General features: G+C 68.1%; 113 protein-coding genes, 1 other RNA gene and 1 riboswitch (1 of these 115 running past the window's edge). Of the genes, 53 read left to right on the top strand and 61 right to left on the bottom strand.

Going from position 1 to position 110,036, the window contains the following annotated elements:
• Positions 1-270, bottom strand: the beginning of a protein-coding gene (rimP, locus tag ASC46_RS15440) for a ribosome maturation factor RimP (protein ID WP_055460195.1). The gene continues 330 nt to the left of window position 1, outside the view; the window shows 270 of its 600 coding nt (coding positions 1-270); the start codon lies at positions 268-270; its stop codon lies beyond the left edge, outside the window.
• 207 nt (positions 271-477) lie between these two features.
• Positions 478-1,101, bottom strand: coding sequence for a 2-hydroxychromene-2-carboxylate isomerase (locus ASC46_RS15435; protein WP_055460194.1), 624 nt, complete (start codon positions 1,099-1,101; stop codon positions 478-480).
• A 207-nt stretch (positions 1,102-1,308) separates the two neighbouring features.
• Between ASC46_RS15435 and ASC46_RS15430 the strand changes: the two genes are divergently transcribed.
• The 8 genes from ASC46_RS15430 to ASC46_RS15405 all read left to right on the top strand — a co-directional run bounded on the left by ASC46_RS15430 (position 1,309) and on the right by ASC46_RS15405 (position 10,170).
• Positions 1,309-2,541, top strand: coding sequence for an argininosuccinate synthase (locus ASC46_RS15430; RefSeq protein ID WP_055460193.1), 1,233 nt, complete (start codon positions 1,309-1,311; stop codon positions 2,539-2,541).
• Positions 2,542-2,732: 191 nt separating this feature from the next.
• On the top strand, positions 2,733-3,182 hold the full coding sequence (locus ASC46_RS20925) for a Panacea domain-containing protein (RefSeq protein ID WP_082464861.1): 450 nt from the start codon (positions 2,733-2,735) through the stop codon (positions 3,180-3,182).
• The gene (locus ASC46_RS21320) at positions 3,169-3,510 is read left to right on the top strand and encodes a hypothetical protein (RefSeq protein ID WP_141659699.1); all 342 of its coding nucleotides are present in this window, start codon (positions 3,169-3,171) and stop codon (positions 3,508-3,510) included. The genes ASC46_RS20925 and ASC46_RS21320 overlap by 14 nt, the downstream gene beginning before the upstream one ends.
• Before the next feature lie 59 nt (positions 3,511-3,569).
• A riboswitch (TPP riboswitch) is annotated at positions 3,570-3,701 on the top strand.
• Between the two features lie 61 nt (positions 3,702-3,762).
• On the top strand, positions 3,763-5,604 hold the full coding sequence (thiC, locus tag ASC46_RS15425) for a phosphomethylpyrimidine synthase ThiC (RefSeq protein WP_055460264.1): 1,842 nt from the start codon (positions 3,763-3,765) through the stop codon (positions 5,602-5,604).
• 117 nt (positions 5,605-5,721) lie between these two features.
• Positions 5,722-6,564, top strand: a complete 843-nt coding sequence (dapD, locus tag ASC46_RS15420; RefSeq protein ID WP_055460192.1) for a 2,3,4,5-tetrahydropyridine-2,6-dicarboxylate N-succinyltransferase — start codon at positions 5,722-5,724, stop codon at positions 6,562-6,564.
• An 81-nt stretch (positions 6,565-6,645) separates the two neighbouring features.
• A complete protein-coding gene (gene dapE, locus ASC46_RS15415; protein WP_055460191.1) occupies positions 6,646-7,809 on the top strand; it encodes a succinyl-diaminopimelate desuccinylase in 1,164 nt (387 codons plus the stop codon).
• Positions 7,810-7,903: 94 nt separating this feature from the next.
• Positions 7,904-9,229, top strand: a complete 1,326-nt coding sequence (gene deoA, locus ASC46_RS15410) for a thymidine phosphorylase (protein WP_055460263.1) — start codon at positions 7,904-7,906, stop codon at positions 9,227-9,229.
• Positions 9,226-10,170 (top strand): 2-hydroxyacid dehydrogenase, encoded by a 945-nt coding sequence (locus ASC46_RS15405; RefSeq protein WP_055460190.1) that lies wholly within the window; start codon positions 9,226-9,228, stop codon positions 10,168-10,170. Before deoA ends, ASC46_RS15405 begins: the two co-directional genes overlap by 4 nt.
• A gap of 3 nt (positions 10,171-10,173) precedes the next feature.
• On the opposite strand, the gene ASC46_RS15400 is transcribed toward ASC46_RS15405, so the two are convergent.
• Together ASC46_RS15400 and ASC46_RS15395 are read right to left on the bottom strand one after the other, a co-directional pair.
• Complete coding sequence (locus ASC46_RS15400; RefSeq protein WP_055460189.1) at positions 10,174-11,028, bottom strand: C40 family peptidase; 855 nt, start codon at positions 11,026-11,028, stop codon at positions 10,174-10,176.
• A gap of 14 nt (positions 11,029-11,042) precedes the next feature.
• Entirely contained in the window at positions 11,043-11,405 is a 363-nt protein-coding gene (locus tag ASC46_RS15395) for a MarR family winged helix-turn-helix transcriptional regulator (RefSeq protein ID WP_055460188.1), read from the bottom strand.
• A 300-nt stretch (positions 11,406-11,705) separates the two neighbouring features.
• Here ASC46_RS15395 and ASC46_RS15390 point away from each other — a divergent pair, with 300 nt between their 5' ends.
• Positions 11,706-12,290, top strand: coding sequence for a hypothetical protein (locus ASC46_RS15390; protein WP_055460187.1), 585 nt, complete (start codon positions 11,706-11,708; stop codon positions 12,288-12,290).
• A gap of 3 nt (positions 12,291-12,293) precedes the next feature.
• Here the strand turns inward: ASC46_RS15390 and truA are convergent, their stop codons facing one another.
• From truA to ASC46_RS15375, 3 genes are all read right to left on the bottom strand, one after another.
• Positions 12,294-13,037, bottom strand: a complete 744-nt coding sequence (truA, locus tag ASC46_RS15385) for a tRNA pseudouridine(38-40) synthase TruA (protein WP_055460262.1) — start codon at positions 13,035-13,037, stop codon at positions 12,294-12,296.
• Positions 13,038-13,039: 2 nt separating this feature from the next.
• Complete coding sequence (gene fmt / locus ASC46_RS15380) at positions 13,040-13,972, bottom strand: methionyl-tRNA formyltransferase (protein WP_055460186.1); 933 nt, start codon at positions 13,970-13,972, stop codon at positions 13,040-13,042.
• Between the two features lie 273 nt (positions 13,973-14,245).
• Positions 14,246-14,764: a peptide deformylase gene (locus tag ASC46_RS15375; RefSeq protein WP_055460185.1), complete on the bottom strand. Its 519-nt coding sequence runs from the start codon at positions 14,762-14,764 to the stop codon at positions 14,246-14,248.
• A 107-nt stretch (positions 14,765-14,871) separates the two neighbouring features.
• Between ASC46_RS15375 and ASC46_RS15370 the strand changes: the two genes are divergently transcribed.
• Positions 14,872-16,041 carry a DNA recombination protein RmuC gene (locus ASC46_RS15370; protein WP_055460184.1) on the top strand — a complete coding sequence of 390 codons (1,170 nt, stop codon included), beginning with the start codon at positions 14,872-14,874 and terminating at the stop codon, positions 16,039-16,041.
• Between the two features lie 179 nt (positions 16,042-16,220).
• Here the strand turns inward: ASC46_RS15370 and ASC46_RS15365 are convergent, their stop codons facing one another.
• The 4 genes from ASC46_RS15365 to ASC46_RS15350 form a co-directional block, all read right to left on the bottom strand.
• Positions 16,221-17,129, bottom strand: a complete 909-nt coding sequence (locus tag ASC46_RS15365) for a ribokinase (RefSeq protein WP_055460183.1) — start codon at positions 17,127-17,129, stop codon at positions 16,221-16,223.
• An 8-nt stretch (positions 17,130-17,137) separates the two neighbouring features.
• Positions 17,138-17,767 carry a uracil phosphoribosyltransferase gene (gene upp / locus ASC46_RS15360; protein WP_055460182.1) on the bottom strand — a complete coding sequence of 210 codons (630 nt, stop codon included), beginning with the start codon at positions 17,765-17,767 and terminating at the stop codon, positions 17,138-17,140.
• Between the two features lie 92 nt (positions 17,768-17,859).
• Entirely contained in the window at positions 17,860-19,128 is a 1,269-nt protein-coding gene (locus ASC46_RS15355) for a URC4/urg3 family protein (protein ID WP_055460181.1), read from the bottom strand.
• 14 nt (positions 19,129-19,142) lie between these two features.
• Complete coding sequence (locus tag ASC46_RS15350; protein ID WP_055460180.1) at positions 19,143-20,402, bottom strand: GTP cyclohydrolase II; 1,260 nt, start codon at positions 20,400-20,402, stop codon at positions 19,143-19,145.
• Between the two features lie 191 nt (positions 20,403-20,593).
• On the opposite strand from ASC46_RS15350, the gene ASC46_RS15345 reads away from it, so the two are divergent.
• Positions 20,594-21,175: an NAD(P)H-dependent oxidoreductase gene (locus ASC46_RS15345; protein WP_055460179.1), complete on the top strand. Its 582-nt coding sequence runs from the start codon at positions 20,594-20,596 to the stop codon at positions 21,173-21,175.
• A gap of 9 nt (positions 21,176-21,184) precedes the next feature.
• Here the strand turns inward: ASC46_RS15345 and ASC46_RS15340 are convergent, their stop codons facing one another.
• From ASC46_RS15340 to ASC46_RS15310, 7 genes are all read right to left on the bottom strand, one after another.
• Positions 21,185-22,411: a phosphopentomutase gene (locus ASC46_RS15340; protein ID WP_055460178.1), complete on the bottom strand. Its 1,227-nt coding sequence runs from the start codon at positions 22,409-22,411 to the stop codon at positions 21,185-21,187.
• A gap of 86 nt (positions 22,412-22,497) precedes the next feature.
• A complete protein-coding gene (locus ASC46_RS15335; RefSeq protein WP_055460177.1) occupies positions 22,498-24,111 on the bottom strand; it encodes an ABC transporter ATP-binding protein in 1,614 nt (537 codons plus the stop codon).
• Between the two features lie 3 nt (positions 24,112-24,114).
• The gene (locus ASC46_RS15330; RefSeq protein ID WP_055460176.1) at positions 24,115-25,281 is read right to left on the bottom strand and encodes an ABC transporter permease; all 1,167 of its coding nucleotides are present in this window, start codon (positions 25,279-25,281) and stop codon (positions 24,115-24,117) included.
• A 1-nt stretch (position 25,282) separates the two neighbouring features.
• The gene (locus tag ASC46_RS15325) at positions 25,283-26,356 is read right to left on the bottom strand and encodes a microcin C ABC transporter permease YejB (protein WP_055460175.1); all 1,074 of its coding nucleotides are present in this window, start codon (positions 26,354-26,356) and stop codon (positions 25,283-25,285) included.
• Positions 26,357-26,755: a DUF4260 domain-containing protein gene (locus ASC46_RS15320; protein WP_245280580.1), complete on the bottom strand. Its 399-nt coding sequence runs from the start codon at positions 26,753-26,755 to the stop codon at positions 26,357-26,359.
• A 2-nt stretch (positions 26,756-26,757) separates the two neighbouring features.
• Entirely contained in the window at positions 26,758-28,644 is a 1,887-nt protein-coding gene (locus tag ASC46_RS15315; RefSeq protein ID WP_055460173.1) for an extracellular solute-binding protein, read from the bottom strand.
• A 234-nt stretch (positions 28,645-28,878) separates the two neighbouring features.
• Complete coding sequence (locus tag ASC46_RS15310) at positions 28,879-29,433, bottom strand: c-type cytochrome (protein ID WP_055460172.1); 555 nt, start codon at positions 29,431-29,433, stop codon at positions 28,879-28,881.
• A gap of 279 nt (positions 29,434-29,712) precedes the next feature.
• Between ASC46_RS15310 and ASC46_RS15305 the strand changes: the two genes are divergently transcribed.
• The 3 genes from ASC46_RS15305 to ASC46_RS15295 all read left to right on the top strand — a co-directional run bounded on the left by ASC46_RS15305 (position 29,713) and on the right by ASC46_RS15295 (position 32,149).
• The gene (locus ASC46_RS15305; RefSeq protein ID WP_055460171.1) at positions 29,713-30,450 is read left to right on the top strand and encodes a 3-deoxy-manno-octulosonate cytidylyltransferase; all 738 of its coding nucleotides are present in this window, start codon (positions 29,713-29,715) and stop codon (positions 30,448-30,450) included.
• A 25-nt stretch (positions 30,451-30,475) separates the two neighbouring features.
• Positions 30,476-31,333, top strand: a complete 858-nt coding sequence (locus tag ASC46_RS15300; protein ID WP_055460170.1) for a prephenate dehydratase — start codon at positions 30,476-30,478, stop codon at positions 31,331-31,333.
• A gap of 177 nt (positions 31,334-31,510) precedes the next feature.
• On the top strand, positions 31,511-32,149 hold the full coding sequence (locus ASC46_RS15295) for a GNAT family N-acetyltransferase (RefSeq protein WP_055460169.1): 639 nt from the start codon (positions 31,511-31,513) through the stop codon (positions 32,147-32,149).
• Positions 32,150-32,157: 8 nt separating this feature from the next.
• Here the strand turns inward: ASC46_RS15295 and nudC are convergent, their stop codons facing one another.
• Positions 32,158-33,135, bottom strand: a complete 978-nt coding sequence (gene nudC / locus ASC46_RS15290) for an NAD(+) diphosphatase (RefSeq protein WP_245280579.1) — start codon at positions 33,133-33,135, stop codon at positions 32,158-32,160.
• A gap of 14 nt (positions 33,136-33,149) precedes the next feature.
• Complete coding sequence (locus ASC46_RS15285; RefSeq protein WP_055460168.1) at positions 33,150-33,575, bottom strand: HIT domain-containing protein; 426 nt, start codon at positions 33,573-33,575, stop codon at positions 33,150-33,152.
• A 169-nt stretch (positions 33,576-33,744) separates the two neighbouring features.
• On the opposite strand from ASC46_RS15285, the gene ffs reads away from it, so the two are divergent.
• From ffs to ASC46_RS15260, 7 genes are all read left to right on the top strand, one after another.
• Positions 33,745-33,841, top strand: an RNA gene (gene ffs, locus ASC46_RS20920) — signal recognition particle sRNA small type.
• 99 nt (positions 33,842-33,940) lie between these two features.
• Positions 33,941-35,779, top strand: coding sequence for a DNA polymerase III subunit gamma/tau (locus tag ASC46_RS15280; protein ID WP_096335384.1), 1,839 nt, complete (start codon positions 33,941-33,943; stop codon positions 35,777-35,779).
• A 55-nt stretch (positions 35,780-35,834) separates the two neighbouring features.
• Complete coding sequence (locus tag ASC46_RS15275; RefSeq protein WP_055460167.1) at positions 35,835-36,158, top strand: YbaB/EbfC family nucleoid-associated protein; 324 nt, start codon at positions 35,835-35,837, stop codon at positions 36,156-36,158.
• A 10-nt stretch (positions 36,159-36,168) separates the two neighbouring features.
• Positions 36,169-36,711, top strand: coding sequence for a hypothetical protein (locus ASC46_RS21315; RefSeq protein ID WP_141659697.1), 543 nt, complete (start codon positions 36,169-36,171; stop codon positions 36,709-36,711).
• A 5-nt stretch (positions 36,712-36,716) separates the two neighbouring features.
• Positions 36,717-37,319 (top strand): recombination mediator RecR, encoded by a 603-nt coding sequence (gene recR / locus ASC46_RS15270; RefSeq protein ID WP_055460166.1) that lies wholly within the window; start codon positions 36,717-36,719, stop codon positions 37,317-37,319.
• 82 nt (positions 37,320-37,401) lie between these two features.
• The gene (locus ASC46_RS15265; RefSeq protein WP_055460165.1) at positions 37,402-37,941 is read left to right on the top strand and encodes a retropepsin-like aspartic protease family protein; all 540 of its coding nucleotides are present in this window, start codon (positions 37,402-37,404) and stop codon (positions 37,939-37,941) included.
• A gap of 115 nt (positions 37,942-38,056) precedes the next feature.
• Positions 38,057-39,556 carry a phosphomannomutase/phosphoglucomutase gene (locus ASC46_RS15260; RefSeq protein WP_055460164.1) on the top strand — a complete coding sequence of 500 codons (1,500 nt, stop codon included), beginning with the start codon at positions 38,057-38,059 and terminating at the stop codon, positions 39,554-39,556.
• Positions 39,557-39,565: 9 nt separating this feature from the next.
• On the opposite strand, the gene ASC46_RS15255 is transcribed toward ASC46_RS15260, so the two are convergent.
• The 4 genes from ASC46_RS15255 to ASC46_RS15240 all read right to left on the bottom strand — a co-directional run bounded on the left by ASC46_RS15255 (position 39,566) and on the right by ASC46_RS15240 (position 42,137).
• Positions 39,566-40,204, bottom strand: coding sequence for an HAD family hydrolase (locus tag ASC46_RS15255; RefSeq protein ID WP_055460163.1), 639 nt, complete (start codon positions 40,202-40,204; stop codon positions 39,566-39,568).
• An 87-nt stretch (positions 40,205-40,291) separates the two neighbouring features.
• On the bottom strand, positions 40,292-40,930 hold the full coding sequence (locus ASC46_RS15250; RefSeq protein ID WP_055460162.1) for a TadE/TadG family type IV pilus assembly protein: 639 nt from the start codon (positions 40,928-40,930) through the stop codon (positions 40,292-40,294).
• Positions 40,931-40,934: 4 nt separating this feature from the next.
• The gene (locus tag ASC46_RS15245; protein WP_055460161.1) at positions 40,935-41,537 is read right to left on the bottom strand and encodes a TadE/TadG family type IV pilus assembly protein; all 603 of its coding nucleotides are present in this window, start codon (positions 41,535-41,537) and stop codon (positions 40,935-40,937) included.
• A gap of 129 nt (positions 41,538-41,666) precedes the next feature.
• The gene (locus ASC46_RS15240) at positions 41,667-42,137 is read right to left on the bottom strand and encodes a pilus assembly protein N-terminal domain-containing protein (protein WP_245280578.1); all 471 of its coding nucleotides are present in this window, start codon (positions 42,135-42,137) and stop codon (positions 41,667-41,669) included.
• 543 nt (positions 42,138-42,680) lie between these two features.
• Between ASC46_RS15240 and ASC46_RS20915 the strand changes: the two genes are divergently transcribed.
• From ASC46_RS20915 to ASC46_RS15200, 9 genes are all read left to right on the top strand, one after another.
• On the top strand, positions 42,681-42,857 hold the full coding sequence (locus tag ASC46_RS20915) for a Flp family type IVb pilin (RefSeq protein WP_063189812.1): 177 nt from the start codon (positions 42,681-42,683) through the stop codon (positions 42,855-42,857).
• Positions 42,858-42,958: 101 nt separating this feature from the next.
• Complete coding sequence (locus tag ASC46_RS15235; RefSeq protein WP_055460159.1) at positions 42,959-43,468, top strand: A24 family peptidase; 510 nt, start codon at positions 42,959-42,961, stop codon at positions 43,466-43,468.
• A 122-nt stretch (positions 43,469-43,590) separates the two neighbouring features.
• Positions 43,591-44,385: a Flp pilus assembly protein CpaB gene (gene cpaB / locus ASC46_RS15230; protein ID WP_055460158.1), complete on the top strand. Its 795-nt coding sequence runs from the start codon at positions 43,591-43,593 to the stop codon at positions 44,383-44,385.
• Between the two features lie 15 nt (positions 44,386-44,400).
• Positions 44,401-45,909, top strand: coding sequence for a type II and III secretion system protein family protein (locus ASC46_RS15225; RefSeq protein WP_082464866.1), 1,509 nt, complete (start codon positions 44,401-44,403; stop codon positions 45,907-45,909).
• A 31-nt stretch (positions 45,910-45,940) separates the two neighbouring features.
• Positions 45,941-46,663, top strand: coding sequence for a CpaD family pilus assembly protein (locus ASC46_RS15220; protein ID WP_055460156.1), 723 nt, complete (start codon positions 45,941-45,943; stop codon positions 46,661-46,663).
• Entirely contained in the window at positions 46,663-47,922 is a 1,260-nt protein-coding gene (locus tag ASC46_RS15215; protein WP_055460155.1) for a CpaE/TadZ family protein, read from the top strand. The genes ASC46_RS15220 and ASC46_RS15215 overlap by 1 nt, the downstream gene beginning before the upstream one ends.
• A gap of 25 nt (positions 47,923-47,947) precedes the next feature.
• Positions 47,948-49,414, top strand: coding sequence for a TadA family conjugal transfer-associated ATPase (locus ASC46_RS15210; protein ID WP_055460154.1), 1,467 nt, complete (start codon positions 47,948-47,950; stop codon positions 49,412-49,414).
• Positions 49,415-49,433: 19 nt separating this feature from the next.
• Positions 49,434-50,438, top strand: a complete 1,005-nt coding sequence (locus tag ASC46_RS15205) for a type II secretion system F family protein (RefSeq protein WP_055460259.1) — start codon at positions 49,434-49,436, stop codon at positions 50,436-50,438.
• Between the two features lie 16 nt (positions 50,439-50,454).
• A complete protein-coding gene (locus tag ASC46_RS15200; RefSeq protein WP_245280586.1) occupies positions 50,455-51,429 on the top strand; it encodes a type II secretion system F family protein in 975 nt (324 codons plus the stop codon).
• 107 nt (positions 51,430-51,536) lie between these two features.
• Here the strand turns inward: ASC46_RS15200 and ASC46_RS15195 are convergent, their stop codons facing one another.
• Entirely contained in the window at positions 51,537-52,490 is a 954-nt protein-coding gene (locus ASC46_RS15195) for a GlxA family transcriptional regulator (RefSeq protein ID WP_245280577.1), read from the bottom strand.
• Positions 52,491-52,608: 118 nt separating this feature from the next.
• Between ASC46_RS15195 and ASC46_RS15190 the strand changes: the two genes are divergently transcribed.
• The 8 genes from ASC46_RS15190 (at position 52,609) to ASC46_RS15155 (ending at position 62,377) form a co-directional block, all read left to right on the top strand.
• Complete coding sequence (locus tag ASC46_RS15190) at positions 52,609-53,760, top strand: DJ-1/PfpI family protein (RefSeq protein WP_055460257.1); 1,152 nt, start codon at positions 52,609-52,611, stop codon at positions 53,758-53,760.
• Positions 53,761-53,831: 71 nt separating this feature from the next.
• Positions 53,832-54,503, top strand: coding sequence for a dihydrofolate reductase family protein (locus ASC46_RS15185; RefSeq protein ID WP_055460152.1), 672 nt, complete (start codon positions 53,832-53,834; stop codon positions 54,501-54,503).
• 67 nt (positions 54,504-54,570) lie between these two features.
• The gene (locus tag ASC46_RS15180) at positions 54,571-55,221 is read left to right on the top strand and encodes a dihydrofolate reductase family protein (protein ID WP_055460151.1); all 651 of its coding nucleotides are present in this window, start codon (positions 54,571-54,573) and stop codon (positions 55,219-55,221) included.
• Between the two features lie 416 nt (positions 55,222-55,637).
• Positions 55,638-56,879 carry an MFS transporter gene (locus ASC46_RS15175; protein WP_055460150.1) on the top strand — a complete coding sequence of 414 codons (1,242 nt, stop codon included), beginning with the start codon at positions 55,638-55,640 and terminating at the stop codon, positions 56,877-56,879.
• Between the two features lie 176 nt (positions 56,880-57,055).
• Positions 57,056-58,642 carry a peptide ABC transporter substrate-binding protein gene (locus ASC46_RS15170; RefSeq protein WP_245280576.1) on the top strand — a complete coding sequence of 529 codons (1,587 nt, stop codon included), beginning with the start codon at positions 57,056-57,058 and terminating at the stop codon, positions 58,640-58,642.
• Positions 58,643-58,690: 48 nt separating this feature from the next.
• Positions 58,691-59,611: an ABC transporter permease gene (locus ASC46_RS15165; protein ID WP_055460149.1), complete on the top strand. Its 921-nt coding sequence runs from the start codon at positions 58,691-58,693 to the stop codon at positions 59,609-59,611.
• Positions 59,604-60,743, top strand: coding sequence for an ABC transporter permease (locus ASC46_RS15160; RefSeq protein WP_055460148.1), 1,140 nt, complete (start codon positions 59,604-59,606; stop codon positions 60,741-60,743). Before ASC46_RS15165 ends, ASC46_RS15160 begins: the two co-directional genes overlap by 8 nt.
• Entirely contained in the window at positions 60,743-62,377 is a 1,635-nt protein-coding gene (locus tag ASC46_RS15155; protein WP_055460147.1) for an ABC transporter ATP-binding protein, read from the top strand. The genes ASC46_RS15160 and ASC46_RS15155 overlap by 1 nt, the downstream gene beginning before the upstream one ends.
• Positions 62,378-62,425: 48 nt before the next feature.
• On the opposite strand, the gene ASC46_RS15150 is transcribed toward ASC46_RS15155, so the two are convergent.
• From ASC46_RS15150 to ASC46_RS15125, 6 genes are all read right to left on the bottom strand, one after another.
• On the bottom strand, positions 62,426-63,502 hold the full coding sequence (locus ASC46_RS15150) for an ABC transporter ATP-binding protein (RefSeq protein WP_055460146.1): 1,077 nt from the start codon (positions 63,500-63,502) through the stop codon (positions 62,426-62,428).
• A 17-nt stretch (positions 63,503-63,519) separates the two neighbouring features.
• Positions 63,520-64,593, bottom strand: coding sequence for a Gfo/Idh/MocA family protein (locus ASC46_RS15145; protein WP_055460145.1), 1,074 nt, complete (start codon positions 64,591-64,593; stop codon positions 63,520-63,522).
• Positions 64,590-65,597 (bottom strand): Gfo/Idh/MocA family protein, encoded by a 1,008-nt coding sequence (locus ASC46_RS15140; RefSeq protein ID WP_055460144.1) that lies wholly within the window; start codon positions 65,595-65,597, stop codon positions 64,590-64,592. The genes ASC46_RS15145 and ASC46_RS15140 overlap by 4 nt, the downstream gene beginning before the upstream one ends.
• 13 nt (positions 65,598-65,610) lie before the next feature.
• Positions 65,611-66,486 (bottom strand): carbohydrate ABC transporter permease, encoded by an 876-nt coding sequence (locus tag ASC46_RS15135; protein WP_026015408.1) that lies wholly within the window; start codon positions 66,484-66,486, stop codon positions 65,611-65,613.
• Positions 66,479-67,357, bottom strand: a complete 879-nt coding sequence (locus ASC46_RS15130) for a carbohydrate ABC transporter permease (RefSeq protein ID WP_245280584.1) — start codon at positions 67,355-67,357, stop codon at positions 66,479-66,481. Before ASC46_RS15130 ends, ASC46_RS15135 begins: the two co-directional genes overlap by 8 nt.
• Positions 67,358-67,442: 85 nt before the next feature.
• Positions 67,443-68,732, bottom strand: coding sequence for an ABC transporter substrate-binding protein (locus ASC46_RS15125; RefSeq protein WP_055460142.1), 1,290 nt, complete (start codon positions 68,730-68,732; stop codon positions 67,443-67,445).
• A gap of 490 nt (positions 68,733-69,222) precedes the next feature.
• On the opposite strand from ASC46_RS15125, the gene ASC46_RS15120 reads away from it, so the two are divergent.
• Positions 69,223-70,458 carry a Gfo/Idh/MocA family protein gene (locus ASC46_RS15120; protein ID WP_055460141.1) on the top strand — a complete coding sequence of 412 codons (1,236 nt, stop codon included), beginning with the start codon at positions 69,223-69,225 and terminating at the stop codon, positions 70,456-70,458.
• A 2-nt stretch (positions 70,459-70,460) separates the two neighbouring features.
• Here the strand turns inward: ASC46_RS15120 and ASC46_RS15115 are convergent, their stop codons facing one another.
• Complete coding sequence (locus ASC46_RS15115; RefSeq protein ID WP_245280575.1) at positions 70,461-71,216, bottom strand: tetratricopeptide repeat protein; 756 nt, start codon at positions 71,214-71,216, stop codon at positions 70,461-70,463.
• Between the two features lie 267 nt (positions 71,217-71,483).
• On the opposite strand from ASC46_RS15115, the gene ASC46_RS15110 reads away from it, so the two are divergent.
• The 4 genes from ASC46_RS15110 to ASC46_RS15095 all read left to right on the top strand — a co-directional run bounded on the left by ASC46_RS15110 (position 71,484) and on the right by ASC46_RS15095 (position 74,699).
• Positions 71,484-72,080, top strand: a complete 597-nt coding sequence (locus ASC46_RS15110; RefSeq protein ID WP_055460139.1) for a helix-turn-helix domain-containing protein — start codon at positions 71,484-71,486, stop codon at positions 72,078-72,080.
• A gap of 6 nt (positions 72,081-72,086) precedes the next feature.
• Positions 72,087-72,644 (top strand): GNAT family N-acetyltransferase, encoded by a 558-nt coding sequence (locus tag ASC46_RS15105; RefSeq protein WP_055460138.1) that lies wholly within the window; start codon positions 72,087-72,089, stop codon positions 72,642-72,644.
• A 3-nt stretch (positions 72,645-72,647) separates the two neighbouring features.
• On the top strand, positions 72,648-73,154 hold the full coding sequence (locus ASC46_RS15100; RefSeq protein ID WP_055460137.1) for a GNAT family N-acetyltransferase: 507 nt from the start codon (positions 72,648-72,650) through the stop codon (positions 73,152-73,154).
• A 153-nt stretch (positions 73,155-73,307) separates the two neighbouring features.
• Positions 73,308-74,699 carry a leucyl aminopeptidase family protein gene (locus ASC46_RS15095; RefSeq protein ID WP_425349156.1) on the top strand — a complete coding sequence of 464 codons (1,392 nt, stop codon included), beginning with the start codon at positions 73,308-73,310 and terminating at the stop codon, positions 74,697-74,699.
• Here the strand turns inward: ASC46_RS15095 and ASC46_RS15090 are convergent.
• Entirely contained in the window at positions 74,681-75,694 is a 1,014-nt protein-coding gene (locus ASC46_RS15090) for a LysR substrate-binding domain-containing protein (RefSeq protein WP_055460136.1), read from the bottom strand. The two genes, ASC46_RS15095 and ASC46_RS15090, sit on opposite strands and share 19 nt — an antisense overlap.
• A 130-nt stretch (positions 75,695-75,824) precedes the next feature.
• Here ASC46_RS15090 and ASC46_RS15085 point away from each other — a divergent pair, with 130 nt between their 5' ends.
• The 4 genes from ASC46_RS15085 to ASC46_RS15070 all read left to right on the top strand — a co-directional run bounded on the left by ASC46_RS15085 (position 75,825) and on the right by ASC46_RS15070 (position 80,476).
• The gene (locus ASC46_RS15085) at positions 75,825-76,709 is read left to right on the top strand and encodes an NAD(P)-dependent oxidoreductase (protein ID WP_055460135.1); all 885 of its coding nucleotides are present in this window, start codon (positions 75,825-75,827) and stop codon (positions 76,707-76,709) included.
• Between the two features lie 28 nt (positions 76,710-76,737).
• Positions 76,738-78,471, top strand: coding sequence for an IlvD/Edd family dehydratase (locus ASC46_RS15080; RefSeq protein ID WP_055460134.1), 1,734 nt, complete (start codon positions 76,738-76,740; stop codon positions 78,469-78,471).
• A gap of 17 nt (positions 78,472-78,488) precedes the next feature.
• Complete coding sequence (gene araD1 / locus ASC46_RS15075) at positions 78,489-79,499, top strand: AraD1 family protein (protein ID WP_055460133.1); 1,011 nt, start codon at positions 78,489-78,491, stop codon at positions 79,497-79,499.
• Positions 79,500-79,663: 164 nt separating this feature from the next.
• Positions 79,664-80,476: a tetratricopeptide repeat protein gene (locus ASC46_RS15070; RefSeq protein WP_055460132.1), complete on the top strand. Its 813-nt coding sequence runs from the start codon at positions 79,664-79,666 to the stop codon at positions 80,474-80,476.
• A gap of 18 nt (positions 80,477-80,494) precedes the next feature.
• On the opposite strand, the gene ASC46_RS15065 is transcribed toward ASC46_RS15070, so the two are convergent.
• The 3 genes from ASC46_RS15065 to ASC46_RS15055 all read right to left on the bottom strand — a co-directional run bounded on the left by ASC46_RS15065 (position 80,495) and on the right by ASC46_RS15055 (position 83,618).
• Positions 80,495-80,896: a hypothetical protein gene (locus ASC46_RS15065; RefSeq protein WP_245280574.1), complete on the bottom strand. Its 402-nt coding sequence runs from the start codon at positions 80,894-80,896 to the stop codon at positions 80,495-80,497.
• A gap of 15 nt (positions 80,897-80,911) precedes the next feature.
• Positions 80,912-82,246: a type II and III secretion system protein family protein gene (locus ASC46_RS15060; protein ID WP_055460131.1), complete on the bottom strand. Its 1,335-nt coding sequence runs from the start codon at positions 82,244-82,246 to the stop codon at positions 80,912-80,914.
• Positions 82,247-82,580: 334 nt separating this feature from the next.
• A complete protein-coding gene (locus ASC46_RS15055) occupies positions 82,581-83,618 on the bottom strand; it encodes an EscU/YscU/HrcU family type III secretion system export apparatus switch protein (RefSeq protein WP_055460130.1) in 1,038 nt (345 codons plus the stop codon).
• A gap of 279 nt (positions 83,619-83,897) precedes the next feature.
• Between ASC46_RS15055 and ASC46_RS15050 the strand changes: the two genes are divergently transcribed.
• The 5 genes from ASC46_RS15050 (at position 83,898) to sctV (ending at position 88,137) form a co-directional block, all read left to right on the top strand.
• Complete coding sequence (locus tag ASC46_RS15050; RefSeq protein WP_019403585.1) at positions 83,898-84,116, top strand: hypothetical protein; 219 nt, start codon at positions 83,898-83,900, stop codon at positions 84,114-84,116.
• A 111-nt stretch (positions 84,117-84,227) separates the two neighbouring features.
• Positions 84,228-85,223 carry a SctD/MshK family protein gene (locus tag ASC46_RS15045; protein WP_055460128.1) on the top strand — a complete coding sequence of 332 codons (996 nt, stop codon included), beginning with the start codon at positions 84,228-84,230 and terminating at the stop codon, positions 85,221-85,223.
• A gap of 36 nt (positions 85,224-85,259) precedes the next feature.
• Positions 85,260-85,694, top strand: a complete 435-nt coding sequence (locus ASC46_RS21730) for a hypothetical protein (RefSeq protein WP_055460127.1) — start codon at positions 85,260-85,262, stop codon at positions 85,692-85,694.
• Positions 85,691-86,026 carry a type III secretion apparatus assembly chaperone SctY gene (sctY, locus tag ASC46_RS21910; protein WP_072249518.1) on the top strand — a complete coding sequence of 112 codons (336 nt, stop codon included), beginning with the start codon at positions 85,691-85,693 and terminating at the stop codon, positions 86,024-86,026. The genes ASC46_RS21730 and sctY overlap by 4 nt, the downstream gene beginning before the upstream one ends.
• A complete protein-coding gene (gene sctV, locus ASC46_RS15030; protein ID WP_055460125.1) occupies positions 86,026-88,137 on the top strand; it encodes a type III secretion system export apparatus subunit SctV in 2,112 nt (703 codons plus the stop codon). The genes sctY and sctV overlap by 1 nt, the downstream gene beginning before the upstream one ends.
• 21 nt (positions 88,138-88,158) lie before the next feature.
• On the opposite strand, the gene sctT is transcribed toward sctV, so the two are convergent.
• The 18 genes from sctT to ASC46_RS14940 form a co-directional block, all read right to left on the bottom strand.
• Positions 88,159-88,971, bottom strand: coding sequence for a type III secretion system export apparatus subunit SctT (gene sctT, locus ASC46_RS15025; RefSeq protein WP_055460124.1), 813 nt, complete (start codon positions 88,969-88,971; stop codon positions 88,159-88,161).
• Positions 88,972-89,187: 216 nt separating this feature from the next.
• Positions 89,188-89,457, bottom strand: a complete 270-nt coding sequence (locus tag ASC46_RS15020; protein WP_071924311.1) for an EscS/YscS/HrcS family type III secretion system export apparatus protein — start codon at positions 89,455-89,457, stop codon at positions 89,188-89,190.
• A gap of 55 nt (positions 89,458-89,512) precedes the next feature.
• Entirely contained in the window at positions 89,513-90,166 is a 654-nt protein-coding gene (sctR, locus tag ASC46_RS15015; RefSeq protein ID WP_055460123.1) for a type III secretion system export apparatus subunit SctR, read from the bottom strand.
• Positions 90,159-91,286: a type III secretion system cytoplasmic ring protein SctQ gene (gene sctQ / locus ASC46_RS15010; RefSeq protein ID WP_055460122.1), complete on the bottom strand. Its 1,128-nt coding sequence runs from the start codon at positions 91,284-91,286 to the stop codon at positions 90,159-90,161. The genes sctR and sctQ overlap by 8 nt, the downstream gene beginning before the upstream one ends.
• A complete protein-coding gene (locus ASC46_RS15005; protein ID WP_055460121.1) occupies positions 91,261-91,767 on the bottom strand; it encodes a hypothetical protein in 507 nt (168 codons plus the stop codon). The genes sctQ and ASC46_RS15005 overlap by 26 nt, the downstream gene beginning before the upstream one ends.
• On the bottom strand, positions 91,764-93,113 hold the full coding sequence (locus tag ASC46_RS15000) for a FliI/YscN family ATPase (protein ID WP_055460120.1): 1,350 nt from the start codon (positions 93,111-93,113) through the stop codon (positions 91,764-91,766). Before ASC46_RS15000 ends, ASC46_RS15005 begins: the two co-directional genes overlap by 4 nt.
• Positions 93,113-93,712, bottom strand: a complete 600-nt coding sequence (locus ASC46_RS14995; protein WP_157672344.1) for a FliH/SctL family protein — start codon at positions 93,710-93,712, stop codon at positions 93,113-93,115. The genes ASC46_RS15000 and ASC46_RS14995 overlap by 1 nt, the downstream gene beginning before the upstream one ends.
• Before the next feature lie 11 nt (positions 93,713-93,723).
• The gene (locus tag ASC46_RS21305; protein ID WP_055460118.1) at positions 93,724-94,347 is read right to left on the bottom strand and encodes a hypothetical protein; all 624 of its coding nucleotides are present in this window, start codon (positions 94,345-94,347) and stop codon (positions 93,724-93,726) included.
• Positions 94,347-95,198, bottom strand: a complete 852-nt coding sequence (gene sctJ, locus ASC46_RS14985; protein ID WP_055460117.1) for a type III secretion system inner membrane ring lipoprotein SctJ — start codon at positions 95,196-95,198, stop codon at positions 94,347-94,349. Before sctJ ends, ASC46_RS21305 begins: the two co-directional genes overlap by 1 nt.
• A gap of 3 nt (positions 95,199-95,201) precedes the next feature.
• Positions 95,202-95,612, bottom strand: a complete 411-nt coding sequence (locus ASC46_RS14980) for a hypothetical protein (RefSeq protein WP_055460116.1) — start codon at positions 95,610-95,612, stop codon at positions 95,202-95,204.
• Between the two features lie 63 nt (positions 95,613-95,675).
• Positions 95,676-95,876, bottom strand: a complete 201-nt coding sequence (locus tag ASC46_RS14975; protein ID WP_055460115.1) for a hypothetical protein — start codon at positions 95,874-95,876, stop codon at positions 95,676-95,678.
• A gap of 130 nt (positions 95,877-96,006) precedes the next feature.
• Positions 96,007-96,609, bottom strand: coding sequence for a hypothetical protein (locus ASC46_RS14970; RefSeq protein WP_055460114.1), 603 nt, complete (start codon positions 96,607-96,609; stop codon positions 96,007-96,009).
• Positions 96,610-96,866: 257 nt separating this feature from the next.
• The gene (locus ASC46_RS14965) at positions 96,867-97,703 is read right to left on the bottom strand and encodes a purine-nucleoside phosphorylase (RefSeq protein ID WP_055460113.1); all 837 of its coding nucleotides are present in this window, start codon (positions 97,701-97,703) and stop codon (positions 96,867-96,869) included.
• A 4-nt stretch (positions 97,704-97,707) separates the two neighbouring features.
• On the bottom strand, positions 97,708-98,115 hold the full coding sequence (locus ASC46_RS14960) for a cytidine deaminase (protein ID WP_055460112.1): 408 nt from the start codon (positions 98,113-98,115) through the stop codon (positions 97,708-97,710).
• Between the two features lies 1 nt (position 98,116).
• A complete protein-coding gene (locus ASC46_RS14955; RefSeq protein ID WP_055460111.1) occupies positions 98,117-99,085 on the bottom strand; it encodes an ABC transporter permease in 969 nt (322 codons plus the stop codon).
• A 3-nt stretch (positions 99,086-99,088) separates the two neighbouring features.
• Complete coding sequence (locus ASC46_RS14950; protein WP_055460110.1) at positions 99,089-100,216, bottom strand: ABC transporter permease; 1,128 nt, start codon at positions 100,214-100,216, stop codon at positions 99,089-99,091.
• Positions 100,213-101,748: an ABC transporter ATP-binding protein gene (locus ASC46_RS14945; RefSeq protein WP_055460109.1), complete on the bottom strand. Its 1,536-nt coding sequence runs from the start codon at positions 101,746-101,748 to the stop codon at positions 100,213-100,215. Before ASC46_RS14945 ends, ASC46_RS14950 begins: the two co-directional genes overlap by 4 nt.
• A 22-nt stretch (positions 101,749-101,770) precedes the next feature.
• A complete protein-coding gene (locus ASC46_RS14940; RefSeq protein WP_055460108.1) occupies positions 101,771-102,769 on the bottom strand; it encodes a BMP family lipoprotein in 999 nt (332 codons plus the stop codon).
• Between the two features lie 177 nt (positions 102,770-102,946).
• On the opposite strand from ASC46_RS14940, the gene moeB reads away from it, so the two are divergent.
• Positions 102,947-103,750 carry a molybdopterin-synthase adenylyltransferase MoeB gene (moeB, locus tag ASC46_RS14935; protein WP_055460107.1) on the top strand — a complete coding sequence of 268 codons (804 nt, stop codon included), beginning with the start codon at positions 102,947-102,949 and terminating at the stop codon, positions 103,748-103,750.
• A 3-nt stretch (positions 103,751-103,753) separates the two neighbouring features.
• On the opposite strand, the gene ASC46_RS14930 is transcribed toward moeB, so the two are convergent.
• The 7 genes from ASC46_RS14930 to ASC46_RS14900 all read right to left on the bottom strand — a co-directional run.
• Entirely contained in the window at positions 103,754-104,050 is a 297-nt protein-coding gene (locus ASC46_RS14930) for a hypothetical protein (protein WP_055460106.1), read from the bottom strand.
• 161 nt (positions 104,051-104,211) lie between these two features.
• Complete coding sequence (gene pheT / locus ASC46_RS14925) at positions 104,212-106,638, bottom strand: phenylalanine--tRNA ligase subunit beta (RefSeq protein WP_055460105.1); 2,427 nt, start codon at positions 106,636-106,638, stop codon at positions 104,212-104,214.
• Positions 106,635-107,036 carry an endonuclease domain-containing protein gene (locus ASC46_RS20910; protein ID WP_072249517.1) on the bottom strand — a complete coding sequence of 134 codons (402 nt, stop codon included), beginning with the start codon at positions 107,034-107,036 and terminating at the stop codon, positions 106,635-106,637. Before ASC46_RS20910 ends, pheT begins: the two co-directional genes overlap by 4 nt.
• A gap of 164 nt (positions 107,037-107,200) precedes the next feature.
• On the bottom strand, positions 107,201-108,283 hold the full coding sequence (pheS, locus tag ASC46_RS14915) for a phenylalanine--tRNA ligase subunit alpha (RefSeq protein ID WP_055460103.1): 1,083 nt from the start codon (positions 108,281-108,283) through the stop codon (positions 107,201-107,203).
• Positions 108,284-108,469: 186 nt separating this feature from the next.
• Positions 108,470-108,832 (bottom strand): 50S ribosomal protein L20, encoded by a 363-nt coding sequence (gene rplT / locus ASC46_RS14910; RefSeq protein ID WP_019403890.1) that lies wholly within the window; start codon positions 108,830-108,832, stop codon positions 108,470-108,472.
• A 33-nt stretch (positions 108,833-108,865) separates the two neighbouring features.
• Positions 108,866-109,066, bottom strand: a complete 201-nt coding sequence (rpmI, locus tag ASC46_RS14905; RefSeq protein WP_019403889.1) for a 50S ribosomal protein L35 — start codon at positions 109,064-109,066, stop codon at positions 108,866-108,868.
• A gap of 632 nt (positions 109,067-109,698) precedes the next feature.
• On the bottom strand, positions 109,699-110,036 hold a 338-nt coding region (locus ASC46_RS14900; RefSeq protein WP_055460102.1), incomplete at its 5' end, for an IS5/IS1182 family transposase.

Genomic DNA, 110,036 nt, shown 5'->3' with positions numbered 1-110,036 from the left:
GGGCGAGGAGATCTCGAGGTGATAGGCGCGCTCGATCGGATCCTCGAGGTCGAGCACCGGCGAGACCCCGCGGCTCACCGCCTCGCAGTCATCCACCGTCATCGTGCCATCCGGCCGCTCGGCCATGATCTGCACGGTGCAGCCGTTCTGGCCCGTCACCTTGACGCGCACGAGTCTATAGCCGAGATCCCCGAGCACGGGCGCGACGATCGCGGCGACGCGCGCGGCAACGCCCGTCTCCTCGATGATGCGGGCCTCGTCGAGCTCCATGATACGGCGTCCTCCAGCCGGTGGCGCGGCCCCGGAAGAGGCGCGCAGCAAAAGATGCCGACGTCCAGAACGAAAAAGAGCGGACCCGCCGGGGCCCACTCCGTCACGGTTCCATCCGAACCATTCTGGATGTCAGGATGGCCGCAACATAATCGCGCCGCCGCGCCGACGCAACCCCCGCAGCCGGCAAAGCGGCGTCGCCGCGCCCTAGAGAAGCCCCATGGGGCGCTCACCCGCCGCCCAGGCAAGCGCCCTTTCCAGCCGGTCGTTGCCCCAGAACATCTCGCCGTCGGCGGTGAGGAAGGTCGGCGCACCGAAGATGCCGCGCGTGCGCGCCTCCTCCGTCTCGGCCCTGAGCCGTGCCTTCACCGCATCGCCCTGCGCAGACGAAACGGTAGACGCGACATCGACGTCGAGGTCGCGCAGGATATCGCTGATGACGGCCATTTCCGAGATCGAGCGCCCCTCGCCGAACTGGGCGGCGAAGACGGCGCGCGTGAAGGCCGGCGCCAGCCCCTTCTCGCGCAGCGCGATGGCGAGCCGCGCCACTATCAGGCTGTTCTGCGGGAAGGGGTCGGGTCGCGTCAGCGACAGGCCGAGCTGAGCGGCCTCTCGCGCCACGTCCCGCCACATGTAGCGCCCCTTGCTCGGATAGAGGTTGAAGGGCGAGGATGTCCAGCCGTGGCTGGCGAAGATCGGCCCGAGCAGGAAGGGCCGCCACCTTAGCTCGACGCCCGCCGCCTCGGCGAGTGGCTCGATGCGCATGGCGGCGAGATAGGAATAGGTCGAGGCGAAGTCATACCAGAAGTCGAGGACGGGACGTTGCGGCACTGAGAACTCGAAACGCTGGAGGAGGCGGGGCGGGGAAGCGACGTTCCCTCACCCATAATCGCGGCTTTCGCGTGGCATGCACGCGCCACCGCTCTCCGTCCCCGCTATCCACGGCTTGCACCCGGCCGCAGCCTCACTATAGTCCGCCCGCTTTCACTGCTTCATGGCGGCAGCGGCCGCTCACACGAGCCTCACGAGTTCCCGATCATGTCCGACAAGCGCGTGAAGAAGGTCGTCCTCGCCTATTCCGGCGGCCTCGACACCTCCATCATCCTCAAGTGGCTGCAGACGACCTACGGCTGCGAGGTCGTCACCTTCACCGCCGACCTCGGCCAGGGTGAGGAACTGGAGCCCGCGCGCCAGAAGGCCTTGCTCCTCGGCATCAAGCCGGAGAACATCTTCATCGAGGACCTGCGCGAGGAATTCGTGCGCGACTACGTCTTCCCGATGTTCCGCGCCAATGCCCAGTACGAGGGCCTCTATCTCCTCGGCACCTCGATCGCCCGTCCGCTCATCGCCAAGAAACAGATCGAGATCGCCGAGAAGGTCGGCGCCGATGCGGTCGCCCACGGCGCCACCGGCAAGGGCAACGACCAGGTGCGCTTCGAACTCGGTTACTACGCCCTCAAGCCCGACGTCACCGTCATCGCCCCCTGGCGCGAGTGGGACCTGACCTCGCGCACCAAGCTCCTCGAATTCGCCGAGCAGAACCAGATTCCGATCGCCAAGGACAAGCGCGGCGAAGCGCCCTTCTCGGTCGACGCCAACCTCCTGCACGCCTCCTCCGAGGGCAAGGTACTGGAGGACCCGGCGCAGGAGGTGCCGGACTATGTCTACTCGCGCACCATCGACCCCGAGGCCGCGCCCGACACGCCGACTTACATCACCATCGATTTCGAAAAGGGCGACCCCGTCGCCGTCGACGGCGTGAAGATGTCGCCGGCGACCCTGCTCGCGAAGCTCAATGAGCTCGGTCGCGCCAACGGCATCGGCCGCCTCGACCTCGTAGAGAACCGCTTCGTCGGCATGAAGAGCCGCGGCATGTACGAGACGCCCGGCGGCACGATCCTTTACGTCGCACACCGCGGCATCGAGTCGATCACGCTCGACCGCGGCGCCGCACACCTCAAGGATGAGCTGATGCCGAAATATGCCGAGCTCGTCTATAACGGCTTCTGGTTCTCGCCCGAGCGCGAGATGCTGCAGGCCCTCGTCGACAAGAGCCAGGAATTCGTGACGGGTCAGGTGCGCCTCAAGCTCTACAAGGGCGGCGTCCACCTCGTCGGCCGCGACAGCCCCTATTCGCTCTACGACCAGGAGCTCGTGACCTTCGAGGAAGGCGCCGTCGCCTACGACCACCGCGACGCCGCCGGCTTCATCAAGCTCAACGCCCTGCGCCTGAGGACGCTCGCACAGCGCAAGAAGAAGCTCGGGCTCTGAGCGGGCGGAATCGATTCCCCCCAAAAAGGCCGGGCTGGCCCCGGCCTTTTGCAATCAATCTCATGGCACACTATATTGACCGTAGGTCGTGGACAGAAAGCTGCAGAATGAAGTAGCCGGACGATCTGCTATAGTAGCTTTCGGTGTTTTCGCTTTCAACAAAGCTTTCACACCCGCTTCAAGAGGTTGATATGACAGTGCCTGTCCTCTCAGCCGCAAAGCGGCTAGCACAACAGTCCAGCTGGACGTTATCAAACTTAGAGCTACAAAAAATCCTGTATCTCGCCCACATGTTTTACCTTGGGCGAACGGGCGGAGAGCCTCTGGTCCCAGGGCACTTCGAGGCCTGGGATTATGGTCCTGTTCATCCAGATCTTTACCACAAGGCGAAGATATTTGGCGCTGACCCGGTGGAGAATATCTTCCACGGCGTTGCTGACCTAGGCGCGGGACCGGAAAGAGAAATACTTGATGAAGCTTATGAAAAGCTCGGAAAAGCAGGCCCAGGAAGGTTAGTGAGTGCCACACATCGCCCTGGAGGCGCGTGGGATACTAATTATGTGCCCGGCGTACGACATATAATTATCTCAAATGACGACATTCTGAACGAATATCGGAAGCTGAATAATGGCAGCCGATGAGGGAACCCCAAGGCAAAAGAGCTTCGACGTTCTCGCTTCGACGGAACCCACAAAACAAGATCAGCAAATTGAAGAACTTCAGAAACAGCTAGCATATGAACGCGACGCCCGTCGCGAGGATCGGTTTGTTGGAATTGTCTGCCTTGCACTCCTGCTAAATGTGGTATTTTTCTCCGTCATGCCGAACTTTGGCGGGCCTATAGCATTACTTGTACTTGAGCTTTTGATTCTTATCCCCCTAGCTCAGCGCATGGGAATGCAGGAAATCGCTCAGATTCTCAATCGCGTTTTACATCGTATGGCAAGTCGAACCACCGACGAGGAGTAGCCGTTGTTTCCCTCAGATGCCTCGTTGACAAAGAGCGCCAAAAGCCCAAGACTCTCGCCCCATGTTCCGAGGGGGGCCCCGCTAGGGGGCTGAGATACCGCCGGCGACGGGCGCGAAACGTCCAGACAACGCGGTGACCCTTAGGACCTGATCCGGGTCATGCCGGCGAAGGGACGGAAACGCGCGATCGACGCCAATCCCAAACAAATCGCTGATGCCCGGGTCTCCTTGTCGAGCGAGGAGGAGATCCACATGACAGTGCATACCAAGCCCGCGACCGCCAAGACGGCAGCTGCAACTCCGGACGCCGTCACCACCGGCCCCATCGCCGGCTCGCGGAAGATCTACACCAGTCCCGAAGGCCGCCCCGACATCCGCGTGCCCTTCCGCGAGATCGCGCTTGCGCCGACCTCCGGCGAGGAACCGTTCCGCACCTACGACACCTCCGGCCCCTACACCGATCCCGAGGCGGTGATTGATCTTGCCGCTGGTCTCGCCCCGGTGCGCGGCGACTGGATTGCGAAGCGCGGCTTCGCCAGGGTCGAGGCCCGTGCCGTCAAGCCGGAGGACAACGGCAACGTCTCGGCCGACAAGCTTGTGCCGCACTGCCCCGCCCGCCGCGAGGTGCTCGCGGGCAAGCCGGGCGAGCCGGTGACACAGCTCGAATTCGCGCGCGCCGGCATCATCACCGAGGAGATGGTCTACGTCGCCCACCGCGAGAACCTCGGCCGCGCCGCCATGCTCGCCGGCGCCGAGGAGCGGTGCGCCGACGGCGAGGCTTTCGGCGCCGCGATTCCGCCCTTTATCACGCCCGAATTCGTGCGCCAGGAGATCGCGCGCGGGCGCGCCATCATCCCCGCCAACATCAACCACCCGGAACTCGAACCGACCATCATCGGCCGCAACTTCCTGGTGAAGATCAACGCCAACATCGGCAATTCGGCCGTCACCTCCTCGGCGGCGGAAGAGGTGGAGAAACTCGTCTGGGCCATCCGCTGGGGCGCCGACACGGTGATGGATCTTTCCACCGGCCGCAACATCCACAACATCCGCTCCTGGATCATGCGCAATGCGCCGGTGCCGATCGGCACCGTGCCGATCTACCAGGCGCTGGAGAAGGTGAATGGCGAGCCCGAGAAGCTCGACTGGGAGGTCTTCAAGGACACGCTCATCGAGCAGGCGGAGCAGGGCGTCGACTATTTCACCATTCACGCCGGCGTGCGCCTCGCCTACGTGCCGCTGACGGCCAGGCGCGTCACCGGCATCGTCTCGCGCGGCGGCTCGATCATGGCGCGCTGGTGCCTCGCGCACCACAAGGAGAGCTTCCTCTACGAGCGCTTCGACGAGATCTGCGACATCATGCGCAAGTATGACGTCTCCTTCTCGCTCGGCGACGGCCTGCGCCCCGGCTCCATCGCCGACGCCAACGACGCGGCCCAGTTCGCGGAGCTGGAGACGCTCGGCGAACTCACCAAGATCGCCTGGGACAAGGGTTGCCAGGTGATGATCGAGGGCCCCGGCCACGTGCCGATGCACAAGATCAAAGTGAACATGGACAAGCAGCTCGCCCATTGCGGCGAGGCGCCGTTCTACACCCTCGGCCCGCTGACGACGGACATTGCCCCCGGCTACGACCACATCACCTCGGCCATCGGCGCGGCGATGATCGGCTGGTTCGGCACAGCGATGCTCTGCTACGTCACGCCCAAGGAGCATCTTGGCCTGCCCAACCGCGACGACGTGAAGACCGGCGTCATCACCTACCGCATCGCGGCGCATGCGGCCGACCTCGCCAAGGGCCATCCCTCGGCCAAGCTGCGCGACGACGCCTTGTCGCGAGCGCGCTTCGAGTTCCGCTGGGAGGACCAGTTCAACCTCTCGCTCGACCCGGACACGGCGCGCGCCTTTCACGACGAGACCCTGCCCAAGGACGCGCACAAGGTGGCGCATTTCTGCTCCATGTGCGGCCCGAAATTCTGCTCTATGAAGATCACGCAGGACCTGAGGGCCGAAGCCGAACGCATGGTCGGCCTCGAGCAGAAGGCGCAGGAGTTCAAGGACAAGGGCGCCGAGATCTACGTGCCTGCCGAATAGGCGGGGGAGGATCGACCTGCCACGTCGCGGGGCGGCCCTCCCCCGCGACTTGACACCGGCAGCACCGCTGCCACAAAGCCTCGACGAATGCCGCTGAGGAAGAGCCAAGGAACAGCCATGACGCACGCCGATCTCGCCACCACCATCGACACCGCCTGGGAAGAGCGGGCCGGCATCTCGCCCGCGACGCGCGGCCCCGTGCGCGAGGCGGTGGAGACGGCGCTCGCGCTGCTCGATTCCGGCAAGGCGCGCGTCGCCGAGAAGGTGGACGGCGCCTGGCAGGTCAACCAGTGGCTCAAGAAGGCTGTGCTGCTCTCCTTCCGCCTCAACGACATGACGGTCATCCCTGGCGGGCCGGGCAAGGCCACCTGGTGGGACAAGGTGCCCTCGAAGTTCGACGGCTGGGATGACACCGCGTTCAAGGCCGCCGGCTTCCGCGCCGTGCCCGGTTGCGTGGTGCGCCGCGGCGCCCATGTCGCGCCGGGCGTCGTACTGATGCCCTCCTTCGTCAATCTCGGCGCCTATGTCGACGAGGGCACCATGGTCGACACCTGGGTCACGGTCGGCTCCTGTGCGCAGATCGGCAAGAACGTGCACCTGTCCGGCGGCGTCGGCATCGGCGGCGTCCTGGAGCCCCTGCAGGCGAATCCGGTCATCATCGAGGATGACTGCTTCATCGGCGCCCGCTCGGAGGTCGTCGAGGGCGTCATCGTGGGCGAGGGTTCGGTGCTGTCCATGGGCGTCTTCATCAGCGCCTCGACCAAGATCATCGATCGCGCCACGGGCGAGGTCTTCGTCGGCCGCGTGCCGCCCTATTCCGTCGTCGTGCCCGGCAACCTGCCCGGCAAGCCGCTGCCCGACGGCACGCCCGGCCCCTCGCTCTACTGCGCCGTCATCGTCAAGCGCGTCGACGCCCAGACACGGGCCAAGACCAGCATCAACGAGCTTCTCCGGGACTGAGGCTCGTCGATCGTCATTTGGACGTCGTGGCCGGGACAAGCCCGGCCATGACGCCGTAAAGCCGCCTATCCGAGGCTCCCCATGACCTCAGCCGACCCCGTCGCCCTCGCCGAGGCGCTGATCCGCTGCCCCTCCGTCACGCCTGACGAGGCCGGGGCGCTCGCCTTCTGCGAGAAGGTGCTCGCCGAGGCGGGCTTTGCGACCGAGCGCGTCACCTTCTCGACGCCCGGCACGCCGGATGTCGAGAACCTCTATGCGCGCTGCGGCACGGGTGCGCCCTATCTCCTCTTCGCCGGCCACACCGACGTGGTGCCGCCCGGCGACGCCGGACGCTGGCGCCACGATCCCTTCTCCGGCACCATCGAGGACGGTGTCCTCTACGGCCGCGGCGCCTGCGACATGAAGGGCGGCGTCGCCGCCATGCTCGCGGCCGCCATCCGTTTCGTGATGGCCAATCCCGGCTTCGGCGGCTCGATCGGCTTCCTGCTGACGGGCGACGAGGAAGGCCCGGCCGTCAACGGCACCGTCAAGCTGCTCGAATGGGCCAAGGCGAGGGGCGAGCGCTTCGACCACTGCATCCTCGGCGAACCGACGAACCCGAAGCATCTCGGCGATATGATCAAGATCGGCCGGCGCGGCTCGCTGACCGGCCACCTGACGGTGCACGGCCGGCAGGGCCATGTCGCCTATCCGCACCTCGCCGACAACCCTGTCCACGGCATGGTGCGCCTCATCTCGGCGCTACTCGCCGAGCCGCTCGATGCCGGCACCGCGCATTTCGCGCCGTCGAACCTCGAGATGACGACCTTCGACGTGGGCAATCCCGCCTCCAACGTCATCCCGGCCGAGGCGCGGGCGACCTTCAACATCCGCTTCAACGACACGTGGCTGCCCGCAACGCTCGCCGCCGAGATCGAGCGCCGCCTCGCCGCGGCGGCCGGCAATGCCGTGCGCTACGAGGTCGCCTTCGCGCCCACCAACGCCACTGCCTTCGTGACCGAGCCCGGCGATTTCGTCACCCTCGTGCAGGATGCGGTCGAAGCCCATACCGGCCGGCGGCCGGCGCTGTCGACCACGGGCGGCACGTCCGACGCGCGCTTCATCAAGGACCATTGCCCGGTGATCGAATACGGCCTCGTGGGCGAAACCATGCACCAGGTCGACGAATGCGCCCGCGTCAGCGACATCGAGGCGCTCACCGCCATCTACGAGACGGTGCTCGGCCGGTATTTCATGCCGTCCTGACGTGATCCACCGGCATGGACAAGCCGGCGCGGCGCGGGCACCCTGCGGCGGCACGATTCAGGCGCCGGCACGGCGCATTCCCGACGAGGCGCGCATGGGCTTTCTGCCGCAGGAAATCATCCGCAAGAAGCGCGACGGAGCGGCGCTCACCGAGGAGGAGATCTTCTTCCTCATCGAGGGTCTGACCCGTGGGCGGGTCACCGAGGGCCAGGCGGCGGCCTTCGCCATGGCCGTCTTCTTCCGCGGCATGGGCCTCGACGAGCGGGTGGCGCTGACCGAGGCCATGATGCGCTCGGGCGAGGTGCTGCAGTGGGACCTGCCCGGCCCGGTGCTCGACAAGCATTCGACCGGCGGCGTCGGCGACACGGTGAGCCTCGCCCTCGCGCCCGCCGTCGCCGCTTGCGGCGGCTACGTGCCGATGATCTCCGGCCGCGGCCTCGGCCATACCGGCGGCACGCTCGACAAGCTCGATGCCATCCCCGGCTATGTCTCGCAGCCGGATGCCGACACCTTCCGCGCCGTCACGCGCAACGTCGGCTGCGCCATCATCGGCCAGACGGGCGATCTCGCCCCCGCCGACAAGCGGCTCTACGCCATCCGCGACGTCACGGCGACGGTCGAGTCGATCCCGCTCATCACCGCCTCGATCCTGTCGAAGAAGCTCGCCGCCGGGCTCGAAGGCCTCGTCATGGACGTCAAGGTGGGCTCCGGCGCCTTCATGGCGAGCCTCGAGGAGGCGCAGTCGCTGGCGAAAAGCCTCGTGACCGTGGCGAACCGCGCCGGCCTGCCGACGAGCGCGCTTCTCACAGACATGGACGCGCCGCTCGCGAGCGCGGCGGGCAATGCGGTCGAGGTCGCCTATGCGGTCGACTATCTCACCGGCCGCCGGCGCGAGCCGCGCTTTCACGAGGTGACCATGCGGCTCGGTGCCGAGATGCTCTTCCTCGGTCGCATCGTGGCGAGCATTGGCGACGGCCGTGTGCGCATGGAAGAGGCCATCGCCAGCGGCCGGGCGGCCGAACGGTTCGGCATGATGGTCGCGGCGCTCGGCGGGCCGACGGATTTCGCCGAGGCGAGCGAGCGCCACCTCGCCCGCGCGCCGGTGGTGCGCGCCGTCCATGCGCATCGCACCGGCTTCGTCACGTCGGTCGACACGCGCGCCGTCGGCATCGCGGTCATCGCGCTCGGCGGCGGCCGCACCCGCGCCGAGGATGCGATCGACCATGCCGTTGGCCTCACCGACCTTGCCGGCCCCGGCGACGAGGTGGGTCCCGGCCGGCCGCTCGCCATCGTGCACGCCCGCGGCGAAGGCGCGGCCGATGCGGCCGAGGCCACGCTGCGCCGGGCCTACGTGATCGGGCAGGACAAGCCGGCCGGGCGCGGCATCATCCTCGAGCGCATGGCGGAGCGTGTGGCATGACCATTCTCGTCGCCCTCACGGGCTGGCACGTCGATTCCTGGGTCGAGCGGCTGGAGCGGCTGCTGCCGGGCCGGCGCGTCGTGCGCCTCGGCGATGCCTACGACCCCGCGGCGGTTACCTATGCCGTGGCCTGGAAGCACCCGCCCGGCGCCTTTCGCGGCCTGCCGAACCTGGAGGCGATATTCTCCCTCGGCGCCGGCGTCGACCACCTGATGGGCGATCCCGACCTGCCGGACGTGCCGATCACGCGTGTCGTCGACGACGACCTCACCAACCGCATGAGCGAATATGTCGTCCTGCACTGCCTGATGCACCTGCGCCAGCAGCGCCGCTACGACGCGCAGCAGCGCGCGCATATGTGGGAGGACGACCGCCACCAGCCGGCCGCGCGCGACGTCAGGGTCGGTGTCATGGGGCTCGGCGTCCTCGGGCAGGATGCCGCCCGCAAGCTCGCCTTCATGGGCTTCGACGTCGCGGGCTGGAGCCGCACGCCCAAGGACTGTCCGGGGCTCCAGGTCTTCACCGGCGAGGCGGAGCGCGCCGCCTTCCTCGCCCGCACCGACATCCTCGTCCTTCTCCTGCCGCTCACGCCGGAGACGCACGGCATCGCCAACTACGCCCTGTTCAAGGGCCTCGCCCGCGGCGGGCGCCTCGGTGGCCCGGTCTTCGTCAATGCCGGTCGCGGCGGGCTGCAGGTCGAGGAGGACATCCTCCGGGCGCTCGACGACGGCACGCTCATGGCGGCCTCGCTCGACGTGTTCGAGACCGAGCCGCTACCCGACAGCTCCCGCTTCTGGGACCACCCGAGCGTGATCGTGACGCCGCACAACGCCGCCATGAGCGATCCGGACAGCATCATCCGCCTCGTCGCCCGCCAGATCGCTTGCTTCGAGGCCGGCGAGCCGCTCGAGCACCTCGTCGACCGGCAGCGGGGATATTGAGGCTCAGAGCCGCTTGATGCTGGTGACCGGCCCGGCGCCGGCAGCTTCGATCCGCGCCGCCGCGACGGCAAGCGGCTCGATCACCGTCGCCATGTGGTGGCCGTTGGCGTGCAGCAGGTTGGCACTGTCGACCATGATGCCGACGTGCCCCTTCCAGAACACGAGGTCGCCGCGCCTGAGCCCCGTGAACTCCTCGGTGATAGGCAGTGGCGAGCCGAGCGTCCGCTCCTGCAGGTCGCTGTCGCGCGGCGCCTCGACGGCGGCAGCCGAGAGCGCGAGCTGCACGAGGCCCGAACAGTCGATGCCCAGGCTGGTCTTGCCGCCCCACAGATAGGGCACGCCGACGAAGCGCTCGGCGATGGTGACGAAATCATCGGCAAGCGGCGGGCCGACGAAGGCGAGGTGCCGCGCGAAGATGGCGCTGCCATCGGCAAGGTGCGCGAAATCGCCCTCGAAACCGCTCACCGTCACGCCCGCCATGAGCGATAGCGCCCCAACCGGCGGCAGCTTGATGGACGGGCCGGGGTAGACGAAGGTACGCAGCACGGCCACCCGATGCGTCGGCGCGGGCTCGAAGGCGCCGAGGGCCGACACCGGCAGGTAGCCGACATAGCCGTCGCCGGCGAGTTGCGCCCAGGCCCAGCCCTCCTCCTCCTCGAAGACGCGCACGGCCTCGCCGGCGAGCGCCTCGGTGTCGAGCAGCGCATCGGGCCGCGGCTCCCGCCGGAGCGGCGCGCTCGCCGCGACGATGCGCTGCTCCCGCGCCCTGACGTAGCGCGTGGCCACCACCGTGCCCGCGAGGAAATCGGCCGCGAGGTCGGGTCGGGCGGGGGTTGTGCGCGGATCGGTCAGCATCATTTCCGTGTATCCCTCTATCGCGGCAGCACCCTGCCATGCGCGACGATGAGGTCGCCCAGCCGCTCCACGGCGAGCGCGCCCTTCACCGTCCGCTGTATCACGACATTGCGGCGGTCCGCATCATCCCTGCGGCGGGCGACGAGATCCAGCCGGCCCATTGTGTCGAGCGCGCGTGTGATGACCGGCTTCGTCACGCCGAGCTTGCCGGCGAGCCCGCGCACCGTGTGCGGCGGCGGCTCCAGATAGATCGTGAGCAAAATGGCAAGCTGCCGCGCGGAGAGGTCATGCGACAGATCCTGCCCGTCCTCGCGCACGAGATCGAGTGTGACGCGATGCCAGAGGGTGAGAGCTTCGAGGGGCCGCAGTTCGACGGGCATGGAACGCAAGGGGGCCGGATCGTTTCGGTTCCGTATTATTTCGGCCGGGCGATCGGCGGGCAAGCACGACCCGTGCGCGCGGTTAAGAAAGGCCTCATGCAGCCTTCGCGAGCAACATTCGGGCACCTGTCGCTTGGCTCTTGCCCCGGCTCGCCACCAGACGTGAAGCGGCAAAGCGCGACGCTTCCCTGTTGTCATGGCCGCGCCTGTCGCGGGCATGACGGCTGAGCGGGACGCGCCACCTCTAGACAAAAGGCCTACGACTTTCGTATTATATGCAACGCAACATCCGAGGCTGACATGCTCATCACGGCCGACGAGGTAGCCCGCTCGCTACGCGGCTGCTGGCAGGTCCTGAACCGCAGCAAGGGCGCGCTCGAAACCTTCGACGTCAGCTTCACCGGCTTCTGGCATTCGTTCCTCGCCATGGCGCTCGCCGCGCCAGCCTTCGTCGTCGGCGTCGCCGCCGCCCGCTTCACCCGCTCCGGCCCGGACTGGATGCACGACGGCGGGCTCTTCGACATGCCCGACATCCTGTTCGCCCAGGCGCTCGTCATCGCCTCGGCCTGGCTGCTCTTTCCGCTGCTGATGCTCGGCTTCGTGCGGCTCATGGGGCTCGAGCGGCGCTATGTCGGCTATATCGTCGCCTACAACTGGTCGAACGTGGCGGCCCTTCTCCTGCTCGCCCTACCGCCGGCGCTGCATGTGCTGGGCCTCGCCACGGCGGGCCTGGCCGTGTTCTACGCCCTCGCCTTCGGCTTCATCGTCTTCTATTTCCGCTGGGTCCTCGCCCGGATCGCGCTCGGCATCTCCGCGGGCCTTGCCGGCTTCATCGTCGCCATGGACATCGCCACCTTCGTGCTGGTGCGCACTTTCGTCGGCTGACGATCAGTAATCGACGCCGACGAGATACAGCCCGCACGCCGGCGCCATCGGCCCGCACGCCTTGCGGTTGCGCGCCTGAAGGGCGCGGCGCACGTCCTCCGGCCGCCACTTGCCAGCACCCACGCGCTCCAGCGTGCCGACCATCGAGCGCACCTGGTGGTGCAGAAAGGAGCGCGCCGAGGCCTCGATGCGGATCTCGTCGCCGAGGCGGCTGACATCGAGCCGGTCAAGCGTGCGCACGGGACCGGATGCCTGACATTCCGCGGCACGAAAGGTCGTGAAATCGTGTCGGCCGACGAGGTGCTGCGCCGCCTCGTGCATCGCCGCAGCGTCGAGCGGCCCGGGCACATGCCAGACGAGGCGCGCATCGAGCACCGGCTGCGGCCGTCGGTTGAGGATGCGGTAGAGATAGTGCCGCTTCACGGCGGAGCGGCGGGCATCGAAATCCGCCGGCACCTCGGCGGCAAGGAGCACCGCCGCCGCATCGCCCATGAGCTTCAGATGCGCATTCGTCGCATCGCGCAGCGTATCCGTGCGCCACGGCCGGGAGAGGTCGAAATGCACCACCTGGCCGATGGCATGCACGCCGGCATCGGTGCGCCCGGCGCATTGCACACGCGGGCTTTCGCCGCAGAAGCGGGCGAGCGCCTCTTCCAGCGCCTGCTGCACGGAGCGCCCCGTCTCCTGCCACTGCCAGCCGACATAGGGACTGCCGTCATATTCGACGATGAGCCTGTAGCGCGGCATGATCACGCCAGTACGGTGCCTGGCGCGAGACGGGCGCCACGCAGAAACTCCTCGCCGCTCGTCACGTCGCGCCCGGCGCGCTGCACCTGCAGAAGCTCGACGGCGCCCTCGCCGCAGGCGACGACAAGCCCGCCCGCAAGCAATGTGCCCGGCGGCCCGGCGCCGTCAGCGCGGCGCGTGCGCAGCACCTTCACGCGCTCGGCCCCCTTGCCGAGGTCGACCATGAGAAAGGCGCCGGGAAAGGGCGACAGGCCGCGCACCAGGTTGTGCACCTCGCCGGCCGGACGCGACCAGTCGATGCGCGCCTCCTCGTTGGTGATCTTGGCGGCATAGGCGACACCCTCAGCGGCCTGCGGCACGAAGGAGAGCGCATCGCGTGAAAGCGCCGCGAGCGCGCGCACCATCAGGTCGGCGCCGAGCACGGCAAGTCGGTCGTGCAGCTCACCGGCCGTCATGTCCGGAGCGATGGCGATCCGCTCCACCATCGCGACAGGCCCGGTATCGAGCCCCTCCTCCATCTTCATGACGGCAACACCAGTCTCGGCATCGCCTGCCATCACGGCGCGCTGGATGGGAGCGGCGCCACGCCAGCGCGGTAGCAGCGAGGCATGCAGGTTGAGGCAGCCGAGCCTCGGCGCCTCCAGCATCGGCACGGGCAGGATGAGGCCATAGGCGACGACCACCGCGACATCGGCCGCCAGCGAACGCAAGGTCTCCTGTTCCTCCGGGCCGCGCAGACTCCTGGGCGTATAGACGGGGATGGCGAAACGCTCGGCCATCTCGTGCACCGGCGAGCGCTTCTCGCCCATGCCGCGCCCGGCCCTGGCCGGCGCGCGGGTGTAGACGGCGACGACTTCGTGGCCCTGGCCGACGATTTCGGCGAGCGTCGGCACGGCGAAATCGGGCGTGCCCATGAAAACGATGCGCAGCGACATGGCACCTGCCGGATGTGGGGCGGCGAGCGGCGCCGCAAGCGCCCTTCCCTAAACGCCTGCGGCAGGCAAGGGCAAGCCCCATGCTCCGCGGCCGCCGCACTCTGCTGCCGCTCACAGCCGAAAGCCGCCGTTGCCGACAGAAACAGGATCTACGCGATGGCCCGCCTTCCACCCGTCATGGCCGGTGGCGTCTCGGCCATCCACGCCCTCAACGTTGCGCAATGAGGCGTCGATGCCCGCGGCTGGGGCGGGCATGACGGGCAATGGTGCTGATTACCCTGCCGCCTCGCGCCGGGCCACCTTGGAGAACTTCTTCATCACGCGGTCGCGCTTGAGCTTCGACAGGTGATCGAGGAAGAGGATCCCGTCGAGATGGTCGATCTCGTGCTGCAGGCAGGTGGCGAGCAGCCCGTCCGCCTCGATCTCCTGCGCCTTGCCGTCCAGGTCGACATAGCGAACCCGCACGCGCGCCGGCCGCTCCACCTCCTCATAATATTCGGGGATGGAAAGGCAGCCTTCCTCGTAGGTGCTCGTCTCTTCCGAGGACCACACGATCTGCGGGTTGATGAACACCATCGGGCGCTTGTCCTCGCCCTCGCGCGAGACGTCGAGCACGAGGATGCGCTTCATGACGCCGATCTGCACGGCCGCGAGGCCGATACCCGGCGCGTCATACATCGTCTCCAGCATGTCGTCGGCCAACTGGCGGATCTCGTCCGTGACCGCCTCGACGGGTGCGGACGGCTGCTTCAGGCGGGGATCGGGAATGACGATGATGCGACGGATGGTCATGGCACACGCTGGGTTGGAACACAGGCGACATAATCATTCCCGTCGCGCCGGTCAACGTGTTCCGCTTTCGTTCGCATCGGGCGCACGAATCGGCTAGCGTTGGGTGCATGAACGACATCGCCCTCACCATCGGCGCTCACGCCTTCACCTATGCCCAGGTGGCGCTCGGCTTCGCGCTCGCCGTCATCCTGCTGCTCGCGCTGCTCGCCCGCAGCACCGCCCGAGCGGGGCGCGAGCGCTCGCTGGAGGCGGCCGCCGCGGCGGAACGTGCGCGCGAGTTCGACGACAAGGTGGCGGAGATGACGCGCCTGCAGGCGGAGATGCAGGGTCGCATGCAGACGATGGCCGAGATCTTCGGCACCCGCCAGGCGGATCTCGCGCGCCTCTTGAGCGAGCGGCTCGACGGCCTGCAGCACCGGGTCGGCCAGGGGCTGGAGACGACGGCCCGCCAGACGAGCGAGAACATCGCCCGCCTCAACGAGCGCCTCGCCGTCATCGACGCCGCGCAGAAGAACCTCACCGATCTCACCGGCGAGGTGGTCGGCCTCAAGGACATCCTGGCCAACAAGCAGGCGCGCGGCGCCTACGGCCAGGGACGGATGGAGGCGATCATCCGCGACGGCCTGCCGGCGGGTGCCTATACCTTCCAGGCGACGCTGTCGAACCGTACGCGGCCGGACTGCCTCGTGCACCTGCCGGGCGACCATCCGCTCGTCATCGACGCCAAGTTCCCGCTCGAGGGCTTTTCGGCCTTTCGCGAAGCCAAAAGCGAGGAGGCGCGTCGGCAGGCCGGCCAGCGCGTGAAGGCGGATGTCGCGACCCACGTGCGCGACATCGCCGAGAAATACCTCATCCCCGGCGAGACGCAGGACATGGCGCTGCTCTTCGTGCCGTCCGAGGCCATCTATGCCGACCTGCACGAATATTTCGACGACGTGGTGCAGCGCGCACACCGTGCGCGCGTCGTGGTCGTCTCTCCCTCGCTCCTGGCGCTCGCCATCCAAGTGATGCAGACGTTGGTGCGCGACGCACGCATGCGCGAGGAGGCGCAGAAGATCCAGGTGGAGGTGCGGCGTCTGCTCGACGACGTGAAGCGCCTGAGCGACCGAGTGGAAAGGCTCGATACCCACTTCCGCCAGGCCCAGGAGGATGTGGGCCAGATCCGCATCTCGACCGACAAGATCGTCAAGCGCGGCGAGCGCATCGACGCCCTCGAGTTCGACGATGCCGAGCAGCCGCGCCCGGCCATTGCCAGCCCCGTCAGGGCGGCGGAATAGGGCACCGTTCGATAAGCGGTGCACCGGCCCATCGGGGGTCTCTTTGCGTTTCCGCCGCTCCGTCATGGCCGGCGCGTCCCGGCCATCCACGCCCTTGCGTTGCGCGATGTTCGGCGCGGCGCGGATGCCCGCGACAAGCGGGGGCATGACAGCCCATGGAAGCCGCCGGCCTCACATCCTCAAACGAACTGCCCCGCCACCAGCGCCTCGATCGCCGCCTTGTCCGGAATGCTCGGCTGCGCGCCGGCCTTCGTGCAGGCGAGGCTGCCGGCGGCAACGCCACGTTGCAAGGCTCCGGTGAAGCCGTAGCCACCGGCGAGCGCTGCGGCGAAAGCGCCGCAGAACGTATCGCCCGCCGCCGTCGTGTCGACCACCGCGACGGGCGGCGCCGGCACGGCCCGGCGCACCCCGCCCGTCCAGGCGACGAGCCCTTCGGCTCCGAGCGTCACGATGGCCGCGATGCCGTGGCGGGCGTCGATCACGCGGGCGATGGCATCCGGGTTGCCTTCCGCGATGCCAAGGGCGTCGGCCATGACCCGCGCCTCGTGCTCGTTCATGACAAGGATGTCGAGGAGGGCCACGAGTTCCGGGTCCGGCCGTCCTGCCGGGGCGAGGTTGAGCATGACGCGCGCGCCATGAGCCTTGGCGATGCGCGCGGCGGCGATGCACTCGGCTTCCGGCACCTCGCGTTGCAGGAGCAGGATCGCTCCGTCCTCCCAGGCAATCCCGGCGAGCGTCTCGGCGCGTGCATGGCCATTGGCGCCGGCCGCGACGACGATGGCGTTCTCGCCCGCCGCATCCACCGTGATGAAGGCAGCGCCCGTCGGCTCATCGAGACGCGCGACAAGGGAGAGATCGACACCCTCGGCGGAGAGGAGGCCGAGCGCCGCCTTGGCGAGCCCGTCATGCCCGACCGCCCCGGCCATGATCACCCGCGCGCCCGCCCGGGCGGCGGCGAGCGCCTGGTTGGCACCCTTTCCCCCGGGGTGCACGGCATAACCGGGACCGATCACGGTCTCGCCCGGCGCCGGAATGTGCCCTACGCGCGTGACGAGATCGGCGTTGAGCGAACCGAAGACGACGATCATGGCTGCAGTCACTTGGTGCCGTACATGCGGTCACCGGCGTCGCCGAGGCCCGGCATGATGTAGCCGTGGTCGTTCAGATGCTCGTCGATGGCCGCGGTCCAGATCGGCACGTCGGGATGCTCGCCGCGCAGCTTCTCGATACCCTCCGGAGCGGCCAGCAGACAGACGAAACGCATCTCCTTGGCACCGCGCTCCTTCAACCGGTCGATGGCGGCCACGGCGGAATTGGCCGTCGCCAGCATCGGGTCCATGACGATGACGAGACGCTCGGCGAGATTGGCCGGGGCCTTGAAGTAATATTCGACGGCCGTCAGCGTCTCGGGATCGCGGTAGAGACCAATGTGAGCGACACGCGCGGAGGGCACGAGATCGAGCATGCCGTCGAGGAATCCGACGCCGGCGCGCAGGATGGGCGCGAAGACGAGTTTCTTGCCCGCCAGCATCGGCGCGCGCATCGGCATCAGTGGCGTTTCGATGTCGACGTCCTCGAGCGGCAGATCGCGCGTTACCTCGTAGCACAGCAGCATGCCGATCTCGTTCAGCAGCTGGCGAAAGCCCTTGGTGGAGCGCGACTTGTCGCGCATCAGCGTCAGCTTGTGCTGCACCAGCGGATGGTCGACGACGGTAACGCCTTCCATGGATCGGCTCCGGCCTCTGGATGGTTGACACGTGCGGTTCTGCGCCGCTTGCCCGACAATAAGCACCGGCGCGCCACCGCGGGAAGGCGGAATCAGAACACCGTGCCGTCGCTGGCGATGGAAAGCGGTGGAGAACCGTCGCCGCGAGTCTCGCGCGCGATGCGGCGGCCGGCCGCCCAGGTGCCGCCCTCGAGCACGCGGGCAAGCGGCATCGCCCGCTCGTCGCAGCCGAGCCGTTCGCGCACGAGGCGAGCCACCGCGTCGAGCAGGGCCACCGTCAGCGCCCGCCACTCGACGACCAGCGGCGAGGACACCTCGTGGGTGCGCGCCAGATCCTCCGGATCCTTCAGGCGAATCGCGCCGAGGTCGATGAGGAGGCCGCCGTTGCGATATTCCGGCAGGCCCGTGAGCCCATCGATGCCGGTGACGACAAGCCCCGCCTCCTCCAGCGGCTCGATGAGCGAATAGGCCAGCCATTGCGACAGCTTGTGGAAGGGTACGAGGCCGGCCGTGCCCCCCTCGCCCGGCATCAGCGGGTGCATCCACGTGTCGCCGAGCTCGATGCCGGCGATGGTGAGCCGCGCCGGCCAGACCGCGGACAGATGGGCGAGCAGCATGTGCAGGATCAGCTCCGCCGGCACCTCGCCGCCAGCGCCCTCGGCCACGAGGGCATCGAACAGCCCGCCGGGGCGCGGCCCGTCGGCGCGGGCGAAGACCTCGGGCTTGGCCGCAGCCACCGTGCCGAGGCCGTAGAGCAGCGCGGCCCGGCCCTCGAGCCCGACGAGCGCGTTCTGCTCGCTCGCCTTGAAGCCGGTGGCGAGGTCGCGCGCGGTCACCTCGCGCAGCCGCTTGGCGTCGGCACGCAGCGGATCTTCGGCGCAGAAGGAGAAGAGCCCCGCCTCGAACATGCGCAGCGAGGCGACCGCGAGGCCCTCGGAGCGGGCATAGGCCTCCCCCGTCTCGTCCTCCCGGTAGCGCCAGACGGGACCCGCGCCGGCGTCGAGGAGCACGCTGAGGATGGCGAGGTCGAAGGCGGCCCGGGCCTTGCCGGCGGTATCCGGCCAGCGCGTTCGCGCCGCGAGCGCCCCCCAGCGGTCATGGCCGCCCGCCGCGAAATGCCGCCAGCGGGCGTGGAAGGGGATGGCGAGCGTCGGGTAATTGGCCCGGATCGTGTCGACGACATAATCCGCCACGAGGGGCAGCCGGTCCATATCGACGGCGCAGTGGAGGAGGCGTCCGTCCTCAGCGAGGCCGAGCATGGTGCGAGCCCGCTCGCGCACCGCCCGCGCCGACAGCAGCGCCCTGACCGCATCGGGCGAAACGCCCCCGGCCTCGCTCGTACGCACCGACAATTCCGTCATCACCCGCCAGTCCCTCAATAGCGATCGAGGTCGCGGCCGACCGTCGCCTTGAGCGCGGCCTCGTCCGGCGGCGTCTCCGGCGTATAGTAGCCGGCCGCCTTCTTGGCCGCGAGTTCCACCTGCGCATCGGGCGGCACGAGTTCGTCCGGGATCGGCACCCGCTCTCCGATCTCGATGCCCGAGCCGGTGATGGCGTCGTACTTCATGTTGGACATGGAGACGAACCGGTCGATGCGGCGGATGCCGAGCCAGTGCAGCACATCCGGCATCAGCTGCTGGAAGCGTGCGTCCTGCACGCCGGCAACGCATTCCGTGCGCTCGAAATAGGTGGCCGCCTGGTCGCCGCCCTCCTGGCGCTTGCGGGCGTTGTAGACGAGGAACTTCGTGACCTCGCCGAGCGCCCGCCCCTCCTTGCGGTTGTAGACGATGACGCCGGCGCCGCCCTTCTGCGCTTCGCGCACGCATTCCTCGATGCCGTGCACCAGATAGGGGCGGCAGGTGCAGATGTCGGAGCCGAAGACGTCGGAGCCGTTGCACTCGTCGTGCACCCGGCAAGCGATGGTGCGCTTCTCGTCGGTCAGCGCCGCGACCTCCCCGACGATATAGACCGTGGTACCCCCGATGGGCGGCAGGAAGACGTGCAGGTCCGGCCGCGTCACGAGCTCCGGGAACATGCCACCCGTCTGCTCGAACAGCGTGCGCCGCAGCTTCTGTTCGCTCGTGCCGAAGCGCTCGGCGACCCCCGGCAGGTGCCAAACCGGATCGATGGCAATCTTGGTGACGGCGATGTCGCCGGAGGCGTGCAGGATGGTGCCGTCGGCCGCGAGGCGGTGGCCGGCGATGGCGGCGAGGATCTCGGGCAGGTTGAGCCGCGCCCGGGTGACGGCGATGGAGGGCCGGATGTCAGCCCCCTCCGCCACATCGCGAGCAAAGGCGCTCGCCACCATGTGGCCGAAGGGATCGAGCGAGACGATGCGGCCGGGCTCGCTCCATTGCGGATGCGGCCCGATGGCGACAACGGGATCGGTGTTGGTGAGGTCGGGCCGCACCAGCGGGTTGAGCGCGCCGGACGAGACAGCGAGCGCGCGGTAGAGCGCATAGGCACCACCATGCGCGCCGATGACATTGCGCAGGCCCGGATTGGTGACGGTGCCGATCACCGGCCCCCGCTCCGCGGGCGTGTCCGCGCCCCAGCGGATGGGAAAGCGCGCAGGCGTCTCGGGCTCGGGATGGGAGGTGAGACGGATATGGCTCGACCGATTCGGCGTCGTCATGGCCTGTGCCCCGAAGAGAACGAGCCCTCGCCGAAAAGGCTGGAGGGCTCGAAGGGTCTCGACCGGAGGGAGCTTGCTGCACCGCGGCGATGGCGTCAACTCGCAGCGCAAATGGTGCGCGTGTGACCTGCATCAAACCAAACGGCGTCGCCTGCGCCGAACATAGCGACTGTTCTCGATGGGATGAGTGCATGCGTAAGATCACCATTCTCCAGGGCCACCCCGACAATGATCCCGCCCGCCTGTGCCGCGCCCTGGCGGCCGCCTATGCGGAAGGCGCCCGCGCCGGCGGCCATAGCGTGAAGGAGGTCGATATCGCCCGGCTCGACGTGCCGTTCCTGCGCACGCAGAACGATTTCGAGCTCGGGCTGATGCCGGAAGGCCTTGCCGAGGCGGGCGAGGCACTCGCCTGGGCGGACCACGTCGTCCTCGTCTTCCCCCTCTGGCTCGGGACATTGCCGGCCCTTGCCAAGGCCTTCCTCGAGCAGGTGCTGCGCCCCGGCACCGCCTTTCGCTACAACGACGGCGGGGTGCCCGAGAAGCTGCTCACCGGCCGTTCCGTCCGCATCGTCGTGACCATGGGCATGCCGGCCTTCATCTACCGCTGGTGGTACGGTGCCCACGGCCTGCGCGGCCTTGAGCGCAACATCCTTTCCTTCGTCGGCCTGGGGCCGATCCGCCGCAGCCTGTTCGGCGGCGTCGGCACGGCCAACGAGGAGAAGCGCCGGCTCTGGCTTGCGCGCATGGCGAGCCTCGGGCGCGAGGGCCGCTAGCGGCAGATATCAGATGAAGGACCACGGCCTGCCAGGCCCCGAACCTGGCAAGCCGAGATGGGCGGCGAGCGTTTCGCCGATATCGGCGAAGGTTGTCCTGAGGCCGATCGACCCCGGCGCGACGGCCGGACCGAAGGCAAGCACCGGCACCTGCTCGCGGGTATGATCGGTGCCGCGCCAGGTCGGGTCGTTGCCGTGATCGGCGGTGACGACGGCAACATCCGCGGGTCCGAGCAGGGCCTCGATCTCCGGCACGCGCCGGTCGAAGGCCTCGATGGCGGCAGCATAGCCGGCCACATCCCGGCGGTGGCCGTACTCGGTGTCGAAATCGACGAGATTGGAGAATACGAGGCCACCGTCCGGCAGCGTGCGGAAGGCTTCGAGGGTCGCCGTCAGCACGGCGTCGTTGCCGTGCGGCTTGATCTCCCGCCCCGTGTGCCGATGGGCGAAGATGTCGCCGATCTTGCCCACCGTGACGACGGCGCGGCCGGCATCGTCGAGCCGGTCGAGAATTGTTCCTTCCGGCGGGGGGATGGCAAAATCCTTGCGGTTGCCAGTGCGGGTGAAGCCACCGTCCGGCGTGCCGACGAACGGCCGAGCGATGACGCGGCCGATCCTGAGCGGGTCGACCAAGGGGCGGACGATGCGGCACAGCTCGTAGAGCCGCTCGAGGCCGAAGGTCTCCTCATGCGCGGCGATCTGCAGCACGGAATCGACGGAGGTGTAGAGGATCGGCTTGCCGCTCGCTACGTGCTCGGCGCCGAGCTCCTCGATGATGGCGGTGCCGGAAGCATGCCTGTCGCCGAGGATACCGGGCAGCTTCGCCGCCGCGACGATCTTCGCCACGAGCTCCGGCGGGAAGGCGGGGCGCGTGTTCGGGAAGTAGCCCCAGGCGAAGGGTACCGGCCGCCCCGCGATCTCCCAGTGGCCGGAGGGAGTGTCCTTGCCGATGGAGGTCTCGCGCGCGACGCCCCACTGCCCCGCCGGCTCGTCCGGCCGCGCCACGCCGGCGAGCGGGCGCCCGGTCGACAATTCGCAGGCCTGCGAGAGCCCGAGGCGGGCGAGGTTGGGGATCGCGAGCGGCCCCCGGCGCAGGCCCTGCCTGTCCGCCTCGCCCGAGGCACAGGCCGCGGCGATATGGCCGAGCGTGTTGGCCCCCTCGTCGCCGAAGGCCGCGGCATCGGGGGCGCCGCCGGCGCCGACCGAATCGAGCACGATAAGCAGGGCGCGTGGCATGGCGTCGGGTCTCAGAGGAATGTGTGGGAGGCCGGTTGTAAGGTGCGCCCGGCAGCCTGCGAAGTCATTTAACTTTGCAGATTGTTTCAGGTCGCCTCTGCGGCTCGCGCGAAGGCCGCGGCGAAGAGCCTGCGCGTGTATTCGTGCTTCGGAGCCGCGAAGATCGTCTCCGCCGGCCCCTCTTCCACGACGACACCGTCCTTCATCACGATGAGCGCATTGGCGAGCGCCCGCACCACCTTGAGGTCGTGCGAGATGAACATGTAGGCGAGGTCCCGCTCGGCCTGCAGCTTGCGCAGCAGATCGACGATCTGCGCCTGCACCGACATGTCGAGCGCCGAGGTCGGCTCGTCGAGCACGACGAACTTCGGGTCGAGCGCCATGGTGCGCGCGATGGCGATGCGCTGGCGCTGGCCGCCGGAGAACTCGTGCGGGTAGCGGTCCATCGCCACCGGGTCGAGCCCGACATCGGCGAGCGCACGGGCAACGATCTCGCGCCGCTCATCGTAGGACAGGCCCGGCTTCTGCACGTCGAGCCCCTCACCCACGATCTCGGCGACGGACAGACGCGGGCTCAGCGACCCGTAGGGATCCTGGAAGACCACCTGCAGGTCCTTGCGCAGCGGTCGAATCTCCTTCTGCCTGAGGCCGTCGATGTTCCGGCCGAGGAAGACCACGGGCCCCTGGCTGGCGATGAGCCTGAGGAGCGCAAGCCCGAGCGTCGTCTTGCCGGAGCCCGATTCGCCGACGACGCCGAGCGTCTCGCCGGCGCGGATGGACAGCGAGATGCCGTCGACCGCCTTGACGTGGCCGACCGTTCGCCTGAGCAGCCCTTTCTTGATGGGAAACCACACCCTGAGCGGCCCGGCCTCGACGACCACGGGCGCCGTCTTGGCCACCGGCCGCGGCTCGCCCTTCGGCTCGGCCGCGAGCAACTTGCGCGTATAAGCGTGCTGCGGCCGCGTGAAGACCGCTTCCACCGGGCCGGTCTCGACGATACGCCCCTCCGTCATCACGCAGACCCGGTCGGCGATACGGCGCACGATGCCGAGATCATGGGTGATGAAGAGCAGCGCCATGCCGAGCCGTGCCTTGAGTTCGGCGAGCAGGGCGAGGATCTGCGCCTGCACCGTGACATCGAGCGCCGTCGTCGGCTCGTCGGCGATGAGCAGGTCCGGCTCGTTGGCGAGCGCCATGGCGATCATGACGCGCTGGCGCTGGCCGCCCGAGAGCTGGTGCGGATAGGCTTCGAGCCGCTCGCCGGCCGACGCGATGCCGACGAGCTCGAGCAGCTCGAGCGTGCGGGCGCGGGCGGCTTGCCCGCTCATGCCGCGGTGCAGCCTGAGGATCTCGCCGATCTGCCGCTCGATGGTGTGGAGCGGATTGAGCGAGGTCATCGGCTCCTGGAAGACCATGGTGATGTCATTGCCGCGCACGGCCCGCATCTCCGCCTCGCTCGCCGCGATGAGGTCCCGCCCCTTGAACAGCACCTGCCCGGACGGATGACGCGCGGCCGGATAGGGCAGCAGCTTCAGCACCGACAGGGCCGTCACGGTCTTGCCCGAGCCGGATTCCCCGACGATGGCCACCGTCTCGCCCGGCGCGACGTCGAAGGACACGCGGTCGACGGCAAGCGTCTCCTGCTCCGCCTGGCGGAAGGCGACGGACAGGTCCTGGACGGAAAGGAGGGGGGCAGTCATGGCTCAACCGAAGGTCTTTCGCGGGTCGAAGGCATCGCGCACCGCTTCGCCGACGAAGATCAGCAGCGACAGCATGATGGCGATGACGAAGAAGCCGGTGAGGCCGAGCCACGGCGCCTCGAGGTGGTTCTTGCCCTGCGCCAGCAGTTCCCCGAGTGACGGCGAGCCCGGCGGCAGGCCGAAGCCGAGGAAGTCGAGCGACGTCAGTGTCGTGATCGAGCCGTTGAGGATGAAGGGCAGGAAGGTCAGCGTCGCCACCATGGCATTCGGCAGGAGGTGGCGGAGCATGATGGTCCCGTTCGGCAGGCCGAGTGCCCGGGCGGCGCGCACATATTCGAAATTGCGCGCACGCAAGAATTCGGCCCGCACCACGCCGACGAGCGCCACCCACGAGAACAGCAGCAGGATGCCGAGCAGCACGAAGAAGCCCGGCGTGATGACGGCCGAGATGATGATGAGGAGATAGAGCGCCGGGATCGCCGTCCAGATTTCGATCAGCCGCTGGAAGAGGAGGTCGATCCAGCCGCCGAAATAACCCTGCACCGCGCCCGCCGCGACGCCGATCAGCGAGGAGACGACAGTCAGGGTCAGGCCGAAGAGGACGGAGATGCGGAAGCCGTAGATGAGCCGCGCCACGACGTCGCGGCCCTGGTCGTCGGTGCCGAGCCAATTCCATTCGATGTCGGCGCAGGTGCTGCCGCCGACGCGCTCGGCGGAGGGGCGGCACTCGGCGTCGCTGAGCAGCCACGTCGGCGGCGAGGGCGCCGGCACCGGCAGGTTGCGGTTGTGCGTGTTGTAGGAGAAGCGGATCGGCGGCCACAGGGACCAGCCGTTCTCGGCAATCTCTGAGGCGATGGCGGGGTCGCGGTAGTCGGTGACGGCGAGGAAGCCGCCGAACTTCTCCTCCGGATAGTCGATGAGCACCGGCATCAGGAACTCGCCCTTGTAGGAGACGAGAATCGGCCGGTCATTGGCGATGAACTCGGCGAAAAGGCTGAGAACGAAGAGCGCCAGAAAGATCCAGAACGACCAGTGGCCGCGCCGGTTCGCCCGGAAATTGGCGAGACGACGGGCGTTGATCGGCGACAGGCGCAAAACCCCTCGGCGCGGCAGCGGCGGGGCGAGCTTGGCCGTCTTCTCGGGCTTCGTGAGGGTCGAGGTCTCGGCCACGTCACACCTCGCGCGTCTCGAAATCGATGCGCGGATCGATCCACATGTAGGTGAGGTCGGAGAGGAGATTCACGAGAAGGCCGATGAGGGCAAAGATGTAAAGATTGGCGAAGACGACGGGATAGTCGCGGTTGACGATGGCCTCGAAGGACAGGAGCCCCAGTCCGTCGAGCGAGAAGATGGTCTCGATCAGCAGCGAGCCGGTGAAGAAGGCACCGATGAAAGCGCCCGGAAAGCCCGAGACCACGATCAGCATGGCGTTGCGGAAGACGTGCCCGTAGAGCACTTGCCGCTCCGACAGGCCCTTCATCCGCGCCGTCAGCACGTAGTGCTTGCGGATCTCCTCGAGAAAGGAGTTCTTGGTCAGCAGCGTCGTCGTCGCGAAGGCGCCGAGCGTGAGCGCCAGCACTGGCAGCGCGATGTGCCACAGATAGTCGCCGACCTTGGCCATGAGCGACAAGTCGCGCCAGTTGTCCGAGGTCAGCCCCCTGAGCGGGAAGAGCTGCCAGAAGGAGCCACCGGCAAAGAGCACGATGAGCAGGATGGCGAAGAGAAAGCTCGGGATGGCATAGCCGACGACGACGACGGCCGAGGTCCAGGTGTCGAAGCGCTCGCCGTCGCGCACCGCCTTGGCGATGCCGAGCGGAATCGAAATGGCATAGGAGATCAGCATCATCCACAGCCCGAGCGAGATCGACACGGGCAGCTTTTCGGCGATAAGGTCGACGACGGCGATGTCGCGGAAGTAGCTGCGGCCGAAGTCGAAGGTGGCGTAGTCCACCATCATCTTGGCGAAGCGCTCGGGCGCCGGCTTGTCGAAGCCGAACTGCCGCTCGAGCTCCTTGATGAAGGCCGGGTCGAGCCCCTGCGCGCCGCGATAGCGCGACTGGCCGGCATCCCCCGCGCCGCCGCCTGCGAAGCGGGCCGTGGCGCCGGCGTCGGTGCCCTGGATCTGTGCGAGCACCCGCTCCACCGGGCCGCCCGGTGCGAACTGCACGATGACGAAGGAGACGAGCATGATGCCGAACAGCGTCGGCACCATGAGGAGAATGCGTCGCAGCGCGTAGGCCAGCATTTACGACGCCACCGCCTTTCTGCCGACCGGGCCGAGATGTGTATCGCAAAAGCCGCTTGCGTATTTCAGCCCGTAGCCGAGCGTCCTGTCGAAACCGATGTGGGCGACCCAGATCGCAGCCACCGCAAGCACCTCCTGTGCCCCCAGCGCAAACCCGACCGCGGCGAGCAGAACGGGCGCGATATGCGAGTGAAGAGCATTGTAGGCGATTGCCCCGATCCGCGCACCGGCCAGATAGCCAAGGAAACTGACGTCCGGCACGAAGAAGAGCGCCGCATAGAGCCACCAGGGAGCCCCGGTGAGGGAGAACGCGAATGTCGCAGCCCCCCAGGTCAGCAGCGCTTCGATCTTCAGGATCGTTCGCGGCAAGCCGGCAACGCCTCTAAATTCGTCCGACATATTCATCGCTCGACGCCGATCCGCTTTGCCTTCGCAGTGTCGTACCACCACGTGCCCGGCGCGCCCGAGCCGTATTTCGGCGTCTTGTCCGGCCGCGAGAAGACATCCCAGTAGGCGACGAGTGTCTGGTCCTTGTACCACATCGGCACCCAGTAGCGGCCGGCCCTGAGGACACGGTCCAGCGCCCGGCAGGCGATGGTGAGCTCCGCGCGCGTCTTGGCCCGGCCGATGCGCTCGATGAGCGCGTCGATGGCAGGGTTCGCGATGCCGGCGACGTTCCGCGAACCTGGCGTCTTCGCCGCCTCCGAGCCGTAGACGACGCGCATGCTGTCGCCGGGCGTCAGGCTACCGGTCAGTGCCATGCTCGCCATGTCGAAGTCGAATTCGTCCATGCGTCGCCGGTACTGGGCCGCATCGACGATGCGCGAGCGCGCCTCGATGCCGAGCCGCTGCAGGTTCTCCTGGAAGGGCTGGGTGTGCGGCTGCAGCGTCGGCTGGAAGTCGAGGAATTCGATGGTGAAGGGCTGCCCATCCGGCAAGAGAAGCCGCCGCCCCTCGCGCTTGCAGCCCGCATCGCGCAGGAGCTCATCCGCCCGCCGCAGCAGGGCGCGGTCGCTGCCGGAGCCGTCGGACACCGGCGGCACGTAGGGCTCGCCGAAGACCTCCTCCGGTAGATCGGTCCGGAACGGCTCGAGGAGCGCCAGTTCCTCCGGCGATGGCATGCCCGTCGCCTTCATCTCCGAGGCCTCGAAGAAGGAGGTCAGCCGCTTGTAGGCCGAATACATGATGTTCTTGTTCGTCCATTCGAAATCGAAGGCGAGGCCGATCGCCTCGCGCACGCGCGGGTCGCGGAACTGGGCGCGGCGCGTGTTGAAGTACCAGCCCTGCGTCGGCACGGCCGAGCGCGTCGGGATCTCCTCGCGCTTGACACGGCCTTCACGCACGGCGGGGAAGTCGTATCCCGTCGCCCAGATGCGGGCCGTATATTCCTCATGGTAATTGAAGGCGCCGGACTTGAAGGCCTCGAAGGCCACCTGCCGGTCGCGGAAATACTCGTAGCGGATGCGGCCGAAATTGTTGCCGCCGACATTCACCGGCAGATCGCGCGCCCAATAGTCCTCCACCCGCTCGAACTCTATGAAGCGGCCAACCTCGAAGCGCCCGACCCGGTAGGGACCGGAGCCGAGCGGCGCCTCGAGCGTCGTCGCCTCGAAGTCGCGCCCGTTCCAGTAGGCCCTGGAAAAGACGGGCAGGCTCGCCACGACGAGGTGCAGGTCGCGGCTGCGCTGCGGCGACAGGCGGATGGCAACGACATCCTCGCGCTCCACCTCCGCGCCGACGACTTCCGTGAGAATGGCGCGGTAGTTCGGATGCCCCTTGGTCTTGAGGGTATCGAGCGAGAAGGCGACGTCCTCGGCCGTGATACGCGAGCCGTCGTGAAAGCGCGCTTCAGGCCGCAGCACGAAGCGGTAGGTCAGTTCATCCGGCGAGATGCGCACGGCACGCGCCACGAGGCCGTAGAGTGCATCGGGCTCGTCACCCGAGCCGGCCATCAGCGTGTCGTAGGTCAGGTCCATCCCCGCCGCGCCGTCGCCGCGCAGCACGAAGATGTTGAGGGTGTTGAAGGTGTCGAAATTCTGGTTGCCGCCCGCCTGCTTGATCTGCAGCGAGAGCGTGCCACCCTTCGGCGCGTTTGGGTTAACGTAGCTGAAGTGCTTGAAGTCCGGCGGATAGGCGAGGTCGCCGAAGGCGGACAGGCCGTGCACCTCGGCCTCGTCGGCCAGCCCCATGCGCGGCATGAACAGTCCGGCGGCCGTCGCGCCGCCCGCCGCGAGCAGGGCGCGCCGGGTGAAAGAAAAGCGCGTCGGGTCGAACAGCGGTCCGTTCACGTGTCTCGTCTCCTACGTCACGAAGCCGGGTGCGCCGATCAACGGACCAGGCGGCCAGCCTCCTGCGCGCCCCTGCTTTTGACGGGCGCGATGATCGGCACACTAAGACGGCCGGCAGGGTCAGCGGAACCCCGGTTGTCGAAATTGTGTGGCGGGAGAAGCGCCGGCGCGGCGTCCAGAAACGATTCGGCCGGGCTAATGGCCCGGCCGTTTCAACTGTCCCGGATATCCCTCTCACTCTGCCGGCAGGGGCGCCGGATTGTCGGAGAGGGTGCGCAGGTAGGCGAGGATATCCGCCCGCTCTTCCGGCTTGGCAACGCCGGCGAAGGCCATGATCGTGCCCTTCATATAGCCGCGCGGGTTGGCGATGAACTCGTTGAGGTGCTCAAAGGTCCACTTCTCGCCGTTGGCGCCGTGTTCCTTGAGTGTGGCAGAGTAGCTGAAGTCCGACACTTCCGCGATCTGCCGGTCAACGACGTCCCACAGGTGCGGGCCGACCTTGTTGGGGCCACCCTTCTCGAAGGTGTGGCAGGCCTTGCACTTGGCAACCGCCTTCTCACCGCGGGCCGGGTCGGCCTTCGCCAGGAGTTCGGGCAGCGGCACCGTCGGCGTCTGGGGTGTGGCCTCGCCGCCACCCGCGGTCGCTTCCTCGGCCGAAGGCAGGTCGTAGCCGGGCACTGCGGGCCGGTGCGGGGCAAAGACGATACCCGCCACGATATTGAGGCCCATGACAAACAGAAGGGTGCCCAGCACGGCGCCCGCGATCTTGTTGAGCTCGAAGGAATCCATCGGTCGGCAGCTCCGGTCCGTCGCTACGGACGAGGTGTCGGCAAAGGCAAGGCGCCGCACGGGGCGAGCCCCCTGCGGCGGCGGATGATTACCCGCTTTGGCGGGCGCTTGGCAATAAGGCGCGTGCGGTTATGTCGTCGCACCGCCCTCGCGCGCGCAATTGTCCACCGCGCGTCGGGGAGGACGGACGGCGCAGCGCCTGCTATAAGCGCCCGGCGCACCGGCCGCTCCCCGCGGATATCCGGCGGCCGCAACGAGAACGACCAGCGAAACGCCGACATGCCCGATCCCATCGTCCTCATCCCCGCCCGCCTCGCCGCGACACGCCTGCCGGATAAGCCCCTCGCGGACATCCACGGGGAGCCGATGATCGTGCACGTCTTGCGGCGGGCCGAGGAAGCGGGCATCGGCCCGGTCGCCGTGGCAACCGACACGCCCGCGATCGCCGAGGCCGTCACGAAAGCCGGCGGACGCGCGGTGATGACGCGCTCGGACCACCAGTCGGGCTCGGACCGGATTTACGAGGCTCTCGAGCGCCTCGACCCCGATGGCCGGCACGACATCGTTGTCAACGTGCAGGGTGACCTGCCAACCATCGATCCGCGCGTCATCGTGGCCTCGGCGCGCCCCCTCGCCGACCCCGCCGTCGACATCGCGACGCTTGCCGCGGTCATCACCCGCGAGGAGGAGCGGACGGAACCGAGTGTGGTCAAGGCCATCGGCAGCGAGATCGCGCCAAGGCACCTGCGCGCGCTCTACTTCACCCGCGCCACCGCACCCTACGGCGAAGGGCCGCTGCTGCATCACATCGGCCTCTATACCTATCGCCGTGCCGCGCTCGCGCGCTTTGTCGCCCTGCCACCCTCGCCGCTGGAGCGCCGCGAGCGGCTCGAGCAGCTGCGGGCGATCGAAGCCGGAATGCGCATCGACATCGTCGTCGTGGACGACGTGCCACTCGGCGTCGACACGCCGCACGATCTCGAACGCGCCCGCGCCATGCTCGCGCCGCGCCGCTGACCTTTTATCCGCGAGGACTTCCCCAATGGCCAAGAAGATCATCGCCTATCAGGGCGAGCCCGGCGCCAATTCGCACATTGCCTGCAAGGACGTCTATCCCGACTGGGAACCCCTGCCCTGCGCGACCTTCGAGGACGCCTTTGCCGCGGTGCAGGAGGGGCGAGCGGAGCTCGGCATGATCCCGATCGACAACTCGATTGCCGGGCGCGTCGCCGACATCCACCACCTCCTGCCGACCTCCGGCCTTCACATCGTCGGCGAATATTTCTTGCCCATCCACTTCCAGTTGCTCGCGCCGAAGGGAGCAACGCTCGCCACGATCAAGACGGTCTACAGCCACGTGCACGGGCTCGGCCAGTGCCGCAAGATCATCCGCAAGCTCGGTCTGAAGGCCGTGGTCGCGGCTGATACGGCAGGATCGGCCCGCATGGTCGCGGAATGGAACGATCCCGCCTCGGCCTCGCTCGCCACGCGGCTCGCCGGCGAGATCTACGGCCTCGACACGCTCATGGAGGACGTCGAGGACGAGGCCCACAACACCACCCGTTTCGTCATCCTGTCGCGCACGGCGCAGTGGACGGAAGCCGGCAACGGAAAGGCTGTCACCAGCTTCGTCTTCCGCGTGCGCAACGTGCCGGCGGCGCTTTACAAGGCGCTCGGCGGCTTCGCCACCAACGGCATCAACATGACGAAGCTCGAGAGCTACATGATCGAGGGACATTTCTTCGCCACCCAGTTCTATGCGGAGGTCGAAGGCCACCCGGATGACAGGTCGCTCAAGCTGGCACTGGAGGAACTCGGCTTCTTCTCGCGCGAGCTCAACATTCTCGGTGTCTTCCCCGCCCATCCCTATCGCGAGAATATTCGCGAGGCGGCCGAGTAGAAGCCGCGGGCCGCGGTGCTGCGCGGCCTGCCGCAACGTGATATGGTACCGCAACAAGATGAAGCTGGCCCCGTCAGCCGGCTCAGCGAAAGTCGTGTTGTCGTACCAGTGTCGCCCTTTTGTGGCCGTTCTCCTGGTCGAGGCTGCACGCCAATCGCTAGATCAGGGAGCCGCGCCATGTCGATCATCATCAGACGTGCCACACCGGCCGACATCGAGGCCATCGGTCGTCTCGTCATCGACGTTTGGCGGGAGACCTACCGCGGCATCCTGTCCGACTATGTGCTCGCGACCCAGACCGTGCCGGTCGGCGAGCGCAGCATCCGCTTCGTCGGGCTCGACAGCGACGGCAGCGGCCGCGCCGCGCTCGTCGCCGAGCGGGCCGGCGCAATTGTAGGCTTCGCCGCCGCGGGTCCCGCGACTGACGGCAGCCTCGGCACCGCAGCCGAGATCGCGCCCCCCTATGTCGCCCGACGGCTCCAGTTCCGCGGCATCGGCGGACGCCTGATGGGCGGCCTCGCCCATGCGCTCATGGCCTCTGGTCATGCCAGCGCCGGCCTTTGGATTCCGCGCGACAACGTGGCGGCGGTGGCCTTCGCCCGCGCGCTGGGCGGCACCGTCGCCGGCACGCGCAGCACCTGCGCCGGCGAGACGATGCTCGAGGAAATAGCGGTCATCTGGCCCGATCTCAACGATCTCGCCGTCTGGCACGAGGAGCCGGTCGCACTCTCCCGCGCCGGCCGGGCGGCACCGGGCCTTGCGGCATCCGACATCGTCGCCGCCGATGCGCTCGCCCGACTGCGGCCAGGCGGCTGATCGGCGGCTCAGAAGCTCTCGCCCTCCTCGACGAAGGCCTTGAGGATGTGGTGCGCGATGGCGAAGGGCAGCGGGGCGGTGAACCCGTCCGGGTGCTCGCCGCGCAGCATGGCACCGACCTCCGCCCGCGTGAACCAGCGCGCGTGCTCCAGTTCGATCGCATCCACCACGAGATCCTCGTCGAGGGCCTCGGCGAGGCAGCCGACCATCAACGACGACGGAAACGGCCAGGGTTGCGAGGCGAGGTAGCGCACCCTCCCGGTGCGGATGCCTGCCTCCTCCATGGTCTCGCGGCGCACGGCGTCCTCCACCGTCTCGCCCGGCTCCACGAAGCCGGCGAGGCAGGAATACATGCCGGGCGCGAAGCGCGCCTGCCGGCCGAGCAGACAACGGTCTCCACGAACCGCCAGCATGATGACGACCGGGTCGGTGCGCGGAAAGTGCTGGGCCCCGCAGGCGGCGCAATCCCGCCGCCAGCCGCCGCTGGCGCTCGCCGTCCGCGCTCCGCAATTGGCGCAGAAGCCGTGCCGGCGGTGCCAATCCATCAGGGCCTTGCCTTCGCCGAGCGGGCCGAGTTCGTCCTGCGGCAACAGACCCTGCACGGCGATGGAGCGCAGGTCGATGGCGAACAGGCCGGTCTCCTTGAGCCGCTCCACCTCGCCGGTTGCGATCAGCGTCGCGAACAACGGCGTACCGTCGAGCGTGCCGAGCAGGGCCGTCTCGGCGACCGGGGCGAGCGCCCCGGCCTCGGCCATGGTGAAGCGGGGCGTGAAGGCCTCGCCATCGCGCCTGAGGATCGGGACGTCTCCGGCGATGACGAAGGAGCGCGCCTCGGGCAGCGCCATCATCGCTGCAATGTCGCTCGCCTTCTCGCGCCGCTCGGAGTGGCGGACGAGACGGTTGCGGGAGAAGCCGATCCGCGCCGACCGTTCAGGAAAGATCTCGCCGGCCGGTAAGGCCGTGTTGTCGGACATGTTGCGGGCCATACATTCCATTCCTGTCATAGGCCAAGCCGGGCGCGCAGTCCCGCCATGAGGCGCTCGGCCGCGGCGACATCATAAGGCTCGGCACGGCCGGCGCCCCAGACCGGGCCCGGCCAGGCGGCATCGCCCCTCGTACGCGCGATCACGTGGACATGCAGCTGCGGCACCATGTTGCCCAGCGCCGCCACGTTGAGCTTGTCCGTCGGCACGAGATCGCGCAGCGCCTGCGACACCTGCCTAATCTCGGCGCTCAGCGTCGCGTGGTCCGCTTCCGACAGATCGACGAGTTCGCGCGCCTGCGCCCGGCGCGGCACGAGGATGAGCCAAGGAAAGCGGCTGTCGTTCATCAGGAGGAGTCGCGACAGCCCAAGCTCGCCAATGGCGCGCGTGTCCGCCTCAAGGCGTGCGTCGAGCTGGAAGGCATCGGTGGCGCTGTCTGGCATGTCGGGGAGGTCCGCATCCGGTCGGTCCGGCAATTGCCCAATCTATAGGCCTGCCGCGGCGATCGGCCAACGACGAAAGTGGGCGGGGCGCGCATTCGCGCGCCCCGCGCTGTGGAGCGGCTCCCGCTTGAAGCTTGCACAAGCGGCCACGATCCCCGATATAGGGGGCGGGAGGTTGGCGTTGGACGTTCCACTCGCCAACCGGGTCAGGTCCGGAAGGAAGCAGCCCTAACGAGCACGGGCGGGTCTTCGTTCAGCCTCCCACCTATCAGACCGGGATCTGGCCTCGCTCTCGGAACGTCGCCCACGGCGTCGGACACGTGGTTGCGGCCACGCTCCCCGTGAGCCGCAGCGTGAAGGGGCCGATGACGGATTTCGACACCGTGACGGACGAAAGCGGCGCACCGGACGATGCGCCTGCCCTGCCGGGCCTGCCGCAGCCGACCCCCGCGCCACAATCCGGCGCCTACCGCGTCCTCGCCCGCAAGTACCGCCCCCGCGCCTTCCCCGATCTCATCGGGCAGGAGGCGATGGTGCGCACGCTCTCCAACGCCTTCGAGACCGGCCGCATCCCGCAGGCCTGGATGCTGACCGGCGTGCGCGGCGTCGGCAAGACGACGACCGCGCGCATCCTCGCCCGCGCCCTCAACTACGAGCGCCCCGGCGTCACCGGCCCCACCGTCCACATGCCCGAGCTCGGCGTGCACTGCGAAGCCATCATGGAATCGCGCCATGTCGACGTGATGGAGATGGACGCCGCCTCGCACACCGGTATCGACGATGTGCGTCAGATCATCGACGGCATCCGCTACGCCCCCGTCTCGGCCCGCTACAAGGTCTACATCATCGACGAGGTTCACATGCTCTCGGAGAAGGCATTCAACGCCTTCCTGAAGACGCTGGAGGAGCCGCCGCCGCACGCCAAGTTCGTCTTCGCGACGACGGAGATCCGCAAGGTCCCCGTCACCATCCTCTCGCGCTGCCAGCGCTTCGACCTGCGCCGCGTCGAGGCGGGCACGCTCGTCGCGCATCTGACGCGGATCTGCGCTGCCGAGGCGGTGGAGGCCGAGCCGGAAGCCCTCGCCATGGTGGCCCGTGCCGCCGAGGGCTCGGTGCGCGATTCGCTTTCGTTGCTCGACCAGGCCATCGCCCACGGGGCGGGCCGCGTCGGCGTCGAGGAGGTCCGCGCCATGCTGGGCCTCGCCGACCGCGGCCGCATCATCGACCTGTTCGAGCATGTGATGCGCGGCGACCTGCCGGCCGCGCTCGGCGAGTTGAAGAGCCAGTATGACGCCGGTGCCGATCCCGCCGTCATTCTCACCGACCTGGCCGGCTTCACCCATTTCGTCACCCGCCTCAAGCTCGTGCCGGCCGCGGGTGAGGATGCCGCCATAACGGACGTCGAGCGCACGCGCGGCACCGACTTTGCGGCGCGGCTCTCGGTGCGCATCCTCTCGCGCACCTGGCAGATGCTGGTAAAGGGCATCGCGGAGGTGCAGGCGGCGCCCCGACCCATCGCGGCCGCCGAGATGGTGCTGGTGCGCCTCGCCTATGCCGCCGACCTGCCGACGCCGGACGAGGCGCTGCGCCTCCTGCGCGAGGGCAATGCCTCCGCCCCCCCGGGCAGCGGCGGTGCCGGGCCCGCCGGTGGCGGCGCGACGATGAGCGGCACCGAAAGCCCGCGCCCGATGCTGGCCGCGAGCGGCCCTACCCTCGCCCGGGCGCCCGCCGCGGCCCCGGCCATGGAGCCCGCCGTGCCGCAGATGCGGCTCGCCCGCTTCGAGGACCTCGTGGCGCTCGCCGGCGAAAGGCGTGACATCGGGCTGAAGCGCGCGCTGGAGCGCGACGTGCGCCTCGCCCATTTCGAGGACGGGCACGTGGAATTTGCGCTCGTCGACGGGGCGAGCAAGACGCTCGCCGGCGACCTCTCGCGCCGCCTGCAGGAGTGGACGGGTCGGCGCTGGGTCGTCTCCATCGCCCGCGAATCCGACACCCCGACCCTGCACGAGAAGGCGGAAGCGGAAGCTGCCGAGCGCCTCAGCGGCGTCGCCGGCCACCCGCTCGTCCAGGCGGTGATGCAGCGCTTTCCCGGCGCCGCGATCGTCGACGTGCGCAACATCACGGCCGAGGAAGCTCCGGCGCAGCCGGTGGGGGAAGGGCTCGCCCCGGCGGACGAAGAGCTCTATATCGACGATGACTTCTGATCGGACCGGCGTCCGGTCGCCCGATGTTCTGATCGCTTGAGCGGGAGCCACGACCATGAAGGACCTGATGGGCCTGATGAAGCAGGCGCAGGCCATGCAGCAGAAGATGGCCGACATGCAGGCCGAGCTCGGCAACCTCGAGGTCGAGGGCACGGCTGGCGGCGGCGTGGTCTCCATCCGTATGACCGCCAAGGGCGAAGTCCGCGCCGTCAGCATCGACCCGAGCCTGATGAACGCCGACGAGAAGGAGATCCTCGAAGACCTCCTCGTCGCCGCCAGCAACGACGCGCGCCAGAAGGGCGAACGCCTCGCCCAGGAGCGCATGGCCGAACTGACCAAGGGCCTGCCGCTGCCGCCCGGGATGAAGCTGCCGTTCTGAGGGGTATTTCGTGTTCCTAGAACAGAGCCTTGCTGCAATTCTCGGAGGTATCGTGGCGGGCGTATTTACGCTTGCGGGTGCCTATTGGTCTTTGCGTTGGCAGTTCACCAGACAGCAACGTGAGCGTGACCTAAGCGTGAGAACGCTTTGTAAATATACAATATCATATGTCCATGACATGGCTATTGAGCTTGACAATATTTATAAGATCAATGGATTTATATCGTACAAGATTATCGACATAATAGAAACAACTATACAGATTTTTAATAGAAATATGGAGCATATGATTTTTGTAACGGACGAAAAATTACGGGAAGAAGTTCGATATTTTTTGTACGAGATGTTTTACAGGATTCAGACGGCAAAGAATATACAGATTTCCCTTGACCAGGTACTGCGACAGGCAGGACTGGATGCTACAAGCGGAAAGATGGAAGAAGCAGCCGCCGCCGAAAAGGTGAACGAGCTTAAAGGCGCCGCGCAAGAAGCTATACTTCAGATTGTCCGCCATTCACTCGCAGGGGCGGAACTGAAAACAAAATTGCAGTAAGAATAATGCCCTCACCCGTCGGACCCGAGATCGAGCGTCTCATCCAACTTCTCGCCCGCCTGCCCGGGCTCGGCCCCCGCTCGGCCCGGCGGGCGGCGCTGCATCTCATCAAGAAGCGCGAGCAATTGCTCGCGCCGCTCGCCGAGGCTGTGCGCATCGCCGCCGAGCGCGTCGTCGTCTGCTCCAGCTGCGGCAATGTCGACACCAGCGACCCCTGCGCCATCTGCGCCGATGCGCGGCGCGACCCCTCCGTCCTCATCGTGGTCGAGGACGTGTCCGACCTGTGGGCGCTGGAGCGCGCGGCCGTCATGAACGCGCGCTACCATGTTCTCGGCGGCGTGCTCTCGGCGCTCGACGGCGTGCGGCCGGAGGATCTGAACCTCGAGGGGCTCGTTGCGCGCGCCGCTGCGCCGGAGGTCAAGGAAGTCATCCTCGCCCTCAACGCCACCGTCGACGGCCAGACGACAGCCCATTACATCACCGACCTCCTCTCGCAGCTGCCGGTGAAGATCACGCGCCTCGCCCATGGCGTGCCTGTCGGCGGCGAGCTCGACTATCTCGACGAGGGCACGCTCTCGGCCGCCATCCGCCAGCGCACGTCGTTCTGATGTCCACGCCGGCAGTTCACGCGCCGTTCATGCTTGCCCCGCATGATGGCGCCGGACGTCGCCGCGCGCGAGGAAGGGCTGCATGACGGGGTTCATCGTGAAAACCACGGCGGCGGCGCTCGTCGTGGTCGCGCTCGCCCTGTTCGTCACGGCCGATCTTGCCGGACGCCTCTCGGGGCCGGGCGGACCCGCCGACACGGAGGCGGCCGCCTCAGCCGTCGACATCCCTGCCCCATCGCCGGCGAGCGGCACGAGCGAACACCTGACCAAGGACCGCAACGGCCATTTCGTGGCCGCGGCGCACATCAACGGCGTCGCTGTGCGCATGCTGGTCGACACAGGCGCGAGCCTTGTCGTCCTCAACGAGGACGATGCGGCGCGCGTCGGCATGCGCCCCTTCCCGAGCGACTACAGGCACCGGCTGAACACCGCCAACGGTGTGACGCTGGGCGCTCGCAGCATCTTGCGCGAGGTGCGGCTCGGAAGCATCGTCGTGCGCGACGTGGATGCCGTCATCCTCAAGCGCGAGGCGCTCGCCACCGGCGGGCTCCTCGGCATGTCGTTCCTCTCCCGCCTCGGCGGCTTCGAGACCACTGCCGACACGATGGTGTTGAAACCTTGAGGCAAAAGCGACGTTGATCCCCTCGGTCCAGCTTCCGCCGCCATTGGCGGCGAGGCTTGGAGCCGAGCCACAGCCCGTTATCCCGAGTGCCCATCAGAAGGACGAAGCCAACTCCATGTTTCCGAAGCCTCTGCCGGCCCTGACGCCGAACACCTACGACTACGAATCGCTGCCGATGGTGAAGCCGACCGGCTTTCGCGAATACGACGCCCGCTGGCTGTTCCAGAAGGAAATCAACCTCATGGGCGTGCAGGCGCTGGGCATGGGCCTCGGCACGCTCATCAAGGAGATGGGGGTCAAGCCCGAGATCGTGACCGGGTACGACTTCCGCGGCTATTCCTCGGCCATCAAATATGCCCTCGTCTCCGGCCTCATGGCCGCCGGCGTCCGGGTGAAGGACATCGGCCTCGCTCTGTCGCCGATGGCCTATTTCGCACAGTTCGACCTCGACGTGCCGGCGGTCGCCATGGTCACCGCCTCGCACAACGACAACGGCTGGACGGGCGTGAAGATGGGCGCGCGCCGCCCCGTCACTTTCGGCCCCGAGGAGATGGGCCGGCTCAAGGACATCGTGCTGTCGGCAAGCTTCGACCTCACCGGCGGCGGCGCCTATGAATTCGTCGAGAACTTCCCCGCCCGCTACATCGCCGACCTCACCGACCGGCCGAAGCTGACGCGCAAGATCAAGGTCGTCGCCGCGTGCGGCAATGGCACGGCCGGCGCCTTCGCGCCGAAGGTGCTGGAGGCGATCGGCTGCGAGGTGATCCCGCTCGATGCCGAGCTCGACCACACCTTCCCGCGCTACAACCCCAACCCCGAGGACATGAAGATGCTTCATGCCATGGCGGAGAAGGTGCGCGCGACGGGCGCCGACGTCGGCCTCGGCTTCGACGGCGACGGCGACCGCTGCGGCGTCGTCGACAACGAGGGCAACGAGATCTTCGCCGACAAGATCGGCGTCATGCTCGCGCGCGACCTGTCGAACCTCCACCCCGGTGCCACCTTCGTGGTGGACGTGAAGTCGACCGGCCTCTTCAACACCGATCCCGCCCTGCAGAAGAATGGCGTGAAGGTGGATTACTGGAAGACCGGCCACAGCTACATCAAGCGCCGCGTCAGCGAGCTTTCGGCGCTCGCTGGCTTCGAGAAGTCGGGCCACTTCTTCTTCAACAAGCCGGTCGGCCGCGGCTATGACGACGGCATCCTGACGGCCCTCGCCGTCTGCGACATGCTGGACCGCAACCCGACGAAGTCGATGGCCGATCTCTACCGCGACCTGCCGAAGACCTGGGGCTCGCCAACCATGGCGCCCCACTGCGCCGACGAGGTGAAGTACGAGGTCGTCGAGCGCGTGGTGAAGCGCTTTGTCGCAATGAAGGACGCGGGCGAGGCCGTCGCCGGACAGAAGATCGCGGACCTCGTCACGGTGAACGGCGTGCGCGTCGTCGCCGAGGACGGCACCTGGGGTCTCGTGCGCGCCTCCTCCAACAAGCCGGAACTCGTCGTCGTCGTCGAGAGCCCGGTGTCGGAAGCGCGCATGCGCGAGATGTTCAAGGCCGTCGACACGGTGCTGCGCGAGAACCCGGAAGTCGGCACGTACAACCAGACGATCTGACCGTCTGTATCACACGGGCAGGCCCTCGGCCCTGAGGGCCTGCGCCAGGCGGACAGGATCGGTGAAATGGTGCGCGGCCATGCCGACGGCACGGGCCGCCGCCACATTGGCCGGGCTGTCGTCGATGAAGAGGCACTCCGCGGCAGTGAGGCCGTAACGCTCGACGAACAGGCGGTAGATCGCCTCGTCCGGCTTAACCAGCTTCTCCTGCGCCGAGACGACGGTGCCGAGGAAGCCCTCGAGGAAGGGAAAGCGCGCACGCGCGAGGGCGAACTTCTCGGCCGAGAAATTGGTGATGGCATAGGTCGGCACACCGGCGGCGCGCAACGCCTCCAGGATGCGCACCGTGCCCTCGATGGCACCCGGCACCATCTCGTCCCAGCGCCGGTCATAGGCCTCGATCTCCGCCCGCCACTGCGGGAACGCCGCCACGCGTTCCGCAATTGCCTCGGCGAAGGAACGGCCGCGATCCTGCTCCAGGTTCCATTCCGGCGTGCAGACCTCCGCCAGGAAGCGCTCGACCCGCTCCTCGTCACCGTCGAAAATGCGGCGGTAGAGGTGGCGCGGATCCCAGGAAATCAGAACGTTGCCGACGTCGAAGACGACGGTGGTGATGCGCGTCCTGGTCGCGACCTCACGGTCGATCATGGTGCGGCTGGCTCCCTGAGGCTGAATCGCGGGCTGCAATCTGCGCCACGGCGGCGGCGCGCACAAGTCGCCGGCGCGGGTCCGCGTTCAGCTCACCTTGCAGGTCGACTGGCCGTCGCGCGCGACCTGCGCCACCGAGCGTGGGCGCATGTAGGTCGTCTCCGTCATGCGCAGGACGCCGTTGTCGAAGACATTGCCGAACAGGCCCAGCATCTCGAAGACGCCGGCAAGACCGGTGGAATAGGGGTAGGTCACCTGGCCGACGATGACGGAAGAACTGACGTTGCTGGCAAGATCCGCCGCCGACGCGGGGAAGGTGTATGCCGACCCCGCCGCCGGCGCGATGCCGGCCTTGTTGGCATCGGACCAGCACACGCGCGCCGCCCCCTTGCTGTCGATGTAGACGCTGAAGAGGGCAAGCTCCGCCGCGGCCGGAGAATAGGGCGCCATCACCGCCGCCGCGGCCGCGAAAATGTTGTCCTTCTCGCTGTCGCTGATGCGGCTGCGCTGGGCGGTGAGATCGGCCAGCGCCCGCGAGGCGATGGTCAGCTTACGATCGATGCTGATGCCGATAGTCGTCACGGCCATGCCGAGATACATGATGAGCATGAGCGGCAGCACGAGCGCGAACTCGACCGCGGCAACGCCACGCCGATCGCACCTGAAGGCACGGAACCGCGCTGTCAAACGGGTCGGGGCTGCGGAGATTTTGCCGGCAACGCTCATGCACTCATGCCCCCGAGGCCTGCGGCTGCGGAAATGGCTCGTTGCGGAAGGCCGCCGAGGACATGATCAGCCGGTTGCCGTTGGCGAGATTGCCGAGGCCGGGATTGAGCAGCGGCACAAAGATCCGCACCTCGAGCGCGACGCGCACCACGACGATGTCGCCCGCCTGGCCCGGCGAGAAGGTGAAGTCGCGCGTGTCGACCTCGCCCCGGTCGTTGATGGGTAGCGACGTGTCCGCCCCGGCAAAACCGGCGACGGTGCGCACGTCGATGGCGGCGCGCGCGCGGCACTCCTCCGCGCTGACCAGCACGAAGGGGCCCTGCGCGCACACGTCCTCCTTGAATCTCTTCAGCTTTTCATCCATCGAGCCGCCGTAGGCGCCGGCCTGCACCTGGCCGGTAAGGATGAGCCGCGCCGAATTCTGCACCGCCGTCTCGAGCGACTGTTCCGTAAAGAAGACGAGCGCTGTCTCGATCAGCGTGAACATCAGGGCTATAAAGGGGATGACGACGATGGCGAATTCGACCGCCGTCGCGCCCTCGTCATTGCGGCCGAACAGCCGCAACAGGGATATGAAACGGCGGGAACGTTGCTTGGTCGAGCCCATTTGGCTTTCCCCCTGCCCATCGTCATCGCCGCCGCCCGCACCGGCCGACAGTGCCTTCCTTCAACGGGATGCAAGATATGGCCATGCAATCCGCAGCGCCAGCAAAAGCCGGAACGATGGTTACGGCAACTATTCGCCGGTGGCGAGCTTGTTGCGCTGCTTGGCCTGTTCTGTCCGCTCGGAGAAGTAGCTCATGTCGTCGCCGAGCGTCAGCATGGGCTGGCAATTCGGCGTGCACGACAGCGACTCCCGCCCGGTGCCGCGCATGACGGTGACGACCGTCGCCGCCGGCGCCTCCACCTGGATCAGGGATTCGGCAACGACATTGCCGCCCGCGTCGATCGCGATGAGATTGGTGGTGCCGTAGCTCTTGCCGGTGACGACGAGGACGCCGTTGCGCTGCAGGTTCACGTCCGCGATGGCCGGATTCCCGACGACGACCGTCTGCGCGCCGGCCGGCAGGCGCACGAGCCGCGCCTGGTCGGCCGTGACCGTGACCGTCTCGCCCGCCGTCAGCGCTTGCGCCGGCGAGGAGGCCGCAAGACAGGCAAGCGCTACGGCAACCGCGGCAAGTCCGGCCCGGCCATAGGCCAAGCTCATGTTCCAGCGCCCCATCATGCCGCCAATCCCTCACCTTCCCACGAATATTGCCGACAACTTGCCGGAGAATGGTGAAACTTTGCCTAACGCACCTCGCCCCCATGTCCATTGATGCAAACAGTGCAACAGCACGGCGCTGGAGTGCGCGACCGCCTCCAGCCGTCATGCCCGGGCTTGTCGCGGGCATCCACCTCCCGGAAGTCGCGCAACATCAAGGCGTGGATGGCCGGGACGAGCCCGGCCATGACGGGAGCGGTGCGCCCAGCGCCGCCGAAACGCTCACATGCGGAACAGCTTCGACAAACCCGGCGCAGGACCAGATTGGGCATCCCCGCCGCCCCTCCTCCGGACGGGACAGTTACTATTTGTCGACAATTGTAATAACCTACGTTTAACTATGTTGCGCAAGTCGTCAGCATGTGCCACTTTCTCTGATCACTTTAACTTTGCCGAAAGAAGCAGGCGATAACGTCGACGCCAGTTCCGAGCGGTGCAGCGAAAACAACCGGCGGACAGTGCAGCAGTGATAGCAGGAGTTCATCCATGAAGATGCTGTTTTCCCGTTTTGTCAGCGACGAGTCCGGCGCCACCGCCATCGAATACGGTCTGATTGCCGCTTTAGTAGCCGTTGCCATCATTACCGCGCTTACTACGCTCGGAACGGATCTCGGCAGCATCTTCGGCAAGGTCAGCGGAGAATTGCAGAAGGCGGCAAATTAAAATTTGCGCTTTGTAGGATAACGGCCCTATGCGGGGCCGTTATCCCTATTTGAAGCTCCGGATGTCTGGATACAGATCAAACATCCCTTGGAGTCGCAGCCATGATCGACATCGCCATCCTTACGCTCTTTCCTGCGCTCATGGCCTTCGCGGCCGCGAGCGACATTGCGACGATGACGATCTCGAACAAGGTCAGCCTCGCGCTTGTCGCCGGTTTCTTCCTCGTCGCCTTCGCCGCCAGCCTGCCGCTGCCGGTGATCGGCTGGCATCTGGTGGCGGGCGGTCTCGTTCTGGGGATCACCTTCGCCCTCTTCGCTGCAGGTTGGATCGGCGGGGGCGATGCCAAGCTCGCGGCGGCGACCGCGCTCTGGTTTGGCTTCGGCCACCTGGTGCCTTATCTCATCGTCACCTCAGTCCTCGGCGGCCTTCTCACCCTCGTGTTCCTGAAGCTGCGCAGAACGCCGCTGCCGGCCTTCGCCCTCGGCTGGGGCTGGGCGCAGCGCCTGCATGCCGCCAACCGCGGCATTCCCTATGGCGTCGCCCTCGCCGGCGCCGCGCTTTTCGTCTATCCGCACACGGACATCTGGCAGGCAGCGCTCATAGCCCGTTGAGGGATCCACCCACGCGCACCATTCGAGCGGTCGGACATACGTTCTGTTAACCATAATTTGACGATTGGCTGATCAGATTCGCGACAATGGGGGAGTGACCCTCGTCCGGGTCTCTGATCGACATGAAACCAGCCCGTCTCGTCATCCTCGGCGTCGCGCTCGTCGCGGGCGTGGCCGCAGCCTATCTCGCTGCAGGCCGCAAGCCGCCGCCCGCGCCGGCTCCCGTCGCGACCGCCCCGGCGCAGAAGATTGAAGAAGTGCTCGTCGCCGCCGTCGACGTACCCATGGGCAACGGCCTCAAGGCGGCGGACCTGCGCTGGCAGGCCTGGCCGGAGGATGGCGTACCAAAGGGCGCCATCACCCGCGCGGCAAGCCCCGGCGCCATGGAGGACATCTCCGGCGCGATCGCACGCACCGCCATCCTGGCGGGCGAGCCCGTCCGACACGAGCGACTGATCAAGGCCGACGGCTCGGGCTTCATGTCAGCCATCCTGCCCACCGGCAAGCGCGCCATCGCCATCAGCATCGACAACCGCGGCGCCTCCTCCGCCGGTGGCTTCATCCTGCCCAACGACCATGTCGACGTCATCCGCACCTGGCGCGACGAGGAGGCCTCGAAGCAACAGGGCGTCGACGTGACGGTGGCCGAGACCGTCCTCACCAACATCCGCGTGCTCGCCATCGGCCAGACCGTGCAGGAGAAGGACGGGGAAAAGGTCGTCACCGGCGAGACGGCGACGCTTGAGGTCGATCCCGCCCAGGCGGAAGTCCTGACGCTCGCCCAGAAGGTGGGGCAGATCTCGCTCGCCCTGCGCTCCCTCGCCGATGCCAACGATACCGGCGCGATCACCCGCGGCGACGATGGCCCGCTCACCATCGTGCGCTTCGGCGTGCCGGTGCAGACCCCGAGACGCTGAGCCATGGCAGCCCCGATGCACAAGACAGCACAGCCGGCGGCGCCCGGGCCGCAAGCCACCGGAACCGCCGAGCGGAGGAGCCTGCGGCTTCTCCTGCTCGCCGGCCTCGCCGCCGCGGCACTCGCCCTGCCGGCGGCGGCTTCCCCGCAGGGAACGATGGCCGCCCCCACGCTCGCTGTTGGCGGCGACGAGCATGCCATCGCCCGCCGCATCGACCTCTCCATCGGCCGTTCGATCGTGGTCGATCTGCCGCGCGACGCCAAGGAGGTCTTTGTCGCCGACCCCAAGATCGCCAATGCCGTGGTGCGCTCGACACGCAAGGTCTTCCTCATCGGCGTCGCCGACGGCGCCACCTCCATCTTTGTCATGGACGCCGCCGGCCGGCAGATCGCGGCCTTCGAGATCACAGTGGGCCGGGACCTCAACATCCTGCGTCAGACCTTGCGCACGGCCATGCCGCATGCCCAGATCGAGGTGAAGCCGGCGGGCGAATCCGTGCTCCTCGTCGGCTCCGTCGCCAATGCGGGCGAGGCCCAGCAAGCGAGCGATATCGCCGGTGCCTTCCTCGGCGACACCGGCGGCGCCAATGGAAGTGGCGGCCAAGGAGCGGGCGGCTCCCCGAGCCGAGTCATCAACGCGCTCACGATCCGGGGCAAGGATCAGGTCATGCTCCGCGTCACCGTGGCGGAGATCAAGCGCAACGTCGTCAAGCAGCTCGGCATCGACACGACCGGTGAATGGCGGCTCGGCGACATGACATTGACCGGGGCCGTCACCAACGCCTTCGGTCTCGGCAATGAATCGCCGGCGAGCAGTATCGGCGTCAGCGGCGGCGGCAATTCCGCGACCTTGCGCGCCCTCGAGCAGGCCGGCGTCGCCCGCACCCTCGCCGAGCCGACGCTCACCGCCGTTTCGGGCGAAACGGCGACCTTTCTCGTCGGCGGCGAGGTGCCGATCCCGACCGGCTACGACTGCCAGGGTCCGAACGGCAGCAACTGCACGACGACGGTGACCTTCAAGAAGTTCGGCGTCGCCCTCACCTTCACGCCGGTCGTGCAGTCGGAAGCACGCATGAGCCTGCGCGTCGCGACCGAGGTGTCGGAGATCGACAACCAGAACACTTACCGCAGCAACACCCTCATCATCCCCGGCTTCACCGTGCGCCGGTCGGAGACCACGGTCGAACTGCCTTCCGGCGGCACGCTCGTCACGGCCGGCCTCATCCAGCAGAAGTCGCGCCAGGCCATCAACGGCTTCCCGGGCCTGCTCAACATCCCGATCCTCGGCACGCTCTTCCGCTCGCGCGACTACCAGCGCGACGAGAGCGAGCTGATGATTGCCGTCACGCCCTATATCGCCAAGCCCATGAGCGCCAATGCCGTTACCCGGCCTGACGCCGGCTTTGCCGACGCCATGGATCCGCAGACGGTCTTCCTCGGACGCCTCAACCGCGTTTACGGCAAGGGCAGCAACGCTCCGCAGCCCGCCGTGGCGCGCGGTATCTTCGGTTTCATCAATGACTGACGGGACCAGCCACTCGCGCGGAGACGCCGCCATGCCCCGCACCCGCTCCACAGCCCTCCCTCGTCTTGCCGCGGCGCTCCTCGCCCTGCCCTTCGCCGCCTGCGGAGCCGACCGCTACGTGACCAACGCGACCTATCCGGCCGACTTCCGCGAGCGTCACCCGATCACCCTTGTCGACGCGCCGGAGACACTGGACGTCTTCGTGACATCGGCCCGCGGCATCGATGCCCGCCAGCGCGCCGATATCCTCGCCTACGCGGCCGAATACCGCCGCCACGGCAAGAGCCTCGTCACCGCCTACATGCCGGCCGGCACCGGACAGGAACGCGCCCTCCACGGGGCGCTGCAGGCGGTTCGGCAGGTCTTTTCCGAGGCTGGCGTACCGGCCTCCGCCCTGACCGTGGCGCGCTACAATCCGACCGAGCCGATGCTCGCGGCGCCCATCCGTCTGAGCTATGCCAAGCTGGGCGCCCGCGTCGACAGCAAGTGCGGCGAGTGGCCTGAGGACCTCGCCAGCGGCAGCAGCGTCGACGGCTGGAAGAATCGGCCCTACTGGAATCTCGGCTGCGCCTACCAGGCCAATTTCGCGGCGCAGGTCGCCGATCCGCTCGACCTTGCCCGGTCGCGGCCCGAGGGGCGTGTCGACACTGTCAAGCGGCTCAACGCCAACGAGAAGCTGCGCCAGGGGCAGGATCCCTCGACGAAATACACCATCGACGCCACCCAGATCAGCGACGCGGCCGGAGGCAACTGATGGCGAGCGCCCATGACCCTGCGCGCAACGAGACCGGAGAGCGCCTGATCGCGCCGGTGCCGCGCGTCACCATCGAGGCCTTCTGCGAGACGCCGGCCGTCGCCGCGGTAATGGAGATCGTCGCTGCCGACCGGCGCCTCGCCCGCGCCCAAACCAAGCTCGCCATGGGCGGCGCCTCGGCGGCGGTCGAGGCCTTCCGCCACGCCCCTACGCCCAACGTCATCATCCTCGAGACGAACAGCGACCGCGAGGCGATCCTCACCCATCTCGACAGTCTGTCGGAGGTCTGTGACGTCGGCACCCGGGTGCTCGTCGTCGGCCATGTCAACGACGTTCAGCTCTATCGCGAGCTCGTGCGCCGCGGCGTCAGCGACTATCTCATCGCCCCGCTCTCCGTCGTCGACACAATCGCCGCCATTTCGGATCTGTTCGCGACGCCCGGGGCCGAGCCGCTGGGACGCACCATCGCGGTCATCGGCGCCAAAGGCGGCGTCGGCGCCTCCACCGTGGCGCACAACCTCGGCTGGTCCATCGCCCGGTCGGCGCATCTGGCCACCGTCATCGCCGATCTCGACATCGCCTTCGGCACCGCCGGCCTCGACTTCAACCAGGACCCGCCGCAGGGCATCGCCGAGGCCGTGTTCTCGCCGGACCGGGTCGACGCCAATCTCGTCGACCGCCTGCTGTCGCGCTGCAGCGACAATCTCAGCCTGCTGGCCGCCCCGGCCGTGCTCGACCGCACCTGTGACCTCAACGAAAGCGCCTTCGACCAGCTTCTCGACGTGTTGCGCGCCTCGATCCCGGCCATCGTCCTCGACATGCCGCACGTCTGGACGGCCTGGCTGCGCCGGGTGCTGATCGCCGCCGACGAGATCGTCATCGTCGTCGAACCGGACCTCGCCAACCTGCGCAACGCCAAGAATCTCGCCGACCTCCTGCGTCAGACGCGCCCGAACGACCGCAAGCCGCGCCTCGTGCTCAACCGTGTCGGCGTGCCCAAGCGGCCGGAGATCACGGCTGCCGACTTCCTGAAGGCGTTCGACGCCGAGCTCGCCGCCACCATTCCCTTCGATGCGCAGCTTTTCGGAACGGCGGCAAACGGCGGGCAGATGCTGTCGGAGGTGCAGCCCTCCGGCAAGGTGCCCGCCGTCTTCGACGAGCTCGCCGCAGCCATCACCGGGCGGGCCGAGCAGCGGCGGGGGCGGGCTAGTGCCTTCCTGACGCCTATCATCGCCCGGCTCGCCCGGCGCAAATCATAGCGGCGGCACAGAAACGGGACGCGACATGTTCGGCAAGCGGACGAGCCAGAACGGCCCCCTCGGCGGGGCGGCACCGGCCTTCCAGCCGGCGCGGCCCACTCCGGCCGCCGCGCCGGCACGGGTCGATCCGCCGCCACGCGCCGCGCCGGCGCCATCGACCCCGCAGCCCGAGCCGCCGCGGCCGGAAAAGCGCCACTCGGAGGAATATTACCAGACGAAGAGCATGATCTTCGGCGCCCTCATCGAAGCGATCGATCTGTCGCAGCTCGTCAAGCTCGACACAGAGACGGCGCACGACGAGATTCGCGACATCGTCACCGAAATCATCGCCCTCAAGAACGTCGTCATGTCGATCGCCGAGCAGGAGGAACTGCTCGACGACATCTGCAACGACGTGCTCGGTTACGGCCCGCTCGAGCCGCTGCTCGCCCGTGACGACATTGCCGACATTATGGTCAATGGCGCGGGCCACACCTACATCGAGGTCGCCGGCAAGATCCAGCGCTCCAACGTGCGCTTCCGTGACAACCAGCAACTGATGAACATCTGCCAGCGCATCGTCAGTCAGGTCGGCCGGCGCGTGGACGAGGCGTCCCCCATCTGCGACGCGCGCCTGCCGGATGGCTCGCGCGTCAACGTCATCGTGCCGCCGCTCGCCATCGACGGGCCAGCGCTCACCATCCGCAAGTTCAAGAAGGACAAGCTGACGCTCGACCAGTTGGTGACCTACGGCTCCGTCTCGCAGGAGGGCGCCGAGGTGCTGCGCATAATCGGCCGCGTCCGCTGCAACACCATCATCTCGGGCGGCACGGGTTCGGGCAAGACGACCCTGCTCAACTGCCTCACCCGCTACATCGACCACGACGAGCGCATCATAACCTGCGAGGATGCGGCCGAGCTGCAACTGCAGCAGCCGCATGTGGTGCGCCTGGAGACGCGCCCTCCCAACCTCGAGGGCCAGGGCCAGGTGACGATGCGTGACCTCGTGCGCAACTGCCTGCGCATGCGCCCCGAGCGCATCATCGTCGGCGAGGTGCGCGGCGCGGAAGCCTTCGACCTACTGCAGGCCATGAACACTGGCCACGACGGCTCCATGGGCACGCTCCATGCCAATTCGCCACGCGAGGCGCTGTCGCGCCTCGAATCCATGATCACCATGGGCGGCTTCGCGCTGCCCTCGCGCACCATCCGCGAGATGATCTGCGCCTCGGTCGACGTCATCATTCAGGCCGCGCGCCTGCGCGACGGCTCGCGCCGCATCACCCACATCACCGAGATCATGGGTATGGAGGGTGATGTGATCATCACACAGGACATCATGACTTACGACATCACCGGCGAGGACGCGAACGGGCGCCTCCTCGGCCAGCACCGGTCGACGGGCATCGGACGGCCGCGCTTCTGGGAGCGGGCGCGCTATTTCGGCGAGGACCACCGCCTTGCCGCCGCGCTCGATGCCATGGAGCGCACGGGCGGCGAAGCCATCGCGTGAAGGCCGCACCATGGACGAGATGCTGCTGACCCTCTTCGGTTCCTTCGCCCCCGCGAACCTCGCCGTCGCGGCGCTGGTGACGGTGGCGGTCGGCGGTGTCGCCTACGTCCTCGTCTATCCCTGGCTGTCGGGCGAGAAGCGGGCCGAGGCACGGCAGAAGGCGCTCGTCGGCACCTCCGCCCAGCGCGCCGCCGAGCGGCTCAACGCGGCCACCGCCAGCAAGCGCGAACAGGTGGCGCAGAGCCTCAAGGAGATCGAGGCCCGCGAGAAGCGGCGCAACAGGCTCTCCCTCGAGACGCGCATCACCCAGGCCGGCCTTGCCTGGACGAAGCCGCGCTTCTTTCTCGTCAGCGCCGGGCTCGGCCTTGCCACGGCGCTCCTCCTCTTCCTCATGACGCATCGGCCCGCCATGGCACTCGCCGGCCTCTTCGTCGGCGCCCTCGGCCTGCCGCGCTGGCTGCTCGCCCACCTGCGCGGCAAGCGGATGAAACGCTTCGTCGAGGAACTGCCGAACGCCCTCGACGTCGTGGTGCGCGGCGTGCGCGCCGGCCTGCCACTCGGCGACTGCCTGAAGATCATCGCCTCGGAGGCGGCCGAGCCGGTGCGCTCCGAGTTCCGCGCCATCGTCGAGGCGCAGGCGCTCGGCCTCTCCGTGACGGACGCCTGCGCGCGACTGCCCGAGCGCATGCCCATTCCCGAAGCGAATTTCTTCGCCATCGTCATCGCCATCCAGCAGAAAGCGGGCGGGAACCTGTCGGAGGCGCTCGGCAACCTCTCGCGCGTTCTGCGCGAGCGCAAGAAGATGAAGGGCAAGATCCAGGCGATGAGCATGGAAGCCAAGGCCTCCGCCGGCATCATCGCCTCGCTGCCCTTCGTCGTCGCCATCCTCGTCTACATCACGAGCCCCAGCTACATCGAACTTCTGTGGCTCAAGGACACGGGCAAGATCGCCCTCGCCGTCTCGGGCGGCTGGATGCTGGTCGGGATCATCGTGATGCGCAACATGATCGACTTCGACTTCTGAGGAGGCACGGGTGGCGATCGTCGAGGCCCTCACCGACCGGCTGCTCGACAGTCAGTTCATGCTGGCGCTCCTTGCGGCCATCGCCGCCGCCGGTACGGTGCTGACGCTCGCCCTGCCGCTTGTCGAGCGCAACGCGCTCGACAAGCGCATGAAGGCGGTGGCACTGGAACGGGACAAGATCCGCGCCCGCGAGCGCGAGCGCATGATGGGCCAGCAGCGCGCTTCCCTGCGCCAGCAGCCCAAGGCCTACATGAAGCAGGTGGTCGACCGGTTCAACCTCGGCCACTGGCTCGGCACCGACACGGCCCGGGCACGCCTGACAATGGCCGGCTACCGCGGCCAGCAGGCGGAAATTGCCTTCCTGTTCTTCCGCATGGTGCTGCCCATCGGCCTGTGCCTCGTCACGGCCTTCTACGTCTTCGTGCTCCTCAAGCTGCATCAGCCGCTCGCCATCCGGCTCGGCATCGTCATCTTCGCCGCCTATGCCGGCATCAAGCTGCCGGAGCTCTTCGTCTCCAACGCCATCCAGAAGCGGCAGACTTCGATCCGCCGGGCTTGGCCGGACGCACTCGACCTGCTGCTGATCTGCGTCGAATCCGGCATGTCGATCGAGCAGGCCTTCCGCAAGGTGGCCCAGGAGATCGGTCCCCAGTCCGTGCCGCTCGCCGAGGAGCTGACGCTTGCCACGGCGGAACTCTCCTACCTGCCGGACCGGCGCGCCGCCTTCGAGAATCTCGGCACCCGCACGGGCCTCGACATCGTCAAGAACGTCGCGACCGCGCTCATCCAGGCCGAGCGCTACGGCACCTCGCTCGGCCAAGCCCTGCGCGTACTCGCGCAGGAGAGCCGCGACCAGCGCATGAACGAGGCCGAGAAGAAGGCGGCGGCCTTGCCGCCCAAGCTCACCGTGCCGATGATCCTCTTCTTCCTGCCGGTGCTCTTCGTCGTCATCATCACCCCGGCCCTCATCCAGGTCTTCGGCTGGAAGTGACGGATCGGCCCGCCGGAGGAAGGCAGCCATCACTCCGTGCCTGGTCGCCTGCTCGAAGGATCGCGCGCAGCTGCGCCGGCACAAAGCCGGCCTGCCACCTGCGAGCCTTACAGCACGGCATGCATGGCGCGAAAGAGTCGCGGCGCGACACCGAAACGGCGCTCGAAGGCTTCCGTGAGCCGCGCGGGCGGAAAGAGGCCGACCTGCGCCGCGACCGCTTTCAGCGAGAGCCCCCGCGACAACAGCATGCGCGCCGCATCGAGCCGCGCGGTCTCCACGAAACGGGCGGGCGTCTCGCCCGTCGCGGCCACGAACCGGCGGTGGAAGGTGCGCTCGGTCATGCCAGCGCGGGCGGCGAGCGATGGCACATCGAGCGGAGCATCGAGGTTGGCCTGAATCCATCCGATGAGGTCCGCGAACGGGCTGTCGCCCTTGACCTGCGCCTTGAGGACGGGGCTGAACTGGGACTGGTAGCCGGGGCGGCGGGCATAGAGGATGAGCCGCTTCGCGACCTCGCCGGCGATCGTTGCGTCGAGGTCGTGCGCGATCATCGCCAGCGCCATGTCGATGCCGGTCGTCACCCCGGCCGAGGTCCAGAGCCGCCCGTCGACGACATAGAGCGCGTCCGAATCCACCGCGACCTTCGAAAAGGCGTCGGCAAACCGTCGGCATGCATCCCAGTGGGTCGCGACGCGATGGCCGTCGAAGAGGCCGAGCGCCGCCAGCACGAAGCCGCCGGTGCAGACGGAGCCGAAGCGCTCGGCCTGCCGGACGAGTGGCGGCAGAGCGGCCCGCAACACCGGGTCCGCCACCGCCGGCAGGAGGTGCTCCCGTTCCGCGCCGACGACCAGCACGGTCTGGAGGTCCCCAGGGCGCACATCGGTAATGGACCGCGTCTCGACCGCGACCCCGCTGCTGCTCTCCACGGCCCCGCCTGCGGCCGACAGCAGCGTGACTCGGTAGAACGCGGACCTCCCGTTCTGACCGAGAGCACGATTGGCGCCGGTGAACACGGATGCCGGCCCCGAGGGATCGAGCAGTTCGAAACCGGGATAGACCACGAAGGCCACGTGATGCATTGGCAGAAATTAGCGGTTATTTGTCATTCTTGCCAGAACCGACGACATCTAGTGTTGCTCGGGAAGCGCTGGGAGGCGCTCGATGCCGGAGCAGCTGCGCATGTCGAAGGTCCACCTCTTGTCAGGCGTTATGGTGGTCCTCATCCTCTGCCTCGCAGGTTTCGGAGGCTGGATCCTCAGCCTGCCGGCAGCACCGGCAGCTGTCGCGGCGCCGCCGGTCCCACGGGAGGAGGCGGAAGCCATGCTCGCTGCACTGAAACCCGTGAAACGCGCGCGTCCGCTCATCGCCGTCATCGCCCTCAACAACGCCACGGAGACGACCGACTATCTGGTGCCCTCGGGAATCCTGCGGCGCGCCGGTGTCGCCGATGTGATGATGCTCGCAACCGGCCCGGGGCCGGTGACGCTCTATCCGGCCCTCCGGGTCGTCCCCGATGCGACGCTCGCGCAATTCGACGCCGCGCATCCCGAAGGGGCGGACTATGTCATCGTGCCCGCCATGAGCCGCGACGACGACCCGGCCGTGCTCGCCTGGCTTACGTCCCAAGCGGCCAAGAAGGCGCGGATCATCGGCATCTGCGCCGGTGCCAAGGTCGTCGCTGCTGCCGGCCTGCTCGATGGCAGGCGCGCGACGACCCACTGGTATTATCTGCGCGAAATGCTGCGATGGAGCCCGACGACCACCCATGTCGCCGACCGGCGCATGGTGAGCGATGAGGCCGTCACGACCACCACGGGCATCAGCGCCTCCATGCCGATGATGCTGACGCTGATCGAGGCGATCGCTGGCCGGACCAAGGCAGAGGCAGTGGCCCGCGACCTCGGCATCGGGGCTTGGGATGCCCGGCACGCGAGCGGCGCGTTCAGGCTCACGCGCCCCTTCGCGGTGACCGTGCTCGCGAACAGGATCGCCTTCTGGAACCGGGACGAGTTCGGCCTCCGCCTCGAGGCGGGCGTGGACGAGGTGTCGCTGGCGCTGATGGCCGATGCCTGGTCGCGCACCTACCGGTCGCACGTCACGAGCTTCGCCGCTTCGGCGGATGCGATCGAGACCCGCAGCGGCCTTCGGCTCATCCCGGAAAGCCTTGCCGATGACTGGCCGGAAACCCGGCGCATCCTGCCCCTGCCGGCCGAGCGGCCGGCCCATGCGCTCGACCGGACGCTCGACGCGATCGCCGCGCGCTACGGAGGCGCCACCGCCGACGTGGTCGCCATGCAGCTCGAATACCCCCGCATGACGGCAGGCCGTTAGGCCGAACATGCGGCTCCCCCACGGCCTCCGCCTCGCGGGTCCGGCAGTGAACACCAGCAGGAGCAACCGACATGAGAAGGATCATCGCAACCGCCTATGTGTCACTCGACGGCGTCATGCAGGCTCCGGGGGGCCCGGAAGAGGATACCACGGGCGGCTTCGCTCTTGGCGGATGGCTCGTGCCCTATTGGGACGACATGATGAACAAGCGCATCATCGACAGCATGGCCGAGCCCTTCGACCTTCTTCTGGGGCGCCGGACCTACGAGATCTTCGCCGCCTACTGGCCGCACGCCGGTGACAACCCGATCGCCAACCGTTTCAACGCGGCGACCAAATACGTCGCCACGCGCAGCCTCGACCATCTCGACTGGGCCGGTTCCATCCGCATCGGCGGCGACGTGGCAGCCGAGATCACGCGGCTGAAATCGGGCGACGGCCCGGACGTCCAGACCTGGGGCAGCAGCGATCTGTTGCAGACGCTGACGACCGCCGGGCTGATCGACGAATACCGCGTCTGGATCTTTCCGCTTATCCTGGGGCGCGGAAAGCGCCTGTTCGAGGACGGCCTCCCGGCACGGGCGCTCGCGCTCGCCGACACGACGACCTCATCGACCGGCGTGGTGATCAACACCTACCGGCCGGCGGGGGAGGTGAAACCGGGATCGTTCGTCGCCGACGCGCCATCCGACGCGGAACTGGCGCGGCGCAGGAAGCTGGCGGACGAAGCCCGCGCATCGTGAGCCCGGGCGGTGGCGGCGAAACGGCCTCGCCGAGGCGCCGGGTACCCGATGAAGAGGAGCACCAGCCATGTCGCTCGCCCGCGTTCAGAACTTCTCCGTCTCGCTCGATGGTTTCGGCGCCGGCGAAGGCCTGAGCCGTGACAAGCCGTTCGGCCACGCCGGCGAGCGGCTGCACGAATGGATGTTCGCCACCCGGTGGGGCCGCGAGATGTTCGGCTTGCCGCCCGGCGGCACCGGCGGCGTCGACGACGCCTTCGCGCGGCAGTTCTATGCCGGCATCGGCGCCGAGATCATGGGTGCCGGGAAGTTCGGTCCTCCCGGCTGGCAAGGGAACCCGGAGTGGACGGGCTGGTGGGGGTCGAACCCGCCGTTTCACACGCCGGTCTTCGTCCTCACCCATCACCCGCGCCCGTCGATCGCGATGGGAGGCGGCACGACCTTCCATTTCATCGATGCCCCGCCGGCCGAAGCGCTGAAGCTCGCCCGCGAGGCGGCCAGCGGCAGGGACGTGCGTATCGGCGGCGGATCGATCGTCGTTCGAGACTTCCTGGCCGCGCGGCTCGTCGACCATGCGCATATCGCGGTGGTCCCGATCCTGCTCGGCCGGGGCGTACGTCTCTGGGACGGACTGGAGGGCCTCGAGAGCGATTACCAGATCGAAGCCACTTCCTCGCCCAGCGGCGTGACGCACATGACCTTCACGCGGAAAGATACGTGAAGCGCACCGTGAACCCAATCTCGCCAACGGATTAGCCTTGCGAGCATCGCGGTCCCGTGCCGCAGCGTCGCACTTCAACGGCATTTGCCACATGGTGGCCGCCGGCGAGGGCGTCGGTGTCGCACCCGAGGTCGCGGTACGCCGCTGCGGACGGTTCATGAGGCTCCAGTGGCTTCGGCGCACCGATGCCTGGGCCACGCACCGGCTGGCGAACTACGCCCGCCACAGGGCGGACCCGCGTCGCCGGTGCGGGCTGTGTGCGTCCCCCGCATGCGGCGGTTGCGCTCTGACGTCTCCGGGCAACTGAATGCGGCGGTTTCGGAACCCGATGGCGGAGCAGCGGTTTCAGGGACGCATTCACTCCACTTTTCGCCCGTAGGGATCTTCCACCACGACCAGACCGAGGAGGCCGGCCGATGCTCGTGCAGATCGGAACGCTCATTGCTGCGACGAGCCTTGTTCAGCTGGCCAACGGCTTCTTCAATACCTTCCTCTCGCTGCGCCTGACCATGGAGGATTTCGGCCCGACAAACACCGGCGTCGTCCTCAGCGCCTATTTCATCGGCTTCACCGCCGGCGCCGTCTGGTCGGGACGGCTGATCCGGCGCATCGGCCACATCCGCGCCTATGCGGCCTTCGCCGGCATGGTCGTGGCCGCGACGGCCGCCATGCCACTCGCCGTCTCGCCCACCGTCTGGATCGCCTGCCGGGCCGCCATCGGCCTCGGCTGCGTCGGCCTCTTCATCACCACCGAGAGCTGGCTCAACGCCAAGGCGGAGGCGAGCCAGCGCGGCCGCGTCTTCTCGGTCTACATGGTCGGCACCTTCACGGCCCTCGCCATCGGGCAGCTGCTGATCGGGCAATTGACGATCCAGTCCGCCGCCCCGTTCTACGTCATCATCGTGCTCTTCGCCCTCGCGCTCGTCATGGTCACGCTGACGCGGGCGGAAGCGCCCGGGATCATGCCGGAGGCGACGCTGCCCTACGGCGATCTCACCCGCCAGGCGCCGGTTGCCGTAACGGGCTGCGTCATCGGCGGCATGATCACCAGCGCCTTCTATGCCCTGGTGCCGGCCTGGATGCTGCGCGACGGCATCACGCAGGACACCATCGCCGTCTTCATGCTGGTGGCCGTGCTCGGCGGGCTTGCGCTGCAGGTGCCCGTGGGACGCCTGTCCGACCGCAATGACCGCCGCCTGGTCCTCGCCGGCCTTGCGGTGGGCTTTGCGGTTTCGGCCCTGCTGCTCGCGGTGCTACCGCCCAACCCGGCCGCGGTCCTGCCGGTCGCGGCGCTGCTTGGCGGCTTCATGTCGACCCTCTATCCGGTCAGCGTCGCCCACGCGCTCGACCGCATGCCCGCCGACCGCGTGGTGGCGGTCAGCGGCCGGCTGGTGCTCGTCAGCGGCTTCGGCTCGGCCCTCGGCCCGATGATCGGCTCGGGCGTGATGGCGCGGCTCGATATCGACGGCCTCCTGTATTTCATGGCATCGGTCGCTCTCCTGCTCGCTGCCGTGGCCCGGATACGCATCGCCTCGCGACCGCCCCCGGCCGTGCGCGCCGAGCGGCCTTTCGACATCCTCGACCCGACGACTGCCCCAATCTCGCAGGAGCCCGAGGCCACCGATCCCGACGGCGGCCCACGCGCCGTACCTAACTGAGCGCCTGCTCCGGCCGCTATTTCGGTACCGCCCCATGCACTTCGCGTCCGCGAGTGTGATTGACGGCGTGAAAGGCGAGTGCTTTCCTTCGCCCGGCAAAGTCGACGCGCCGGAAAGACTTGGACTCGCTCAACTTTAATTCAAATGCCGGCGCAATCCAGAAGCGGGAGGCAGTTGTGAGCCGTATTCGACCGTTCCTCTGCGCCGTCGCTGCGCTGTTCGCGCTCACGACCCTGGCGCAGGCCGAGACCGTCTATCACCGCGGCAATGCCGGCGACCCGAAGACGCTCGACGCGCACCAGACCTCGATCGACGTCGAGGCCAATATCCTGTGGGATCTGCTTGAGGGTCTTGTCGCCTATGACGCGGCCGGCAAGGTAGTCCCCGGCGCGGCCGAGAGCTGGACCATGTCGCAGGATGGGACGGTCTACACCTTCAAGCTGCGCGCCGACGGCAAGTGGTCGAACGGCGATCCCGTCAAGGCCTCCGACTTCGTCTTCTCCTTCCGCCGCATCATGGATCCGCAGACGGCGGCGAAATACGCTTCGCTGCACTACCCCATCAGGAACGCCGAGAAGATCAACAAGTACGAGATGAAGCCCGAGGAACTCGGCGTGAAGGCCGTCGACGACCTGACGCTCGAGATCGCGCTCGAGCGGCCGACGCCCTATTTCCTCGAATTGCTCACGCACCAGACGGCGCTGCCGATGCATCAGGCGAGCGTCGAGAAATTCGGCAAGGACTTCGTGCGGCCGGGCAACTTCGTCTCCAACGGCGCCTACAGCCTCGCCGAGAACGTGCCGGGCGACCACATCAAGGTGGTCAAGAACCCGCACTACTGGGATGCGGCCAATGTCAAGGTCGACGTGGTCATGTTCTACCCGACCGAGGACAACGCCGCCGCGGTGCGCCGCTTCATGGCCCGCGAGCTCGACACCAACTACCAGTTCCCCATCGACCAGTTGCCCTTCCTCAAGGAGAAGCTGGGCGGCCAGGTGAAGACCTCGCCCTATCTCGCCATCGAATATTACGCCATCAACAACAAGAAGGAGCCGTTCAGCGACCCGCGCGTGCGCCGCGCCCTCGCCATGGCCATCGACCGCGACTTCCTCGCCGACAAGATCTGGAGCGGGGCCGCCGTGCCCGCCTACAGCCTCGTGCCGCCGGGCATCAACGGCTACACGCCGGCCGAGGCCGAATTCGCCGCGCTGTCGCAGCTCGACCGCGAGGACGAGGCCAAGAAGCTGATCGAGGAGGCCGGCTACGGCCCGGGCGGCAAGCCGCTCAAGATCGAGATCCGCTACAACACCAACGACGCACACAAGAAGGTGGCGACCGCCATCGCCGACATGTGGAAGCAGGTGTTCGGCGCCGAGGTCACGCTGCTCAACACCGACATCAAGACGCATTACGCCCATCTGCAGAACAGGGGCGACTTCGATGTCGCGCGCGCCGGCTGGGTCGGCGACTATGCCGATGCGCAGAACTTCCTCTATCTCGGCGTCACCGGCAATGCCGTCGGCAACTATTCGCAGTTCAGCAACGCGAAGTTCGACGAGCTCGTGAAGACCTCCGACGCGACGCTCGATCCCGCGGAGCGGGCGAAGATCATGGCCGAGGCCGAGGCCATCCTGCTCGCCGAGATGGGTCTCATCCCCATCCTCAACCGCACGTCGCTCCACCTCGTCTCCGACAAGGTGAAGGGCTGGGCCGATAATGTGCGCAACGTGCATCGCAGCCGCTACATCAGCATCGAGCGTTGATGAATCCCGGGCGGCCCCGCCGGGGCCGCCGTTCGCTGCGGAGACTTCATGCTCACCTACACCCTGCGCCGCCTCCTCAGTGCCGCCCCCACGCTTTTCGTCATCGTCACCGTCGCGTTCTTCCTGGTGCGCTTCGCCCCAGGCGGCCCCTTCGACCTCGAGCAGCCGCTCGCCCCGCAGGTGCTCGACAACCTGCGGCGCGCCTACAGCCTCGACCAGCCGCTCCACGTCCAGTACCTCGACTATCTCGGCAAGCTGGTGCGCGGCGACTTCGGCCCGAGCTATGTCGCGATCGACTTCACGGTCGGCGAGATGCTGCGCCGCGCCCTGCCCTATTCCGTCACGCTCGGCCTCAGCGCCCTCGCCCTGGCGATCTTCGGCGGCGTCGCGGCCGGCGTCTTCGCCGCCCTGCGTCAGAACAGCGCCGCGGACTATTCCGTCATGACCGTGGCGACGGTCGGCGTCACGGTGCCCAATTTCGTCGTCGCCCCCGTCCTGCAGCTCGTCTTCGGCCTCATGCTCGGGCTGCTGCCCATCGGCGGCTGGGGCGACGGCGGCCTCGCCCACCGGCTGATGCCGACGGTGGCGCTCGCCCTGCCGCAGATGGCGGTGATCGCACGGCTCACTCGCTCATCCATGATCGAGGCCTTGCGCGCCGACCACATCCGTACGCTCAGGGCGAGCGGCCTGCCCGGCCATGTCATCATCCGCCACGCCCTCAAGGGGGCGCTCTTGCCGGTGATCTCCTATCTCGGGCCGGCGGCCGCCGCCCTCGTCACCGGCTCGGTGGTCATCGAGAAGATCTTCGCCATTCCCGGCATCGGCGCCTATTTCGTCGAGGGCGCGCTCAACCGGGACTACACCCTCGTCATGGGCACGGTCGTGACGCTGGCCGGCTTCGTCGTCGTCTTCAACCTCCTCGTCGACCTCGCCTATGCGGCGCTCGACCCGCGGGTGCGCTATGACTGACGGTACGCTCGCCACCGATGCCGCCGCGGCGAAACCCGCCCCCGCCGGCCACAGCCTCTTGGCGCTCGCCATGCGGCGCCTCCTGCGCAACCGCGCGGCCGTCGCGGGCAGCATCGTCCTTGCCCTCATCACCCTCTTCTGCGTCGCGGGCCCCTGGCTGTCGCCGCATCCCTACGACCGCGTCTACCGTTCCTATGTCGCGATGCCGCCGAGCCTCGAGCTTTATCCGAAGGAATCGGCGCTCGCCGGCGCCATGGGCGAGGCGCTGGAGCGGGCCCGCCTCGCCATGGCCGACTTCTCTGTCGACGGCGACAGCTTCCGCGTCACGCTGCGCTCTGACCGGCCGATCGACCCGCGCAACACGCGCTACATCGAACGGCTCGACGAATTTGCCGATCCGCGCGTGGTCGAGACGCTGGACGAGGGGCGCACGCTCGTCGTCGCGGGCCGCGTCAACCGCCAGCTCTTCCTGATGGGGACCGACCGCAGCGGCCGGGACCTGATGACGCGCATCATGGTCGGTGGCCGCATCTCCCTGCTCGTCGGCCTGCTCGCCACCTTCGTCAGCCTCGTCATCGGCGTCGCCTACGGCGCCATCGCGGGCTTTGCCGGCGGGCGCGTCGACAATCTCATGATGCGCTTCGTCGATGTGCTCTATTCCCTGCCCTTCGTCTTCTTCGTCATCCTGCTCGTCGTCTATTTCGGCCGTGACTTCGTGCTCATCTTCGTCGCCATCGGCGCCGTCGAATGGCTCGACATGGCGCGCATCGTGCGTGGCCAGACGCTGGCGCTGAAGCGCCGCGAGTTCGTGCAGGCAGCGGAGGCCCTCGGCGTCGGCACGGGCGGCATCCTGAGGCGCCACATCGTGCCGAACCTCCTCGGCCCCGTCGTCGTCTTCGTGACGCTGATGGTGCCCAAGATCATCCTGCTCGAGAGCTTCCTCTCCTTCCTCGGCCTCGGCGTGCAGGCGCCGCTGACGAGCTGGGGCGTGCTCATCTCGGAAGGCGCGGCCAACATCCAGAGCGCGCCTTATCTCATCATCTTCCCGTCCATCTTCTTCGTCGCCACGCTCTTCGCCCTCAACTTCATCGGCGATGGCCTGCGCGACGCGCTCGACCCGAGGGACCGCTGATGGCCGATACCGTGCTCAGCATCCGCGGGCTCAGCGTCCGCTTCGAGACCGAGAGTGGTGCGGTCGAGGCCGTGAAGGGCATCGACCTCGACGTCGACGCCGGCGAGACGGTGGCCATTGTCGGCGAATCCGGCTCCGGCAAGAGCCAGACCATGATGGCGGTCATGGGCCTTCTTGCCCGCAACGGCCGCGCCGACGGCTCCGTCCGCTACCGCGGCGAGGAGATCCTCGGCCTGCCGGCGCGCGCGCTCAACCGCTACCGCGGGCGCAAGATCACCATGATCTTCCAGGAGCCGATGACCTCGCTCGACCCGCTCTACCGCATCGGCGAGCAGATCGCGGAGCCGCTGATGCGCCACGCCGGGCTCTCCCGCACGGCGGCCCGTCGGCGCGCCGTCGAGCTGCTCGACCTCGTGCACATCCCTGATCCGGAGCGGCGCCTTGCCGCCTATCCGCACGAACTGTCCGGTGGCCAGCGCCAGCGCGTGATGATCGCCATGGCGCTTGCCAACGATCCCGACATCCTCATCGCCGACGAGCCGACGACGGCGCTCGACGTCACCGTGCAGGCGCGCATCCTCGAGCTCCTGTCCGAGCTCAAGACGCGGCTCGGCATGGCCATCGTCTTCATCACCCATGACCTCGGCATCGTCCGGCGCTTCGCCGACCGCACCTACGTCATGAAGAGCGGCGAGGTGGTGGAGAGCGGCGCGACCGGCACGCTCTTCGAGCGGCCGCGGCACGACTATACGCGCATGCTGATCGAGGCGGAGCCGAGCGGCCGCAAGTCCCCGCCGCCGCCCGACAGCCCGACCGTGCTTACGGCCGAGGACGTGCGCGTCGTCTTCACCAGGCACGAGGGCCTGTTCGGCCGCAGGCGGCACGACCTGCGCGCGGTCGACGGCGTCGATCTCACCGTGCGCCGCGGCGAGACCGTCGGCGTCGTGGGTGAATCGGGCTCCGGCAAGTCGACGCTCGGCCGCGCCCTGCTGCGCCTGATGCCGGCGGCAGGCCTCGTGCGCTACGAGGACCGCGCGCTGATGCCGCTCGACCGGGCCGCCATGCGGCCGCTGCGCCGGCACATGCAGCTCGTCTTCCAGGACCCCTTCGGCTCCCTGTCCCCGCGGCTGACCGCGGGCGAGATCGTCACCGAGGGCCTCCTCGTGCACGAGCCGGGCCTGACCCGCGCCGAGCGTGACCGCCGCGCCGCATCCGCCTTCGAGGAGGTGTGGCTCGACCCGGCGACCCGCCACCGCTTCCCGCACGAATTCTCGGGCGGTCAGCGCCAGCGCATCGCCATCGCGCGCGCCATGATCCTCAAGCCGGCGCTCGTCGTGCTCGACGAGCCCACATCAGCCTTGGACCGTTCGGTGCAGAAGAGCATCGTGGAGTTGCTTCGCCACCTGCAGGAGAAGCACGGCCTCGCCTATATCTTCATCAGCCACGACCTCGCCGTGGTGCGGGCGCTCTCCGACGAGATCATGGTGATGAAATCGGGCAAAGTGGTCGAACGCGGCCCGATCGAGGCAATCTTCGATAATCCGCGCGAAGCCTATACGCGCGAATTGATCGCCGCCGCGTTCCTCGATGGGCGCGGCGTGCACATGGAGGCCGCCGCCGGACCAGGGCTCTGAGGCCAGCGGAGGAAGTCTTCCCCCTCCGTCCGAAGGCGGCGCCGCGCCTCAGACCCTGCGGCCGTCCTCGCCGAAGACATGCGCCCGCTCCACGTCGAAGCCGAGCGGCAGCCTCTCGCCGGCGCGGATGTGGCGCTGGCCGTCGAGCAACAGCGTCGCGCTCTGGCCGTCGGCGGTGCTGGTGTAGACCACCGTCGAGCCGCCGAGATGCTCGACGAGCTGCACCGAGGCTTCACCGAGGCTCGCGCCGTTGTCGCGCGCTTCCACGTGCTCGGGCCTGAGGCCGAAGACGAGCGGCTCGCCCGTCCGCGCCGCGAGCGGCCGCTCCAGGGTGAGCGCGCGCCCGGCCACCTCGATGGTGCGGCGCGAAGGGTCGCTGTCGGCGAGACGGGCCTTCAGGAAGTTCATCTTGGGCGAGCCGATGAATCCGGCGACGAACTGGTTGGCCGGGTTGTTGTAGAGGTCGAGCGGCCGGCCCACCTGCATGATGCGTCCGTCGCGCAGCACCACGATCTTGTCGGCCATGGTCATGGCCTCCACCTGGTCGTGCGTCACGTAGATCATGGTGCTGCCGAGCGTCTGGTGCAGCTTGGCGATCTCGACACGCATCTGCACCCTGAGTTCGGCGTCGAGGTTGGACAGCGGCTCGTCGAAGAGGAAGATCTTCGGTTCGCGCACGATGGCGCGGCCGATGGCGACGCGCTGGCGCTGGCCGCCGGAGAGCGCCTTGGGCCGGCGCTGCAGGAGATGGCCGATCTGCAGGATGTCGGCCGCCTTCTTCACCCGCGCCTCGATCTCCGCCTTCGGATAGCCCGCCGTCTGCAGGCCGAAGGCGAGGTTCTTGTAGACGTTCATGTGCGGGTAGAGCGCGTAGGACTGGAACACCATGGCGATGCCGCGCTTGGAGGCCGGCACTTCGTTGACGCGCTCCCCGTCGATGCTCAACTCGCCCGCCGAGATGTCCTCGAGCCCGGCGATCATGCGCAGAAGCGTGGACTTGCCGCAGCCGGACGGGCCGACGAAGACCGTGAACTCGCCCGGCTCGATGGCAAGGTCGATGCCGTGGATGACCTCGACGGAACCGAACCTCTTCTCGATCTTCGCGAGATTGATGCTGCTCGCCATGGTTCTCGTCCTCCCGTTCAGGCGGCGGGCCGCCAGCTCAGGTATTTGGGATGCGCCGCATCGAGCGGCAGGGCAACGTCCTCGCCCGTCGCGGCGGAATGGTAGAAGGCCGTCACCAGTTCGAGCGCCCGGCGCGCGTCGAGGCTCGTCACCGGCGGCGGATCGCCGGCGAGAAGCGCCCGGTAGAAGGCCTCCATCTGGCCGTTGAATCGCCGGCCAACAGGCGGGAAGCCGGCCAAGAGCTCCTCGATCTGCCGGCCGACCGCCTCGTTCGCCGGGATGACGCGCCAGGGGCCGTCGCCGGGCGAATAGGGCGCGTGCGTGCTCTCGAAGGTAACGTTCTCGAAGGATAGCCGCAGCCGGCTGATCTCCTCGTGCGAACCGAGGGTAGCGGTCGCGGAGACGAGGGCGCCCGAGGCCATCAGCCAACTCGAGGAGACGCAGTCCTCCACCTCGATGGTGTTGACCCGCGTCGCCGTGCGGGCGAACAGCCGCTCCACCGGCCCCATGAGGAAGGTCATGAGGTCGTGGATGTGGATGGCGTGAGTCATCAGGACCCCGCCGAGCTCGGTCGCCCAGCGGCCCCGCCAGGGATTGTCGTAATAGTCGGGCCCCCGCTTCCACAGGGTCTCGCAGGTGCCGACATAGGGCTTGCCGGCAAGGCCGCTGTCGATGATGCGGCGGGCCTGCATGGCGCCGTCGCCGTAGCGGTACTGGAAGATCGGCATCAGCCGGCCTTTGGCCTTCGCCTCCGCCGCGACGATCTCGTCGACCTCGGCAAGCGAGCCGACAAGCGGCTTCTCGCAGACGACATGCTTGCCTGCGGCGAGTGCCTTCAGAACCATCGGCCGGTGCGTCGCCGGCGGCGTCGAGATGTCGATGATGTCGACGTCGTCCATGGCGAGGAGCTCATCGAAGTCGCGGCAGCGCCGCGGCACCTCGAATTCCTCGGCGACGGACGAAAGGCGCGTTTCGTCGAGGTCGCAGACGGCGAGAACGCGGTATTTGTCGCCATGCGGCTGATAGCCCTCGACGATGTGTGAGCGGCCGATGTTGCAGCCGACGACAGCGACATTGAAACGCCTGGTCATGATTGCGCCTCCGCGAGGGCCTGGGCCTTGAGGGCGATCTCCATCGCGGCGAAACAGCGTGCCTGCGGCATCGCCGTCTCGGTGCGGTAGCGGATGTCGGACACGAGTTGATCCCCGTAGGGCAGGGCTGTCTGCGAGCAATCGATGTAGGTCACGCCCTTGCGGTCGGTGAGGAAGAGGTGATCGGTGCCCGGCCGCCCGGCGATGTCGATATACTTGCGCAGCTCGATCGTGCCGTCCGTTCCGGTGAGGAAGAGACGCCCGTCACCCCAGGTGGGCAGGCCATCGGGCGTGAACCAGTCGACGCGAATGAAGCCGGTGGCGTCCGTCGTGGCGAGATGGATGTCGCCATGGTCCTGCAGGCCCGGCCGGTCGGGATGGGCGCGGTTGGCGACGCTCGCCGACAGCACCTCCGCCGTCTTGGCTCCGGTAAAGAACAGGAATTGCTCGCACTGGTGCGAGGCGATGTCGACGAGGATGCCGCCGTAGCGTCGTCGCTCGAAGAACCAGGCTGGGCGCGTCGCCTCGCGCAGCCGGTGCGGGCCGAAGCCGGTGACGGAGACGACCTTGCCGATGGCCCCGGCGGCGACGAGCTCGCCCGCCTTCACCGTGGCGCGGTTTTCGAAATGCTCGGAATAGAGGATGGAGAGGATGCGCCCGGTCTCGGCCTGCACCGCCTTGACCTCGGCGAGTTCCTTCAGCGTCACCATGCCCGGCTTGTCGAGCATCACGTCCTTGCCGGCGCGCATGGCGGCGATGGCGAGCCCCGCCCGCTCATCGGGGATGGCCGCGGAGACGATGAGGTCGATCGACGGGTCCTCCAGCGCCCGGCGCCGGTCGTCGAGCTGCGGCGCGCCGGGATAGCGCGCGCCGAAGGCCGCCGCAAGGTCGTCTTCCTCGGCGAAGTAGCCGGCAAGCTCGGCCCCGGCTCTCAGAAGGCAGTTCACCTGCCCGTAGATGTGATCGTGGTTGAGGCCGACGGCCGCGAAGCGAACGGGTTTCATGGGACGCGGGGCCTCAGCGTTTCATGCCGGTGGTGGCGATGCCCTCGATGAGCAGTCGCTGGAAGAAGAGGAAGAAGAGGAACACCGGCACGAGCGACAGGTTCGACATCGCGAACAGGGCCGACCAGTCAGACGTGCCGGTCGAGTCGACGAAGGAGCGCAGGCCCAACTGCACCGTGTAGGTGTTGATGTCGTTGAGATAGATGAGCGGACCGAAGAAGTCGTCCCACGTCCAGATGAAGGAGAATATCGCTGCTGTCGCCAGCACGGGCAACGAGAGTGGCAGCATGATGCGGAAATAGATGCGGAAGGGACCGCAGCCGTCCATTACCGCCGCCTCGTCCAATTCACGCGGGATGCCACGGAAGAACTGCACCATCAGGAAGATGAAGAAGGCGTCCGTGGCGAGATATTTCGGCACGATGAGCGGCAGCGGCGTGTTCACCCAGCCGAGCTCGAGGAACAGGATGTACTGCGGGATGAGCACCACGTGATAGGGCAGCATCAGGGTGCCCAGCATCAGCGCGAACCAGAAGTTGCGCCCGCCGAAGCGCAGCCGCGCAAAGGCGAAGGCGGCGAGCGAGCAGCCGAGCACATTGCCGATGGTCGCCAGCACCGAGATGACGAGCGAGTTCCAGAAGAACTGGCCGAAGCTCACCTGCAGCCCCATCCAGCCGCGCAGGTAGCTGCCGAAATCGACGCTCGAGGGAATGAGCGAGGTCGTGCCGAAGAGCTCGTCCTGCGGCCTGACCGAGCCCGAGACCATCCACAGGATGGGATAGAGCATGGCGATGGACGCGGCGATGAGCGCCCCGTGGATCAGCAGGGAGCGTGTGCGGGAGCGCCGGCCGCGTGACGGCGGGGCGGCCGTGACGGTGGCGTCAGTCATCGTAGTGCACCCAGTAGCGCGCGCTGAGGAACGAAAAGGCCGTGAACAGCGCGATGATGACGAGCAGGATCCAGGCGAGCGCCGCGGCATAGCCCATGCGGAAGAAACCGAAAGCCTCCTGGTAGAGGTAGAGCGTGTAGAACAGCGTCGAATTGATCGGCCCGCCGGTGCCCTCGCTGATGATGAAGGCCGGGGTGAAGGCCTTGAACGCCTCGATGGTCTGGATCACCGCGTTGAAGAAGACGACCGGCGTCAGGAGCGGCAGCGTGATCTTGAAGAACTGGCGCACCTTACCCGCGCCGTCGATCTCCGCCGCCTCGTACATGTCGGTCGGGATTTGCCGGAGGCCGGCGAGGAAGATGATCATCGGCGAGCCGAATTGCCAGATGGAGAGGACGACGAGCGTGTAAAGCGAATAGTCCGGGTTGGAGACCCAGCTCGGCCCCTCGATGCCGAAGGCCTTCCACAGCAGCATGTTGACGAGGCCGTCGGAGGCGAAGAGCTGGCGCCACAGCACCGCGATGGCGACCGAGCCGCCGAGCAGCGACGGCAGGTAGAAGATGGCGCGGTAGACGGTGAGCCCGCGGATGCCGCGGTTGAAGGCCATGGCCACGGCGAGCGCGAAGACGAGCTTCAGCGGCACCGACAGGACGACATAGATGAAGGTGACGCGCATCGCGGCGGCGAATTTCGGATCGTCCGTCGCGATGCGCACGTAATTGGCGGCTCCCACCCAGTCCGGCGCCCGCAGGAGGTCGTAGTTGGTGAAGGACAGGTAGAGTGAGACGAGCGCCGGTCCCAGCGTCAGGCCGAAGAAGCCGATGAGCCAGGGCGCGAGGAAGAGATAGCCCGGCGCGTTGCGGGCCAGCATCCGCCTCAGGGTGCCCCGTCGCGGTGCGGCGGCGGGGCGGACCTCGTCCACCCAGACGGTGGGATGAACCGTCATCACCGGCGCCTCAGCCGCGCTTCAGGATGGTCTGGGCTTCACGCACCAGCTTCTCGCCGCCGGCCTCCGGCGTGGCCCGACCGAAGCCGACCTCCTCGGCGACGCGCTTCAGCGCGAAGGCGAGCTCACCCGCGCCGGGAGGCGGCGGCGGCGGCAGTGCGCCGACACCGGGCGTGATGTCGGCGATGTATTTCACCATCACCGAGTCGAGGTCGTTCAGCTTCGGTGCCAGCCCGTTTCGCATGGATTCGGAGGCCGGCACGCCGCGCTCGACGCCGAGGATCTCGACGCCTGTCGAATTTGCGACAAGGAAATTGGCGAAGGCCACCGCAGCATCCGGGTGGGCCGAACCGCTCGCGACGCTGATGAGCATGGATGGCTTCAGATAATGGCCCGATGGCGAATCTGCGCTCACTTTCGGGTAGGAGCTAACGCCGAGGCGAGACTTGTTGAGCTTCTGATAGCCGATGTACTGGTTGGAATGGGCAAAGGCGGTGGCCGCCTTGCCGGTGGTCAGCGGATTGGTCTCGATGTTGAGTTGGTCCAGCGCCTGCACGTCGGCGGGCACGCAGGCTCCGCTCTTGCGCATATCGGCCCACATCGCGAACCACTTCGCCGCGTCCTCCGGCCCGAACCCGAGCGCTCCGTCCGCGGTGAACAGGGCCTTGCCCTGCTGCCTCAGCCAGTTCTCGAGCGCCGGCTCGACGCCACTCGCATCGGCCGAGGCATAGAAGCCCGGCTTCGTCTTTTTGGCGCTCAGCGCCGCACCCTTCTCCGCGAAGGCCTCCCAGGTCATCCCGGGCTGGGGCGGCTCGATGCCGGCCTTCTCCCACGCCGCCTCGTCGTAGAGGACGATGCTCGAGTTGACCCCGAGATTGACGCCATAAAGTTTGCCGTCGACCCGCCCGGAATCAATATTCATCTGCCCGAAGTCGGCGATGTTCAGGGATTTGTCGAGATAATCGTCGAGCGGCTTCAGCGCCCCGCGCCGCGCGTATTCGAAGATGTAGCGGTAGTCCATCTGGATGAGGTCCGGCGCGTTGCGCCCGGCGACCTGGGTGGCAAGACGCGGCCAGTAGTCGCTCCAGCCGGCGAACTCGCCGGTGATCGACACGTCGGAGGCGACGCCCTTGTAAGCCTCGATCGCCTTAAAGGTGCGGTCCGCCCGCTCCTGCGAGCCCCACCACAGGAAGCGCAGGCGCGCCGCCTGGGCCCATACCGGACCGCTACCGAACGCCGCGAGCGACAGGGCCGCCGCGCCACCGGAAAGTACACTTCGCCTGCTGAGCGTGATCGACATTCGCGTGTCCTCCCTCAGGACATCCCCGCCGGAAGCGGGACGGGTTACCGGCTTTCTCGCCGATTTATAACCGTTCAGTTACTAACGTGACGGTGGCCGGACGCTTTGTCAAGCGCTGATCGCACCCGGCGCAGAATGCCCGCTTCGGCCATTGGAGCATCTTGCGCACGACCACGTCCATCACCGCCGGGCACTTGCCATTTCTGCCGCTGCCAAGCGTCCGCGCTGGCCAGTGCATGGCCATGCCCAGCGCTTGCCCGCTTTTCGAGTGGCCCTGGCGCCCCTGCACCCGCGAGAAATCGCTCGTCTCGGCGCCGCGCCCGATGTCGCGTCGTGGCAGGAGCGCCCAGTCGCCCCTTGACAGGGAGCGCTTTCGGCTTCCACAAATCACCAACCAGTTACAAAATACCGCTGCGAACCGCTCCCCGGGGAACGCGGCGGATGCAGCCCCGGATGGCGTCTAGCGCCTCCGGCGGAGGAGGAAGCGGCCATGGCTGAGGGTTCCAATCGCACCCGTTACGCACTCGTCGGCGTCGGCAATCGCGGCACCACCATGTGGGGCCGCGAACTGCTCGCCGGTTGGGGCGACTATGTCGAACTCGTCGGCATCTGCGACCTCAATCCAATGCGAGCGGAGCGAGCCCGGGCCATGATCGGCACGGCCGCGCCGCTCTATGCGGATTTCCCGCAGATGATGGCCGAGCTGAAGCCGCAGCTCGTCGTCGTCTGCACGCCGGACGACACCCACGACGACATCATCGTCGAGGCGCTCGAGGCGGGTGCCGACGTCATCAGCGAGAAGCCGCTGACGACGACGGCCGAGAAGATCGAGCGCATCCGCGCGGCGGAGCAGCGCACCGGCCGGCGGGTTGACGTGTCCTTCAACTACCGCTTTGCGCCCACCGCCGCCCGTATCAAGGAGCTGATCGATGCCGGCGCCATCGGTGAGGTCGTCTCGGTCGACTTCCACTGGTATCTCGACAATCAGCACGGAGCCGACTACTTCCGCCGCTGGCACGCTTTCCGTGCCCGCTCGGGCAGCCTCTTCGTGCACAAGGCGACGCACCATTTCGATCTGCTGAACTGGTACCTCGATTCCGATCCCGTCGAGGTGAAGGCCTTCGGCGAGTTGCTGCACTACGGTCGCAAGGGGCCTTTCCGCGGCGAACGCTGCCGGACCTGTCCGCACAAGGCAAGGTGCGACTACTACCTCGACCTCTCGGCCGATCCCTTCCTCGACGCGCTCTACGAGGAACCGTCCGCGGTCGACGGCTATTTCCGGGACGCCTGCGTCTATCGCGAGGAGATCGATATCCCCGACACGATGACGGCGACGATCCGCTACGCCAGCGGCGTGCAGGTGTCATATTCGCTCAACACCTACATGCCGGTGGAAGGCCACCACATCGCCTTCAACGGCCACCGTGGCCGCATCGAGCTGCGGCAATACGAGAAGCAGCCGTGGGAAGCGCCGGCGGTCGACGAGATCCTGCTGATCCGCAGCTTCGGCGGTGGCGTCGAGCGCATCCGCGTGCCGCACGAGCCGGGCGGCCACTACGGCGGCGACAATCGCATGCGCGACATGATCTTCAGGCCCGGCGCGCAGGACAGGCTGCGCCAGCGCGCCGGATCCCGGGCTGGCGCGATGTCGGTGCTGTGCGGCATCGCCGCGCTCGAGAGCGCGACGAAGGGCGGCGCCTGCGCCGTGCCGGCCCTGCCCGCCTGAGGTCAACTGCGACGGCCGGCCGCCTGGCGCAGAAAGGCCATGTTGGCCGCGACCTCGGCCGGCGGTAGGCTCTGGGCCAACACCTGCTCGGCCTCGCCCATCTTGCCTTGCAACGCCAGCACCAGCGCCAGGTTCTGCTTCACGCGCCCATCCGCCTGCGGATGTGCGGCCGCCTGCCGCAGCACGCGCTCGGCCTCGGCGGGCTGCTTCGCGAGGGCATAGGATAGGCCAAGGTTTGACAAGACGCTTGGCTCACCCGGCACGATCTTGAGAGCTGTGAGATAGTAGCGCTGGGCCGCCACATGGTCGCCGAGCTGGTCCGCCACCGTGCCCTGCGCCGACAGAACGCGCCAGTCGGGCTTGTCGGGCGTATGGGCGCGAGCGAGCACGCCCTCCGCCTCCTTGAAACGCCCGACGTCGATGAGCGCCTTGCCGTAGGCGGCCAGCACGTCGTGGTCCGTGGGACTGTGCAGCGCCGCCTGCTGCAGCACCGCAACGGCCTGCGAACGCTGGTCGAGCGCGCGCAGCGCCTGCGCATAATTGAGCGCAGCCTGCCTGTCCGTCGGTCGCGCCTCGTAGCGCTTGCCCCACTCCTGCGCGGCGGCACGCCACTCGGCCTCGCCGCGCGCCGTCGGCGCTTGCGGCTCGGCCGCACGCGAGCCGATGAGACCGATCGAGCCGGTGACGTCGTCGCGCGACAGGCAGCCGGCAAGCGACAGGGCGAGAGTCGCCACCGCCCCAGCACGCCAGACGCCCATGAACATCCGGCGCAGCGCAGCCGGCCTGCACGATTGAGCCGCCATGATCGCCCCATACTGACATCGCATCAATGCGCCCGATGCAATTGATAGATCGTTAACCCTAACGAGGCGTTAACCGGAGCGGCGGAGCGATGAACCGCGCCTCGCGTCGTCGCTCCGCTGCCCAGCGGCCCAAGAGACCGGCAGTGTCAATGCCTATTATGCAGGCATCCCTGCCCATTCTTCGGGCTTCCAGATTCCAATATACGAGAAGATCATTCTCATATGATGGAAAAGCAGCTGACCGACGACGATATCGCCAGGGCGCTCGGCCGCAGGCTGAAGGGGCTGCGCCGCAAGGCGGGGCTGACGCTCGAAGCGCTCGCGGAGCAGGCAGGCATCAGCCGTGCCATGATCTCCCGCATCGAGCGCGGGGAATCGAGCCCCACCGCCGTGCTGCTGGGCCGGCTGTGCGCCGGGCTCGGCGTGAGCCTCGCTTCACTCTTCGCCCGCGAGACGCCGGTGGCGAGTCCTTTGCAGCGCGCCGGGGATCAGCCCGTCTGGCAGGATCCTGAAACCGGCTACGTGCGGCGCGCCGTCTCGCCATCCGGCACCGGCTCGCCGGTCGAGATCGTCGACGTGACCCTGCCGCCTGGCGCGCGGGTCGCCTTCGACCACCCCTGGCTGTCGCGTGGCATCGACCAGCATGTCTGGGTGCTCGACGGCACGCTGGAGAAGACGATCGGTGACGAGGTCTTCCTGCTCCACGCGGGCGACTGCCTGCACATGCGGCTCGACCGCCCCAACGTCTACCACAACCCGGGCACGCGGCCGGTACGCTACGCCGTCGTGCTCGCCCCGATCGATGAGCGCAAGGGCTGAGACGCCATGAACGAAGTCGCCACCGTCACTGACGGGTCGCCCACGGGACCCGTCGCCATCCGCCCGCTGACGGCCGGCGAGGCGACTGCCCGGCTCGGCGAGCTCGCCGCCGTGCTCGTCGATGCCGTGGTGCACGGCGCCTCGGTCAACTTCCTCGCCGGCCTGACGGCGCAGGAGGCTGCCGCCTTCTGGCGCAGCCAGTTGCCGGGCATCAGTGACGGCAGCCGCGTGCTCTTCGTCGCGGAGGAGGGTGGCCGCATCGTCGGCACCGTCATCCTCACCTATGCCCATCAGCCCAATGCGCCGCACCGAGCGGAGATCGGCAAGATGCTGGTGCTCGCGCGCCACCGCCGCCGCGGCATCGGCAGGAGCCTGCTGAGCGCGGCTGCAGAGGCGGCCCGCACCGCCAGGCGCACGCTCCTCCTCCTCGACACGCAGACGGGCAGTGCCGGCGAAGCCCTCTACCGCGCCTGCGGCTGGCAGGCGTTCGGGGTGGTGCCGGACCATGCGCTGGCGACCGACGGCGTGCCCGCAGCCACCACTTTCTTCTACAAGAAGCTCTGACGCATGCCGACCATCCGTCACGCACGCGAGGCGGACGTTCCCGCCATCCTCGCCCTGCACAACCACCACATCCTCAACAGCCTCGCCATCTGGCGCCACGAGCCGGCCGATCTCGACGAACGGCTCGGCTGGTTCCGGGAGCGCACGCACAAGGGCTTTCCTGTCCTTGTCGCGGAGCTGCCTCCGGCCAGCGACGCGGCGCAGGTCGCCGGCTTCGCCACCTACGGCCCGTTCCGCAGCGGGGCAGGCTATGATCTTACGGTCGAGAGCTCCATCTACGTGGGCGAGGCCTTCCAGCGCCGCGGCGTGGCAACCGCGCTGATGGAGGCACTCATTGCGGAAGCGAGGCGCGACGGACGCGCGGTGATGGTGGCCGCCATCGGCCTGCCGAACGATCCCTCGCGAGCCCTCCACACCCGCTTCGGCTTCCGCGAGGTCGGCCGCCTCGAAGGCATTGGCCGCAAGTTCGGCCGCGCGCTCGACCTGCTCATGATGCAGAAGGATCTGTGATCCGGTGCCCTGCGGCGGCGCAGATGGAATGCCGCCCGGATGACTCTCCCTCCCTTGCCGGGGTGCGTCGGCCTGCCCTTTGGCCCCACCGCCCTCGCGGCGGCGCTACGCCCGTGCTATCGACGACGGGTTCATAGAGGAGGACCCGTGACCGTGCACGCGCTCGTCGCCGCCATCGACACCCCTTCCATCGCCGTTCACCTCGTGCAGCCGGAGAGCTGGCCGGGCGTGCGCGACAGCCTGCCGGCGAGTGCCCGCGCCTTCGCCGAGGCGCACGGTTTCGCGCCGAAGCCGGGACGCTATCTCGCGCTGCCCGATGCCGAGGGCGCCATCGCCGCCGTGCTGTTCGGTATTGATCCCGCGGACAGCCGCCGGGCGGATCCCTTCCTGGCCGGCAAGCTGCCCGGCCTCTTGCCCGAGGGCACCTATCACTTTGCCACGCTGCCGCCCGGCACGGCCGAGACGGCCACCCTCGCCTTTCTCCTCGGCGCCTATCGCTTCGACCGCTATCGGGACAAGAAGGACGGCGGCTGCCGTATCGTCCTGCCCGAAGGTGTCGACGGCGACGAACTGGCGCGGATCGCCGAGGCGGTGATGCTCGGGCGCGACCTCGTCAACACGCCGACCAACGACCTTGGCCCGGACGGCATCGAGGAGGCGATCCGGGCGCTCGGCACGCGCTTCGGCGCCGAGGTGCGAACGATCGTCGGCGACGAACTCCTGAAGCAGAACCTGCCGATGATCCATGCGGTCGGCCGCGCCTCGGCGGTGCCGCCGCGTCTCGTCGACCTCACCTGGGGCGCCGCCGATGCGCCCAAGATCACCCTCGTCGGCAAGGGGGTCGCCTTCGACACGGGCGGGCTCGACATCAAGCCCTCCAGCGCCATGCTGCTGATGAAGAAGGACATGGGCGGCGCCGCAGCCGCCATCGCGCTCGCTCAGATGATCATGGACGCACGCCTGCCCGTGCGTCTGCGCCTCATCGTCCCGGCGGTCGAGAACGCCATTTCCGGCGCCGCCTTCCGGCCCGGCGACATCCTTCAGAGCCGCAAGGGCATCACGGTCGAGATCGGCAATACCGACGCCGAGGGCCGGCTCATCCTCGCCGATGCGCTCGCCCTCGCCGACGAGGAGGCGCCTGAGCTCATCGTCGATTTCGCCACGCTGACCGGCGCCGCGCGCGTCGCCCTCGGCCCGGACCTGCCGCCGCTCTTCACCCGCGACGAGGGCCTCGCCGGCGACCTGCAGCGCCTCGGCCTCGCCGTCAACGACCCGCTGTGGCGCCTGCCGCTGTGGGGCGCCTACGATTCCATGCTGGAATCGAAGGTCGCGCAGGTGAACAACGTCTCGAGCGGTGGATTCGCAGGCGCCATCACCGCCGCCCTCTTCCTCCAGCGCTTCGTCGAGAAGGCGACGGCCTACGCCCATCTCGACATCTATGCCTGGAACCCCTCGACGAAGCCCGGGCGGCCGGAGGGCGGCGAGGTCCAGGGCGCGCGGGCGCTCTACGCCTATCTCCGGGAGCGCTACGGCTCGCTCGGCTGACCTTCGCCGGCCTGCGCATGGCGCCGCAGGCCCTCGACGACACGCTCGGCCGCGCGTGACAGGGGACGGTCGATCAGCGTGATGATGCCGACCGCCCCAAGATCGAGCGACAGCTCCACCGGCAGAACAGCGAGAAAGCCACGCTCGATCCAGGGCGCCACCGTGTTGCGCGGCAGCACGGCAAGGAAGTCGCCCGCCAGCAGCAGGTTGATGGTGATGTCGACAGAATCGGTCTCGATCGCCTTCGCCGGCGAGGGTAGGCCCGCGCGCCGCAACATGTCCTCGAAACGTGCGTGCAGCACACTGCCGGGCGGGTGCACCACCCAGGGCGCGCCCATCAGATAGCGCAGGTCAAGGTCGCGCAACGCAAGGTCCGCCGCCCGCATGGCGATGGGGTGATCGGCCCGGCAGACCACCACCTGCCGCTCGTCGACGAGGAATTCGAACGACAGGTCGTGCCGCTCGCTCGTCACGGGGATGCGCCCGACGACGAGGTCGAGCCGCCGCTCGCGCAGCGCCGCGAGCAATGTGCCGCTCGTGCCGAGAACGAGCGACAGGGCGATCGGGTCGCTCGCGCGGTGCAGCGACACGGCCGTGGCGCTGATGAGGCCCGGCACCGCACCGACGATGGAGCCGAGGCGCACGCGCCCGCCGCGACCGCTGGCGATGGCCGCCAGTTCCTCGCCCGCTGCCGACAATTCGGCGACGATGTTGCCCGCCCGGCGCAGCAGCGCGTCGCCAGCCGCGGTCGGCCTGAGGCCACGCGGCAGGCGCTCGAAGAGGCTGCTGCCTAACGCCTCTTCCACTTGGGCGAGCAACTTGGACGCCGCAGGCTGGCTGATGTGCACCGCCTCCGCCGCGCGGTGCAGGTTGCCGTACTCGCCGATCGCGACGAGCAGTTGCAACTGGCGCAGCTTGAGCCGCCGCACGGCCGCCTCCAGCGCTGGTAACGCAGCAACCGTCACCCGCTCCCCTGTCGTCATATCGATATCCATTTTTATATCGATTGATCGAAGAAAGCGATTAGGCGGTTATCGATCTTTCGTCTAGAGCCATTCTCAAGAGCTGCGCCGCCAACTGGCAGAGCCGGCCGGATGTATCGGAGGAATGTGCGAGGATGGATCGATGACCGACACCAAGCCGACCGTCGCCTTTCTCGGCCTCGGCCTTATGGGCGCGCGCCAAGCGCGCCGCCTGATCGAGGCCGGCTGGCCGCTGGTCCTGTGGAACCGCTCACGCGAGAAGGCCGAGGCGCTCGCCCCGCTCGGCGCGCGTGTCGCCGGCAGTGCCGCCGCGGCGGCGGCGGAGGCCGAGATCGTCATCACCATGCTGGAGAACGGCCCCATCGTCGAGGACGTCGTCTTCGCCCAGGGCGTCGCCGGCGCCATGCGGCCCGGTGCCGTCCTCATCGACATGAGCTCGATCAAGCCGGCCGAAGCACAGGACCATGCAGCGCGTCTCGCCGAAAAGGGCATCGCCTATCTCGATGCGCCTGTGTCCGGCGGCACGGTGGGCGCCGAAGAGGGCACGCTCGCCATCATGGTGGGCGGCGACGAAACGGTCTTCGACCGCATCGCGCGCGTCTTCGCACCCATGGGCCGGGCGACGCGCGTTGGCCCCCATGGTGCCGGCCAGCTCGCCAAGCTCGCCAACCAGATCATCGTCGGCGTCACCATCGGCGCCGTGGCCGAGGCGCTGATGCTCGCCGCGCGCGGCGGCGCCGATCCGGCCAAGGTGCGCGAGGCCCTGCGCGGCGGCTTCGCGGAGAGCCGCGTGCTCGACCTGCATGGGGCCCGCATGGTGGAGCGCGACTTCACCACCAAGGGCCGCTCCGTCACGCATCTCAAGGACCTCGACAACGCCCTCGATGCCGCCGAGCGCCTCGGCTTGGCGGCAACGCCCTTCACGGCCGCGACAGCCGACCTCTTCCGCGGCCTCCTCGCCAATGCCGGCGACCTCGACCACTCGGGGCTCCTCGTCGAGCTCGAGCGCCGCAACCCCGCCAACTGATCGACGCCGGGAAAAGGACCCTTACCCCATGAGCAACGGCACAAAGAAGAAGCTCCGCAGCCAGGAGTGGTTCGGCAAGCAGGACAAGCACGGCTTCCTCTACCGCTCGTGGATGAAGAACCGCGGCTTCCCGCAGGACCAGTTCGACGGTCGCCCGGTCATCGGCATCTGCAACACCTGGTCCGAGCTCACCCCCTGCAACTCGCACTTCAAGACCATCGCCGAGCACGTGCGCTGGGGCATTCTGGAGGCCGGCGGCTTCCCGCTCGAATTCCCGGTGATGTCGCTGGGCGAGACGCTGCTACGCCCCACCGCCATGCTCTACCGCAACCTCGCCTCGATGGACGTGGAGGAATCGATCCGCGCCAACCCGCTCGACGGCGTCGTGCTGCTCATGGGCTGCGACAAGACCACGCCCGCGCTCCTCATGGGCGCGGCGAGCGTCGACCTGCCCACCATCGGCATCTCCGGCGGCCCCATGCTGCGTGGCATCTACCGCGGCAAGCACATCGGCTCGGGCACCAACACCTGGTCGATGAGCGAGGACGTGCGCGCCGGCAAGATGACGCTCGAGGAGTTCCACGAGGCCGAGGCCTGCATGCACCGCTCGCACGGTCACTGCATGACCATGGGCACGGCCTCGACCATGGCCTGCATGGTGGAGGCGCTCGGCGTCGGCATGCCGGGCAACGCCGCCATCCCCGCCGTCGACGCGCGCCGCAATCACCTCGCGCGCGAGGCCGGCCGGCGCATCGTCGAGATGGTCAACCAGGATGTGGTCCTGTCGAAGATCCTGACGCGCGAAGCGTTCGAGAATGCCATCCGCGCCAATGCCGGCATCGGCGGCTCGACCAATGCCGTCATCCATCTCATCGCCATGGCGCGCCGCATCGGCGTCGAGCTCGACCTCGACGACTGGGATGAGCTCGGCCGCGACGTGCACTGCCTTGTCGACCTGATGCCGTCGGGCCGCTTCCTGATGGAGGACTTCTACGAGGCCGGCGGCCTGCCGGCGGTGCTGCGCGAGCTCGGCGAGCGCGGCCTCCTCAACAAGGATGCGCTCACCGTCAACGGCCGCACCATCTGGGAGAACAACGAGAACGCGCCGTGCTGGAACCGCGAGGTGATCCACAGCTTCGATGCGCCGTTCAAGCCGGACGCGGGCATCGCCGTGCTGCGCGGCAACCTCGCCCCCGATGGCGCCATCATCAAGCCTTCGGCGGCCTCGCCGCATCTCATGAAGCACACCGGCCGGGCCGTCGTCTTCGAAGACATCGAGGACTTCCACGCCCGCATCGACGACGAGAACCTCGACATCGACGAGACCTGTGTCATGGTGCTCAAGAATTGCGGGCCCAAGGGCTATCCCGGCATGGCCGAGGTCGGCAACATGCCGCTGCCGCCCAAAATCCTCAAGAAGGGCATCACCGACATGATCCGCATCTCCGACGCGCGCATGTCGGGCACGGCCTATGGCACGGTGGTGCTGCACACGGCGCCCGAGGCCGCCGCCGGCGGGCCCCTCGCCCTTGTTCGCAGCGGCGACATGATCACGCTCGACGTCGCCGCGCGCAGCCTCACCCTGCACGTCTCCGACGAGGAGCTCGCCAGCCGCCGCGCCGCCTGGCAGCCGCCGGCGCCGCACACCGACCGCGGCTACGTCAAGCTCTATGTCGACCACGTGCTGCAGGCCAACGACGGTGCCGACCTCGACTTCCTCGTCGGCAAGAGCGGCTCGGCCGTGCCGCGCGACAACCACTGATGACGGGAGGAATGCCGATGTCCCTTCGCCTCGTTCAGTTCTTCGATGAAGCCGGCATGCGGCGCGTCGGCGTGCCGTCCGACGACGGCCGCCGCCTTGCCGTGCTCAACGATACGCAGAGCATCTATGCGCTGGCGCTCGACGCGGTGGCGGCGAACACGCCACTCGTCGACCTCGTGCGCAGACGGCTCGGCGACAAGAGCGTCGACTACGACGCCGTCATCGCCGACCGCCGCCTGCTGCCGCCCATCGACCATCCGGACGAGACCCGCTGTCATGTCACCGGCACGGGCCTCACCCATCTCGGCAGCGCCGACACGCGCGACAAGATGCACAAGGCGACGGTCGAGGCCGACGAGGCGGCACTGACGGATTCCATGAAGATGTTCCGTTGGGGGATGGAGGGCGGGCGCCCGGCCGCGGGCAGCGTCGGTGTACAGCCCGAATGGTTCTATAAGGGCAACGGCCGCTTCATCGTACCCCCGGGTGCCCCGCTCGTCTCTCCGGCTTTCGCCGAGGACGCAGGCGAGGAGCCGGAGCTCGCCGGCCTCTACGTCATCGCCCCGGACGGCACGCCCGTGCGCGTTGGCTTCGCGCTCGGCAACGAGTTCTCCGACCACGTCACGGAGCGCAAGAACTACCTCTTCCTCGCCCATTCCAAGCTGCGCCAGAGCAGCTTCGGCCCCGAGGTGCTCATCGGCCCGCCGCCCGTCGACATCCGCGGCACGAGCCGCATCCGCCGCGACGGCGCGGTGCTGTGGGAGAAGCCCTTCGTCACGGGCGAGGCCAACATGTCGCACAGCTTCGCCAACCTCGAGCATCACCACTTCAAGTATGCCGAGCACCGTGTCCCCGGCGACGTGCACGTTCACTACTTCGGTACGGCGACCCTGAGCTTCGCCGACGGCGTGCGCACGCAGGAGGGCGACATCTTCGAGATCGAGGCTGAAGGCTTCGGCCGCCCGCTGCGCAACCCGCTCGTGGTCGCCCGTGAGCCGAAGGGCCTCGTTGCCGTCCGCGAGGCCTGAGAGCGCGTTTGCCGATCGGACCCCGTCCGCACCACGTGCACAGGCTGCCTTCAAGTCGACTGCTCCGCCCGCGCCTGCCGGCGGGGCAGTCCGCTAGCAATCGACACGACGTCTGATGTGCGGCGCTGCCACGCGCCGCCTGTGTCGATTGTGGGAGGGGCTGCATGGTTCACGGGCCTGGATCACCGGCGACGGCCGCATTCCTCGCGATCTGGCTTGGCGGCTGCATGACGGCCGGCCCCGGCACGCAGGCGGCCGCGACCATCGCGGCTGAGACATCGCAGGCCGGACGCCTCATCTTCCTCGCCGAGGATATCGCCCGACGTGGCGAGACGCAGACCGCGCTCGCGCTCTACGATCGCGCAGGCGAGATCGCCGGCGACGATGCCGCGCTCCACACCCGCCTCGGCGACGCCTATTTGGGGCTTGGCGAGAACGAACGTGCCGAGCGCGCCTATTCCACCGCCCTCAGGCTGAAGCCGGCGGATGCCGCGGTCCTGCTCGGCCTCGGCTCGGCCAAGTTGCGCAAGGGTGAGACGGCGCAGGCCCTGGCGCTCATCGCCAAGGCGGCGCCCCAGGTCGGCAGCGCCGCCGCCTACAACCGCCTCGGCGTCGCCCACACGCTCGCCGGCGGTTTCGCCGAGGCCGAGGCGGCCTATCGCAAGGCCCTCGCGCTCGATGGCCAGGACCTCGATATCAAGACCAATCTCGCCCTCGTCGCCGCCCTCGCCCGCCGGGACGTCGAAGCACAGGCGCTCATCGCCGAGGTCGTCGCCCAGCCGACGGCGGAGGAGCGGCACATCCGCGCCCGGGTGCTCGTGCTCGGCCTGACCGGCAAGGCCGCCGAGGCCCGGAAGACGGCCCATGGCGACCTCGGCCAGGGCGACGTCGACAAGCTGCTGTCCCAGGCGAGGACAATCGCGACCTCGGGCGATGCCAGGGCCAAGGGCGCGGCCCTCGGCACCGTGATGATCTGAGACGTGAGGGACGGTCCGTCACTTGTCGGCCGACACGCTCTTGCCGGGGTCGCGCTCACCGCCCGTCAAGTATTGCTGTGCTGCGCGGAAGGTCGGCAGGCCGGGCGCGCGGCCCATGCGGCGGCCGTAGACGAGATCGCGCTGGCGTTCCGACATGCGCATCAGGTTGTAGGCATTGGCGCAGCCCGGCGGCAGGAAGGGCCCTAGGTCGCTTGTCGCCGTCGGGTCCGGAATCATGCACGCCTCCGGGACGAGGCCGCTGACCGGCACGGTCACTGCGGAGCGCCCGGCGCGTCCGACCGCATTGCCGTAATGCGGCGAATAGTCGGGCGGCGTCCGCGCGCAGCCGGAAACCGCCAGGATTGCGGCAAGGCCGCCTGCCAACGCGGCGGCAGCGCGGTGTCGCGCAATCATCGTCATGGTCCCTTCTCCGCGTTACTTGAAGATGAGGCCGGAGGATGGCCCCTTGACCACCCGCGCAGCGGCCTGCTGGCCAAGCGCCCGTCGTGGCCTGTCGAGTGGCGTCGCCAGGCGCTTGTCGCCCACCGGGGACACGATGTAGGGCGTGATGAGGATGACGAGTTCGCTCTCGTCCCGGCGAAAGCTTTGCGAGCGGAAGAGCGCCCCTAGCACCGGCAGATCGCCGATCATCGGGATCTTCTCCAGCGACTGGGCGAGGTTGCGCTGGAAGAGGCCGGCGATGGCGAAGGTCTGGCCGCTCGCCACCTCCACCGTCGTTTCCGCCCGGCGCACGGAAAGGGCGGGAATCTCGAGCCCGCGCAACTGGACGGCACCGGCCGCGGACAGCGTGCTGACCTCCGGCCGCACGCGCAGCGCGATGCGGTCCTCCTGCAGAAGGATCGGCGTGAAGGCCAGGGAAACGCCGAACGGCTTGTAGCTGATGGAGAGCGCCTGGTTCTGGCCCGGCACCGGGATGGGAATCTCCCCGCCTGCGAGGAAGGTCGCCTCCTGCCCCGTCACGGCCGTCAGGTTGGGCTCGGCCAGCACGGTCATGATGCCGTTGCGCTGCAGGGCCTGCACCAGCACGTCGACATTGACGGAACCGAAGCCGCCGCTCCCCTTGTTGACCGTGCCGAGCGAGAAGAAGCCGGCGCGGAAGGCGAGGTTCCAGTCGATGCCGAGCACCGTGAGATCGCTGCGCGAGATCTCGGCGAAGCGGACGCGGATGTTGACCTGCTGGGATCCGGCGACGGTCGTCCTGTTGTATGGCGTCTGCCCGTCCGGTGAATAGGCGTTGGCCACCTCGCCGACATCGATCGCCTCGGCCACGGAGGCCGTGTCGCCGCGCGCTACGAGGCGCTTGCCGAACAGCGAGACGTCGACATTCGACTGCGGCTGAAGCCCGCCGACGGCTTCGTTCGGCGGGGTGCTGTCGACAACGACGCGCAGCCTCACCTCGGCCTGCAGCTCGTTGTTGGCCGACAGGGCGATGAGATTGGTGACACCCGGTTTCTTGCCGAAGACGTAGACCGCATTGGGCGTGACGACCTTGAGGTCGGCGATGTCCGGATCGGCCACGAAGACCGAAGCGGCCGGCCTGTCAAGTTGCAGCATCCGTCCCTGGCTGACGGAGAGGTCGAGAGTTCGCGACGGGGCGGCCTGCAGCCCCCGTGCACCGATCGCGATCGCGAGAAAGACGCCGGAAACGATGACGAGGCGCAGCACCACGTATGTCATCGTCTGCCGGTCTATGCGCGCCGGGCCGACGCAAAGCCGGTCCTTGCGCTGCCACCTTCTGTTCAGAAACATGGCGATCCCCTGCTGAAGTCGCAGCCGAAGGGCTGCTGCCAGCCCGATTGTGCCAGCCGGGCATGCATCACCGATCGGCGGCGGACCCGCTCGGCGTTCGCCCCGGTGTGCCTGTTACCTGCTGACAGGAAGCGGGAGCATCGGACCCGGCCGGCATGCGCCGGTCGGCGGCTGAGCCCTCGCGCCGGGACTGGCCCGACAACCGTGCGCAATTGGCATACAGATGCGGGCGCGGGTCATGGCGGCACCCGGCGGGCAGCTTGCAGATGCTGTCACCGCGCCGGTCGTCCACAATAAACCCAGTCATCCACAGGCGGGGCCGCGGAATCGCCGGTCATAGCGCGCCGGCGCGGACGAGCATCATGGCGACGGGGCGGAAGAGGTTTTCCCGCAGCGGCTCGCCGAGGCCATGGGTGGCGAGGCCCGCGACGACATCGGCTTCGGCATCGGCCTCGATGCGCAGGCCGCGCTGCTGCGCCTCCTCGAGGGCCTGGGCGACCCGCGCGCCCTGGGCCTTGAAGACGACGGACGGGATCCCCTCCTCCGGCGTGTATCTGAGGCCGATGAGATGCTTGCCGTCGGTGACCACCAGCGACGTGGCGGCGAGGCCGAGCCGCACCGGCATGCGCGCCTGCTCCTGCCGCAGACGCCGCCGCTCGGCCTGCATGTGCGGATCGCCCTCCTGGTTCTTGCGCTCCTGCTTCATCTCCGTCTTGGTCATCCGCATCTCGTGCAGGAAAAGGCGGCGCTGCAGGAGGATGTCGGCGATGCCGACGGCGGCGAACACACCCACCGCGACATAGGCCGTCGCCTTCAGCATCGCGACGAGCATCGGGCCGAAACAGGCAAGGCCGCAGGCCGGTATCTCCATCAGCGGCGAGAGCCACAGCCGGACGACGGAGACGAAGGCGGCCGCAAGCACAATCACCTTGACGAGGCTCTTGCCGATCTCGATCCATGCCCGCATTCCGAAGATGCGCTTCAGCGCACTGGCGGGACTGAAGGTCTCGGGCTTCGGCTTGATCGCTTCCATGGCAAAGAGCGGCCCGCCCGTCGCGGCCATGCCCGCCGCCAGGGCCAGAATGAGGGAGACTGCCAGCACCGGCAGCACCAGCGCGATCCAGGCGGCTCCTGCCTCGATAAGCGCCGGCAAGAGGTCGGTCGGCGCGGTCGTGGCCCGTACCATGGCATCCGTCAGCGCCAGCAGCCGCTCGCCCCAGCCGTGCCAGAGCCAACCCACGAGCAGCACGATTCCCGCCACGATGGCAGCCGATACGATATCGCCGGCCTTTGCCACCTGGCCCTTCTTGCGTGCATCCTGAAGCTTCTTGTCGGAGGCGGGGAGTTCCTTTTCTTCGGAAGAATCGGCCATTGCGTGGCACCCTTGTTTCACAAGCCGTCGCTTGACGGCAAAGCCCGGCGATGCGCGACGTGGCACCGCAGGGGCGAGCCCGCCGGCCGCGCCGATCGATCAATACACCGTTCCGAATTCATTATTCACGAATACAGTCAATGTATTTATTGATATGAACACATCCGATGTTATGCTATACACGCTCGGCTGAGCGCATTGAATGATATATAGCTCTCACTCAACGCCGAGACGTAATCTGTTCACGACGATATATATTACAATTGAAAGGATTTACTGATGACCATAAGCGCCCCTCCTATGACAACCCAGAGCGCGTCGTCGAGTGCTTCGGAACTGGAGCAGTTCAGCACGCAGATGCGGCAGCTCCAGAAGGACCAGATGGCCTTCCAGCTCAAGGAAGCGCAGCGCACGATGATCGACAAGCAGATCCAGACAGTGATCGATAACAACAAGGACCGCGCGAACGCCGCCATCCAGGGCGCCCGCGTTCAGTAAGACCGGACGGCCTGCCTGTCTGCAGCACTTATACGGTGTCGACTTCATGCCGGCACCGCGCCATTGCGACACGCCCTTTTCATTCACGTCGACGGTCTCTCGAGAACGGCCATGCAGCTTCGAACCGCCACATCCAGCGGCCGGGCGAATGTCATCGGCGCCGGGCGGGCCGTCGCCACCCGCCTCGCGGCGGACGCCGGCAACCCGCAGGAGATGGCCGACCAGCCTCCGGCCGGCCCCGCCGTGGCCGTCGTGAACGGCTGCCATGCCGGCGCCTCGTTCCAGCTTCTGGACAAGGTCTACCGCATCGGCTCCACGGCGGAGGCGGACATCGTCCTTGCCGACCCGGGCATTGTGCCGGACCATGCCACCATCCGCATCGGCCGCGGCTCGATGAAGGTCGAGGCCCGCGGCGGCGACATCGATATCGCCGGCCATGGCCTCCTGCCCGGCGGCTACGGTCGCGTCGTCCGCCTGCCCGCCGAGATCAGTCTCGGCGGCGCGACGCTGCGCATCACCGACAGCCGCATGCCACCTCTTTCGCATGCCGTGCAGTTCGCCCGCCGCGCCGCCAGCAACCCGCTCCATCTGGCGGGCATGGTCCTCGCCCTGGTCCTCGCAGCCGCCCTGCCGCCCGTTTTGATGGACAGGGGCCGCAGCCCCGGCGGCGAGCCCGCGGGACGGACTGACGGCGTCGCGCCGCCGATGCGCTCGACGCCGGCGGAGGCCGCGGAGCAGCTGAGGTCCCGCCTCGCCGCCGCCGATCTCGCCGGTCTGCAGGTCGCGGTCGACGGTAACCGCGTCGTCGTCGCCGGCATGGTGCCGGAGAAGAAGATGCCGGCCTGGACCGAGACGCGGAGCTGGTTCGACGCCACCTATGCTCCGAATCCGCTCCTGGTGTCCCAGGTGACGACGTCGGATTCCTTCCCCATTCAGGGCCTGCGCCTGCGTGCGGTCTGGTTCGGCGACACGCCCTATGTTGTGACGGGCGACGGGCGCAAGCACCACGAGGGCGCTGTCGTCGAAGGCGGCTGGCGCATCGAGCGCATCGATCGCGAGGCGATCACCTTCGCTCGGGAGGGCAATGTCGTGAGGCTCACCTACTGAAGCGTCGTGCCCGTCGGAGCGGAGGAAGGAACGACGATGACCACGAGCAACATCGACCAGGTGCGGCACACCGTCCAGCCCGTTGCGAGGCCGGCGCCCGCGCCGCCGGCGAACCGCGACGTTGCATCCTCCCCTGGCCGCGACGCACGGTCCCAGGTGAAGGGCGAGGTCCGATCACATCCCCTCGCCCCGGTCAGCCGTCGCCAATCCTCGACGCGAAGCAGGGCTGGCGTCAGCACGCCGCTGCCGAACACCGCCGAGGGGCTGGTCGAAAGCTATGTGCGCCCGCCGCCGGAGGACATGTCCCTGGTCGCCGGGCCGGCCTGCCTCGGGCTGCTCGATGCCATCGTGGCGGAGATCGTGCCCGTCCTCGAGGACATCCCCGGCGACGCCGCCGCCATCCTCGCGGCCGAGCGCGACCAGCGGCGCGATCTTCTCACCCGTCTCTACGCCATAGGGGGCGCCGTCTGAACGAGAAGCGGCATGAAGCGGCGCGCCTCCTGCGCGCCCTCGGACATTTCTACAGCCGCTACGGCCAGCATGACCGAGCGCTAGAGCTGCTAAGGCTCGCCGAGCATCTCCTGCCCGACAACGTGGGCGTGCAGCGCAGCCTCGCACAGGCACTGCTCCTCGCCGGCCGGCCCGAAGGCGCGCTAGCGGCAATCGAGCGTCTCAAGCATCTGGAGCCGGCCGTGCCGCCGGCCCTCAGGCTCCTCGAAAGCCGGGCGCTCTGGATGCTCGGGCAAGCGGGCCGAGCGCGCCGCGCCTTCATGGATTACGTCGAGCAACGCGGACCGCCCTGATGCCGGCAAGCTTCCTCAAGAAGATCCTCCTGGCCGCTTCCCAGCGGGGCGACATCGCCTTCGCGTTGCTCGTGGTGGTCGCGGTGATGATGATGATCATCCCGCTACCCACGGCGCTCGTCGATGTGCTCATCGCCTGCAACATCGCCGCGAGCACGCTCATCCTGCTCGTCGCCTTCTACATCAAACGGGCGACCGACCTGTCCTCGCTGCCGACCATCGTGCTGATGGCGGTGCTGTTCCGCATCGCGCTCGCCATCACGACCACCCGGCTCATCCTGCTGCAGGGCGACGCCGGCGAGACGGTGGAGGCCTTCGGCACCTTCGTCATCGGCGGCAATGTGGCTGTCGGCCTCATCGTCTTCCTCATCATCACCGTGGCCCAGTTCGTCGTCATCACTAAGGGCGCCGAGCGTGTCGCCGAGGTCGGCGCGCGCTTCACCCTCGACGCCATGCCCGGCAAGCAGATGAACATCGACAACGACCTGCGCAGCGGCGCCATCGACCAGCCGGAGGCACAGCGGCGGCGCAGCCTGCTGGAGCGCGAGAGCCAGTTCTACGGCGCCATGGACGGATCGATGAAATTCGTCAAGGGCGATGCCATCGCCGGCCTCGTGGTCATCATCATCAACCTGCTCGGCGGCCTGACCATCGGCGTCCTCCAGCGCGGCATGAGCCTCGGCGAGGCGGCGCTGCGGTACTCGCTGCTGACTGTCGGCGACGGCCTCATCGCGCAGATCCCCGCCCTTCTCGTGTCGATGGCCGCCGGCACGGTGGTTACGCGCGTCAGCGGCGACGGGGATCAGGATGTCGGCTCGGCCATCTTCGGCCAGCTCTCGCGCGACCCGCGCGCCTTCGGGCTCGTTGCCGCGGTGCTCGCCGCCCTTGCCCTTCTCCCCGGATTCCCGACTCTTGTCTTCCTCGTGTTGGCCGCCGCTTTCGCCGGGGGCACATGGCTCATGCTGCGTGGCACCGCGCACACGGCCGCGGCCGCCGATGGCCTCAAGGCGACCACCAGAGCGCTCGAGCCGCGCCTCGTCCTGCGGCTCGGGCCGGATCTTGCCGCCGCGATCCCGCCGGCTCCCCTTACGATCGAGATCGACCGCATCCGCGCGACGCTCTTGACACGGATCGGGCTGCGCGTGCCGAACCTCGTCGTGCGCTTCGACGCCGCCCTGCCGGTCGATGCCTTCAGTCTCGACCTCGACGGCACGCCGGAGGAAAGAGGGACCCTGCCGGCGGGGCACCTCGCCGTCACGGCCGGCGCGATGGACCTCGACCTCGCCGGCCTGCCCTTCGAGGAGGAGGGCGCGACGCAGCATCATGCCGAGACCCTTTGGGTGCCCGAGGCGCATCGGGCGGCCCTGGAGGCCGCCGGCTTCACGGCCCGCGAGCGCGGAGAGGTTCTCCTGCACCGGGTGGAGGAGACGCTCCGAAACACCGCCATGCACTTCCTCGGGCTGCAGGAGACGCGCAACCTCCTGGCGCAGATCGAGGGCGAGTACGGCGAGCTCGTTGGCGAGGTGCAGAAGCTCATTCCACTACAAACGCTGGCCGAGCTGCTGCGCGGCCTCGTCGCCGAGCAGGTGCCGATCCGCAACCTACGCCTCATCCTCGAGGCCATCGTGGAATGGGCGCAGTATCACCGCGAGATCATCACGCTCGAGGGCTTCGTGCGCAGCACGCTGCGGCGTCAGATCTGCTTCCGCTGGGCGGACGAGAACCGCGTCATCGCCGCCTATGTGCTGGAGCGCGAGATCGAGGAGCTCGTGCGAGTGGTGCTGCAGCAGAGCTTCGGCAGCACCGGCGCGCGCGATTCGCTTGCGCTCCTCGCCGCGCGGATCCGCGAACACCTGCACAATCCCGTGCCCGCCCCCACGCCGGTCGTCCTCGCCCAGCGCGACATTCGCCTCGGTTTGCGCCAGATACTGTTGCAGGAAGGCTTGCGGCTGCCGGTGCTCGCCTATGACGAGATCGCGCCCGATTATTTCGTCCAGACGGTCGCCACCGTCACCGTCACGCCCGACGGTCTCCTCGTCCTGCAGGCCGCCGCGCAGGAAGCGGCACGGGAGTCACCACAGGAGGCCGGGATCGAGGCCGCCGGTGCCTGAGGAACCGGATCGGCCAGACCATCACCGCCGTGGCGCCAGTTCGCCGAGCATCTGGGCGCTGTTGAGACCATAGGCGAGGCCGTCGCGCATGTAGGTGACGAGGAAGGCACAGTACATCGCCATCAGCAGCATGAAGACGAGGTTCTTCAGCGCCAGCGAGAGGCTGAAGGCATTGAGCTGCGGCGCGGCCCGGGCCACGAAGGCCAGCACCACGTCGGCAAGCAGCATCGCGGCGATGATCGGCGCCGCCATCAGCATGCCGAGGAAGGTGACGTCGTTGAGCAGCCGCAGCACGACGTCGGCGTGAGAGAGCTCGAACTGCGGCCAGAGCCGGTCCAGCGGCCACAGCAAATAGCTGTGGTACACGGCGGCGACCATCGCGTCCACGCCGTTGGCACTGAAGAACATCGCGAGCATCGCAAGCGTCAGGAATGTGCCCGTGACGCCCGCATCCGTTCCAGAACTCGGATCGACGAGCGTGGCCGATGTCGCGCCGCGCTGCAGGTCCATGATGTCGCCGGCGGCCTGGGCGGCCCAGAACGGAATGCCGAAGATGAAGCCGATGAGGAAGCCGACCATCGCCTCCTTCAGGGCGAGCCCCACGCCGACGAACAACGTCGGAAGGCCGGTTTCGAACATCGACGACGGCGCCAGCGTGACCATGGGCGCGGCGAAGGCGATGGCGGCGGCGCCACGCATCGTGTTGGTCAGGCCGAGCCGTTCGAACGCCGGCGCGATCGCCATGGCGCCCAAAAGACGCGCCGAGACGAGGGCGAGCGTCAGAACTTGGGCGTGGATGGCGTGGATCGCCTGTGACAGGAGTTCGAGGGTCAAGGCATCCCCCTGCGGCTCGACCCAGGCGAAACGGACAGGGCGCTTGCCTCTTGGGAATCGGGCACTGTCTTCGCCGAACCGGCATCCGCTTCGACGGACGATGCTCTGAAGCCGGATCCGATCAGGTTGCTCCGACCTGATCGGATCCCGTTCCAAACTTCAGGACAGAAATCGTTCTGCAGACCGGATCGCGATGCAATCCGGTCCGAACCGGCTCTAAGGTACCACGAAGGGAAACTCGTCGAGGATCCTGTTCGTCTGCGCGAGCAGCACAGCCGAGAGCGCCGGCCCGAGGATGATGACGAGCACCACGACGACCACCAGCTTCACGGCCTGCGGCAGCGTCTGATCCTGGATCTGCGTGACGGCTTGCAGAAAGCCGACGACGACGCCGAGGACGACGGCCGCCGCCAGCGGTGGCCCTGAGAGGATCAGCATGGTCACGAGCGTATCGACCATCTTGGTGGCGAGATAGTCTTGGCCCACGGGCACCTCCGGGCAAGGCGGCACGCAGCGACATGGCGGCAGCGGCCTCCTTCTTTCAGGCGTAGCTCAGGATGAGGCCGTGCATCAGCCGCGACCATCCGTCGACCGCAACGAACAGGAAGAGTTTCAGCGGCACCGAGATCAGCATGGGCGAGACCATCATCATCCCCATCGCCATCAGGATGTTCGAGACCACGAGATCGATGACGAGAAAGGGCAGGTAGAGCAGGAAGCCGATCTGAAAGGCACGCGTCAGCTCCGAGCTGATGTAGGCCGGGAGCAGGATGACGAAATCGTTCTCACTGAGGCCCGCCTGGGCCTGCTGCGGCCAGATGCGCTGCGTCGCCGACAGGAAGAACTGCCGCTCGCGCGGCGTCGCAAAACGCGCAAGGTGGTCCCGGAGAGGGCCGGCGACCTCCTGGCCGACGGTCATGAGCCCCTGGACGGAGCGGACATCGATATCCTGCTCGCTCAGCTTCTGGTGGATCGCGGCAAGGAGCGGCGCCGACACGTAGACCGTGAGGACAATCGCAACTGCATAGAGCACCACGTTGGGCGGCGTCTGCTGCACGCCCAGCGCGTTGCGCACGATCATCAGCACGATCGCTATCTTCAGGAAGCCTGTGGTCAGCACGGCGAAGAAGGGCAGTAGGCCGAGGGCGACCGAGACGACGGCAATACCGAGGAGGTTGACCTCGCCGCTACCCATGGCCGGCCAGCCTGACGATCCGAACGCCGATGCTTTCGCCGATCCGCACCATCACGCCGCGCCCGATACGCCGGCCGTTGCCGAGAATGTCGACCTCGCCGGCCACCGGCACAGCGAGTGGCAGAGTGACGCCGGGCGCCAGCCGCTGCACCTCGGCGAGCGGCAGATCGATCCGCCCGAGCTCGAAGACGAGGTGGACCGGGACCATGGCAAGCGCCGTATCCTCGGCATCGGCTCCGTGTCCCTCATTCTGCGCCGCTGTCGTCATGCACCACTCCAGCATCGATCCGGCCGCCGGCCGCGGGAAGTCCTCGAGACGGATGCCAGCCTCCCCCACCACGGCCGGCGCCGCGAGACAATCCGCGACCACCGCCACGGCCGCGTCGGCCCCGGCCACGCAATCGACAAGTACCGCATCGCCGACCCGCAGCGAGGCGACATCCGCCACCGGAAGCGTCGTGGCGCCGATGCGGACCGCGACGGAACACGGCAGTTCGTCGTGCCCGCCCGGCGGGGGCCCGTCGCCGAGCGCGGCGATGATCTCCTCGCCCGTCTCCGGCGGCAGCAGCAGCCGGGCGGGAACCTCCTCCCGTCCGTTCCGGATGATCCTGACATCGACCCAGGGACCCCGCGTCTCATCGGGGGCTTGCGATTGCAGCGAAACCAGCACGATCGCGGCCCCGAGCCGGTCCTCCAATGCGCGAAGCCCCGGCAGCGTGGCGAATTCGGCAAGCATGGCGAGGTGTTGCGGCGACAGGCGCGCCGGGTCGAACTGCTGTGGCAGCGCCGCCAGAACCTCCTCGGCGAAGGCTGCCGGTACCCAGGCCGCCGCCGGCCGGCCGGCGATCGTCAGATCAACGGTGACACCCGACACGACCGGCACCGGGCGGGGAGCGAACACGACGTGCGCCGGCACGCCGGCGAGGCTCACCTGCCAGGGCCTGCGCAGGCGATAGGCCACGTTCCACAGGTGCATGGCCTCGACGTCGAGCGCCGCCGGCACGAAAGGCAGGGGCGACGGCAGCGACGCCGCCTCCGCCGCAGCGGCGACCGGCCGCTTGCGCGGGGCGGCCCTCTTGCGCGGCGCCGGCGCTTCAGCTGCGGGGGAACGGCGTGCCATGGCTGCTCCCGGCCAGTGCGACCGCGCGATCCTCGGCCTCCGCCTCCACGAGCGCCTCGTCCCGCCGCAGCTGTTGCATCTTCCGCTCGTCGAGCAGCAGGTCGAGCTTGGCGAGCTTGCGCCGGCGCCGCTGCAGCTCCTGCCGCGCTGCGGCAAGCGTCGCCGCCTGCGCCTCCCGTTCCTCGCCCGCCGCGGCAGCGCCGGCCCGGCGACGCCGGGCCTCGGCGGCGACCCCATCGAGCACCGCCTGCTGGCGCGCAATGTCGGAAGCACCGGCGAGGCGCACGGCCATGCGGCCGAGCAACGTCTTCTCCTCCTGCCGGGCCGTCGCCGCGTGTTGTTCAACCGCCGCCTGCGCTGCGCGCACAGCGGCCTCGGCCTCCCGCAGCCCGCGTTCGGCGCGCATGATGCCTTCCTCCGCGCGCGTGAGGCCGCGCTGCCGCAGGCGTCGCAGCAGCATGAGCGTCCGCTCCTGCGTCATGGCACGAGCGTCCGCATGCGCTGCTGGACCTCGGCGAGGGTCGACCGCTCGGCCTGCCCCTGGCGCAGGAGGGCATTGATGGCATCGATGCGGTCGATGGCCTCGTCGGCCCGTGGATCGCTGCCGCGCTGGTATTCGCCCACCCGCACCAGCAGCTCGACCTCGGCGTAGCGCGCCATCAGGTCGCGCACGCGGCCGGCGAGGCGGGAATGCTCCGGCGTGACCACCGCATCCATCAGGCGGCTGCGGCTCTTCAGGACGTCGATGGCCGGGAAATGGTTGCGATGGGCGAGTTGCGCCGACAGAACGACGTGGCCGTCGAGGATGGAGCGCACCTCTTCCGCGATGGGGTCCTGTGTGCCGTCGCCTTCCATGAGAACCGTATAGAGGCCGGTGATGGCACCGCCCTGCCCCGGGCCGCTGCGCTCGAGCAGTTGCGGCAGCACCGCAAAGAGCGACGAGGGAAAGCCGCGGCGCGTCGGTGGCTCGCCCGCAGCGAGGCTGATCTCGCGCTGGGCTCGGGCGAAGCGCGTGACGCTGTCCATGAGCAGCAGCACGCTGCGACCCTGATCGCGGAAGTATTCGGCGATGGCCGTCGCCACATAGGCCGCCTTGACACGCTCGATGGCCGGTCGGTCCGAGGTGGCGACCACCGTCACCGACCGGCGCCGGCCCTCCTCGCCGAGCTCGCGCTCCAGGAATTCGCGCACCTCGCGGCCGCGCTCGCCGATGAGGCCGATGACGACCACGTCGGCTTCGGTGCCCTTGACGATCTGGGCGAGCAGCGTCGACTTGCCGACGCCCGGTTCGCCGAAGATGCCGATGCGCTGGCCCCGCGCGCAGGTCGCGAGCCCGTCGAGCGAGCGGATGCCGAGCTGCAGCGGTTCCTTGATGATGTCACGCGCCATCGGCGGCGGCGGCGGCGCCTGCAGGGGATAGGTGCCAACCATGCCGGGCGGCGGCCAGGCACCGCCGTCGAGCGGCTCGCCGAGCGCGCTGAGCACGCGGCCGAGCAGCCCCGGCCCCACGGGCACACGCAGTTCACTGCCAGTGGGGATGACCTCGGTCGCGCTGGAGAGGCCGGAAAGGTCGCCGAGCGGCGTCAGCACCGCCGCATCTTCCAGCAGGCCGACGACCTCGGCGAGAACCGCGACGCCGGAAACGGGGTCGCAAAGCCGGCAAACCTCCCCCAGCCGCACCTGTGCGACGCTGGCGTGGATGGTAACGCCGACGGCACGCAGGATGCGCCCCTTGACGACGCGCGGGCTGACGGTCTCCGCCTGCCGTCGCAGCTTCGGGAGAATGCCCGCGATACGCGCATCGATGTCGAGGGCGTCGCCGCTCATCACCCCCGCGCCTCCCGTCGCGGCAGGGCACGGGCCAGGGCCGAGAGCTGCGTCTGGAGATCCGCGTCAACGATGGCGAACTCGCTCGCGAGCCGGCAATCCGTGGGGCCCATCGTCGGATCGCCCGCAACCGCGATGGTGACCGCGAGGCCTTCCCGCTCCACGCGTGCGTTGACCTCGTCGCGCACCTTGGCGCAAGCGTCGGGATGCACCGTGATCTTGAGGTGTTTTGCCCGGCGGAAATTGGCCAGGGCCTCGCCGGCGAGCCGCGCCACGAGATCGGCGTTCTCGAAGGTGCCCAGCACCTGGCGCACGATACCCATGGCAAGATCGGCCACCTCGCTCTCGAGCGAGCCGAGATAGCGATCAACGGCCGTGACCGTCTGCGCCAGCTGCTCGGCCGCCGCGGCGTTCTTTTCCTTCACGCTGGCGAGGCCGTCCCGGACGCCCTTCTCGTGACCTTCGGTGTATCCCCGGCTCATTTCCGACGACGCGAGATCCTCCGCCTTGCGGAGGGTCATCGCCGCCTTCTGCCAGATGTCCACCTCCGGGCCACGCACGATCCGGCCGCCGCCACCCAGGGTCGATAAGCGATCCATGCTGCTCATGTTCATCCTGCTGCCTGACGATAGAGCCCTGGCCCGATTTCCCCGAAGGGATCGGGAACCGGCCCGGGCGTGATCGCCCCATCCTCGAATTTGAGCATCAGCCGCCCCGCCACCGCTGCCGGGAGCTGCGCGACCCATGCCAGAAAGCTGTACCAGCCGTCGCGCGCCACAACCTCCGCCGCACCGGTGAGGTCGTCGAAGCGCAGGCCCTGCGCCCCGGCGGCCCGGTTGGCGAGGCCGAAGGCGATGAGATCGCCGTCAAGCGACCGGCGCAGCGCTTCCACGTCCGGGGCGAGAACCACGTTGGCGATGGCGTCCGCCCAATAGAGCGCACCGGCGCGAAGAGCGGCAGCCGTGAGCTCGTGCGGCCCGCGCACGGCGATCGACCGATCGACGTCCGCGCAGTCGAGCGCGGCGCCGGCCGGCGGCACGAGACCGGCGGTGTCGAGCAATGCCGTCAGCCGCGCAGCAAAGCGCGGTTCCGCTTGAAGCGCGGCGCAGAGGTCCGGCGTCATGGCCCCGCCGAGCGTCTCGGCCAAACGCCGCGGATGGGCATAACCGCCGGGCAGGCGCAGAAAGGCGCACCACCGGCTCTCATCCTCGCTGACGGGGGCGGGCATCGTCATCACGCCGCCTCCCGCGGCAAGACGGCCCCCTGCCCGGCCTCAGGGGGCCTCTCGGCCTCCCGCCGCGTCGTCCCCAACGCGTAGACGCTGGACCGGCTCCGCCAGACCGCATAGCCGAGCCCGGCAGCAAGGACCGCGATGGTGAGCGCGGCGAGGCTCATCAGCAAGCGGGCCCAGCCGAGGCTGTCGGGACGCAGCCACATGCCGAGGAAGGAGACCGGTGCTGCCTCCGCTAGCGTATCCGGCCGCTCCGGCGCGGGGACGAGCACGACGGATACCCCGTCATAGGTGAGCCCGGCAATACCGTTGGCCACCAGCGTCTTGATCTGCGGCACATATTCGCCCATCGGCACGCCCGCCCTGTGCCGGATGAGAACAGAGGCGGAGGCCGGCGTGGACGCGTGCTGCAGCGGGGCATATTCGGGCAGGACGATATGCACCCGCGCCGACAGGACGCCGTCGATCTCGCCCACCGACCGCGACAGTTCCTCGCTCAGGGCATAAGTCATGCGCGCCCGCTCCTGCAGCGGCGAGGCCACCAGCCCTTCCGGCTTGAAGACCTCGCCCAGCGTGGCATGCGCGCGACGGGGCAGGCCATTGTTCCTCAGGATATCGAACGCGCGTGCGAAATCGCGGCCGCCGACGGAGACGGTGATGCGACCCTCCTTGTCGGCGCCCCGGCTGGCGGCGATGCCATGGTGCTGCAGGGCCGCGACGATCTCGTTGGCCTGCCGCTCGTCGAGATTGCCGTAGAGCTCGGCCTTGCAGGCCGCGACGGCGAGCGCGAGCGCAATGGCGGCTGCGATGCGGAGCCGGCACGGGCGGGACGACGAAGCGGGCACGACCGGCATGGCTCAGCCCCTCAGCAGCATCTTCAGCGTGCTGATCAGACCCGTGAATGCTGCAATGATGAGCTGCATCGAGAGGTGATGCTGCCGCTCCTCGCCAGCCTGTTCCTTGATCTTCTCGAAGAAGGCGTTCGCGTCCCCCTCAGCCCGGCCGGTATTCACCTCGCCGGACAGATCCGCATCGTTGCGCCGCCGCTCGAAGAAGGGCAGAATGCCGTCACGCACCGCCCCAACCACAGCCGGCAGACCGTCGCCCGCGTCGGAGGATGCCTGTTTGGCTGCCCAAAGCGTCTTCACCTCGTTCAGCGACCACTGAAATGCCTGCACCGGCTGCGTCGGCTCGGCTGGATCGAGCGGCTTCACGGCGTCGCCCAGAAAGCCGCTGATGGCTGAAGTAGCGTTCATGACCAGTTCCATGGCGAAAGCGGATGCGCCGTCGGCTGCCGGATGGCGCGCAGAAGAAGTCGGATCGACGTCGGCTCACTCTCTTCCGTCGCCGGGCACGGCGGGTGCCTCGGCCGAACGAAGCATGGCGAGCGGAGCGGCATTCGCGGTGTCGCCCGCCCTGGGACGCTCATTCTTTGCCTGCTCGATGAAGATCTGCATCTTTTCAATAAGTTCCTGATCGAGCCCGCCGGACTGTCGCCGCTCCAGTTTGTCGATCCCGCGCATCTCGTTCATGCTGCCTCGCTTCCCCGCAATTTAAGATAATGAATACAATCGATTACAAGGATCATACCGGCGACACCCCGCCGGGCGACAGTCGCTACGGGCATAACTCTGTCTACACGCGCCACGAACAATCGAAAGATCACGACGAACTCTCAGCACCGGCGCGAAAGACCCGAACACGTGCCTCCGGCGTGCCCCCCTTCATCAGCGACGCCAGCGTCTGGCGCACCAGGGCTCGGTAGACCGGCGGTCCGGAAATCGAAAGGACGCTCCGCCCCTGCGCGAGGCGGACGGGATAGCGCGCGTCGGCCACCCCGAGTTCGCGCAGCGCTTTCAGCAGCTCCTCCGGGGAAGCCGAGCCATATTCGACAATCTCCGTCCGCTGTTCGTCGCTCGACGAGATGTGCAGCGTCGTGCCGTCGTAGTACCAGGAGAGCCCGAAACGGCCGCACAGGTCGTCGAGATATGTCCGCGGCGCCGCGGGCATGATGCCGCCGCGCACGCGGCCCCGCACGCGGTCGCTGAGCTTCACCGGAATGCGCATGTGGTTGCCGAACTCCGTCAACACGTCCCGGACATCCTCGTCGAGCGCGATGTAGTCATAGGACAGGGTGGGCCACGCAGGCTCGGTGGCCCACGCTCCCGGTGCAGCAAGCCCCGCAATCACGGCGGCCAAGGCTGCCCGCCGGTAGCGCCGCGCGCGCAACATGCGAACGCCTGCGCTCCATCCGTGCACGATCATGGTCGTTCCTTCCCGATCGCGGCAAAGCGATCGATGTTCGCGGCGCGCCACGCTCGCGCCGGATGGTCCGGGCCCGCGGCCGCGAGCCGCACTGCATTCAGCTCATATAATTGGATGGCGGATATCTACGATCGCCGGATGGATATGAGAATAGAGACGCCGGTGAATTGATTATTCAGGGCATCGTGCAAAGTAGATGCGAGGATGGACTTGCAGAGAGTGCCTGTTGAAGGGCATCAAGCGCCAGCCGCCACCTCTCACCGCTCGTCACGCGTCGCGAGGAAGGCCCGCAGCAGCCGCCGCAGCGTCACGGCGGCGAGGGTTGCGACGTCCTTCGTCTCGCCGTGGCTCGGGGTCGCTCCCTCGAGGCCGGCGGCCAGGTTTGTCACCACCGACAAGGCCGCGACGCGCAGGCCGAAGCGGCGGGCGAGGATGACCTCGGGCACAGTCGACATGCCGACGAGATCGGCGCCGACCATACGGGCCATACGAATCTCCGCCGGCGTCTCGAAGCTGGGCCCCGAGAACCACATGTAGACGCCGGAATTGAGGGTGATGCCGGCCGTCTTCGCCGCCAGCATCATCCGCTTGCGCAGCATCTCGTCATAGGCGTGCGTCATGGGCACGAAGCGCCCATCGCCGGTGTCGCCAATGAGCGGGTTGAGACCGGAATAGTTGATGTGGTCCGTGATCAGGGCGAGGCTGCCGGGGCGGATATCCGCCCGGAGCGAGCCGGCGGCATTGGTGAGCACGAGCGGCGGGCTGCCGAGCCCGGTCAGGAGATTGATCGGCGCGCGCATGACGGCCGCATTGCCGGTCTCGTAGTAATGCGCCCGCCCCCCGTAGATGAGGACCCGCCGCCCCTCGACGCGGCCGGCGATGAGCCGCCCCGCATGGCCCGAGACGCCGCTGACCGGAAAGCCGGGAATGTCGGCATAGGGCACCTCGCGCGCCTCCTCGACATCCTCGACGATGTTGCCGAGGCCGGTGCCAAGCACCAGCGCGGCGTCGAAGGGCCCCGCGATGCCGCGCTCCGCAAGCAGGCCGAGGGCCTCGTCCCGCAGCTTCACGTCGCTCTCGGCCGTTCCGGTCATGGCCTCACCCGTCGTTCGTCAAATTGTCCGGCCCGAAGGACAAGGGCAGCAGTTCCCCGAGCGTGAAGCTGCGCCGCAACCCTTCCGGCCCGCAGACATGCACGGGCGTATCCTCGCGCGCGAATTCGCGCAAGCGCTGCCGGCAGGCGCCGCAGGGCGTGACGAGCGCCGTGCCCTCGCCCACCACGAGGGCCGCTGCAATGCGCCGCCCGCCTGCCGCGATCATGGCGGCGATGGCGCCGGCTTCGGCGCAGGAACCGACCGGGTAGGACGCGTTCTCCACGTTGCAGCCGGCGAAGATCTCGCCGCCCGGCGTCGCCACGGCGGCCCCGACGGCGAAGCGCGAATAGGGCGCATAGGCCTTCTCGCGCGCCGCGCTCGCCGCGCGGAAGAGGTCGTCGAGGAGGCTCATCTCACCGCTCCTTGACATAGGGGATGCCGGAAGCCCGCGGCGGCACCGCCCGGCCGATGAAGCCCGCGAGCAGGACGACCGTCATGAGATAGGGCAGCGCCTGGATGGCCTGCACCGGCACTCGGCCGATGACAGGCAGCGGCACGCCCTCGATGCGGATGGCCACCGCGTCGAGCAGACCGAAGAGCAGGCAGGCGCCGAGCGCCGGCCAGGCTCGCCACTTGGCGAAGATGAGAGCGGCGAGCGCAATGAAGCCCTTGCCCGCCGTCATGTGCGGCAGGAAGCCGGCGGCCTGCGCCAGCGCGAGATAGGTGCCGCCGAGCCCGCACAGGAGGCCGGCAAGGACCACCGCGGCATAGCGCAGCCCGGCGACGGAAATGCCAGCCGTGTCAACCGCGGCCGGGTTCTCGCCGACCGCTCTGAGGCGCAGGCCGAAACGCGTGCGCGCCAGCGTCCACCATGTGGCGATAACAGCAAGAATCGCGAGATAGACAAGCAGCGAATGGCCGGACACGACCTCGCGGTAAAGCGGCCCGAGCAAAGGAATGCCCGACAGCGCCTCAGCGCCCGGCAGCGTGATCTCGCCGAAGCGCGCCGCCCCGTCCACCGGCGGGGTGCGCCCGCCCTGGTGATACCAGGCATTGCCGACGATTGCCGTCAGGCCTGCCGCCAGCATGTTGATGGCGACGCCCGAGACGATCTGGTTGCCGCGCTGGCTGATGGCCGAGAAGCCGTGCACCAGTGCGAACGCGACGGACGCCGCAAGGCCGGCGAAAAGCCCCGCGATGGCCGATCCGCTCGCATGGGCGGCGGCGCCCGCCGCGAAGGCGGCGACCAGCATCTTGCCCTCGAGCCCGATGTCGACAACGCCCGAGCGCTCGGACCAAAGCCCTGCGAGGCAGGCGCACAGGAGCGGTATGGACAGCCGCACGGCCGAATCGAGCACGGCGAGGAGCGAGACGAGGTCCATGGCTCACCCCTCCTCGGCCGTGCGCACGCGCCGCGCCGCCACAAACCCCGTGCCGAGTGCGACAAGCCGCGCCGCAAGGCGCCTGAACAGCCCCTCGAGCGCGCCGGCGAACAGAACGATCACGCCGCCGATGACGACAACCATGTCACGGGTGATGGCCGGCATGTCGAAGGCGAGTTCCGCCCCGCCCTGGTAGAGCACGCCGAAGAGAAGCGCCGCGAAGATGACGCCCGCCGGATGCGCACGGCCCATTAGCGCCACGGCGATGCCGACGAAGCCGTAGCCGGAGGTGAACTCGAGCAGCAGCCGGTGCTGCACACCCATGAGCTCGTTGACCGCGAGCCCGCCGGCGAGCGCGCCCGACAGGGTCATGGCCACCATGATCATGCGCGCCGGCGAGATGCCGGCATAGACGGCGGCGGAGGGATTGGCGCCGACGGTGCGGATGGCGTAGCCGAGGCGTGAGCGGTAGACGAGCGCCCACACGCCTGCCGCCGCGGCGAGGGCGAGGAGAAAGGTGAAGTTGAGCGGCGAGGTTGGCGCCGCGATGCCGAGCGCCCGCAGCGCCTCGTGCACATAGGGGATGACGGCGTGGCGCGCGAAGGCGCGCGTCTCCGTGACACCCCGCTCGCCAATGACATTGACGACGAGATAGACGATGAGCGTCGCGGCGAGGAAGTTGAACATGATCGTCGTGATGACGATGTGGCTGCCCCGTCGCGCCTGCAGGTAGCCGGGCACGAAGCCCCACAGCGCGCCGAAGGCCGCCGCGCCGAGGATGCCGGCAGGGATGAGGAGGACACCGGGCAGGAAATCGGCGTAGAGGCAGACGAGGGCCGCGCCGATGCCGGCGACCGTCGCCTGCCCCTCGCCGCCGATGTTGAAGAGGCCGGCGTGATAGGCGAGCGCCACGGCAAGGCCGGTGAAGATGAAGTTCGTCGTGTAGTAGAGCGTGAAGCCGACGCCTTCGACCGAGCCGAGGCTGCCGGCGATCAGGAGGCGCGTCGCCGTGAACGGGTCTTCCCCGATGCCCGCGACGACGAGACCGGCGACCGCGAAGGCCGCCGCGACGCTGAGCGCCGGCACGAGGATGACGTCCGCCCAGCGCGGCAGGTCGATCGGCGTGCTCATGCCCGCCCCTCCACGCCCGCCATCAGGAGGCCGAGGTCGCGCTCGTCCGTCGCCTCCGGCCGCCGCTCGCCGGTGATGCGCCCGCCGCACATGACGAGGATCCGGTCGGCGAGGCTCATGATCTCTTCGAGCTCCACGGAAACGAGAAGAACGGCAACCCCGGCGTCGCGCAGCGCGATCAGCCGGCGGTGGATGAACTCGATGGCGCCGATATCGACCCCGCGCGTCGGCTGGCCGACGATCAGCACCTTCGGCGCCCGCTCGATCTCTCGCGCCAGCACGATTTTCTGCTGGTTGCCGCCGGAGAATTTCGAGGTCTTCAGCAGCGGGTCGGGCGGACGCACGTCATACGCCGCCATCCTGTCGGCCAGGTGGGCGATCATGCGGCCGCGTTCCAGCAACAGGCCGCGCCCGTAGGCCGGATCGTCGGTGAAGCCGAGCGCGGCGCTCTCATAGGCGGGAAAGGCCGGCACGAGCCCGGTGCGCAGCCGGTCCTCCGGCACGTGCAGAAGGCCCAACCGGCGCAGGTTATGCGGCGTATGCGCCTCGCGCGTCAGCACCGTGCCGTCGAGCGCGATGGTGCCGAGCGTCGGCCGTCGCATGCCGGCGATCGCCTCCATGAGCTCGCTCTGACCGTTGCCGGCAACCCCGGCGATGCCGACGATTTCGCCGGCCCGGACGGTGAAGGACACCTCCGCTACGCGCAGGCAGTCTCGCTCGTCGACGACGGAGAGGTTCTCCACCGCGAGCCGCGGCTCACCGGCGGCAAGCGGGCGCTTATCCACCCGCAGCAGCACCTTGCGGCCCACCATGAGTTCGGCGAGTTCGGGCGGGGATGTCGCGGCGGTGTCGAGCGTGGCGACCATCTGCCCGCGGCGCATCACCGAGACCCGGTCGGTCACCGCCATGATCTCCTCGAGCTTGTGCGTGATGAGGAGCACGGTCTTGCCTGCCTCGCGCAGCGTGCGCAAGAGGCCGAAGAGCGCCTTCGCCTCCGGCGGCGTCAGCACCGCTGTCGGTTCGTCGAGGATGAGCACATCGGCGCCGCGATAGAGCGCCTTCAGGATTTCGACGCGCTGCTGCAGGCCGACCGGCAGGTCGCCGACGCGCGCATCGACGTCGACGGCAAGGCCGTGGTCGGCGGCGAGGCGGTCAAGCTCCGCCCGCGCCCGGGCGAGGCCCCGGTCGAGAAGCGCCCCGCCCTCGGCGCCGAGCATGACGTTCTCGACAACGGAAAGGCTGTCCACCAGCATGAAGTGCTGGTGGACCATGCCGATGCCGAGGCGGATCGCATCAGCCGGGCTGCGGATGCGGGCCGGCGTGCCGTCGACACGGATCTCGCCGCCATCGGCCTCGTAGAAGCCGTAGAGGATCGACATCAGCGTCGACTTGCCGGCGCCGTTCTCGCCGACGATGCCGTGCACCGTGCCCCGCGCCACCGAGAGGTTGACACGGTCGTTCGCCCGCACGGGCCCGAAGCGCTTGTCGATGTCGACGAGTTCGATCGCCGGAGGCTCGACCGCTGCGCTCATCACGCGTGACGACCCTGGCCGCTCAGACGGGGCATTTGTTGTCGGAGCGATAGTCGTGCACCTTGATGGTACCGGCCTTGATCTCCTCGGCAGCCTTGTCGACCGCCTCCTTCATCTCCGGGGTAATGAGCGAGCGGTTGTTATCGTCGAGCGCCCAGGCCACGCCCTCCTCAGCGAGCCCCAGGTTCACGACGCCAGACTGCCATTTTCCGTCCTTGGCATCCATGAAGGTCTTGTAAGTCGCCGTGTCGACGCGCTTCAGCATCGAGGTCAGCACCTTGCCCGGGTGCAGGCCGTTCTGGTTGGAATCGACGCCGATGCCGAGCTTGCCGGCATCGGCCGCCGCGCGCAGCACGCCGATGCCGGTGCCGCCGGCGGCGTGGTAGACGACATCGGCGCCACGGTCGATCTGGCTCTTGGCAAGTTCGCCGCCCTTCACCGGGTCGTTCCAGGCCGCACCCGTCGTACCGGTCATGTTCTGGAAGATCTCGGCCTGCGGGTTGGCGTGCTTGACACCCTGCACGTAACCACAGGCGAAGGCGCGAATGAGCGGCACGTCCATGCCGCCGACGAAGCCGACCTTACCGGTCTTCGAGGCCATCGCCGCCAGCATGCCGACCAGAAAGGAGCCTTCCTGCTCCTTGAAAAGGATCGACTGCACGTTCGGCCGCTCGACCACCATGTCGATGATGGCGAACTTCAGGTCGGGAAATTCGCCGGCCACCTTCTCTACCGCGCTTGCCTGGCTGAAGCCGACGGCGACGATGGGGGAATAGCCGTCGCGCGCGAAGCGGCGCAGTGCCTGCTCGCGCTGGGCGTCGTTTTGCGGCTCGAAATCGCGATAGGCGACACCGGTCTCGGCCTTGAACTTCTCGGCGCCGTCATAGACGCCTTCGTTGAAGGATTTGTCGAACTTGCCGCCGAGGTCATAGACGATGGCGGGCTTGAAATCCTGCGCGAGCGCGGCTGCGGCGCTGGCGGCGAGACCGGCGAGCGCGAGGCCGAGGGTCCTGAAACGCATGGAAGCTTCCCCTTCGTGGCATGCGGGCGTCGGCTTCCTGGCCGCGCCCGCTTGGCATCTACGATGGCACGGCTCGGCAGCGGATTCCAAGAGCCGCCCGACCCGCCCGGCAGGCACCATGCACAGCCATCACCGCGCCGCCTTCCGGCCCGCCGCGCCCGGGGCTATTGTCGCGCCATGACGAATGCTGCCAGCCTGTCCCCCGAAGAGATCGAGCGCTATGCCCGCCACATCGTGCTGCGCGATGTCGGCGGCCCCGGGCAACTGAAACTGAAGAAGGCGCGCGTTCTCGCCATCGGCGCCGGCGGGCTCGGCGCGCCGCTGTTGCAATATCTCGCCGCGGCCGGCGTCGGCACGCTCGGCATTGTCGATGACGACGTCGTCTCCCTGTCCAACCTCCAGCGCCAGATCATCCACGGCACGGCGGACGTCGGTACGCCGAAGGTCGACAGCGCCGCCGCGGCCATCGCCCGGCTCAATCCTCATGTCACCGTCGCGCGCCACCCGCTGCGCTTGAATGCCGAGAATGTGCGCGCCCTCGTCGCGGCCTATGACGTCGTTGCCGACGGCTCCGACAATTTCGCCACGCGCTATGCCGTGGCGGATGCCTGCTATTACGAGAAAAAGCCGCTCGTCACGGCGGCGCTCGGCACCTTCGACGCGTCGCTGACGACGCTGCGCCCCTTCGAGCGCGGCCCGGACGGCACGCCCAACCCCACCTACCGCTGTCTCTTTCCGAGCCCGCCGCCCCCCGGCACGGTGCCCACCTGCGAGGAGGCCGGCATCCTCGGCGCGCTCGCCGGCGTCATGGGCTCGCTGATGGCTCTCGAGGTCATCCGCGCCATCGTCGGCTTCGGCGAGCCGCTCGTCGGCCGCCTGCTGATGGTCGATGCGCGCTCCATGCGCTTCGAGACCCTGACGTACGGATGGGACCCGGAGAACCCGCTGAGCGGCACGGCGGCCGTCGCCGCCGACGGCTGAACTTCAGCGCTTGCCGGGCGTCACGTCGAAGATGACGAAGGCCTTGCCGTCCTTGCGGCGGCCGGAGGAAACGGCGCCCTTCATGCCGCGCGCCGGCGCTGCCCGCTGCGCACTTTCCGCCGCGGCTTCTCCTGCCGGCACGAAATTGCGCTGCCCCTGCCTGGGGCCGAAGGAGGCTAGACAGGCGTTGTAGGCGAGCGGCTCGTCGATCCGCTCGCAGTCCGCGATCGTGCGCGGCTTGCCCTGGGCCAGCGCGGCGCAGGCAAGGCAGACGAGGGCGAGGACGGCGAGAAGGCGCACGACGTTCGGCTCCGGAGACGGCCCCTTATACAGGGCGCAACAGCCGGAGCGCCACACCTCGCTCCCCCCGCTTGCGGCGAGGAGGGAGACAGGTCGCTCGGCTCCGAAGACTCGATCGCGCCTATCCGGCACAACGAGAGACGCGGGCCAATGATGCCGCCCTATCCCCTGAGCGTCGCCCCGGTCTTCTTCGCCACCTGCTCGACGATCTTCGCCGAGACGGCCTCGATCTCAGCATCGGTGAGCGTCTTGTCGGTCGGCTGCAGCGTCACGGCGATGGCGACGGACTTCTTGCCCTCGCCGACGTGCGGCCCCTCGTAGACGTCGAAGACCGTGACGTCGGTGACGAGGTTGCGGTCGGCCGCACCGGCCGACTTGACGATCTCCGCCGCCGCGACCTCGCGGTCGACAACGAAGGCGAAGTCGCGCGTCAGCGGCTGGAAGTCGGACAGGGCCAGCTTCGGCTTCATCTTGGTCGGCTTCGCCTTGGGCGCCGGCAGCGCATCGAGCGTCAGTTCGAAGGCGACGAGCGGACCCTTGATGTCAAGCGCCTTCAAGATACGCGGGTGAAGCTCGCCGAAGGCGCCGATGACGGCCTTCGGGCCGAACTGCAGTGTCGCCGAGCGGCCCGGGTGGTACCAGTCCGGACCGCCGGGCACGATCTGCAGCCCGCCCGTCGGGATGCCGAGCGCGGCGAGCAGCGCCATGGCATCGGCCTTGGCGTCGAAGACATCGACGGGCTTCGCTTCGCCGTCCCAGCGGCGGCCGACGCCCTCCGCCCGTGCCGTGCCGCGGCGCAGGGCGCAGGCGACGATCGTCTGCCCTTCCGGCTCGTCGGAGGCGAAGACCTGGCCGACCTCGAACAGCGCGACGTCCGGATGGCCGCGGTCGGCGTTCTTCTGCGCCGCCCTGGCGAGGCCCGGCACGAGGCTCGGCCGCATGTCAGACAGCTCGGGTGCGATCGGGTTGGCGAGCGCGAGGCGCGGATCGCCGCCGCCGAACAGCCCCGCCTCGGCCTTGCCGATGAAGGACCAGGTGACGGCCTCCACGAGCCCGCGCGCGGCGAGCGTGCGCTTGGCGAGGCGTGTGCGCTTCTGCAACAACGTCAGCACGGGCTTGGCGACCGCCGCCTCGAGTCGGGGGAAGGGCACGGCCGGCACGTTGTCGAGCCCGGTGATGCGCATCACCTCCTCGACGAGGTCGGCCTTGCCCTCGATATCCGCCCGCCACGACGGCGGCATCACCTCGACGACGTCGCCCGTGCCGGCGACGAGGAAGCCGAGCGCTTCGAGCGTACCGCGCATAGTCTCGGCCGGCAGGTCGAGGCCGGTGAGGCGCTTGACCTCCGCATAGGGGAAGGCGAGCGCCCGCCGGGTATCGGGAATGGTGCCGGCGAGCGTCGCCTCGCTCGCCTCGCCGCCGCACAGGTCGAGCACCATCTGCGTCGCGAGCGCGAGGCCCGGCTCGCAGAAGGCAGGATCGACCCCGCGCTCGAAGCGGTAGCGCGCGTCGGAGACGATGCCGAGCTTGCGCCCCGTCTGGGCGATGTTGAGCGGGTCCCAGAGCGCCGACTCGATCAGTACGTCGGTGGTCGTCTCGTCGCAGCCGGAATGCTCGCCGCCCATGATGCCGCCGATCGATTCAACGCCGTTGTCGTCGGCGATGACGACCATGGACGGGTCGAGTGCGTAGCTACGCCCGTCGAGCGCCAGCACCTCCTCGCCGTCGCGCGCATGACGCACGACGAGGTTGCCCGTGACCTTCTTCGCGTCGAAGACGTGCAGCGGCCGCCCGCGGTCGAAGGTGATGTAGTTGGTGATGTCGACGAGGGCGTTGATGGGCCTGAGGCCGATGGCCTTCAGGCGCCGCTGCAGCCACGCGGGCGACGGGCCGTTCTTCACGCCGCGCACGAGGCGCAGCGCGAAGGCCGGGCACAGGTGCGCGTCTTCGCCCGTGAAGGCGAGCGAGACGGAGACCGGGCACGGGCCTTTGCCGGGAACGGCCGCGACCGCCGGCGTCTTCAAACGGCCGAGGCCCGCGGCGGCGAGGTCGCGTGCGATGCCGGCGATGCCGAGCGCGTCGGCCCGGTTCGGCGTCACGGCGATCTCGATCACGGGATCGTCGATGCCCGCATAGGCCGCGAAGGGCTGGCCGACCGGCGCATCCTCGGGCAGGTCGATGATGCCCTCGTGGTCGTCCGACAATTCGAGCTCGAAGGCCGAGCACAGCATGCCGCGGCTCTCGACGCCGCGGATGGTGCCGACCGTCAGCGTGATGCCCTTGCCGGGAATGTAGGTGCCGGCCGGGGCGAAGACGCTCTTCATGCCAGTGCGCGCGTTGGGCGCGCCGCAGACGACCTGCACCGGCGGCTCGCCGCGGCCGGTGTCGACCATGCAGACGCGGAGCCGGTCGGCATTGGGATGCTGCTCGGCCGAGACGACATGCGCGATGACATAGGGCGCGAAGAGCGCCGCCTTGTCCTCCACTGCCTCGACCTCGAGGCCGATGCGGTTGAGCGTGTCGGCGACGTCCTGGACCGTCGCGTCGGTATCGAGGTGGTCCTTGAGCCAGGAGAGGGTGAACTTCATGAGACAGCTCCACCAGAACCGCCCTCGGTGAGGCGGGACACGGAGGAAGGATGGCGGTGAGCGACGGCAGCCAGGATGGTATCGAGGACGCTGTCGAATTCGTTCAGCACCTGCCCATTCCAGAAACGCAGGACGCGGTAGCCCTGCTGTTCGAGCCAGGTGTCACGGGCGGCATCCGCCGCGCTGCGGACCTCGAAACCGTGCTGTGCACCGTCCACTTCGATGACGAGACGGGCCTCATGGCAAACGAAGTCCACGATGTAGCGGCCGACGGGCGCCTGCCGGCGCACGTGCAGGCCGTGGAAGCGGTGGACCGTCAACGCATGCCAGAGCTTGCGTTCAGCCGGTGTGAGGTCCCGGCGCAGGCGCCTTGCCCGGTCGCGTTGCCCGTTGCGCACGCCGATGTCCTCCCGCGGATCCCCTCCCCCCTCGTGGGGGAGGGTTAGGGAGGGAGGGAAGCCGCGCGCCATCCAGATCGAAGCCTTCGAGCGGCGGTACCGCCCCCCCTCTCCAGCTCTCCCCCACGAGGGGGGAGAGGGCAGCACCATCCCGGCCTCGGCCATCACGACGACAGCCCTCCGGCCAGCGTCGGCAGGTCGAGCGGGCGGAAGCCGTAGTGCGACAGCCAGCGCACGTCCGCCTCGAAGAAGGGACGCAGGTCCGGCATGCCATATTTCAGCATCGCGATGCGGTCGATGCCCATGCCCCAGGCGAAGCCCTGGTACTCGTCCGGGTCGAGCCCGCAGTTGCGGAGCACGTTGGGGTGCACCATGCCGCATCCCAGGATCTCCAGCCAGTCGTCGCCCTCGCCGAAGCGGATCTCGCCGCCCTTGCGCGAGCACTGGATGTCCACCTCCGCCGACGGCTCGGTGAAGGGGAAGAAGGAGGGGCGGAAGCGCATCTTCACCTGGTCGACCTCGAAGAAGGCCTTGCAGAACTCCTCGAGGATCCACTTCAGGTGGCCGATGTGGGAGGACTTGTCGATGACGAGCCCCTCCACCTGGTGGAACATCGGCGTGTGCGTCTGGTCCGAGTCGCAGCGGTAGGTCCGGCCCGGGATGATGACGCGGATCGGCGGCTTCTGGCCGAGCATGGTGCGGATCTGCACCGGGCTCGTGTGCGTGCGCAGCACCTTGCGCTCGCCGTTGTCGTCAGGCGGCAGGAAGAAGGTGTCGTGCATGTCCCGGGCCGGATGGCCGGCGGGGAAGTTGAGCGCCGTGAAGTTGTAGAAGTCGGTCTCGATGTCCGGCCCCTCGGCGATGGAGAAGCCCATGTCGGCGAAGATCGCCGTCAGTTCGTCGATGACCTGCGAGATGGGGTGGATGCGCCCGCGCGTCTGCGGCCCTTCCTGGAGCGGCAGCGTGACGTCGACGCGCTCGGCCGCGAGGCGCGCGGCGAGTGCCTTCTCCTCGAGCTTGGCCTTGCGCTCGGCGATGGCGGCATTGACACGGTCGCGCAGGCCGTTGATGAGCGGGCCCTTTTCGCGCCGCTCTTCTGGCGTCATGGCGCCGAGCGTCTTCAGGAGCTCGGAAACGCTGCCTTTCTTGCCCAGCGCGGAGACGCGCACGGCTTCGAGCGCGGCCTCGTCCGCCGCGGCGGCGACGGCGCCGATGAGCGTGCGTTCGAGAGTAGGAATATCGGTCATCGGTCCCTCGGGGTGGTTACCGCTTGTCGGCAACGGCCGAAGGACCGTCAAGCCCTCGGGCCGCGATGAGGCGAGCGGCGCAGGGCGCCGCTCATCGCTTCCAGGGCCTCGGTAGGGCGGATGCGCTGCTGCGGCACGGCCGCGGGGCGGGATCGGATGATCCTGCCCCGGCAGGCGCCACAGGCATCAGGCTGCGGGCAGCGCAGCCTTGGCTTTCTCGACGATCGACTTGAAGCTCTCCGGCTCGCGGATGGCGATGTCCGACAGAACCTTGCGGTCGATCTCGATCCCGGCCTTGCCGAGGCCGTCGATAAATCGGCTGTAGGTCAGGCCGTGCTCGCGCACCGCAGCGTTGAGGCGCTGGATCCACAGGGCGCGGAACGTGCGCTTCTTGTTCTTGCGGTCGCGATAGGCGTACTGCATCGCGCGATCGACAGCCGCCTTGGCGGTGCGGATCGTGTTCTTGCGGCGGCCGTAGAAACCCTTGGCGGCCTTGAGGACCTTCTTGTGTTTGGCGTGAGCGGTCACGCCACGCTTGACGCGGGCCATGAGCTAATCTCCTGGAACTGGGGGCGTTTGGCTTCAGCCGTTGGGCAGGAAGAACTTCTTGACGTTCTTCGCGTCGCCCTCGAAGAGCACGGTGGTGCCCCGCTGGTTGCGGATGAACTTGTTGGTCCGCTTGATCATGCCGTGGCGCTTGCCGGCCTGCGCGGCGATGACCTTGCCGGTCCCGGAGATCTTGAAGCGCTTCTTGGCGCTCGACTTCGTCTTAAGCTTGGGCATTTTGCTTCCCTTGTCCGCCGCTGCCGGTGCCTTCACGAAGCCTTTGCCTCTCGCGGACAATCCCGCGAGCCCGCTCCCCGAACGGCGCCGATCACCGGCCCATGTGCTCGAAAGCGCTGCAGACCGCCACGGCAGCCCGTAACGAGCCGGGCGATCTGAACGAGGCCGGGCTTATGCCAGAGATGGACGAGAAAGGCAATGGGTGCCGTTCACGCGGCGGAAAAGATCGCCATCGTGCGATCGGATGTTTCATTCAACCCCGCTACGGAAGGTAGGGTCTCGCTCTATTCCCAGCGAATGCCCGATTTTGTCATGAACGATTATTTGTTAAGCCTTTCTACAAATGCGTGGAGACACCCCCATGGACAGAGCCCGCACCACGTTGGTCGACGGAGCACTGGCAGCAAGCCCCGTAGCTGTAATATACTTCAGCGGATGGGCATATATTACATCATATATCGGCCAGTTTGGCATAGACGCCACTCAAATCGATATCACACTTCCCGTTGTTTTGGTTTATTCATTCATACCTCTGAAATCAATCTGCACAATAACTATAGTAGCAATCATGCTACTTCTTATGTCGATGCCATATATATTAGAGAATAATAAAATTGTCAGGGACGTAAATTTTAGGCCGTAGACTCATAACCGCGTAGCCAGATGCGGATGGACGCGAGCTTCACGGCGGCGAGGAAGTTTTCCGCCGTCTTGTCGAAGCGGGTGGCGATATGGCGGAAGTGTTTGATCTTGTTGAAGAAGCGCTCGACGAGGTTGCGCGCCTTGTAGAGGTGCCTGGAGAAGCAGATCGGGTCCTTGCGGTTGCGCTTGGGCGGGATGTTCGCCCATGCGTTCCGCTCGGCGACGGCAGCGCGCAGGTCGTTGGCGTCGTATCCCTTGTCGGCCAGCAGCATTGAGCCCGGCGCGAGATGCCCGATCAGGTCTTTGGCACTCGCGAGGTCGCTGGCTT

The organism is Chelatococcus sambhunathii (assembly GCF_001418005.1).
GTDB classification, from domain to species: domain Bacteria; phylum Pseudomonadota; class Alphaproteobacteria; order Rhizobiales; family Beijerinckiaceae; genus Chelatococcus_A; species Chelatococcus_A sambhunathii.
The sequence above is the reverse complement of the archived record's forward strand: the minus strand, read 5'-3'. Positions and strand labels throughout refer to the sequence as shown.

Excerpts from the sequence above, each read along its gene's own strand:
- ASC46_RS15000 (WP_055460120.1), bottom strand. The coding sequence starts at position 93,113 with ATGAGCGGCGACGCCCTCGACATCGATGCGCGTATCGCGGGCATTCTC.
- ASC46_RS15090 (WP_055460136.1), bottom strand. The coding sequence starts at position 75,694 with ATGGATATCGATATGACGACAGGGGAGCGGGTGACGGTTGCTGCGTTA.
- ASC46_RS15175 (WP_055460150.1), top strand. The coding sequence starts at position 55,638 with ATGCTCGTGCAGATCGGAACGCTCATTGCTGCGACGAGCCTTGTTCAG.
- sctJ (WP_055460117.1), bottom strand. The coding sequence starts at position 95,198 with ATGCCGGTCGTGCCCGCTTCGTCGTCCCGCCCGTGCCGGCTCCGCATC.
- ASC46_RS15210 (WP_055460154.1), top strand. The coding sequence starts at position 47,948 with ATGTTCGGCAAGCGGACGAGCCAGAACGGCCCCCTCGGCGGGGCGGCA.
- ASC46_RS15365 (WP_055460183.1), bottom strand. The coding sequence starts at position 17,129 with ATGATCGTCGTCTTCGGTTCGCTCAACGCCGATCTCGTCACGCGCGTA.
- ASC46_RS15055 (WP_055460130.1), bottom strand. The coding sequence starts at position 83,618 with ATGGCCGATTCTTCCGAAGAAAAGGAACTCCCCGCCTCCGACAAGAAG.
- ASC46_RS15320 (WP_245280580.1), bottom strand. The coding sequence starts at position 26,755 with ATGTCGGACGAATTTAGAGGCGTTGCCGGCTTGCCGCGAACGATCCTG.
- ASC46_RS14950 (WP_055460110.1), bottom strand. The coding sequence starts at position 100,216 with ATGAGCACGCCGATCGACCTGCCGCGCTGGGCGGACGTCATCCTCGTG.
- ASC46_RS21305 (WP_055460118.1), bottom strand. The coding sequence starts at position 94,347 with ATGACGATGCCCGCCCCCGTCAGCGAGGATGAGAGCCGGTGGTGCGCC.
- ASC46_RS15120 (WP_055460141.1), top strand. The coding sequence starts at position 69,223 with ATGGCTGAGGGTTCCAATCGCACCCGTTACGCACTCGTCGGCGTCGGC.
- ASC46_RS15085 (WP_055460135.1), top strand. The coding sequence starts at position 75,825 with ATGACCGACACCAAGCCGACCGTCGCCTTTCTCGGCCTCGGCCTTATG.
- ASC46_RS15295 (WP_055460169.1), top strand. The coding sequence starts at position 31,511 with ATGTCGATCATCATCAGACGTGCCACACCGGCCGACATCGAGGCCATC.
- ASC46_RS15190 (WP_055460257.1), top strand. The coding sequence starts at position 52,609 with ATGTCGAAGGTCCACCTCTTGTCAGGCGTTATGGTGGTCCTCATCCTC.
- thiC (WP_055460264.1), top strand. The coding sequence starts at position 3,763 with ATGACAGTGCATACCAAGCCCGCGACCGCCAAGACGGCAGCTGCAACT.
- ASC46_RS15345 (WP_055460179.1), top strand. The coding sequence starts at position 20,594 with ATGCGTAAGATCACCATTCTCCAGGGCCACCCCGACAATGATCCCGCC.
- ASC46_RS14940 (WP_055460108.1), bottom strand. The coding sequence starts at position 102,769 with ATGCGTTTCAGGACCCTCGGCCTCGCGCTCGCCGGTCTCGCCGCCAGC.
- rplT (WP_019403890.1), bottom strand. The coding sequence starts at position 108,832 with ATGGCCCGCGTCAAGCGTGGCGTGACCGCTCACGCCAAACACAAGAAG.
- ASC46_RS15370 (WP_055460184.1), top strand. The coding sequence starts at position 14,872 with ATGAACGACATCGCCCTCACCATCGGCGCTCACGCCTTCACCTATGCC.
- ASC46_RS15165 (WP_055460149.1), top strand. The coding sequence starts at position 58,691 with ATGCTCACCTACACCCTGCGCCGCCTCCTCAGTGCCGCCCCCACGCTT.
- ASC46_RS14975 (WP_055460115.1), bottom strand. The coding sequence starts at position 95,876 with ATGAACGAGATGCGCGGGATCGACAAACTGGAGCGGCGACAGTCCGGC.
- ASC46_RS15350 (WP_055460180.1), bottom strand. The coding sequence starts at position 20,402 with ATGACGACGCCGAATCGGTCGAGCCATATCCGTCTCACCTCCCATCCC.
- ASC46_RS14970 (WP_055460114.1), bottom strand. The coding sequence starts at position 96,609 with ATGATCGTGCACGGATGGAGCGCAGGCGTTCGCATGTTGCGCGCGCGG.
- ASC46_RS15355 (WP_055460181.1), bottom strand. The coding sequence starts at position 19,128 with ATGACGGAATTGTCGGTGCGTACGAGCGAGGCCGGGGGCGTTTCGCCC.
- ASC46_RS15140 (WP_055460144.1), bottom strand. The coding sequence starts at position 65,597 with ATGAAACCCGTTCGCTTCGCGGCCGTCGGCCTCAACCACGATCACATC.
- ASC46_RS15405 (WP_055460190.1), top strand. The coding sequence starts at position 9,226 with ATGACCATTCTCGTCGCCCTCACGGGCTGGCACGTCGATTCCTGGGTC.
- ASC46_RS15325 (WP_055460175.1), bottom strand. The coding sequence starts at position 26,356 with ATGCTGGCCTACGCGCTGCGACGCATTCTCCTCATGGTGCCGACGCTG.
- ASC46_RS15150 (WP_055460146.1), bottom strand. The coding sequence starts at position 63,502 with ATGGCGAGCAGCATCAATCTCGCGAAGATCGAGAAGAGGTTCGGTTCC.
- ASC46_RS21730 (WP_055460127.1), top strand. The coding sequence starts at position 85,260 with ATGACCACGAGCAACATCGACCAGGTGCGGCACACCGTCCAGCCCGTT.
- ASC46_RS15005 (WP_055460121.1), bottom strand. The coding sequence starts at position 91,767 with ATGACGCAGGAGCGGACGCTCATGCTGCTGCGACGCCTGCGGCAGCGC.
- ASC46_RS15390 (WP_055460187.1), top strand. The coding sequence starts at position 11,706 with ATGCTCATCACGGCCGACGAGGTAGCCCGCTCGCTACGCGGCTGCTGG.
- sctV (WP_055460125.1), top strand. The coding sequence starts at position 86,026 with ATGCCGGCAAGCTTCCTCAAGAAGATCCTCCTGGCCGCTTCCCAGCGG.
- ASC46_RS14980 (WP_055460116.1), bottom strand. The coding sequence starts at position 95,612 with ATGGAACTGGTCATGAACGCTACTTCAGCCATCAGCGGCTTTCTGGGC.
- ASC46_RS14955 (WP_055460111.1), bottom strand. The coding sequence starts at position 99,085 with ATGGACCTCGTCTCGCTCCTCGCCGTGCTCGATTCGGCCGTGCGGCTG.
- ASC46_RS15310 (WP_055460172.1), bottom strand. The coding sequence starts at position 29,433 with ATGGATTCCTTCGAGCTCAACAAGATCGCGGGCGCCGTGCTGGGCACC.
- ASC46_RS15105 (WP_055460138.1), top strand. The coding sequence starts at position 72,087 with ATGAACGAAGTCGCCACCGTCACTGACGGGTCGCCCACGGGACCCGTC.
- ASC46_RS14995 (WP_157672344.1), bottom strand. The coding sequence starts at position 93,712 with ATGGATCGCTTATCGACCCTGGGTGGCGGCGGCCGGATCGTGCGTGGC.
- ASC46_RS15205 (WP_055460259.1), top strand. The coding sequence starts at position 49,434 with ATGCTGCTGACCCTCTTCGGTTCCTTCGCCCCCGCGAACCTCGCCGTC.
- dapE (WP_055460191.1), top strand. The coding sequence starts at position 6,646 with ATGACCTCAGCCGACCCCGTCGCCCTCGCCGAGGCGCTGATCCGCTGC.
- recR (WP_055460166.1), top strand. The coding sequence starts at position 36,717 with ATGCCCTCACCCGTCGGACCCGAGATCGAGCGTCTCATCCAACTTCTC.
- ASC46_RS15375 (WP_055460185.1), bottom strand. The coding sequence starts at position 14,764 with ATGACCATCCGTCGCATCATCGTCATTCCCGATCCCCGCCTGAAGCAG.
- ASC46_RS15045 (WP_055460128.1), top strand. The coding sequence starts at position 84,228 with ATGCAGCTTCGAACCGCCACATCCAGCGGCCGGGCGAATGTCATCGGC.
- ASC46_RS15065 (WP_245280574.1), bottom strand. The coding sequence starts at position 80,896 with ATGACGATGATTGCGCGACACCGCGCTGCCGCCGCGTTGGCAGGCGGC.
- ASC46_RS15070 (WP_055460132.1), top strand. The coding sequence starts at position 79,664 with ATGGTTCACGGGCCTGGATCACCGGCGACGGCCGCATTCCTCGCGATC.
- ASC46_RS15060 (WP_055460131.1), bottom strand. The coding sequence starts at position 82,246 with ATGTTTCTGAACAGAAGGTGGCAGCGCAAGGACCGGCTTTGCGTCGGC.
- upp (WP_055460182.1), bottom strand. The coding sequence starts at position 17,767 with ATGGAAGGCGTTACCGTCGTCGACCATCCGCTGGTGCAGCACAAGCTG.
- ASC46_RS15265 (WP_055460165.1), top strand. The coding sequence starts at position 37,402 with ATGACGGGGTTCATCGTGAAAACCACGGCGGCGGCGCTCGTCGTGGTC.
- ASC46_RS15220 (WP_055460156.1), top strand. The coding sequence starts at position 45,941 with ATGCCCCGCACCCGCTCCACAGCCCTCCCTCGTCTTGCCGCGGCGCTC.
- ASC46_RS14945 (WP_055460109.1), bottom strand. The coding sequence starts at position 101,748 with ATGAGCGCAGCGGTCGAGCCTCCGGCGATCGAACTCGTCGACATCGAC.
- araD1 (WP_055460133.1), top strand. The coding sequence starts at position 78,489 with ATGTCCCTTCGCCTCGTTCAGTTCTTCGATGAAGCCGGCATGCGGCGC.
- ASC46_RS15185 (WP_055460152.1), top strand. The coding sequence starts at position 53,832 with ATGAGAAGGATCATCGCAACCGCCTATGTGTCACTCGACGGCGTCATG.
- pheT (WP_055460105.1), bottom strand. The coding sequence starts at position 106,638 with ATGAAGTTCACCCTCTCCTGGCTCAAGGACCACCTCGATACCGACGCG.
- ASC46_RS15395 (WP_055460188.1), bottom strand. The coding sequence starts at position 11,405 with ATGCCCGTCGAACTGCGGCCCCTCGAAGCTCTCACCCTCTGGCATCGC.
- ASC46_RS15215 (WP_055460155.1), top strand. The coding sequence starts at position 46,663 with ATGGCGAGCGCCCATGACCCTGCGCGCAACGAGACCGGAGAGCGCCTG.
- ASC46_RS15240 (WP_245280578.1), bottom strand. The coding sequence starts at position 42,137 with ATGAGCTTGGCCTATGGCCGGGCCGGACTTGCCGCGGTTGCCGTAGCG.
- ASC46_RS14960 (WP_055460112.1), bottom strand. The coding sequence starts at position 98,115 with ATGAGCCTCCTCGACGACCTCTTCCGCGCGGCGAGCGCGGCGCGCGAG.
- ASC46_RS15130 (WP_245280584.1), bottom strand. The coding sequence starts at position 67,357 with ATGCTGGCCCGCAACGCGCCGGGCTATCTCTTCCTCGCGCCCTGGCTC.
- ASC46_RS15340 (WP_055460178.1), bottom strand. The coding sequence starts at position 22,411 with ATGCCACGCGCCCTGCTTATCGTGCTCGATTCGGTCGGCGCCGGCGGC.
- ASC46_RS15430 (WP_055460193.1), top strand. The coding sequence starts at position 1,309 with ATGTCCGACAAGCGCGTGAAGAAGGTCGTCCTCGCCTATTCCGGCGGC.
- ASC46_RS15155 (WP_055460147.1), top strand. The coding sequence starts at position 60,743 with ATGGCCGATACCGTGCTCAGCATCCGCGGGCTCAGCGTCCGCTTCGAG.
- sctR (WP_055460123.1), bottom strand. The coding sequence starts at position 90,166 with ATGGGTAGCGGCGAGGTCAACCTCCTCGGTATTGCCGTCGTCTCGGTC.
- ASC46_RS15110 (WP_055460139.1), top strand. The coding sequence starts at position 71,484 with ATGATGGAAAAGCAGCTGACCGACGACGATATCGCCAGGGCGCTCGGC.
- ASC46_RS14965 (WP_055460113.1), bottom strand. The coding sequence starts at position 97,703 with ATGACCGGAACGGCCGAGAGCGACGTGAAGCTGCGGGACGAGGCCCTC.
- ASC46_RS15285 (WP_055460168.1), bottom strand. The coding sequence starts at position 33,575 with ATGCCAGACAGCGCCACCGATGCCTTCCAGCTCGACGCACGCCTTGAG.
- ASC46_RS21320 (WP_141659699.1), top strand. The coding sequence starts at position 3,169 with ATGGCAGCCGATGAGGGAACCCCAAGGCAAAAGAGCTTCGACGTTCTC.
- ASC46_RS15180 (WP_055460151.1), top strand. The coding sequence starts at position 54,571 with ATGTCGCTCGCCCGCGTTCAGAACTTCTCCGTCTCGCTCGATGGTTTC.
- nudC (WP_245280579.1), bottom strand. The coding sequence starts at position 33,135 with ATGGCCCGCAACATGTCCGACAACACGGCCTTACCGGCCGGCGAGATC.
- ASC46_RS15050 (WP_019403585.1), top strand. The coding sequence starts at position 83,898 with ATGACCATAAGCGCCCCTCCTATGACAACCCAGAGCGCGTCGTCGAGT.
- moeB (WP_055460107.1), top strand. The coding sequence starts at position 102,947 with ATGACGAATGCTGCCAGCCTGTCCCCCGAAGAGATCGAGCGCTATGCC.
- ASC46_RS15135 (WP_026015408.1), bottom strand. The coding sequence starts at position 66,486 with ATGACTGACGCCACCGTCACGGCCGCCCCGCCGTCACGCGGCCGGCGC.
- ASC46_RS15080 (WP_055460134.1), top strand. The coding sequence starts at position 76,738 with ATGAGCAACGGCACAAAGAAGAAGCTCCGCAGCCAGGAGTGGTTCGGC.
- ASC46_RS15160 (WP_055460148.1), top strand. The coding sequence starts at position 59,604 with ATGACTGACGGTACGCTCGCCACCGATGCCGCCGCGGCGAAACCCGCC.
- ASC46_RS15245 (WP_055460161.1), bottom strand. The coding sequence starts at position 41,537 with ATGGGCTCGACCAAGCAACGTTCCCGCCGTTTCATATCCCTGTTGCGG.
- ASC46_RS15250 (WP_055460162.1), bottom strand. The coding sequence starts at position 40,930 with ATGAGCGTTGCCGGCAAAATCTCCGCAGCCCCGACCCGTTTGACAGCG.
- ASC46_RS15400 (WP_055460189.1), bottom strand. The coding sequence starts at position 11,028 with ATGATGCTGACCGATCCGCGCACAACCCCCGCCCGACCCGACCTCGCG.
- ASC46_RS15125 (WP_055460142.1), bottom strand. The coding sequence starts at position 68,732 with ATGTCGATCACGCTCAGCAGGCGAAGTGTACTTTCCGGTGGCGCGGCG.
- dapD (WP_055460192.1), top strand. The coding sequence starts at position 5,722 with ATGACGCACGCCGATCTCGCCACCACCATCGACACCGCCTGGGAAGAG.
- ASC46_RS15305 (WP_055460171.1), top strand. The coding sequence starts at position 29,713 with ATGCCCGATCCCATCGTCCTCATCCCCGCCCGCCTCGCCGCGACACGC.
- ASC46_RS15260 (WP_055460164.1), top strand. The coding sequence starts at position 38,057 with ATGTTTCCGAAGCCTCTGCCGGCCCTGACGCCGAACACCTACGACTAC.
- ASC46_RS15145 (WP_055460145.1), bottom strand. The coding sequence starts at position 64,593 with ATGACCAGGCGTTTCAATGTCGCTGTCGTCGGCTGCAACATCGGCCGC.
- truA (WP_055460262.1), bottom strand. The coding sequence starts at position 13,037 with ATGCCGCGCTACAGGCTCATCGTCGAATATGACGGCAGTCCCTATGTC.
- ASC46_RS20915 (WP_063189812.1), top strand. The coding sequence starts at position 42,681 with ATGAAGATGCTGTTTTCCCGTTTTGTCAGCGACGAGTCCGGCGCCACC.
- cpaB (WP_055460158.1), top strand. The coding sequence starts at position 43,591 with ATGAAACCAGCCCGTCTCGTCATCCTCGGCGTCGCGCTCGTCGCGGGC.
- sctQ (WP_055460122.1), bottom strand. The coding sequence starts at position 91,286 with ATGGCACGCCGTTCCCCCGCAGCTGAAGCGCCGGCGCCGCGCAAGAGG.
- deoA (WP_055460263.1), top strand. The coding sequence starts at position 7,904 with ATGGGCTTTCTGCCGCAGGAAATCATCCGCAAGAAGCGCGACGGAGCG.
- rpmI (WP_019403889.1), bottom strand. The coding sequence starts at position 109,066 with ATGCCCAAGCTTAAGACGAAGTCGAGCGCCAAGAAGCGCTTCAAGATC.
- ASC46_RS15255 (WP_055460163.1), bottom strand. The coding sequence starts at position 40,204 with ATGATCGACCGTGAGGTCGCGACCAGGACGCGCATCACCACCGTCGTC.
- ASC46_RS15235 (WP_055460159.1), top strand. The coding sequence starts at position 42,959 with ATGATCGACATCGCCATCCTTACGCTCTTTCCTGCGCTCATGGCCTTC.
- pheS (WP_055460103.1), bottom strand. The coding sequence starts at position 108,283 with ATGACCGATATTCCTACTCTCGAACGCACGCTCATCGGCGCCGTCGCC.
- ASC46_RS15275 (WP_055460167.1), top strand. The coding sequence starts at position 35,835 with ATGAAGGACCTGATGGGCCTGATGAAGCAGGCGCAGGCCATGCAGCAG.
- ASC46_RS15280 (WP_096335384.1), top strand. The coding sequence starts at position 33,941 with ATGACGGATTTCGACACCGTGACGGACGAAAGCGGCGCACCGGACGAT.
- ASC46_RS15100 (WP_055460137.1), top strand. The coding sequence starts at position 72,648 with ATGCCGACCATCCGTCACGCACGCGAGGCGGACGTTCCCGCCATCCTC.
- ASC46_RS15335 (WP_055460177.1), bottom strand. The coding sequence starts at position 24,111 with ATGACTGCCCCCCTCCTTTCCGTCCAGGACCTGTCCGTCGCCTTCCGC.
- ASC46_RS20925 (WP_082464861.1), top strand. The coding sequence starts at position 2,733 with ATGACAGTGCCTGTCCTCTCAGCCGCAAAGCGGCTAGCACAACAGTCC.
- ASC46_RS15225 (WP_082464866.1), top strand. The coding sequence starts at position 44,401 with ATGCACAAGACAGCACAGCCGGCGGCGCCCGGGCCGCAAGCCACCGGA.
- fmt (WP_055460186.1), bottom strand. The coding sequence starts at position 13,972 with ATGTCGCTGCGCATCGTTTTCATGGGCACGCCCGATTTCGCCGTGCCG.
- ASC46_RS15115 (WP_245280575.1), bottom strand. The coding sequence starts at position 71,216 with ATGGGCGTCTGGCGTGCTGGGGCGGTGGCGACTCTCGCCCTGTCGCTT.
- ASC46_RS15300 (WP_055460170.1), top strand. The coding sequence starts at position 30,476 with ATGGCCAAGAAGATCATCGCCTATCAGGGCGAGCCCGGCGCCAATTCG.